Source organism: Chelativorans alearensis, assembly GCF_010993735.1.
GTDB lineage: Bacteria > Pseudomonadota > Alphaproteobacteria > Rhizobiales > Rhizobiaceae > Chelativorans > Chelativorans alearense.
The window spans coordinates 1-110,483 of sequence record NZ_WQNI01000015.1 but is presented as its reverse complement, the minus strand read 5'-3'; the positions used below and the strand labels follow the sequence as shown (position 1 = coordinate 110,483).

The following is a 110,483-nucleotide window of genomic DNA, read 5'->3' as shown; positions in this document are numbered from 1 at the left end:
TCGACGGCAGGATCGAGGTCGAACTCGTAGCGATAGAAGGCGTCGTAGTTATCGCCGGCGGTGGGGTTGATGGCAGTCGCGTTATGGGAGACCCAGTTTGCATTGCCAAAGGGCGAGGTCGTGTAGACGGCAGGCGGATTGTCCACGACAATGGCGTCGGCATACGTCAGACCTCCTGGCGGTGGGCCTGTCACGTCCGTGGTCGTCAGGGCGACGTCCCAGTTGGCGTCCGTGCCCGTTGTGAGCATCCCGCCGGTCGAGGCATCGTATGCCGTGTTGAAAATCGCCCCGTCCGTCGTGCAGGCGACAGTGGGAGTTGCCTGGGCACGAGCCTCTTGCGTGGTGCCGAGAGAAAGCCAAAACGCCAGAATGAAAAGACCGGCGAGGGTGTTCCGCATGAGATGGGGAGCATGCCGGAGCAAGGGTTCAGGCCACCGTGTTGCCACCCCATCGGAGCCTGCCAAGCGATTACAGCAGGCGGCACGACGTGCTGTGGCGAAGAACAAGACAAGCTTGTGCATGGACGACCCCTCGTATGCGAAGAGTCCAGGTGCAGGTCATTTCTCCTTTGCGCAATTAAACCCTGCGCTGCCCAAGCATCGCGTTGGATTCCCCTCAGAATCCAACGCACAGCATCAATGCTTTGGCAGAAGCTGCCCGACCCGGACAATTCCGATACTGTCAGGAGGGCATAGTTTTTGGAGGCGGTATTTCAGGGAATTCGGGTTTTTTCAGAAAACGCCGAAAATAGTTATACATACATATGCAATGTTGCAAATTGGACACAAAGCTCTCATGGAGCTCGCCGTTCTCTCGGAGAAATAGTAAACGAGTGTGGTGTTTTGCTGCGGAAGATTCTTATAAAGCTTGAAAAGACTATCGCTGCTTTCGCATCCTTGCTGGCGTGATTCGCTTGTGGCTCCGCATAGCGGAGGTCAGGTGGCTCTGGCTGGAAAAGCCGCTCAAATAGGCCACCTCGGCGATGGTCATGTTCGTTTCGAGGAGCAGCTTTTCGGCGAAGGCCAGGCGCCTGTTGACCAGGTACTGGTGCGGCGGCTGGCCGAAGGTTTTGGAGAAGGCGTGGATGAAATGGCCGGGCGACAATTCGCACACGGCGGCAAGCTCGATCACCGACAGCTTACGGGTGAAGTGCTCGTCCAGATATTCCTGCACGCGTTTGGCGGCGTAGTCTGACAACCCGCCCTTCGGCGGTGCCGGACGCATGCTGACGCTGGAATAGCTGCGAAGAACGTGAATGCCGAGGAGGATGATGAGGGACTCGACGTAGGCCTCGTTCGGCGGCTCGCCCCGCGCCAGCTCCGCTTTCAGCAGCTCCGCCATATGCAGGGCCTGTGGATCGACCTTTCCCTTGGACGGCCGGAGCTCGGCGCTTCCCGTATCCAGCGCCTTTATCGCGAGTTCGTGCAGGCTTTCCGGCTTCCAGGCGACGAGCAGTTCCTCCCTGGCCGCCGACCAGCCCAATTCGACCTCCACGTCGGCGGGGATGACTGTCAATGCACCGGTGTACGCGTCGTATCTGTGCTGTTCGCCGCCACCGAACCTCGTCGTTGTCCCGGGCGAGCACGCCAGCACCACCGTGGCCACGTGATTCCTGGTGAGGAACGTTTGCGAGCCCGGCGGACGGATGGCGTGGGCGACCGCGCCCTTGGTGGTAACCAGCCGCGGACCGGCGTTTTCTGGAATGATGTCCAGTATCCGGCGGCCGCCCATGGGTTGATCCGTTCCCGGGCGGCGAGGAGGTGGACCGTTAAGCTCGTCAAGCATCGGCGGCCGGCGGAAGAGTTGCGCCGAGGATAACTGCTGCATGGGCCGTTCGTCCGGTATCGAAAATGCCTGCATTCATGCTTTGGAGCCCCCTTGTTTCAGAAGAGCGTGCAAACACTCAAAACTGGCCCGCATTCCAGATATCGACGCTGCAGGCAACGCGCTTGACGCGGAGAGATTAGGCAGATTTCCAAGGGAAGTGCTGCGGGTTCGGACTCTTGGCCGGCCGGCTTTTCCCTGCCACTCGCCGCCCCGATATAATCGCGCAGCCAATTGCAAGCCTCGCAGCGCCGGCAGAACAGCCCATGGTGCGTGGCGCTGCGCTGGAGGATGAAGTCGGTTCAAGCATGGATGGCCCCCTCGAATGTGCAGTCACCGGTGGCGGGGTGCCCCTCGATTTGCGCCGCTCAAGCATTTTACCGGTCCTCCGCACGGAGCCGGCACACACGCATCAATGCTTCAGCGTAAACCCCTCAAGCACCGGATAACCCAGTGCGTATAGGGAGACATAGTTCACATAGACAGTATTTCAGGAAATTCTGATTTTTTCAAAAACCAATGAAAACCATCCATAGTGCAAAGTTCCGCAGCATATCTCCCAACATTCCCTCCGCACCGGCCACTGGTGGTAGAACTATGCGCAAACGAGGATGAAGCCCTCTCTGAGAATTCTCCTAAAAACCGATAAATGTTAGCCATCATCCGCATCCTTACCGAGGTGATTCACGAGCGCGGATGTCCGCTGCCCCCCAAATTGTCAGCCTTTGTGTAGGTTGGGCTATTTCTGTCGCCATCGCAATAATGGTATTCTGATATAGTTTACCGTGGCTTATGGTGGGCAATCCCTGCAACCTTGCGCTGTAGCCGGGGGTGGTGCTTGCGAGCCGATGTTGCTCGATCATGCCGATTTTTGGTCATGTGATCCCGGCCGGTGCACTTGAAATGAAGCTCTGCCTGTGACAGAACCGTACCGTACGGTACTGATAAGGGCGCACCCCATTGACCGAAGCCGAGCAAGACCGCCTGACGCCGCGCCAGCGCGCCGTGCTGGAGCGTGCGCTGGAATTACTCGTTGCGGGCGGCGAGCGGGCACTGACGACCGCTGGCGTGGCACGGGCGGCGAGCTGCTCAAAGGAAAGCCTCTATAAATGGTTCGGTGACCGCGACGGGCTCATGGCCGCCATGATCGCCTATCAGGCGAGCAAGGTGCGCGGCTTTGCCGACGATGGCGGGCCGATGGACCGGGAGCGTTTTCGTGCGCATCTCGTCGGCTTTGCGCAGGACCTGCTCGAGGTGCTGGGCGGCGATGTATCGCTGGCGCTCAACCGGCTGGCCATCGGCCAGGCGAGTCGCGAGAAAAGCCGGCTCGGCCAGCTTCTCGTCGCCCAGGGGCGGCGGCGCGTCGACCAGAGCGCGCGTGCGTTGCTTGAGGCCGGCAGGAAGCGCGGCTTCATCCATTATACCGATGCCGACGAAGCGTATCGCACGCTCTACGGGCTCATCGTGCGCGACCTCCATGTGCGCATGCTGCTCGGCGAGGAGGGTGCACGCCGGCCGGAGAAAATCGCCGCGCTTGCCGAGCGGGCGGTGAAGCAGTTCTTCGCGCTCTACGGGGCGCGGCAGAAGGAGAGGGCGGAAACGGCATGAAGCCGGCACCGCCTGAGCAGACACAAGGAAGGAAACGACAAATGCGGGTCTATTACGATCGCGATGCCGATCTCAATCTCATCAAATCGAAGAAGGTCGCCATCATCGGCTATGGTAGCCAGGGCAGGGCGCATGCGCTGAACCTCAAGGATTCGGGCGCCAAGGACGTGGCGGTGGCACTGCGCGCCGGTTCGGCGACCGCCAAGAAGGCGGAGGCCGATGGCTTCAAGGTGATGACGGTGGCGGAGGCCGCCGGCTGGGCCGACCTGATGATGATGGCCACTCCCGACGAGTTGCAGGCCGGCATCTACAACGCCGAGATCGCCCCCAACATTCGCGACGGGGCGGCCATCGCCTTCGCCCATGGCCTCAACGTGCATTTCGGCCTCATCGAGCCGAAGAAGACTGTCGACGTCTTGATGGTCGCACCCAAGGGGCCGGGCCACACGGTGCGCGGCGAGTATCAGAAGGGCGGCGGCGTGCCGTGCCTGGTGGCCGTTCATCAGGATGCCTCCGGCAACGCGCTCGATCTCGGTCTCTCCTATGCCTGCGGCGTCGGCGGTGGGCGCTCCGGCATCATCGAGACCACCTTCCGCGAGGAATGCGAGACCGATCTTTTCGGCGAGCAGGTGGTGCTGTGCGGCGGTCTGGTGGAACTCATCCGCGCTGGCTTCGAGACGCTGGTGGAGGCGGGCTATGCGCCCGAGATGGCCTATTTCGAGTGCCTGCACGAGGTGAAGCTGATCGTCGACCTCATCTACGAGGGCGGCATCGCCAATATGAACTACTCGATCTCCAACACCGCCGAATGGGGTGAATACGTCTCCGGCCCGCGCATCATCACCGCCGAGACCAAAGCGGAGATGAAGCGCATCCTCGCCGACATCCAGTCCGGCAGGTTCACCTCCGAGTGGATGCAGGAGTGGCACTCGGGCGCGGCCCGCTTCAAGGCGACGCGGCGTTTGAACGATTCGCACCAGATCGAGGAGGTGGGCGAGAAGTTGCGCGGCATGATGCCGTGGATCGCCAAGAACAAGCTGGTGGACAAGCAGAAGAACTGAGCGAGCCGGTTCCTGCAATCAAAAGCGGCGGCACTGGGTCAGCGCCGCCGCTTTTTCGTGCTTATATCGCCAATCAATACATATAGGGCGAGACGCATGTCCTGCGCGGGCCGTTATACGGCTGGAAGGAATTGTCCCACTCCCGGTATGAGCGGTAGCGGCTATAGCACCACTGCACATGGGCCGAGGTGGTTCTGTAGGCCGTACGCGGCTGCACGTAGCGCGGCCGCACGTAGCGCGGGGCATAGACCGGCGGACGCGTATAGTAGGGCGGCGGCCCGTAGCGGAAACCGCCGGTGCCGAACTCGAAGTAGATGCCGCTGCGCGGCCTGCGGTGGCGCCAATGGCGGCTGCTGCGGTAGCTGCGGCGCCAATCGCGATGGTACCGGCGGTCGTGGACCTTGAACAATCCGCCGCTGTCCGTTGCCTCGACGGCCTTCACCGTATTCGCGGTCGCCCCACCTAGCGAAAAGGCCGAGGCCCCTGCCGACGGCATCGCAACGGCAAGGCCGAGCGCGACCAGGCCGGAAAAAACAAGGCTGGGGAGAATGTGTCTCATTTGGTACTCCGATCTTCCTGATACTGCCACGCCCCCCGGTCATTTTCTGATGAACGCATTATCCCATCATCACCATGAACGCTGGATGAACGCAAAAGTTGCGTTTTTTGACCCTTGTTTTTCCATGTCCAGCGGGCAAAAGTGCTGCTCATGTCGGTCCGGATCGCCACGTTCAACGTCGAGAACCTTATGAACCGGTTCGACTTTTCCGGTTTCCGAAATGAATTGAATCAGGACCGGGCGCTGGCGCTCTTCAAGATTAAGGACGAGGCAGAATATCAGGCGCTGGAGCGGGCGCGTGCCATCGCCCATACGGACGATACGCGACAGCTTACCGCGCTCGCCATCGCCGCCGCCCACGCCGACATATTGTGCCTGCAGGAAGTCGATAACCTGGATGCCCTGAAGGCCTTCGAATACGGCTATCTGTTCAAGATGATCGGCAGGGGATACCAGGAGAAGTACTCCTCCGCCGGTAACGACATGCGCGGCATCGACATCGCGGTGATGATGCGCCGCGAGACCGCGCATGGCGAACCCATCGAATTCGTCCGCACGACCACCCACGCCCATCTCACTTACGAGGATTTCGGCCTTTTCACGCCTGATCTGGAAGCGATCGGCATCGCTCCGCACGAGCGCATTTTCCGCCGCGACTGCCTGGAGGTGGATGTGCGCGTCGGCGGGAAACCCCTGACGCTCTACATCGTCCATTTCAAGGCCATGGCCCCGCCGCGCAATGGCAAGGACGGCCGCCAAGCCTCAATGCCCGTCCGCATCGCCGAGGCGGCCGCCGTGCGCCGTATCATCGAGGAGCGTTTCGGTGCCGGAAAGACGGGCGAAAAGCGCTGGGTGATCTGCGGCGATCTTAACGACTACCGCGAGCGCGTCATTGTCGGCGGCGACGTCCTCAATGGCTATACTTTCGAGCCGGCGCGGGAAGCGCAGTCCAGCATCAATGTGCTGACGGAGGGCGGCTTCTGTGAAAACGCCGTAGAGCGGCGGCCGGAGATGGACCGTTGGACCCTTTACCACACGCGCGGACCGGAGGAGCGGCATCTGTGCCAGCTCGATTATCTAATGCTTTCGCCGGCATTGGCGCGGGCGAATGCGCGCGCCGTGCCCGACATCGTGCGCGCCGGCCAGCCCTGGCGTACCATCTTTCCCCCGGGCCAGGAGGTGGAGCGTTTTCCGCGTACGGGTTGGGACCGGCCGAAGGCCTCCGATCATTGTCCGGTGGCGATGACGCTCGATCTTGTCTGAGGCCGGCCGAAAAAGCTTATAGTGGCGCTTCGTCCTTGCAGGTTCGGTTTGCCCAATGGGAAGGAAAGTGCGTGGACAAAAGGTGGCTTCGATGAGTGCCCGGCGATACCAGATCTATGACGTGTTCACGCAGCAGAGGCTTGCGGGGAACCCGCTCGCCATCGTGCTCGACGCGGAAGGGCTCGACGACCCTACGATGCAGAAGATCGCAGGCGAGTTCAACCTGTCGGAGACGGTCTTCGTCGGCCCGCCGGAAAACCCGGTACACACGGCGCGCATACGCATCTTCACGCCCCGGCAGGAGCTTCCCTTCGCCGGCCATCCCACCGTCGGCGCGGCCATCGCGCTGTCGCAGCAGGGCGATATCGGGCGTGGCGAGCGCACCTTGATCGTCGTTCTCGAGGAGAATGTCGGGCCGGTGCGCTGCGCGGTTTCCACCGGCAATGGGGCGGCCTTCGCCGAGTTCGACCTGCCGCGGCTTCCAGAGCCTGTCGCCTTCGACGTGCCGTCCGAGGTGGTGGCGGCCGCATTGGGTCTCTCGCATCACGAGATCGGCTTCGAGAACCATGTCATCAGTGCCTGGTCGGCCGGGGTGCCGTACGTCTGCGTGCCGGTCGCCAACCTCAAGGCGGCGGGCAGGGCACGGCTTGACGCCGGCCTGTGGGAGGAGCTTGCGCCTGGCGGGGGCGCCGTCTTGGGTGACCCTTACGTCTATTGCCGCGAGACGGTGAACCACGATTGCGCCTTCCACGCCCGCATGTTCGCACCTGGCGCCGGCATTCCGGAGGACCCCGCGACCGGCTCGGCCGCCGCCGCCTTTGCCGGCGCGGTGGTTATTTATGACGAGCCGGTGGACGGCACCCACCGCCACTGGATCGAGCAGGGTATCGAGATGGGCCGCCCCTCGCGCATCCGGCTGGAGATCGAAGTGGCCGGCCGGGCGATCGAGGCGGCGCGTATCGGCGGGGCGGCGGTGAAAGTGGCGGAAGGCAGCCTTTCCCTTTGAAACTGCCATCCCGGCGCCCCATATCGAGGCCGGCGCGCCGGGCAGACGGCCTTTCCGCGTACCGGCATTCAACGGGCTTGCAAGCCCACGCCAAACACGCTAATGAGCCCGGCATTCGCAAGGCGGCTGCCGATGACTCTCCTCGGTCTGGACGGTTCGAGGAAGAGTGGGGCTGCCGGCGCGGTTGGGTGATTAGCTCAGTTGGTAGAGCAGCTGACTCTTAATCAGCGGGTCACAGGTTCGAGCCCTGTATCACCCACCAAACTCCCTTCGGGGCCAATCTTTCCCTTTCTTTTGGCATAGTCTCGGCCCCTCGGGAACCGCTGACGCTGCGCGCCGTTTCCCCCGCAAGGTTCATGAGAAGGAGGTTGCCATGGCGCGCTGCGAAGTTTGCGGAAACGAGTACGACAAGGCCTTCAAGGTCGAGATGGCTGGCGAGACCCATATCTTCGACAGTTTCGAGTGCGCCATCCACGCCTTGGCCCCGCTGTGTTCCCATTGCGGCTGCCGTGTCGTCGGCCATGGCGTGGAGAAGGGTGGTGTGATCTTCTGCTGCGCCCACTGCGCCGCTCAGGAGGGTGTGGAGGAACTGAAGGACAGGGCTTCCTAACGTCCCTCTTCGTCGGGCGTATGGGTGAGCGGGTCGTGGCGGGTAGGACCCTTCAAGATGCCGCGCGGGCCCGCGCGGGGGAAGGTGCCGCTGTCGTCCTCGACCACACGGTACAGCCTATCGTCGCGGAACGCGCTGGCGAAGCTGGTCGATACGCCGTCGCCGGGTTTGGCCGGGATGTCGAGGAAATCGACTTCCGCCTCCGCCGCGATAATGCGCGCGTCGGCGGCCGAGCGCGCGCGCACGATCACTTCCCCCGCCGGTTCCGCCAGATCCCAGTTGGGGTCTGTCTCGGCCGCATCCGGTATCAGCCGGTAAATCCTCAGTGCCTCGTCGGCCATCTGTGTGCCTCCGGTGCCGCCCGTTGCTTGAACACGTAAGGGGGCAGGGCGGTTCCCACGCTTCGGCTTACCGCCGTTCCCGCCCTGTCGACGGTGCCACGATTTTTTTTGATCTTTTTTTTTCTCCAGGGGGAACCTTTGCATGCTTTGCGCGTTTGGGGGTCGACGGCACGCACTCCCCCCGCCCCCCCAACCCCACAATTGCGTGCCGGGTGCCGGCGTCTGCGCCGGCATTTTTTTGTCCAGCGTTTGCAGTCAGGTGGAACCACCTGACGTACGCATAATGCGGAAAAGCAGGAAGATGGAGCACCGCGCGTTAAGCGGCGGGGATCTCAGTAATCTTTCTCGTAGAAGATGCCGATGCTCTCGCCATCGGTGCCGACCGCGCCGCGTGCCTTCAGGTCTTCGGTGATGTCGAGATTGATGGTGCCGCGCGTGGTGCCGCCGGAGCCGGTCTCCACACCGAGATAGACGTTTTCCTGGATGTAGCGGCCGGCGCGCACGCCCACATTGCCATCCCCGTCGGTGATCACGTCGAGTTCGTCGAGGCCGGTCGCGCCTCTGAGCGAGCCTAGAAGGGAGGTCTCGGCGCCACCGGCAAGCTCGGCCGCCGCCGCGGCAAGCTGGGCAAGCTGCAGGGGCGACAGCTCGTTCACGCTGCGGTTGAAGATGAGGCGCGCCAGCACCTCGTCCTCCGGCAGCTCCGGCTGTGAGGAAAAGCGGATCGCAAGGTCGGAGACCCGGCCCCTGACGGTGATGAAGACCGTGATGTCACGACGCTCCGAGCGGGCGACGAAGTCGAGCTGCGGGTCGAGGTCGCCTATCAGGCTCACCGTACCTTCGTCGAAGGTGATGCGCTGGGCGAGGATGGACAACCGCCCGCGGATGAGCTGGAAGCCGCCGATGGGCTGCACGGAAGTAATCGGCCCCGTCAGCCGCACCGAGCCTCCGAGCTCCGCGTCGAGCCCGCGTCCGCGCACGAAAATGCGCGTCGGCGCGTCAACGGTTACGTCCAGGCGCAGCACGCTCGGCCGGCCGCTGGGCACGGGCGTGCCGTCGTCGGCGCGCGCCCGGTGCAGGGTCTGACGTACCGCCGGCGGTGGATCGGCATGTTGAACGTCGATCTCGGCAACGCTGCCGCCGAAATGCTCCGGAACGGCGATCTCGACGCGGCTCAAGGTGACGTTGCCGGAAAGCAGGGGATCGCGGGTGAGCGGCCCACTGAGCGTCAGCGCCGCGCTCGCGGTGGCCGTCACCAATTCGCCATCCGTATAGCGTGCCTCGTCGAGGCGGATGGCGAGATCGGCGGGAAAGCCGGCCGCGGCGCTGGTCGAGACCGTGCCCGAGAGGGAGACCGTGCCGCCGCCGGCAAACGCCGCCGAAGCGGAGCGGATGGCAACGGTGTCGCCGCTGATGCCGGCCTCAACGCGGATGGAGTTCAGCCGCAGATTGGTCATCGGGTCGATGGCGGCGGCATCCGCGATCGACACCGTTCCCCGGATCGCCGGATTGGCGAGGCTGCCGCCGACATGCGCTTCGACGATAGCGGTCCCCCTCAACTGCGCGCCACGGTCGGCAAGGAGGCGGTTTGCAAGCGTCAGAGGGATGTTTCCGCGAGCGTCCACGGCCAACCCGCTTCCTGAGAGCGGGACGCGGCCGTTGGCGGAGACGGAAAGGCCGGCCGGGCCGGTGGCCGTCACCTCGCCGAGCGTCACCACGCCTTGGGCGAAGCGGCCGGAGGCGGCGACATTGAGGGGGACTGCGCCGAAGGCGGCGAGAGCCCGGGCGGTGAAGGCGCCGGTGCGCAAGTCGAAATTGGCCCGTGGGTCGGCGAGGCTCCCCGTCACGCGGGCCGAGCCGGTGAGCGTGCCACCAAGATCCTGGTTGGGCATCCGCGCGTTGAGAAGCGAGAGAGGAAAGGCCTGAAGCTCGGCATCGAGCGCCAGCGCGCCCTCGCCAAGCGGCACATCGCCGGCAAGCGTGGCCCTCAAGCCTCCGGGGCTCATCACCTGGGCGTCGACTGTCAGGATTTCGTTGCGGGTCGTGCCGGTGGCATCGACGCTGAGCGAGGCGACGCCGGCCTGGCGAAGGGCTGCGGCGACGATGTTGCGCCCGGTGAGCGTGAAGGAGGCCTGGGGCGCTTCGCGCGTGCCGGAGATGGTGGCTTGCCCGTTCAGCGTTCCGCCGAGCGCCAGGTCGGGGCGGACGGTGTTGGCGATGGAAAGCGGCACGGCGTCGAGCGACAGCGCCACGTCGAGCGCCCGGCCGATCTCGCCCTCGGCCGTGACCCGACCGCCGGCGACGTCGATCTCCACGGGCTCGAAGGCGACAGTGTCGCCGCGGACGCTGAGCGATGCCGGCCGCAGAAGGCGTGCCGATATATCGCCTTGGATGAGAGAGGCTTCTTCGAGCGAGACCGTATAGCCGCCATCCTGCGGCTCAAGTCCGCCGCGGGCGGCGATATCCGTGCCGTTGGCGAGTGCTGCCTCAGCTGAAAAGGCGGTAGCCCCGCCGCTGGTTTCTGCGGTGGCGTTGAGCCTGGCCACGTCGATGCCGGCGACGGCAAGGTCCGCGGCCGCGACCGTTCCTTCGACTGCCGGCACGCCGAAAAGGTCGGCGACAGTTGCCTTAATGTCGGCGCTTTGCAGCGACAGCTGTTCGGCCACGATGTTGCGCAGCGTGGCGTTGAGCGCGAGATACTGCTCGCCCTCCCGCGGTTCCAGCGAGAGCGCGGCCTCGGCGGCACCGCTCGCCTCAGTCAGGAATAAGGCGGCAGCGGTTGAGATGTTGGCGGCATCAAGGTCAAGTTCACCGGTAAGGAGCCCGTCGCTCCCCTGGGCGACGTCGCCCGTCAGCCGCGCGCCGCCGGCGGTGAAGTCGATGCCGCTCAGTCGGCGCTCTCCCTCCGCAAGCGCCACCTCCGTTTGCAGGTTCGCGCGCATGCCGTCGAGGAAGGCCTCGCCCGTGATGCGCCCGGAGAGCGCTTGATCCTCAAGCGTTCCTTCAAAACCGATCACCGCTTCCGTGAGCTGCTTGTCGAGGAGCCGGCCGTTCGGGACCTGGGCGCGAAGGGAGAGGGCGAGTTCGCCGGCGCTGCCCGTGGCACGGCCGTTGGCCGTCAAGCGGCCCGCGGCACGGTCGTTGATAAGCGCGAGATCGGCGACGGCGCCGTTGAAGCGGAAATCGGCCTCTTCGGTGGCGAAGGTGCCGTCCGCCGTCAGCTCGATCTGCTCGTTTGCGACGCGGAAGTTGTCCGCCGTGAAGCCCTCCGTGCTGCGCCCCAGCCGGCCGGTCATGCGGGTCAAGCCGCCAAGCAATGCGTCGGCGGCGGGGATGCCGATGCGAAGCTCGTTCGCCCGGCTGTCGAGCGTGAGGTCGAAGGCGCCGCTGATAGGCCGTACCTCGCCGCTCGCCGAAAGATCGAGGCTGCCGCCGAGCTCCCGTCCGGCAAGGCCGGAGAAGGGGGCGATGTTTGCCGCCTCCAGGCCGATGTCGCCGCGGAAAGCGAGGTCGGAGACTTCACCGGACAGCGTGGCCGCGAAGCTGTGCCCGGCAAGCCGGGCGGCGGCAAGCGAAAGCGGCTGGCCAGCGCGCCAGGCGCCGTTGGCGCTGAGCCGGATGGTTTGGCCGAGGGCTTCGGCGATGTCGGCGCGGTCTGCGACGATGCCCTCCAGCGCGCCCTGCAGGTCGAAGGTGATCCGGCGCTCGGCGGGTTCGGAAAGGTTGGCGGCCTCGCCGCCAATGGTGAGGTTGGTGTTCCCGGCAGCGAAGCCGCCACTCTGCAGGTCGTCGATGTCGAGCACTGCCTGCCAGTCCTCGCCCGTCTCGCCGTAGCTGGCGGTCAGCCTTACCGAGCGGACGAATGACTGGCCGCCGCTTACCGGCAGCAAAACCCGCTCGCCCTGCGGGTCGGCGATGCCGGCATCGAGCGAAAGCCTGGTCAGGAAGCCATCGCTCGCCGTCTCGGCGGAGGCTTCGACTTCCAGGGCGGCGCTGGAGAGGCTGAAGGTTTCGAGCGACAGGCCGCCGCCGCTTCTGGCGACGCCCGAGGCCTGCAGTGTGGTCTCGTCGCCGAAGAAGGCGCGGAAGCGGGCAGGGACCAGCCTGACGATGGGGCCGCCGACATCGACCGTGAAGCCGATACCTTCCTGCTGTTCGCGGAATTGGGCCACGCCGGAAAGGGCGGGTTGCCCGGCGGCAGCGAGCGAAAGCGACAGGTCGAGATTCTCCACCGGGCCGGCGCCGGCCAGCGTAAGGGAGAGCGGCGGGCGGCCCTCGATGTTGAGCACGTTGGCCACGACGCCGTTCTGCGGTTCCACCAACGCCAGGTCGAGATTGAGCTCGCCCGTGTCGTTGGCATAAGCCGCCGTCAGCGAAAGGTGTCCGCCGGGGCCGTCCAGGCGCTCGATCTCGAGCGCCGTGTCGAGCGAGCCTCCTTCCAACCGCAGCCGGCCTTCGGTGGATATGACGGATTCGAGGCCAAAGACATCCCTGCCGAAGGAGATATTGGGAACTTCGAGCTGCGCGAGATTGATGGCAATCGGCAGCTCCGGAACGGCAAAGGAGCGTGCCTCGGGCGACGGCAGGCCTTCGGCGGGCAGCGGGCGGCGGGTGACCTCTATGGAGTCGGCGGCAAGCCGCCCGATCTCCAGCCGCTGACGCAGGATGAGGGCGGTGCGGCTCCATTCTATGGAGGCGTTTTCTATGCGCAGCCACACGCCCTCGCGGTCGGCGATGGTAATTTCGGCAATGGAAGCTTGGGAGGAAAGGGCGCCCTGGATACCGCGGATGCGGATGCGGCGATTGGACGTGGAAATCCGGTTCTCGATGAAGGAGAGGAAGAGCGAGCGCTCCTCGTCCGGGCTTTGCGCAGCATCCTGCGCGGCTGCCGGAAGGGCCGCGAGAAAAAGGAGAAGGGCGAGCAGAAGCCGGGTCAAAACGCCTGTCCTATTCCAACGTAAAGAGCTGCGCTTGGGTCGTCCGGTCCCCGATCCAACGGTACGGCGACGTCGAGCCGGATGGGGCCGAAACCGGTCTGATAGCGCAAGCCCGCGCCGACGCCGATGCGCAGGTCTTCGGAGAAATCGGGGAAGGCCTCGGCGCCAACATAACCCGCGTCGACGAAGCCGACGACCCCGATATTTTGCGTCACGCGCACGCGCAGTTCGGCCGAGCCTTCGATGAGCGAGCGGCCGCCGGCAACGCCGTCCGGCACTGCAACGCCGATGCTGCGGTAGGCATAGCCGCGCACGGAACCGCCGCCGCCGGCGAAGAACAGCTTGTCCGGCGGCGTTTCGATGACCGGCGGGTCGAGCAGCGCCCCCACCTTGGCGCGGCCGGCCACGACGAAGCGGCTCTCCGAATCGATGCTGTAATAGGCGCGCGCTTCGGCAATGATGCGGGCGGCGGCGTTGCCGTAGTTGAACTCGTAATAGGGCTCCAGCGTGAGCTCGGTGAAGAAGCCGCTCGTGGCGTCGGTCGGGTTGTCGCGCGTGTCGTAGGTGATACCGCCCAGAAAGCCGGCGGTAACAAAGTCGCGGGTTCCGAAATCGTCCTCGAATTGGGCATAACCACCTGTGGCGAAAAGACGGGCCGACAATTCGTCCGAGAAACGGTGCGCAAAACCGATCTCGCCAGAAACGCCGGTGCGCGTATAGGTGTCGAGCACCTCGCGGTCGCCGAAGACGGAGGCGATGAAATCCGTATCAGGCGTGTAGATGCCGGGCTTGGTGAAGGTGGCGCCGACGCGATAGGTGAGCTCCGCCGGATCGATGGTCTCGCCGATGCCGGCGACCTTGCCCTCTATGCGCAGGCGCTCGGCGCGGCCAAACAGGTTGCGGTGCAGCCAGAAGGCTTCCAGCCCGAAGCCGTCGACGGTGGAGTAGGAGCCGCCGACGCCGAAGCGGCGCGGCAGGCGTTCCTGCACGGTCACCTGGATGGGCAGGCTTCCGCCGGGCCCGATCTCCTCGGCCTCCTCGATGCGCGCGGCGCGGAAGACCTCGAGCCGGGTGAGGCGCTCGCTCGCCTTCTTCAGGTCGTCCGGGTCGTACTCGGTGCCGGGCGTGATTCCCGTCTGACGGGCGACGAAGGCGGCGTCTATGCGCTCCGTGCCGCTGACGGAGACCGGGCCGAAGACGGCGTGCGCGCCTGGGTCGACGACGAGCGTGGCGTTGATGGTCTGCGTGTTATGGGCGGCGACGATGCGGCGTTCGACAATGTCCGACTTGGCGTAGCCCTGCTGCCGCCATGCCTCCACGGCCAGGTGTCCGGCACGGATGATGGTGGTGCTTGGGGCGGGCTCGCCGGCGCGGAAGCCTTCATGCGCGGGGTCGGCTACCACGTCTTTTCTGTTGCTTGCCGGCGGCGCCTGGTTGACGATCCTGGCGTCCGCGAAATGGAAGAGGGGACCGGGAGTGACGGCGATGCGCACTCTAGCGGGGCTTGCAAATTCGGCGTCGGGCTGAAGATCGTCGACCTCGCGGCCGTCGATGGTGATGGAGATGGTGCCGCCATAACGCGCCTGGGCATAGAGTGCATCCAAGAGCCTGCGGTAGTCGCCACGCGCCCTGACGAGGAGGCCGGCCGCACCCGACGCCGGCTTCTCCCGCTCGGCCCACAGCTTCGAGGTGCCCTTCAGCGCCTTTTCGATGTCGTCCCTGTCGCCGGCGACGATGAACTCCACCTCGTAGGGCTGCGGCGTGCCGATGACGTCTTCTTCTTCGCCGGCATCCTGGCGCTCGAAAAGCCGCAGGCCGAAAATCTCCAGCGCTGCCGCCGGAAAGGGTACAGCAACGAGCACGGCGCAAAGCGCGGCCGTGCACGGGCGCAGAATGCGTCGAGCCTCGGCGGTGCGGTTCCCCAAATTCCCTCCCGGCGGCCTAACACGGAACGAGCCGCCTTCTCGAATATCCGTCCGCCGCGCCGGTGCGACCTGTGATCGCGCGCAGGGTTGGCCTCAAAAGCCCCGCCCCGGCAATGACCTAGCCTAGTATGCAGGGCTTGTCCAACCGGTCCAATAAGACATTTTTACGGTTCCTGGGAGAGCTGTGATAGCTAACGGACAATTCGCGACAGGAACGATGCTCGGTCGCCCGGCGTTGCGCCAGCGGCGTTGCACGGTGGGCAAACCCCGCAAACGCCCTTATCCTTCCGGCGTGGCTGACGGGCGAACAGGGACAAGCGATGGCTGAGGTACCCAAGGAAAAAACAACCCAACGGCGCGGAAGCCCGCGCCGCGCATCCACCGCGAAACCTACAACGCGCGGCCGCTCCGGCGCACTGCAAGACCGGGGCCGGCCGGTCTACCTGATCGACGGCGCGCGCACGCCCTTTCTGCGGGCGCGCGGCAAGCCCGGCCCATTCACGCCGGTCGACCTTGCCGTGCAATGCGGCCGGCCGCTGCTTGCGCGCCAGCCTTTCGCGGCCGAGGAGTTCGATTTCGTCATCCTCGGCTGCGTGAATGTCATCGCCGACGAGATGAACCCGGCGCGGGTGGCCGCCCTCCGGCTCGGAATGGGCGAGGCCACGCGGGCGTTCAGCGTGCAGATCAACTGCGGCTCGGGCATGCTGTCCATCGACAACGGTTTCCGGCTTATCGAGGCCGGCAAGGCCGACCTCATCCTTGCCGGTGGTGCGGAGGCACTGTCGTATGCGCCGCTGGTGCTGTCGAGTAAGGCCACGGCCTGGTTCGGCCGCTTCGCGATGGCCAAGACGCCGTGGGAGCGGGCGGCGGCCATCGGCGCCTTCCGGCCGGATATGGCAAAGCCCGTCATCGGCCTCGAACGGGGGCTGACGGACCCCGTCACCGACCTTGGCATGGGCCAGACGGCGGAGGTCATCGGCCATACCTTCGGCATTGCGCGCGAGGCGGCGGATGCCTACGCGCTGGAGAGCCATCAGAGGCTGGCACGGGCGCAGGCGGAGGGTCATCTCAAAGGTGAGGTCATCGCCTCGGTCGCCCGCGACGGCACGCTTTACGACCATGACGACGGCGTGCGTCCCGACACGTCACTGGAAAAGCTGGCCAAGCTCAAGCCGGCGTTCGAGAAGCCCTACGGCGAGGTCACACCCGGTAATTCCTCGCAGATCACCGATGGCGCCAGCTGGGTGGTGCTGGCGTCGGAAGAGGCGGTGAAGAAGCATAAGCTTGAGCCGCTGGCGCGCATCGTCGACAGCGAGTGGGCGGCCCTCGATCCCTCGATCATGGGGCTCGGGCCGACATTGTGCTGCACCGCCCTGACCGAGCGACGGGGACTTGCGCGCGAGGATATCGACCTTTGGGAACTCAACGAGGCCTTCGCCGCGCAGGTGCTTGCCTGCCTCGCAGCCTGGGAAGACGAGGAATACTGCCGCAAGGTACTGGGCCTTGATGCGCCCTACGGCGCTATCCCCCGCGACCGGCTCAACGTCGACGGCGGCGCGATCAGCCTCGGCCATCCCGTTGGCACGAGTGGAAACCGCATCGTGCTGCACCTCGTCAACGCCATGCGGCGCCTCGGTCTCAAGCGCGGCATGGCCACCGAGTGTATCGGCGGCGGGCAGGGCGGTGCCATGCTTGTGGAGGTGGTGTGATGGCTGTCTCGAAGAGCGTCTGGAAGGTACTGGAGCCGCGCAACATGGAGCTTGGGCCGCGCGAGGGGAACAAGGCACTCACCCATTGGCGCTATGCCAAGGACGGGGACGGCATCGTCTGGCTCCTGCTCGACCGGGCCGGGGAGAGCGCCAACACGTTGTCGGAAGCCGTGATGAGCGAACTCGACACGGTGCTCGCCGAGGTGCAGAGCTCGGGCGCTAAGGGTCTCGTCATCCGCTCGGCCAAGGAGGGCGGTTTCATCGCCGGCGCCGACATCCGCGACTTTCGAGATGTGAGGGATGCGGGCGAGGTGGAGGCGCGCATGCGCCGGGCGCACGAGATCATCGACCGGCTGGCGGGCTTGCCGATGCCGACCGTCGTCGTCGTCCACGGCCATTGCCTGGGCGGCGGGCTGGAGCTGGCGCTCGCCTGCAAGCACCGCATCGCCGTCTCCGGTGCCAGTTTTGGCTTCCCCGAAATCCTGCTCGGCCTGCATCCGGGCCTTGGCGGCACCTTCCGCCTGCCGGCGCTGATCGACCCCATTGAGGCGATGACCATGATGCTGACGGGCCGCACCGTGCACACCAAGAAGGCGAAAGCCCTCGGGCTGGTCGACGCGGTGGTGGAAGAGCGGCATGTGAAGAACGCCGTCCGTGCCGCGGTGGCGGGCGAAATGAAGCCTTCGCGTCCCGGCCTGAAGGGCGGCGTGTTCGGCTTCGGCGCGGCACGCCGCATGGCGGCAAAGCGCATGCGCGCGGAGGCTGAGAAGAAGGCGCCGAAGAAGCACTATCCGGCACCATACCGCCTTATCGGCCTGTGGGAAGAGCACGGCGGCGACAGCCGCGCCATGCAGAAGGCGGAGATACGCTCCTTCTCCGAGCTTCTCGCCAGTGAGACCGCACAGAACCTGATGCGCGTCTTTTTCCTGCGCGAGGGGCTGAAGCGGCACGGCAGGGGGGAAAGCGGTATTCGACGGGTACATGTCATCGGTGCCGGCACGATGGGTGGCGACATCGCCGCCTGGTGCGCGGCGCGCGGGTTCACCGTCAGCCTGACGGACCTCGATCCCAAGGCCATCGCCGGCGCTGTCGGGCGTGCCGCGGCCTTCTACGACAAAGGGCTTCATTCCACCCTCGACCGGCGCGATGCGCTCGACCGTTTGATGCCGGATTTCGAGGGCGACGGCATCGCCAAGGCGGATCTGGTGATCGAGGCGGTGGCGGAGAAAGCGGAGGTGAAGCGCAAAGTCTTCGAGGCCATTGCGCCGCGCATGAAGAAAGATGCCATTCTCGCTACCAACACCTCCAGCATCCCGCTTGAGACGCTGCGTGAAGGCTTGCCGTTCCCCGACTGGTTCCTCGGTCTGCATTTCTTCAATCCGGTCACGCGCATGGAGCTTGTCGAGGTCGTCGCCCATGATCAGGCAAACGAAAAGGCCTTGGCGCGGGCGCGCGCCTTCTGCGGCGCCATTTCCCGCCTGCCGGCGCCGGTCAAAAGCGCGCCGGGTTTCCTCGTCAACCGTGTGCTGACGCCGTATCTCGTGGAAGCCCTCACGATGTTCGACGAGGGCGTGCCCAAGGAGACGATCGACAAGGCGGCGAAGGATTTCGGCATGCCGATGGGACCGATCGAGCTTGCCGACCGGGTGGGTCTCGACATCTGTCTGGAGGTGGCGCGCATGCTGAAGGAACGCCTGAACGACCCGATGCCGGAGGTGCCGGACTGGCTGGTAAAGAAGGTGGAAGCGGGCGAGACGGGACGCAAAGCGGGCAAGGGGCTTTATGCCTATGACGAGAAGGGCAGGCCGAAGGGCGAGGAGGTGAAGGTGGCAGACGGCGGGGAGGCGCCGCGGGCCGATGCCGAGATGGCAGACCGGCTGGTGTTGCCCATGCTCAACACGCTGGTGCGCTGCCTGCGCGAAGGTGTCGTGGCGGACGAGGAGACGGTCGACGAGGCGATGATCTTCGCCACCGGTTTCGCGCCGTTCCGCGGCGGCCCACTCCATTATGCGCGCAAGCGCGGGGTGGAGGAGGTTGTGGCGGCGCTGCGGCAACTGGAGGAGAAGCACGGGGTACGGTTTGCGCCCGACGCGGGATGGGACATGCTGAAGGCGTAACGTTCAGGCGCAACCTGGAACCTTTGTGCGCGTCGTCCGCTTTATGCAGGAACAGCAAAGGAGGCGACGATGCCTGCAAAGTCCAAGGCGCAGCAGAAGGCGGCCGGCGCCGCCTTGGCGGCCAAGCGCGGCGAAATGCCCAAATCCAAGCTCAAGGGCGCATCGCGCGATATGGAAAAATCCATGAGCGAGAAACAGTTGGAAGAGCTTGCTGAGACGAAGCGGAAGAAGCTGGCCGACAAGAAGAGCTGACGCCGTTACGCCGCGCGCTTCGTCTCGCCCTTTTCCAGCGCTGCCATGAAAGCGTTCAGCCAGTCTTTGGCGTCGTGTTTGCAGATCCGCTTCATGAGGGCCTTCTGCCGTTCCTGGCGTTCCTCCAGTGGCATGGTGAGCGCGCGGCACAGGTTTCGCGCCATATCGTCGACGTCGTAGGGATTGACGATCAGCGCCTCGTGCAATTCCTCCGCGGCGCCCGCGAATTTGGAAAGCACCAGAACGCCGGGATTCTCCGCTGCCTGGGCGGCGACGTATTCCTTGGCGACGAGGTTCATGCCGTCGCGCAGAGGCGTGACGAAACCCACTTGGCTGGCGCGGAAGAGGGCGGCAAGCGCGTCGCGCGGCACGATGCCGTGGATATAGCGCACCGGCGTCCAGTTGAAGTCGGCGAAGCGGCCGTTGATCGCTCCCGAAAGCGCTTCCAGCTCGGTGCGGATATCCATATAGGCCTCCACCTCCTCCCGGGTGGGCGTGGCGATCTGCATGAGGGCGACCGTCTTGCGCATCTCGGGATAGAGCTCCAAGAGGCGTGCGAAGGCGCGCAGGCGGTCCGGCAGACCCTTGGTGTAGTCCAGGCGGTCGACGCAGATGATCTGCTTGCGCCCCAGGATCTCGCGCCGCTGGGTCTCGATATTGACCTCGTCATTCGGCCTCTCGGCCATCTCGACGAAGGAATCGACATCGATGCCGATGGGGTAGCAGCCGGCAATCACCTCGCGCTCGCCGATCTTGATGCGGCCGTCGGCCTCCACGCGGCAGCCGAGATGATCCTCGACATAATGCTGCAGGTTGCCGCGATCTGTGTTGGTCTGGAAGCCGATCACGTCGAATTCGAGCAGGCATTCCACCAACCAGCGATGGCGCGGCACGGCGGCGACGATCTCCGGCGGCGGGAAGGGGATGTGCAGGAAGAAGCCGATGCGCTGGGTGCAGCCGCGCTGGCGCAGCTCGGCGGCCAGCGGAATGAGGTGATAGTCGTGGATCCAGATGAGGTCGTCCGGTTGAAGGATGGACATCAGCGCGTCAGCGAACTTCGCATTGACCCGCCGGTACCCGTCGAGGAAAACCGTCTTGTATTCAACAAGATCGAGCCGGTAGTGAAACAGTGGCCACAAGACGCTGTTGGCAAAGCCCAGATAATACTCCGAATAGTCCTGCTCGGTGAGCGGGATGGTCGCCTGGGTGACGGTGCCGATCTTGCGGATGCGCGGCTCGGGCTGGTCCTCGTATTTCAGCGTCTGGCCGTCCCAACCCATCCACACGCCGCCGCGCTGGCGCAGAGAATCTGCCAGGCCGACGGCCAAGCCGCCCGACTGGGCGGTGCGCGTGAGGTCGGCGACGCGGTTGGAGACGACGACGAGCCTGTTCACACGACGGTCTCCCACGGTTTGGACAGGCGCCGCGCGCCGTTGATGATGCCGACCATCGAGTAGGTCTGAGGGTAGTTGCCCCACATCTCTCCCGTCACCGGATGTGTATCTTCGGACAGCATGCCAAGGGGGTTGCGCGTCTTCAAGAGCGCTTCGAAGATTTCGCGCGCCTGCTCGCGGCGGCCGATGCGCGCCAGCGCGTCGAGGCGCCAGAAGGCGCAGATGTTGAAGGAGACCTCAGGCTTCCCGAAGTCGTCGGCGGCTTCGTAGCGCATCATGTAAGGACCCGTCGCCAAGGTTTTCTCAAGCTGATCCACGGTGCTGACGAAGCGCGGATCCTGCGGATCGATGAAGCCTACCTCGGCCATCAGGAGCACGCTCGCGTCGAGCGTCTGGCCGCCGAAGCTCTCCATGAAAGCCTTGCGCTTTTCCGACCAGGCTTCGGCCAGGATGCGCTCCTTGATCTCGTCCGCCCTCTCTCTCCAGTACGTGACACGCGCCTTCTCACCCAATCGCGCGGCGATATGCGCGAGCCTGTCGCAGGCCGCCCAGCACATCAGGCTCGACGAGGTGTGAACGCGTGAGCGGGAGCGAAGTTCCCACATGCCGGCGTCGGGCGTGTTGTAGACCTTGTAGGCCTGCTCGCCGGCGGTTTCCAGGAGGCGGAAGTCGGTGATGGTCGGCTTCATCTGGATGCGGCGGTCGAAGAATATCTGCGTGGCGCCCAGGATGACATTGCCGTAGGCGTCGTGCTGGTAGTGCTCGTAGGCCTGGTTGCCGCGGCGCACCGGGCCCATGCCGCGGTAGCCGGCGAGATGGTCGATGATGCTTTCCGTCAGATGCCGTTCCCGCCCGAGGCCGAAGACCGGCTGCAGATGCTCGCCGTCGGCATCGGCCACCAGGTCCATGAGATAGCGGAAATAGTTTTCCATCGTCTGTACGGTGCCGAGGCTGTTGAGCGCGCGCACCACGAAGAAGGCGTCGCGCACCCAGCAGAAGCGGTAGTCCCAGGTGCGGCCGCTGTCGGGGGCTTCGGGGATGCTGGTGGTCATGGCGGCGACGATGGCGCCCGTGGGCTCGTAAGTGCACAATTTCAGCGTGATGGCGGCGCGGATCACCGCATCCTGCCACTCGTAGGGCAGCGCCAGGTTGCTCACCCAGTTGCGCCAATAGTTGGCCGTGCGCTCCTCGAAATCGCGTGCGACATGGGTAACCCCACCTTCCATCGTCTCGTCGGGACCGACGATGAGGTCGATGGGCGCGGACAGGTTGAAGAAGGTCTCGTCGAGCACATAGTCGATGGGCGCGTCAGTCGAAAGCCGCAGCGTCATCTCCGGACCGACGTAGCGCACGTGGTTTGAGCCGCGTGTCCTTTGCGGGCGCACGGTGCCGTAGGCGAAGGAGGGGCGCATGCGGATGGAGATGCGCGGCGTGCCGGAGATTGGGCGCACGCGCCGAACCAGCGTCTGTGGGCGGAAGATGCGGTCGCGCCAGAAGAAGCGCGGCGCACAGTCGACGATCTCAAGCGAGCCGGAGGCGCCGTGCAGCCGCGTCGTCAGCACCGCCGTGTTGGGCTCGTAGCTCTGCTCGGTTTCCACAAGGTCCTCGAGCTCGATCGAGAACAGGCCCTCGCTCGGGTCTTCCTCGCCCCGCAGGAGCGCGTTGAACACCGGGTCGCCGTCGAAACGGGGCAGGCAGCACCAGACGATGCGGCCCTTGGGATCGATGAGCGCGGAGAAGCTGCAATTGCCGATCGCGCCGAGGTTGAGTGTCGTCACGGGAAAAATCCTATGCTGTCAATTGGCGGGAATCGAAACTGTCGGCCAGAAGGCCGAGCCAGTCGCGAAAGGCGGCGACGCCGCCGGTTCGGAAGGCGGCGACGGTTGAGCCGCGGCCGATCTTGATGGAGATGCCGCCGGTGCGGGCGATCTCGCGGAAAGCATCCTCGTCGGTCACGTCGTCGCCGGCGAAAAGCGGCACGCGCCCGCAAAATGGCGTCTCGCCCATGAAGGCGGCCACCGCGTCGGCTTTGGTCGCCTTGCCGCTCTTGACCTCGATGACCATCTTGCCGTGCAGGATGTGCAGGCCCTTGAAACCGTCCACCGCCTCGTGCACCGCCGCCATGCACGCCTCGGAAAGCTCGGGACGCCGGCGGTAGTGCAGGGCGAGCGAGCCCGACTTGGTCTCCACCATCGTGCCGGGATGGGCGAGCGTGAAGGCACGCAGCTTCTCCTCCATGGCGGCAAATTTGGCTCTGTCGACCGTCGCCGTCGTGCGCTTGCCGCCGGCCGCCCGGCGCTCCAGCCCGTGGACGCCGGCGACCGGCAGGCGGAGCGGCGCGAGGAAGCGGTCGATGTCGGCGATAGGCCGGCCCGTCACGATGGCGAGCGCACCACGCGTGCTCTTTTCCAGGCGGCCCAGCACCTCACGCGTCGGCAAGGGAACCGAAACGGCGTCCGGATGCTCGGCGAACTCCGCCAGCGTGCCGTCGAAGTCCAGGAAAATCGCGGTGTTCTCCGGTTTCAGACCCGAATGATCGAACGATGTCAAAAGTGCTGGTTTTACGGCCATATTGTCGCGAGAAAGACGTGGAATCACTAAGCCTTGGGAGTGGCCACGGCCATGCTAGGCTAAGGTCGGGCGATTGTGAAGGAAGCCGCGTGCAGAGGCACAGGAAACTTGACGCCCCCATCTTGCGTTTCGACGCCAGATAGGCAGGTTTTGCCGCTTCGGCAAGGGCAGAAGGACATCGACATGAAATCGTTTGGCGCATGCGCGAATTGGGTGGCGGCCGGTCTCGGGCTGATCGCCATCTTCGGGCTGTCGGCTCCAGCCGAGGCGCAGGGGCGTCCAGACGCCCGCGCGCTTACCTGCGATCAGGCAAGAACACTGATAAGGCAGCACGGCGCGGCGGTGCTGACCACCGGTCGCTACACCTACGACCGGTATGTCGCCAGCGAGCGCTACTGTGCCATCGGCTTCATCGCCGAGCGCGCCTACGTCCAGACCCGCGATGCGCAGTCCTGTCCGATCGGCTACACCTGCGTGATCGATACGGACGACGATGACCGCTGGTGGCGGCTGCGACGGCGGTAGCGCCATTTGCCGCGAGGATGGGGAGAACCCTCACTCGGCGGCGTTTCGATCTCCAGGCGCTTCGGTCCGGCTGACAAATCTTCGCAGCCTTGCCGCCGCCTCCCGCAAGACAGGCTCCTCCTGGCACATGGAGACGCGGATATGGCCTTCGGCCGCCGCGCCGAAGCTGGTGCCCGGCATCACCGCGACCTTCTCCGCGTCCAGCAACTCCCAGGCGAAGGCCTCGCAGTCGGCGTTCACCCGCGAGATGTCGAGCATGACGTACATGCCGCCTTCCGAGCCGCGCACCGCGACGCCGTTGAGGCCGCGGATGGCTTCCAGAAAGGCCTCGCGACGGGCGGCGTAGCGGGCGGCGATCTCCTTGACGCCGTGGCCGTTCTCGACCGCCGCCGTCGCCGCGCGCGAGACGAAGTCGACCATGCCGTAGCTTGAGACGAGGTTGAGGCTGATGAGATGCCGGACCATATCGGCCGGCGCGGCGAGCCAGCCGACGCGCCAGCCGGTCATGCCGTGGCTCTTCGACAGCGAGTTGACCACCAGCGTGCGCTCCTTCATGCCCGCAAGGGCGCGCGGCGATACATGCTCGCGCCCAGCGCGGATGGTCCAGTAGACCTCGTCGGAGATGAGCCACAGGTCGTGCTTCCGGCAGAGTTCGGCGATGGCCTCCATCGTGGCGCGGGAGTAGACGGCGCCGGTGGGGTTGTTCGGCGAATTGACGAGGATTGCCCTGGTCTCCGGCCGGACGGCGGCGGCGATGGCCTCCGCGCGCGGCTCGAAACCGTCTTCGGAGCGCGTTTCAACCTCGGTGAACGCCGCGCCGGCCGCGCGCACGGTGCCGGGATAGGTGGCGTAGTAGGGTGAGACGATGATCGCGTGGCTGCCGGGGTCGAGCACGCCCTGGCAGGCGGCGAACAGCGCGCCCTGGCCGCCCTGGGTAACGATGATCTCCTCCGGCGCGGTCTCAACACCCGTGCATTCACTGGAAAGCCGTGCCAGGCCCTCGCGCAGGAGCGGCAGGCCGGGAAGCTGGATGTAGTGATGATGGCCCGCGCGCACCGCCTCCACGCAGGCGGCGACGGTTTCCTCCGGCGTGTCGAAATCGTGGTCGCCGACCGACAGCATCAGGATGTCCTCGCCCGCCTGCTTGCGTGTCATGGCGGCGAAATGGACTTCCCAGCCGTCCTTGCCTGAAGGAACGATGCCGGCGATGCGCTTGGAGGGTAGGGGCATGGTGTCGGAATCCTGTGAACGGTTCTCGCCTGCCTATAACCGATAAGGCTGCCGGTGGGGTATAGGAGAAAGCGTAGTGTTTTGCCGGGATTGCGCCGTCGCGGGTTGCCGCACCCCTATCGCGCCCGCTATAGCCCGCCATTCAGGAACGGGGAATGAAGAGCGGCGGCTGATGGATATGCTTGCACCGGACGAGAAGAAGAGAGTGGATCTGGGCGATACAGCCGCCGTCGACGGCGCCATCACCTCGCGCCGCTCCGTGCGCGCCTTTCTGCCCGATCCGGTGGACGAGGAGACGATCCGCGACATCCTCAGGGTCGCCTCGCGCGCCCCGTCAGGCACCAACATGCAGCCGTGGAAGGTCTATGTGACGACGGGCGAGGCCAAGGCGCGGCTTGCCGAGGCCATCCTTTCTTCCGGCATCCGTGCCGAAAAGGTCGAGTGGGACGAGTACAAGTACTATCCGGACAAGTTCTTCGAACCCTATCTGTCGCGCCGCCGCGCCGTCGGCTACGCCCTTTACAGCCTGCTCGGCATCGGCCGGCGCGAGGTCGAGAAGATGCGCGCCCAGCACGACCGCAATTTCGTCTTCTTCGACGCGCCCGTGGGCATGATCTTCACCATCGACCGGCGGCTCAACAAGGGCTCTTGGGTCGACCACGGCATGTTCCTGCAATCGATCATGATCGCCGCGAGGGCGAGGGGCCTGCACACCTGCCCGCAAGCCGCCTTTGCGCCCTACCACCGCTTCATACGGCCCATCCTCGACATCCCCGAGGAGGAGATCGTCGTGTGCGGCATGGCGCTCGGCCATGAGGATACCTCGAAGCCGGAGAACCGTTTGCGGAGCGAACGGGCGCCGCTGAAGGAGTTTGTTTCCTTCGTGCGATGAGGCGAGCAGGCGGCTTACCAAAATGTAATGCCCCGGCAAGCACGCCGTAATGTTGGGCATGGCAGAAAGTGTGCATTCCCAAGCCGCTGCAGCGGCAAACCAAGGAGTGGACGCATGCTTCGCAAGGTTCTTCTTCCCACACTCGCCTTCTCGCTGATGACGGGAACCGCCGCCCTGGCGCAAAGCGAGATAGAGGCCGACAAGCCCGCCGTCACCCTCAAGCGCGGTGAGAACATGCGCGGTGAGAACATGCGCGGTGCGATGTTCAGCCGCCTCGATCAGGACGACGACGGAAGGGTGAGCGCCGAGGAATTCGGCGGCGAGCGCCTGGAGACCCTGCAAGCAGCCGACGCGAATAGCGACGGCACCCTCTCCCAGGAAGAGCTGGTCGCCTATATCACGAAGCGCGAGTTCGAGCGCAGGGCCGAGCGCATGGCGCGCGTCCTCGACGTCGACGGCGATGGAACCGTCACGCTTGCCGAGATCGAAAACCATCAGGGCAAGCGCTTCGCTCTCCTGGACCGCGACGACAACGGTGAATTGAGTGAGGACGAGCTTCGCCGTTCCGCCGACGGCTTCGGCCGCATGCACATGCGGGGCATGGATGACGGCCCGCGCTTTGCCATGCGCCATCGCGGACCCGGCCCGCGCTTCAAGCATATGCGCATGCACATGATGGACCCCATGACGGACGACGAGCGCGCCGATGACGAGGCAACGCAGGAATAGAGCTTCCTCGATCTCATTCGCTTCTCCCGGCACTTGGAACCCGGCGCACAGGCGCCGGGTTCTTTCGTTTCCGGCGGGGCCGCGAGGCGCAGCCGGAAATGTGGGCGTGCAGGCGACGGCGGGATTTCTGGACAGCTTCAAGCGCGGGCGCTAAAAGGCAGCGATCCTCTTCCTGCGCGCGTCGCGGGCTTCTCGCAAAGGCAAATACATGAGTGGCGTCAACGACATCCGGTCGACTTTTCTCGACTATTTTGGAAAGAACGGGCACGAGATCGTGGCCTCGGGCCCGCTCGTGCCGCGTAACGACCCGACCCTCATGTTCACCAACGCCGGGATGGTGCAGTTCAAGAACGTCTTCACCGGGTTGGAGACGCGCCCCTACAGCCGCGCCGTCACCGCCCAGAAATGCGTGCGCGCCGGCGGCAAGCACAACGACCTCGACAATGTCGGCTACACCGCGCGTCACCACACCTTCTTCGAGATGCTGGGCAATTTCTCCTTCGGCGATTATTTCAAGGATGTCGCCATCGAACTTGCCTGGAACCTGATCACGAAGGAGTTCGGCCTCGATCCGAAGCGCCTTCTCGTCACCGTCTATCACACCGACGACGAGGCGGCCGGTCACTGGAAGAAGATCGCCGGTCTTGCAGACGATCGCATCATCCGCATCCCCACCTCGGACAATTTCTGGGCCATGGGCGATACCGGTCCCTGCGGCCCGTGTTCGGAGATCTTCTACGACCACGGCGAGGAAATCCCCGGCGGTCCGCCCGGAAGCCCCGATGAGGACGGCGACCGCTTCATCGAGATCTGGAATCTCGTCTTCATGCAGTTCGAGCAGGTCACGCCGGAAGAGCGCGTCGACCTGCCGCGCCCGTCCATCGACACGGGCATGGGGCTGGAGCGCGTCGCCGCCGTGTTGCAGGGCGTGCATGACAATTATGAGATCGACCTCTTCAAGGCGCTCATCCACGCCTCCGAGGAGGCGACCGGCGTTGCGGCGGAAGGCCGGCAGCACGCCAGCCACAAGGTCATCGCAGACCACCTGCGCGCCGTAAGCTTCCTCATCGCGGACGGCGTGCTGCCGTCGAACGAGGGGCGCGGCTACGTGCTGCGCCGCATCATGCGCCGCGCCATGCGCCACGCGCAGCTTCTGGGCGCCGAGGAGCCGCTGATGTGGCGCCTCGTGCCCGCACTTGTGCGCGAGATGGGCCAGGCTTATCCGGAGCTTTCCCGCGGCGAAGCGCTGATTGCCGAGACATTGAAGCTCGAGGAAACGCGCTTCCGCAAGACGCTGGCGCGCGGGCTCAATCTCTTGTCCGATGCCACCGAGGGCATGGGTGAGGGCGCGCGGCTCGACGGCGAGACCGCCTTCAAGCTCTACGACACCTACGGTTTCCCGCTCGACCTCACCCAGGATGCGCTGCGCCAGCGCGGCATCTCGGTCGATCTCGACGGCTTCGACGCCGCCATGGAGCGCCAGAAGGCGGAAGCGCGGGCCAACTGGGCCGGTTCCGGCGATATGGCGGCGGAGGCCGTCTGGTTCCTGGTCAAGGACAAGGCCGGCGCCACCGACTTCCTCGGTTACGAGACGGAGGAGGCCGAGGGCATCGTCGCCGCGCTCGTCAAGGACGGTGCGATTGTCGAAGAGGCGAGGCAAGGCGAGGATGTTGCCATCGTCACCAATCAGACGCCTTTTTACGGCGAGTCCGGCGGCCAGGTGGGTGACACCGGCGTGATCGAGGGCGAAGGCTTCACCGTCGCCGTGAACGACACGCAGAAGAAGGGCGAAGGCCTGCTGGTGCATTTCGGCAAGGTGACGAAAGGCGCGGTCAAGACCGGCGAGGAGGTGTCGCTGCGCGTCGACCACGAGCGCCGTACCCGCATCCGCGCCAACCATTCGGCAACCCATCTGGTGCACGAGGCGCTGCGCGAGGTGCTGGGCACCCATGTCGCGCAGAAGGGCTCGCTGGTCGCCCCGGACCGGCTGCGCTTCGACTTCTCGCATCCCAAGCCGATCGCCGGCGAGGAGCTTTCGCACATCGAGGACATCGCCAACGGGATCGTGCTGCAGAACGCGCCGGTCGTCACGCGTTTGATGGCGGTGGACGACGCCATCGCCGAGGGCGCCATGGCGCTGTTCGGCGAAAAATACGGCGACGAGGTGCGCGTCGTCTCCATGGGAACCGCCATGGATGGCGAGAAGGCCGGCAAGACCTATTCGCTGGAACTGTGCGGCGGCACCCATGTCGCCGCCACCGGCGACATCGGCCTCGTGCATATCGTCGATGAAGGCGCGGTCGCCGCCGGCGTGCGCCGCATCGAGGCGCTGACGGGGGCAGCCGCCCGCCGCCATCTGGACGAGCAGGAGCGTCGGCTGAAGGCGGCCGCCGCCGTGCTCAAGGTTTCACCGTCGGATGTCGTTCCGCGTCTGGAAACCCTCGTGGAAGAGCGCCGCAAGCTCGAGCGCGAGCTTTCGGAGGCACGCCGCAAGCTGGCGCTCGGCGGTGGCTCGGCCGGCGAGGGCGCCGGCGACCGGCAGGACGTCGGCGGCGTTGGCTTCATGGGCCGCGTGGTGGACGGCATCTCGCCGAAGGACCTGAAGCCGCTGGCCGACGAGGGCAAGCGCTCGCTCGGCTCCGGCGTCGTCGTCTTCGTCGGCACGTCGGAAGAGGGCAAGGCCAGCGTCGTCGTCGGCGTCACAGACGATCTCACCGACCGCTTCAGCGCCATCGACCTCGTGCGCGTCGCCTCCGCGGCAATAGGCGGCAAAGGCGGCGGCGGCCGGCCCGACATGGCCCAGGCCGGCGGACCGGACGGCGCAAACGCCGCTGCGGCTGTCGAGGCTGTAAAGGCGGCGATGGCGGGGTAGGGAACAAGGTGGCGCGCGGCCGCGAGCCGACCTTTTCTACGCCCGACCAACTCAACCCATGATCAGGGATACGAAAGCGCCGGGTATGTCCCGGCGCTTTTAGCAATGTCCAAGACCAATCAGGCTCAGGCCATCGCCTTCTGCAGGTTCTCGTCGATCTTGTCGAGGAAGCCGGTGGTCGACAGCCACGGCTGGTCCGGGCCGATCAGGAGCGCCAGATCCTTGGTCATGAATCCCGATTCCACCGTGTCGACACAAACCTGCTCCAGCGTCTCGGCGAATTTCTTCAGCGCGGCGTTGTCGTCCAGCTTGGCGCGGTGGGCAAGGCCCCGGGTCCAGGCGAAGATGGAGGCGATGGAGTTGGTGGAGGTCTCTTCGCCGCGTTGATGCTGGCGGTAGTGGCGCGTGACCGTTCCGTGCGCGGCCTCGGCCTCCACCGTCTTGCCGTCCGGCGTCATCAGCACCGATGTCATGAGGCCGAGGGAACCGAAGCCCTGCGCCACCGTGTCGGACTGCACGTCGCCGTCATAGTTCTTGCACGCCCACACATAGCCGCCCGACCATTTCAAGCTCGAGGCCACCATGTCGTCGATCAGGCGGTGCTCGTACCAGATCTTCTTTTCCTTGAAGGCAGCCTCGAATTCCGCCTCGTAGACCTCCTGGAACAGGTCCTTGAAGCGGCCGTCATAGGCCTTCAGGATCGTGTTCTTGGTGGAGAGGTACACCGGATAGCCGCGCATCAGGCCATAGTTCAGCGAGGCGCGGGCGAAGTCGCGGATCGAATCGTCGAGGTTGTACATGGCCATCGCCACACCGGAGGAGGGCGCGTCGAACACCTCGTGCTCGATCGTTTCGCCATCCTCGCCGACGAATTTGATCGTCAGCTTGCCCTTGCCGGGGAATTTGAAATCCGTCGCGCGGTACTGGTCGCCAAAGGCGTGACGGCCGACGATGATCGGCTGCGTCCAACCGGGCACCAGGCGCGGCACGTTCTTGGCGATGATCGGCTCGCGGAAGATCACGCCGCCCAGGATGTTGCGGATGGTGCCGTTGGGCGAGCGGTACATGCGCTTCAGCCCGAACTCCTCGACGCGCGCCTCGTCCGGCGTGATGGTGGCGCATTTCACGCCGACGCCATATTCCTTGATGGCGTTGGCCGCATCGACAGTGATCTGGTCGTCGGTGGCGTCGCGCGCTTCGATGCTGAGGTCGAAATATTTCAGGTCGATGTCGAGATAGGGGTGGATCAGCTTGTCCTTGATGAACTGCCAAATGATGCGCGTCATCTCGTCGCCGTCCAGTTCGACGACGGGATTGTCCACCTTGATTTTCGCCATTTTACAAACCTCTTTACGGAGAAAAGGCGGCCACGCCGCCGACAGACCTGATTGCAGGAAGTGGCGCCCCTATAGCATTGGCCGCGCGCTTGGCAAAGGCGGCAGTCTCGCCACTTTACCATCGCCGAGGAAGCCGCTAACAGCAACGTCATGGCAGGCACCGACAAACAGCGCGAGATGCTCGCGGACGGACCGGCGATCGTTCTGGTCGAGCCGCAGCTTGGCGAGAATATCGGCATGGTGGCGCGCGCAATGGCCAATTTCGGCTTGGGCGAGCTCCGCCTCGTCAACCCGCGCGACGGCTGGCCGAACGAGAAGGCGAGGGCGGCGGCCAGCCGCGCCGATCACGTCATCGACGCCGTCAAGGTCTATGACGACCCGGCGGAGGCGGTTGCCGATTTGAACTTCGTCTACGCGACCACCGCGCGCCCGCGCGACAGCTTCAAGCCGGTGCGCGGGCCGGTGGAGGCCGCGGCGGATTTGCGTGCGCGCCATAAAGAGGGCCAGAAGACCGGCATTCTGTTCGGCCGTGAGCGTTGGGGCCTCACCAACGAGGAAATTGCCATAGCCGACGAGATCGTCACCTTCCCGGTCAATCCCGCCTTCGCTTCGTTGAACATCGCGCAGGCCGTCCTCCTCATGTCCTATGAGTGGATGAAGACCATGCCGGAGGCGGCGGTCCTTCCTGAGCCGCCACAGCAGACGCCGGCAACCAAGGAGCACCTGAACAGCCTGATGGCCTATCTCGACCAGGTGCTTTCCGAGCGCGGCTATTTCCGCACTGAGGACAAGAAGCCGAAGATGATGGACAATCTGCGCGCCCTTTTCACGCGGCCCGGCTTCACCGTGGAAGAGCTGGCGGTCCTGCGCGGCGTTCTGACATCGCTGGAGAAGTTCACACCGAGAAGGCCGAAGGGGGGATGAGGGAATGATTGCCGTGCCGAGTTCTTTCGCGCGTACGTTTCGCTCGTCATGAAGCCGGAGCAGTCGAACAGCGGCCCCATCCTCTTCTTCGATTCGGGCATCGGCGGCCTGTCGGTCGTCAAGGAGGCGCGCGTGCTTCTGCCGGAGCACGCCTATGTCTACGTCGCCGACGACGCGGCCTTCCCCTATGGCGCCTGGGAGGAAGAGGCGCTCAAGGCGCGGCTGGTCGACCTCTTCGGCGGTCTCATCGCCCGCTTCTCGCCCTCCCTCATCGTGATTGCCTGCAACACGGCCTCCACCCTCGCCATCGCCCACCTGCGCGCCGCCTATCCCGGCCAGCTCTTCGTCGGCACGGTGCCGGCGATAAAGCCCGCCGCCGAGCGCACCCGCTCGGGCCTCGTCTCGGTTCTTGCGACACCCGGCACGGTGAAGCGGCAATACACGCGCGATCTCATCAGCCAATACGCCGCCAAGTGCCATGTGCGGCTCGTGGGCAGCGAAAGCCTCGCTTTGCTCGCCGAGAAATACATGCGCGAAGGCTTCGTGAATGAGGACGAGGTACGCGCCGAGATCGAGCCCTGTTTCGTGGAGCATGAGGACCGCCGTACCGACATCGTCGTGCTCGCCTGCACGCACTATCCGTTCCTCGTCAACCGCATGCGCAAGACCGCGCCCTGGCCGGTCGACTGGATCGACACCTCCGAAGCGATCGCCCGCCGGGCGCTGGCGTTGGCGCAGGAATTGCCGGCTTCGCGCTGGCGAGAGCAGCCGGATACAGCCTTCTTCACCTCAGGCACGCTGCCCGCCAGCCTCCGCCGCCTCGTCTCGGGTTTCGGGTTCGAGGTGCGGGATTGCCTGGCGGTGGAGAGATGATTCCCGCCGTAGAGCAGAGGCGGCGCTGACGCACCGCCTCTTCTTCAGTGGTGATGAGTGTCCAACATTTTATCCGACGAGAATGACCGGGGAGACAACGAAAGCGGAATCGCTGAGAAAGGCGAAACTGCTGCTGTCGAGCCTTCCATGAAATCCTTCCAGGAGGATACAGTTGTCCTGATAGTTGATATGCACTCCATCCATTCTTCCGTAGTCTATATCAACATCATCCATGCTGGACGGTCCTGCATTTCCGTAGAAGACAAGCTTGTCAAATCCTTGTTCAAAGTCGGTAATAGTGTCATTGCCTATTCCAATGTCCATCCCAGCATCACCGCCCAACGCAAGGACATTGTCATACATTTCGAAGAAGAAGATGTCCTTGCCTGCACCGCCTGTCAGGACATCGTCGCCGGTGTAGCCATATAGCGCGTCGGCGCCATTACCGGCGTTCAATTCGTCGTCCCCGGCCATCCCCAAGAGAAGATCGTCGCCATCCCCGCCCTCGAGGATGTCTTTGCCGCCGACCCAGGGTATGGAAGGGCCGTCTCCTAAAAGTGTATCGTTGCCGCCGAGGCCGTAGAGCTTGTCGGATCCATGGTTGCCATAGAGCCAATTGTCGGCTTCGTTTCCAATAAGGATGTCGTCGCCGCCGCCTGCTTTGGCGTGCTCGATGACGGTATCGGTGTAGATTCCGATGTTGTCTTTTCTGCCGCCGACACTCGAGAAAGCTCCGCTACGAAGGTCGATGGTCTGATCTTCGTAAAATCCGGAGACATCGAGCGTATCGGTACCGCCGGAATCGTATATAGTAAAGCTGATCAGATTGCCGAACCTGGTTAGGTCATATATCTCATTCGTATTGGGAAAATCGTCTTCGGAAATGTTGAATCCGTATGTTGTATTTCCGACTCGGGTTTCCGCAGCTCCGTAGAGATATTGAATGGCCTGAATATCCGCCATTTGCGGTGTAACCGGGACGAGTTGAGACAAATCCTCTTGTCTGTTGTGGTGGTACGACATTATCGACAGTTGCGAGGAATCGTTTTCAAATAACTTCCCGTCTTCTGCTTCCAGGATTCCGTTATAGTTTCCAGGGTGACCCAATCCCAACACATGGCCGATCTCGTGCATAATCGTTGTCAAGTCACTTGCCCTAGAGACTTTAAGAATCTTTTCTTCGGTCGTCGTCCGCACCTCCGGTATCGCTGCCTCGGGAAGGCCCGCTGCGATAAGCTCGTCGTCCGTCATCGTCAGAGTTCGCAGCGCAAGATCGCGGTCAGCGGAATTCTCGGGGGCGTCGATCTTGGCAGTTCCCCAGGCAAAGCCGTCAGCTGCCCCCGCATCATCCTCAGGAGGCTCTCCATCGCCCCTAAAGGTTATATTGGGAGGTCTATCGCTAACCACGTCATCAGGAATCCTTGTGAACCTGATGTCGGCTACATCCTCCCACGCTTGGAGGGCGGTCTCGACAAGCTTAGCTCTTTCCTCGGAGAAACCATACAGGCGATAGGTGAATTCTCTTTCCTCGCGAGGATGGCCGTCAATGTAATCGGTGGCTTTTCTTACCTCGGCGTCTCCGCGGGTCGTGGACAGATCTCCGCAGTCTCTCCAGTAGCCGCTGATGAGATAGTCCACCATTCCCTGCAGCCCTTGTTTCGTCTGCGGCAGCGGGCGATCCAGGATGCGTTCGTGCAATTGGATGTCAGGGTCAATGGTATTATAAGTATCACTCATCATAATATCTCATCTATATTCAATATAATTAGGTATTATTACCGATGATTTCGGCGAGAATACCGTATTTATTATGCATGAAATTAAAAATAAATTGTCACAACGACCCTACACGACGCGTTACCGCAACATGTGTTGGAAGGCGACCTGCGATCGGACGGTGCCGGATGGCACATCGTATCGTTCGTTACGGTGCGTGTGCAGTGCGCCGTCTGAATAAACATCACGCGCGCGGGTCGGGCATGCTCTTTCCCGTCCCGCACCTACCCGGTGGACTGGATCGAAACCTCCGAAGCGATCGCCGCCGCGCGCTGACACTCGCCGAGGAACTGCCGGCGCCGAGCCGGGTGGAGGGACCGGATATCGCCGTCTTTACCTCCGGCAATCCGCCAAGGCCTTACGCCGGCTGGTAACGGGCTTCGGCTTCGCCGTCACCTGAACGGCGGGATGAGGCTTCCGGCGCGCCCATCTCCTCGGCGACGGCCTTCAGGATCCATTCGCGGAAGGCGCGAACCTTCGGCGCATTGCGTCGCCCTTCCGGATAGACCAGCCAGTAGCCGAGCCCATCCGCGCAGATGCGCTCGAAGGGCTGGATCAGCAGCCCATGCGCAAGCTCGCTTCGATAGAGAGCGGGTGTCAGCATCGCGACGCCTCGTCTGGCCATCGCGGCACGCGCCACCAGCCCTTGTGCACCCAGCTTGGCGCTCGGCCCCTTCAAAGAGGCTTCGATGGAAAGGCCGAGCGGTTCGAACCAAAGCCGCCACCATGGATCTTGAGGGTCGAGCAGCGGCAGGCGCAGGAGGTCGGCCGGCGTTTTGATGCCGCCGACACTGGCTGCAAGCTCAGGACTGAGCATCGGCGTGAAATTGGCTTCCAGAAGCAGGTGGCGCTCGAGGCCCGGCCACGGACCATGGCCGCCGCGGATGGCGACGTCCACATCCTCGGATTGAAAATCGGCGACGCGCTGGGTCGCCTCGAGCCGCACCACGAGGGAGGGGTGGAGCGTCTGGAAGGTATCGAGATTGTCCACCAACCAATGCGAGGCGAAGGTCTGGGCCGTGCTGATGGTGAACCTGCCTTCCATGACGCCGCGCGCCTCAGCGTAGGCGGCAACAATCCTTTCGAAGGCATCCCGGACCGATGGCGCAAATCTCCGGCCTGTCTCGGTCAGGCTCACCTTCCGGGGGCGGCGCACGAACAGCGGTGCGCCAACACGATCCTCCAGCACGCGGATTTGATAGCTCACGGCGGCCTGCGTCATCCCAAGCTCTTCGCCGGCCTTCGTGAAGCTGCCGTGCCTGGCTGCCGCCTCGAAGACGCGAAGCGCGGCCAGAGGCGGTAGTAGGAGAGGTTCCATGGATCAAATCTCCTTATGCTACCCGTGAGCAATTCGATTGGATTAACTGGATAAATTGCAGCACGCTGCTTGCAGAAAATCAATTCAGCTTTTGCATGTGTTATGGAGAATGACTATGCTGGACCGGGTCATCATGGGCGAGTGCGACGCCGCGGCCCCGTGGCGGCTGCTTCCGCGGTGGCGGCTTTTATGGCGGCGGCGCAGACTCCGTATATTTTGGGACGAGGTTCCCGATGGCGTTGCCTACGATATTGGATTGAGCGATCTGCGGCCGCGCTACAGGGGCGAAGGGAGCCAAGGCGGCGGTTCCTGTTGACTTTCCGCGGCCCTTCGCTTAATCACCCCGCCCATGCGCGCTGGCTTGATGGCCCGCGCGCTTTTAACGTGTCCCGTGGAGATCGCCACAAGCGTGCGGCGGTTTCCTGTCAGGCCTCGAAAACGGAGGCCAGAGGAGGGCGCGTTTCCTTCGCTCGGTGCATGAGGTGCCGGGTGTGTTGTTTGAAAAGGGAATGCGATGAGCAAACGCCAATCCGCAAAGTACAAACTCGATCGCCGTCTTGGCGAGAACGTCTGGGGCAGGCCTAAGTCGCCGGTCAACCGCCGCGAATACGGCCCCGGCGAGCACGGCCAGCGCCGCAAGGGCAAGCTGTCCGACTTCGGTCAGCAGCTGCGCGCCAAGCAGAAGCTCAAGGGCCACTACGGCGACATCTCGGAAAAGCAGTTCCGTCGCATCTATGACGAGGCGAACCGCCGCAAGGGTGAGACGACGGAGAACCTGATCGGTCTTCTGGAATCGCGCCTCGACGCCGTCGTCTACCGCGCCAAGTTCGTGCCGACCATCTTCGCCGCGCGCCAGTTCGTCAACCACGGCCACGTCAATGTGAACGGTCGCCGCGTCAACATCCCGTCCTACCGCTGCAAGCCGGGCGACGTGATCGAGGTGCGCGAGAAGTCGAAGCAGCTCGCCCTCGTGCTGGAGTCGGTTCAGCTCGCCGAGCGCGACGTGCCGGATTATGTCGAGGCCGACCACAACAAGATGGTCGCCAAGTACATCCGCATCCCGGCGCTTGCCGACGTGCCCTACGCCGTCCACATGGAGCCGAACCTGGTCATCGAGTTCTACTCGCGCTGACCCGGCAACCATCGCTTCGGGAAAGGCCGCCATGTGCGGCCTTTTTCTTTTGCGGCTCTAAGGCTATGCAGGGGGCATGATGACCGTCCACCAACAGCCTGGCCTGGAAATACCCGCCGACACTGCAAGCCATCCGCTGTTTGCGGACGCGCCGTCCTCGGTGGAGTTCAACAAGTTGAGGAAGCGCCTCCTGCGCCAGACGCGCGAGGCGATCGAGGCGTTCTCGATGGCCGCCCCCGGCGCGCGCTGGCTGGTGGCGCTGTCCGGCGGCAAGGATTCCTACGGCCTGTTGACCGTTCTGCTCGACCTGAAGTGGCGCGGTCTCCTGCCGGTCGAGCTTCTCGCCTGCAACCTCGACCAGGGACAGCCGAATTTCCCGAAGCACGTCCTGCCGGACTACCTCGCCCGCCTCGGCGTTCCCCACCGCATCGAGTACCAGGACACCTATTCGGTGGTAACGGACAAGATCCCCGAAAGCCGCACCTACTGCTCCTTATGCTCGCGCCTGCGCCGCGGCCATCTCTACCGCATCGCACGCGAGGAGGGGTGCTCGGCCCTGGTCCTCGGCCATCACCGCGAGGACATCCTCGAGACATTCTTCATGAACCTGTTCCATGGCGGGCGGCTTGCCGCCATGCCGCCCAAGCTCCTCAACGACGAGGGCGACGTCATGGTGTTGCGTCCGTTGAGCTTCTGCGCCGAGGCCGACCTCGAAAAATTCGCGCAGGCCATGCGCTTCCCCATCATCCCGTGCGATCTGTGCGGCAGCCAGGACGGGCTGCAGCGCGACGCCATGAAGAGCATGCTTGCCGACATCGAGAAGCGCATGCCCGGCCGCAAGGACACCATGATCCGCGCACTCGCCAACGCGCGCCCTTCGCACCTCTTGGACCGAAAGCTGTTCGACTTCGCCTCTCTGAATGCCGCCGGCACGGCGGCTACACCGGCGGATTGACCGTACGGAACAGCCGGCCACGCTCGCCGATGAGCACCAGTATCAAGGCAACGACGGAGACGGTGAAATAGCCGCCGGCGAGCGGCGTCAGCGTGCCGTCGAAGGCCTGGCCGATCATCGCGCCCAGGAGCCCGCCGCCCAGCGTGGTGACGAAGCCGAGCACGGCGGCCGCCGTGCCCGCCACGTGCCCCAGCGGCTCCATGGCGATGGAGTTGAAGTTGGGCCCGATCCAGCCGAACATGAACATGGAGGCCGAGAAGAGGACGAAGAAGAGCGGGAATGATATCGGCCCCATCAGCGACAGCGTCAGCCACAGCGCGTTGACGGCGACGAAGGTCACGAGTGCGCCGTGTGACAACCGCCGCATGCCAAGACGGCCAACGAAGCGCGAATTGGTAAAGGACGACAGCGCCATTAAGCCCGCGCCGACGGCAAAGAGCAGTGGAAACCAGGTCCCGAGCCCGTAGATGTCGACATAGATCTGCTGCGCGGAGTTGATGAAGCCGAACAGCGCCCCGAAGATCGCCGTCGCGGCGAGCATGTAGCAGAAGGCAATGCGATCGGTGAGGACGTAGCCGAAGCCTTGCACCACCGAGCGCAGCGAAAGCGGGCGCCGCATTGTCTGAGGCAGGGTCTCCGGCAGGCGCAGCCAGGCCCACAGCGCCACGACGAGGGCAAGCCCCGCCATGAGCAGGAATATCTCCGGCCAATTGCCGAAGATCATGATGAGCTGGCCGAGGCTGGGCGCCACCACCGGGATGACCATGAAGACCATCATGACCATGGATAGAACTTCCGCCATCTGCCGGCCGCCGAAGATGTCGCGGATGGCCGAAACGGCGATGACGCGCGTGGCGGCGGCGCCGATGCCTTGGAGAACGCGCAGCGCCAGGAGTGCGGCGAAGCTCGGCGCAAAGGCGGCGGCAAGGGCGGCGCACATGTAGATGACGAGCCCCGTGAGCAGCGGCCCGCGCCGCCCGAAACGGTCGGAAATCGGCCCGTAGAAGAGCTGTGCGCCACCAAAGCCGACGATATAGGCAGTGATGACGAACTGCCGGCTGTTTTCGTCGGCAACCCCGAGAGCGCCGCCGATCTGCTGCAGTGCCGGCAGCATGATGTCGATCGCCATCGCGTTCATTGCCATGAGGGCGGCTGCGAGAGCGATGAACTCGGCCTTGCCGATCGTCGCGCGCGATCGGACCGGCTCTTCCCGGGTGGCGGATTCGTCCATGGTTCCTGCTCCGGCGGCGGCGCGCATGGAGGAGGCGCGCGCGTTTCGACAAGAATGCACGATGCCGGCGTCAAAGACGGCCGGGATCGGATGACGGCAAAAAGACGCGTCGGCCCTGCGGCCGACGCGCCGTAACGACGTTTAAATGCCGGCCCGGCCGCGGAAGGCGTTTCACGCCATGCGGGGGAGGCCGGTTTTACGGTTCCCTAAGCGGCGCCGCGCGCGCTCACGCCCTTTTCGGCGAAGAACGATTGCAATTCGCCAGCCTGGAACATCTCGCGGATGATATCGCACCCACCGACGAACTCGCCCTTCACATAGAGCTGTGGAATGGTCGGCCAGTTGGAGAAATCCTTGATCCCCTGGCGCAGATCATCCGAGGTGAGCACGTTGATGCCCTTATAGTCGACGCCGAGATAGTCGAGGATCTGCACGACCTGGCCCGAAAAACCGCACTGGGGAAAGCCGGGCGTGCCCTTCATGAAGAGAACGACGTCGTTCGTCTTCACCTCGTTGTCGATGAATTCGTTGATACCGCTCATCGCCTGTCCTTTCGTTGCCGGGCAAGGCCGGCATTCGTAAGCTGTGCTGACCATTATCTATTGCACGATCCGGCCAGGTGCAATGCGGAGGGGGCGGATTTGCCGACGGCGAGCCATGAAGTTCGCTGGCGGCTATTGGCGGCCAGTTGCCGATCCTTTCTCCCGAAGAGGATGAAGCCTTTCTATGCCGGTTCACGGGGATGGGTCGCCTGCAGGTCGTGAAGGAAACGTCCGCTTCTGCGAGGGCGACATCTGTAGCGGTCAGGCAAATTCCACCCACTGCTGATTCGGCACCGAAACTGACTTATGCATCGCTCGCCTATTCAGGCACGCTCGTCTGCAGCGCCAGCGCGTGCAGGGTGCCGCCCATATTGCCCTTGAGCGCGTCATAGACCATCTGGTGCTGCTGCACCCGGCTTTTGCCGCGGAAGCTCTCGGCCACCACCTCCGCGGCATAATGGTCGCCGTCGCCGGCAAGGTCGCGGATGGTGACTCTTGCGTCGGGAATGGCTTCCCTGATCAGGCGCTCGATGTCGCCAGCGTTCATTGCCATGGAGTTACTCCCAAATCTCACCATCCCAAAACGGTAAGCAATTCTGCCACATTTGGATCGGCCGCATAAAGCGGAAATCCGCTCCCGTCATGGTTGCCCGCAGCCTCTATAACCGCGTCGTCCCGAGGCCGGGCGAGGAGGCTGTGAATTCTTCGATGCAACAACATCGGGCTGGCGAACGCCTCGCTATAGCAAATTCTCTCCTTCCATGAAGCTGGGAAACCAGCCTTCATGGGCTTTCTTGATTGCCGCTACGGGCAGCGCGCGCGCTTGGCCGAGCTTCAGTTCGCCGCCGCCTGTCGTGCCGAGGCGGGTGAGCGGAACCCCGGCCTTTTGCGCCTCGGCCAGGAGCGTGTCGATTTCCTGCGGCGAAGCCGCAACGGTCAGCACATAACGCCCCTGATCCTCCCCGAAGAAGGAGGCGGCCGGATCGGCGCCTGGAGGTACCTCGATGCGCGCGCCGATGCCTGAAGCCATCGCCATCTCGGCCAACGCCACCGCCAGCCCACCGTCGGAGCAGTCGTGCACAGCGGTGGCGGTGCCCGCGCGGATCGCCGCGCGCACGAAATCACCCACGCGTTTCTCATGCGCCAGGTCCACGGGTGGCGGCGGGCCGTCGGCGCGGCCATGGATATCGCGCAGGTAGGCGGATTGGCCCAGATGCGTGCCCCAGCCTTCCGGCGCGCCGGCAAGAAGGATCGTCTCGCCCTCGCGCGCGAAGGCGATGCGCGCCATCTTCGACCAATCGGGGATGAGGCCGACCCCGGCGATGGTGGGCGTCGGCGGGATCGCTTCACCCAGCGTCTCGTTGTAGAGCGAGACATTGCCGGAGACGATCGGGAAGCCGAGCGCCCGGCAGGCTTCGCCCACGCCTTCGACGGCGCGCACGAAGGTGCCCATGGTCTCCGGCCGCTCCGGATTGCCGAAGTTGAGGTTGTCGGTGGCGGCCAGCGGCTCCGCGCCCGTCGCCGTCAGGTTGCGCCAGCATTCGGCCACCGCCTGCTTGCCGCCTTGATAGGGGTCGGCCTCGCAGTAGCGTGGCGTGACGTCGGACGAGAAGGCGAGCGCCTTCGTTGGATGGTCTTCGACGCGCACCACGCCGGCATCGCCGCCCGGAAGCTGCAGCGAGTTGCCCTGGATCAGCGTGTCGTACTGCTCCCACACCCAGCGGCGAGAGGAAAGATCGGGCGAGCCGACCAGCTTCAGGAGCGCCTCGGCGATGTCGGCCGGCGGCACGTCGGCGGGGTCGAGGGGAGAGGGCGCCTTGGGCGCTACCCAGGGCCGGTCGTATTCCGGCGCCTCGTCGCCCAGCTCCTTGATGGGCAGGTTGGCCACCTCCTCACCCTGGTGAAGGATGCGGAAGCGCTTGTCGTCGGTGGTATGCCCGACAATGGCGAAATCGAGCCCCCATTTGCGGAAGATCGCCTCGGCCTCCGGCTCCTTCTCCGGCCGCAGCACCATGAGCATGCGCTCCTGGCTTTCCGACAGCATCATCTCGTAGGCAGACATGCGCTCTTCGCGCACCGGCACCTTGTCGAGCTCGAGCACGATGCCGAGGTCGCCCTTGGCGCCCATCTCGACGGCAGAACAGGTGAGCCCCGCCGCTCCCATGTCCTGGATAGCGATGACCGCACCCGTCGCCATCAGCTCCAGGCAGGCCTCCAGCAGGCATTTCTCGGTGAACGGATCGCCCACCTGCACCGTCGGGCGCTTCTCGTCTATGTCGGCGTCGAACTCGGCCGAGGCCATCGTCGCCCCGCCGACGCCGTCGCGCCCCGTCTTGGCGCCGAGATAGACGACCGGCAGGCCGACACCCTCCGCCTTCGAATAGAAAATGGCATCACCGCGGGCGATGCCGGCGGCAAACGCGTTGACGAGGATGTTGCCGTTGTAGCGCGGGTCGAAATTCACTTCGCCCCCGACCGTCGGCACGCCGAAGGCGTTGCCGTAGCCGCCGATGCCGGCCACCACGCCCGCCACCAGATGCCGCGTCTTCGGATGGTCCGGTGCGCCGAAGCGCAGCGCGTTCATGGCGGCAATGGGCCTGGCGCCCATGGTGAAGACGTCGCGCAGGATGCCGCCGACGCCCGTCGCCGCGCCCTGGTAGGGCTCGATGTAGGAGGGGTGGTTGTGGCTCTCCATCTTGAAGACGACCACCTGCCCGTCGCCGATGTCCACCACGCCGGCATTCTCGCCAGGCCCCTGGATGACCCGGGGCCCCGAGGTCGGCAGCGTGCGCAGCCATTTCTTGGAGCTCTTGTAGGAGCAGTGCTCGTTCCACATGGCCGAGAAGATGCCGAGCTCGGTGAAGGTCGGCTCGCGGCCAATGAGCGCGACGATGCGCTGGTATTCCTCGGGCTTCAGGCCGTGCGCGGCCACGAGTTCGTCGGTGATGGGAATCGCGTTGGGAATGGTCATCTGCGGCTATCGATTGCGGGAGGCTACAGGCGGCTCATAGCGCACCTTGCGCCACGTTTCACCGCTCTTTGACGAAAAAACCGCGGGAGAGGCCGAAAAAGCCGTGGGCAGCCGGCCGCGCTTCAGTCGTAGCTGTCATATCCGGCGCTGCCATGCTCCAGAAGCCGGCGGACGATGGCGAGGCCGCGGGCCGTTTCCTCGCGCCCGCGCGGGGCCGATATGCCGAGGCGGACGTGGTGGAACACCTGGTCCGACCGCCCCGCCTTGAACTCGTCCGCATCGTCGATCAGCACGCCTTCTTCCGACGCCGCGTTCTTGAACGTGGCGGACAGCCACGGTTCCGGCAGTTCCAGCCAGACGAACGGAATGTTCGGGCAGGATCTGAGGTCGAAGCCGGCAAGCGCATCGTGCGTCAGCGCAAGCCGCGCATTGTTCTCCTTGACGCAGCGCGCCCGGATCGCGTCGGCCTCGCCCGAGAGAACGAGCTGGGCCGAGAGCTCGGCCAGCATGAAGGGCAGGCCGCCCGTCAGCATCCGGTGCGCCACCTGGATGCGGCGCTCGTAGTTCGGCGGGCAGGCGACCCAGCCGCCGCGCACGCCCGCGGCAACCGACTTCGAAAGGCCGCCCACATGGAAAGTGCGCTCCGGAGCCAGTTCGGCGAGCAGGGGGGCCGGATCGTCGGTAAGGGCGCCGTAGAGATTGTCCTCGATCAGCCACACATTGTATCTGCGGGCGATCTCGGCAACGGCGATGCGCCGCGCCTCCGGCATCGTCGCGACCGTCGGGTTCTGCACCGCAGACATCGAAAACACCATCTTTGGGTGCCGCTGCGCGCACACCCGCTCGAAATCCTCCGGAACGATGCCTTGTTCGTCGGACCGGATAAGCGCAATGCGCCGGCCAACGAGGCTGGCGCTGCGCGCCACCTGCGAATAGGTGAGGTGCTCGAAGGCGATGTGATCGCCCGGCGCGGTGACCGCCGAGATGATGGCGACGGCAGCGGCGTGCGCCCCGAGCGTCGGCACGATGCAATGCGGCGCCGGCCGGAACGAACCCCTGGCGAGCCAGCGGCTGCCTGCTTGCGCCCAGTGGTCGGGAAAGCGCCGCGTGTAGCTTGCGGCCTCGTGGGGGTGGTCGCGGTTGATCCTAGCCGACAATGCGGCAACGGTTTCGCCCTGTCCGACGTCCGGTGCGGCCGTGGCATCGAAATGCAGCTTTCCGGCCGGCGCCTCCATCTCGCGCGTCCCCTCCATCCCGCTCGACGCCGGCGCCGGCCCGGCCTGAGGCACGCCTCGCCCATGGTCCAGAACATAGGTGCCGCGCCCCACCTCGCCGCTGACCAGCCCGCGCTCGCGCGCGAGCGCGTAGGCGCGGCTCACCGTGCCGATCGTCACCCGCAAGTCGAAGGCGAGGTTGCGCTGAGGCGGCAGCTTTGCGCCTTTCGCCAGGACGCCGCGCTCGATGTCGCTTTCGATCTGGTCGGCGAGGCGCAGATAGAGCGGCCCGGTGCCGCTGGAGAGGTTGGGAAGCCAATTTGTCATCATGACAATTCTCTATATTGCCATCGAAAATGAGTCAATTAATACGAGGAAGGGCGGCGGAAGGGCCGTTTTCTCCCCAATTGTGGGGCTGCGGTGTCAAAAAGGCAGTAGAAGTGATGGATACAATTAGTGCAATACGCCATCGTTCGCGCTCCGGCTTGTCCTTCGGGCTCGCCGCCAGACACCTCGCCCGCCTCTTGGTGGCGGTAGCCGAACGGCTGGAGAGCATGATGGAAAAGCGCCGCAGCCGGCGCGCTTTGCTCGAACTGTCCGACGAACAACTCAAGGACATCGGCATCTCCCGCGCCGATGCAGTCCGTGAGGGGATCAGGCCTTTCTGGGACTGATCGGCTTTTAGGCGGGAGGCCGAAACGACATCTCTTCTCCGCCAAGCCCGCCTAACCGCGAAGGGGTCTACCCACGGCAGTCCGGCGTTCCGCTCGACCAGCGCATGATGTCCGCGTTCACCCGTCCGCCGGTGCGCGTGCTGGCGAGCGGCCCATAGGTCGTTACGGTGACGGGCGAGCCCGCGGCCTCGATCACCAGCACCGGCAGGCCTTCGGCCTTGCCCTTCCTGAGCAGAAGAAGGCGCGGACGTCCGGCGCTCGTGTCAAGCTCGGGCACGAGATGCAAGTCCCTGAAGGCAGCATCCGACGAGCGGACCCAGCATCTTGCGCCCGCCTCGTTGATCCGCTGGAGCGCCGCAACCGGCTCATGCGCCTCGATTTGCAGCGCCAGCGGCCCGCCCATCGGCTCGCTCTGGCAGCCGGCCAGAAGGGCGGCGAGCAGCAACGCGCCGGAAGCCAAGCCCCCTTGCGTCCGGCTCACGCGGCTTTTCCCAAAAGACCTTCGAAGAGCGCCCGCCCATCGGAGCCGCCATGGGCGGCCTCGATCAGGTTTTCAGGATGCGGCATCATGCCCAGCACATTGCCGCCTTCACCGATGATGCCGGCGATGTCGTTGACGGAGCCGTTGGGGTTGGTGCCCTCGGCGTAGCGGAAGACCACCTGTCCCTCGCCCTCGAGGCGGGCCAGCGTGTCGGGATCGGCGAAATAGTTGCCGTCGTGATGGGCGACGGGGCAGCGGATGATCTCACCCGGCGCATAGCCGCGCGTGAACGCGGTGTTGGCATTGGCCACCTCCAACTTCACCTCGCGGCAGACGAATTTCAGCGAAGCGTTGCGCATCAGGGCGCCGGGCAGCAACCCCGCTTCCAGAAGGATCTGAAAGCCGTTGCACACACCCATCACCATCACGCCTTTCGCCGCCTTCTCCGCCACCGCCTTCATCACCGGCATGCGCGCGCCGATCGCCCCACAACGCAGGTAATCGCCATAGGAGAAGCCGCCGGGAATGACGATGAGGTCGACATCGGGCAATTCCGTCTCGGTCTGCCAGACGGTGATCGGCGCCTTGCCGGAAACCTTGGTGAGCGCGGCAATCATATCGCGGTCGCGATTGAGGCCGGGAAGCTGGATGACGGCTGATTTCATGCGTTCGGATCGTAGGGTTTCTGTGGTGATTCGGCCATTTCGCGCAATTCAAGGCGCCGTTCTATGCGGTCGAGCCGGTCGTCGTGGCGGGAAAGGATGCCATAGATATTATGGATATCCGTCTGGATTCCGATCATATGACCGCGAATGACATTCAATTCGGTCTTGACCTCGGAAACGTCTGCCCTGAGTTCCGTCAAGTCATGCTGCATGCGCTTCAGCAGCTCATACATCAGCTCGTTGGTAGCTTCCGCCATCTGCAGTCCTTCGGCGCAACTTCAGGTAATGGCAATACTATAATCTTCAATCACCGTATTCGCCAGCAGCCGCTCGCACATTTCCTTCAGTGCGGCTTCCGCTTTCGCGCGGTCGCCGTCCTGCAATTCGACGTCGAACACTTTCCCCTGCCGCACCGAGCCGACGCCAGAGAAGCCGAGGCCTCCGAGTGCGCCTTCAATGGCCTTGCCCTGCGGGTCGAGCACGCCGTTCTTCAGGGTGACGATGATTCGTGCCTTGATCACTTCGCTTCTCTCCGTGCCGGACGCGCCCTCAGTGGCGCGTCTCGCCATCCTTGGAGGACACGAGCACCGGTCCGCTCGGCTTGGACGGCTCGTTCTCGTTCATGATGCCGAGCCGGCGCGCCACCTCCTGGTAGGCTTCCACCAGCCCGCCCATGTCGCGGCGGAAGCGGTCCTTGTCCATCTTGTCCTGCGTGGCCATGTCCCACAGGCGGCACGAATCGGGTGAAATCTCGTCGGCCACGACGATGCGCATCATGTCGCCCTCGAACAGCCGCCCGCATTCGATCTTGAAATCGACGAGCTGGATGCCGACGCCGAGGAAAAGACCGGACAGGAAGTCGTTGACGCGGATGGCCAGCGCCATGATGTCGTCGATCTCCTGGGGGCTCGCCCAGCCGAAGGCCGTGATGTGCTCTTCGGAGACCATCGGGTCGTCCAGCGCATCGGCCTTGTAATAGAACTCGATGATGGAGCGCGGCAGCACCGTGCCTTCCTCGATGCCGAGCCGCTTTGCAAGCGATCCTGCGGCAATATTGCGCACCACGACCTCGAGCGGAATGATCTCCACTTCCTTGATCAGCTGCTCGCGCATGTTGAGCCGGCGGATGAAGTGGGTGGGGATGCCGATCCGGTTCAGATGCTCGAAGATATACTCGGAGATGCGGTTGTTGAGCACACCCTTGCCGTCGACGATCTCGTGCTTTTTCTTGTTGAAGGCGGTGGCGTCGTCCTTGAAGAACTGGATCAGCGTACCGGGCTCCGGCCCTTCATAAAGAATCTTGGCCTTGCCTTCATAGATGCGGCGGCGACGGTTCATGGCTTTTCCTGGGCTATTTGCCGGTTTTTCAGGGTGTTGGTCACATGGCCGGCTCGAAAAGAGGTGCGCCTTAACGGCTTCATGCGGTCTAGCGCAAACGCGCCGCTATCTCAATCGCCATTTAGCGCCATCAACGGCTCTATTGACCCGCCACCAAGCTTCTGGTTTGTCCGTGCCGACCTGCTATTCTAGCAGCCGAAAGCCGCCATGGCGGCACGGGCGATGCCGGAGGATAAATAGAGCATGAGCAGCATGAAAGACCGCGAAGAGACGTTCGAGCGCAAATTCGTCCATGACGAAGAGATGAAGTTCAGGGCCATGTCGCGCCGCAACAAGCTGCTCGGCCTGTGGGCGGCGGAGAAGCTGGGCAAGACCGGCGCCGAGGCCGATGCCTACGCGATCGAGGTGATCAAGGCCGACGTCGAGGAAGCCGGCGAGGAAGACGTCTTCCGCAAGGTCCGGCGCGATTTCGACGCCGCCGGCGTGCAGCAGTCGGACCATCAGATCCGCCGCACCATGAGCGAGCTCCTCATCGAGGCGATCGATCAGGTCAAGAACGCATAGGCCGCTCCCATGCGCTCAGCAACGCTGGCAGACCGGCTTAAGGCCGGAGAGGGGATTCTCACGGCCTGGTCGTCGATCCCCGATGCGCTGACCGTCGAGGCTGTCGCCTGCCTCGGCTTCGACGCGGTCACGCTCGACATGCAGCACGGCGGCCATCACGAGGACAGCGTGCTGCGCGGCATCGTGCCTCTGGCCTTCCACGGCCGCCACGCCATCGTCCGCGTGCCGGTCGGCCGCTTCGATATGGCAAGTCGCGCGCTCGATTTCGGGGCCGAAGCCGTCATCGCGCCGATGGTGAACTCGCTTGAGGATGCGCACCGCTTCGCCGCGGCGATGAAATACCCGCCACGCGGCGAGCGCTCCTGGGGGCCGGCCATCGCCATGCAGCGGTGCGGCGAGCTTGATGCCGCCGGCTGGCTGGCCGGGGCCGACCGCCGCACGGTCGCCTTCGCCATGGTGGAAACGCGCGCCGCCCTTTCCCTTATCGACGATATGCTGGCCGTCGATGGCATCGACGGCATCTTCCTCGGCCCCTCGGATTTCTCCATCGCCTGGACCGAGGGTAAAACCGTCGATCCCGCCCACGAGGGCATGATGGAGGCGGTCGCAACGATCGCCGAAAAGACACGGGCGGCCGGCAAGCACGCGGCCATCTACGTGGTCGATCCGGCCCTCGTCGGGCGCTACCACGCCATGGGCTACCGCCTTTTCGCGATCGGCAACGAAGGGGTCTATCTGGCGAAGGGGGCGGACAACCTCATCGCGCGGGCGAAAGAAAGCATCGGATAGCTCTAGCCAGACGCAGCGCCCTAAAGCCGCGACAAGAACCGCGCGAAGGTGAGCGAGCCTTCGGGCCATGGGCCGAAACCCGCTTCAGCGTTGATATGCCCCGCATTGCCGGCATCCAGAAACTGTGCGCCCCAGGCCGCCGCGATATCCTCGGCCGCCTCGAAACTGCCGAAATGGTCGTTGCGGCTGGCCACCACGATTGCGGGAAAGGGCAGGGGATCGCGCGGGTAGGGCCCGAAGGTCATCAGGTGCCTCGGCCTGATATTCGGGTTCGTCACTTCCGGCGGCGCCACGAAGAAGGCGCCCGCCACCGCCTTGCGGAAGTGGGGAATGGCCTGCACCGCCGTCGCCACGCCCAGTGAATGGCCAACCAGCACCACCGGCCGCTCCGCCTCGTTCACCGCCTCGGCCAGCCTCGCCACCCAGTCCTCGCACACCGGCTTCCTCCACTCCGCCTGCTCGACGCGGCGGGCGGTCGACAGCCGCACCTGCCAGCGGCTCTGCCAGTGGTCGGGGCCGGAATTGGTGTATCCGGGGATGATGAGGATGTCGGCGTCCTTGGCTTTCATGGCGCCGCATGTAGCCACCCTCACGGACAGGCGCAACCGCCTGGGCCGAAATCGGTGAACACGGTGTTCGCTGTTCAGCGCTTGTGCATAAAGCGGGGCGGTATCAAATAGTCGAACGACACCGATTATCCTCAGGAACCGGCGGTGATGACGGCCGGCTCCCATCAGGCTTGCATGATGCGGTGTTTCAGCATGCAGCGCCAGGAGTTTGAAATGAAAGACCTTCCCTTCTCCGCCACCACGCCGGTCAGCGTCGCGGAAATCGGTCTCAAGGCACGCGACGCGGACAAGCTGGCCGCCTTCTATCGCGACACCGTAGGCCTCTTTGAACAATCGCGGCGCAATGGAACGATCGTGCTTAGCGCCGGCGAAAGGCCGCTCTTGACGATCGAGGAGGATGCCGCCGCCACACCGGACGACCCGCGCGAAGCGGGCCTCTTCCACACCGCCTTCCTCTTGCCCGCCCGCGCCGACCTTGCCCGCTGGGCGCGCCGCGCCATCGAACGGCAAACCCCGCTCGAGGGCGCCTCCGACCATCTGGTGAGCGAGGCGATCTATCTGAGCGACCCGGAAGGAAACGGTATCGAGATCTATGCCGACCGCCCACGCGAAAGCTGGCAGTGGGACGGCAGCCAGGTCGCCATGAAAACCCTGCCGCTCGATTTTAAAAGCCTTCTTGCGACGCCAGGCGCCGACGATGCCTGGCAAGGCGCCCCCGAGGGCGCCGTCATCGGCCATGTGCACCTGCGCGTCGGCGCGCCGGCGGAGGCCGAGCGATGGTGGCACGAAGCCTTGGGCCTAGACACCATGGCCCATTACGGATCACAGGCGGTCTTCCTCGCTTCGGGCGGCTACCACCACCACATCGGCGCCAACAGCTGGCACAGCCCCGGTGCGAAACGGCGCGATCCCGGGCGCGCCGGCCTTGCATGGGTGGCGATGCGGGTGGCCGATGCCGAGGAGGAACGTACGCTGGAAGACCCGTGGGGGACGGTGGTGCGGGTGGTGCCCTCGAGCTGACCTATAGCGGGCTGCATTTAGGTGGAAATGCCGAGCTATCCGGAAAGCTTGCGGAAGAATCAGCCCTCCCCAAACACCCTTTTGAAAATCGTATCCACGTGCTTCGTGTGATACCCGAGGTCGAATTTCTCTTGGATCTCGTCCTCCGAAAGCGCCGCCCGCACATCCGTGTCGCCAAGCAGCTCTTGCAGAAAATCCGCCCCTTCTTCCCACACCTTCATGGCGTTGCGCTGCACCAGCCGGTAGGCGTCCTCGCGGGAGACGCCGGCCTGGGTGAGCGCCAGAAGCACGCGCTGCGAGTGCACGAGGCCGCGGAAACGGTTGAGGTTCCGTTCCATCGCTTCCGGGTAGACGACCAGCTTCTCCATCATCCCCGTCAGCCGCGCCAGCGCGAAATCCAGCGTCACCGTCGCATCCGGCCCGATCATGCGCTCCACCGACGAATGCGAGATGTCGCGTTCGTGCCAGAGCGCCACATTCTCCATGGCGGGGGCCGCATAGGCGCGCACCATGCGGGCAAGCCCGGTAAGGTTTTCCGAGAGCACCGGGTTGCGCTTGTGCGGCATGGCCGAGGAGCCTTTCTGCCCCGGCGAGAAATACTCCTCCGCCTCCAGCACCTCGGTGCGCTGCAGGTGCCGCACCTCGGTCGCCAGCCGCTCGATGGAGGAGGCGATGACGGCGAGGGTGGCAAAGTACATCGCATGCCGGTCGCGCGGGATGACCTGGGTGGAGACCGGCTCCACCTTGAGGCCCATCCTTTCCGCCACATGCGCTTCCACGCGGGGATCGATATTGGCGAAGGTGCCGATGGCGCCGGAGATGGCGCAGGTGGCGATCTCCTCGCGCGCATTCACCAGCCGCGCGCGGCAGCGGGAGAACTCGGCATAGGCCTGCGCCAGCTTCACCCCGAAGGTGGTAGGCTCGGCATGGATGCCGTGGCTGCGGCCGATGGTGACGGTGTCCTTGTGCTCGTATGCGCGCTTCTTGAGCGCCGCGAGCAGGGCATCGAGATCGGCAAGGAGGATGTCGCTCGCCTTGGTGAGCTGCACGTTGAAGCAGGTGTCGAGCACGTCCGACGAGGTCATGCCCTGGTGCACGAAGCGCGCCTCCGGCCCGACGATCTCGGCCAGATGCGTCAGGAAGGCGATAACGTCGTGCTTCGTCTCACGCTCGATCTCGTCGATGCGCTCGATGTCGAAGGTGGCGTTGCCCGCCTTCTCCCAGATGGTCCTGGCCGCTTCCTTCGGCACGATGCCGAGTTCGGCCATGGCGTCGGCCGCGTGCGCCTCGATCTCGAACCAGATGCGGAACTTCGTCTCGGGCGACCAGATGGCGGCCATATCGGGCCGCGAATAGCGCGGGATCATGCGTCTGCCTGTTCTTCGAAGGGAAGTCATCCGGGGTGTAGCAGACGAGCGGAGGGTGTCAACGCAACCGGGCGGCAAACCACAGGCCGAAGGCAAAAAGGGCAAACAGCCCGTAAGGAAAATAGAGCCTCAGGCCGAGCACGGCAAACTCGTAGAGTGCGGTCGCCGTGGTAAAAAGGAGCCAGTCGGCAAGGTCGTGGAGACCTACCCCCTCATGCCAGGCGGCAACGGAAGCCACGTATTGGAATGCGAAGACCAGCGCGGTGAGGCCGACGGTCATAACGCCCAGCGCCAGGAAGAAACAGGCGAAGCGGCGGCTGGTCTCGAAGCGCCGCGCCACCTGACAGGCCGCGTAGAGGGCGGCCGGGAAGGCGAGCGCGGCACCAAGGGTGAAGGTGAGGGTGATCATGGCGACCCGCGAATGATCGGCCCAGTGCGCGATCCCGGCGAGAGCGCTTGCGCCCATTATCAGGCTCCAAAGCACCGTGCCGAGCACTGTTGCGCCTATGGGCGGCAGCGCGGCTTCTGCACGGCTCGTGGAATATGCCGCCGAAACGGGCGTGAAAGGGCCGTGCTGCACGCCTAAAGCTGTCCCGCGACCGCGATGAAGCGGTGGTCCGGCCCCTCGAAGCCGAAACTGCGGACGGCGATCAGAACGGCGAAGACGGCCGCCCCGCCCTGTGGATGATAGGTCTGGACGCCCGTCAGCCGGTAGCCGAGCGGGCAGCGGCGGCTCGACGGGACGGTTTCGTCCTCGTGCACGGTCGTGGTCTCATCGCCCGGCGCGGTGCCGATCCGCAGGAGGCGGAAGCCCATGATCGTGCCCAGGTCCTCACAGCTTTCGGGCTGTTGAAGGTGCAGTTCCTCCAGGCGGAACTCCAGCGCCCCATCGATCGGCGGCACCACGGGGCGCGGGTTTACCATCATGCGGTGCGGATCGGCCGAAAGCTCCGTCACCGCGTTCCAGCCGGCGGTAAAGCCGGGGGTGAGCTCGGCGTCGGAAATCACCGCCTGGCCTTGATCTTTGGCCTCTTGCCTCACCGTTTCCAGCGTCGCTTCCTCGTCATCGATGCGCACGCGGACCGGCGTGCCGGGCAGGAAGCTGTCGCTTGCCGTGTCGATGTAGAAGCGGTTGGCATAGGGAAATCCAGAACCGTCCTGGATGCCGTACTCCTCGAAGGCGAAAATGCCGCCGTCGGTACTGAAACCGAGGATCTCCACCGTCGCCGTATCGCCGGCACGCGCGGCGGGCAACGCCAGCAGGAGCACGGCAAGGGCCGCGAACAGGCGCAAGGTCGGCATGGAAGAAGCCCCTCTCTTTCTCGCAATGCGACTATATCCTGTTCCGCCACCATGGGCGAGGGGCGCTGCCCCCACTCCGTCTCGGCCTGCGGCCGATCCACCTCTCCCCCATTCGATGGGGGAGAGGAAGGGAGCCCTGCGTCGCGGCCGGCGCTTCCTCTCCCCCGTTTCGGGGGAGAGGTGGATCGGCCGCAGGCCGAGACGGAGTGGGGGGTAGCGCAGTCGCTCGCAATTATCCCCAAGGGAAGGCAGCCTCACCGCTCCGACCACACCGGCAACACATCCCCTTCCGCCTTCTCCGCCGCGAAAACCCCGCGGGCGATGGCGCGCGCCATCGTCGCGGCGGCCGCTGCGTAGAGCTCGATGCTTTCCCTCATATCCGGTTCCACACCCCCGCGCCCCGTCGCCAGCGCGAAGACGAGGTCGCCGTCGAGCGGCGTGTGCGCCGGCCAGATGGCGCGGGCGAAGCCGTCGTGGGCGGCGATCGCCAGCCGGTGCGCGGCGGCCTTTGTGAGTTTCGCGTCGGTGGCGATCACGCCGATGGTGGTGTTGCCGCCGGGCCTTGTTCCGCCGAGCTTGGTGGCGACATCGTGCGCGTTGCCGGGAAGCGGCGAGGGGAGGCCGAGGCCGCCGAACTCGGCATCGATCTCGAAGGGCGCCGCCCAGAAATGCGCCGTATCGCCGATCGTCGTGGAGCCGACGGCGTTGACGGCCACCAGCGCGCCGACGGTGACGCCGTTCGCCAGCATGCACGAGGCCGATCCGAGCCCGCCTTTCAGCCCCGCCGTCGTGGCCCCGGTGCCGGCGCCGTGCGAGCCGAGCGCGAAGTCGGCCGCAGCCGCCTGCGTCGCCTCGTAGCCAAGTTCGCGATAGGGCGGGAAGCGGCCCCAGTCCTTGTCGCCGCCGCCCGCAAGGTCGAACAGGATCGCCGCCGGCACGATGGGCACGCGGAAGCCGCCCACCTCGAAGCCCCTGCCCATTTCGCGCAGCGCGCCCTGCGTGCCGGAGGCGGCATCGAGCCCGAAGGCCGAACCGCCGGAAAGCACCACCGCATCCACGCTTTCGATGAGGTTGTGCGGCGCCAGAAGGTCCGTCTCGCGCGTGCCCGGCGCCCCGCCCAGCACCTTGACGCCCGCCGTCGCCGGCTCCTCGCACAAAACCACGGTCACGCCGGATTTCAGCCGCGCATCCTGGCTGTTGCCGACGTTCAGGCCCGCGACATCGGTGATGAGGTTCCTGGCCCCGGTCCGGAACATCTATTCGACCTCCACGAATTCCTCGCCGTCATAGCGGAAAAGCCGGTAGATGTTGCGCGCCAGATCGCCCTTTTCATCGAAGCGGACAATCCCGATCGCCGTATCGAAGGCGAAATCGTTCAAAATCTCCCCGACCGGCCTGTCGTCCTCGGCCGCGACGCGTACGGCACCCGTCGCAAGCTGGACGGCCGCATAGCCAGGCAGCACATAGCCCTCCGGCTCGACGCCCGCCTCCCGCAGCGCCTGAAGTATCTGCGGGGAGGCGAGGTCATGCCACTCAGGCAGCCCGACCATCAGCACGCCGGCGGCAAGCGGCACCAAGCCGTCCTCGGCCTTGAGCGCCTCGCCGCCCGCCAGGGTCACCTGATAGCCGAGTTCCCCGGCATCGCGCGCCATTATGGCGATATCGCTGCGGTCGCCGCCGACGAAGACATGGGTCGCGCCCGCCCGCCGCAGCCGGCCCACAAGGCCGATCTGGTTGTCGAGCTGAGGTCTGAACGTGTCCGTGAAGACCGGCTCCAACTCCGCCAGTCCGGCGGCCGCCCTCAGGTTCTCCGCAAGCTCCCGCCCGTAGATCGTGCCGTCGTCCACGATGGCGAAGAATTCGTTGCGCCAGCGCCGGGTCAGGATGTCGGCCACCGCCTCGCGCTCGTCGTCGGAGCGGGGGCCGAGCCGGTAGACCGGCCAGCCCGTGCGCGCCTTCTGGTCGGTCAGGCCGCCCGTGCGCACCGGGGTGACGACCGGAACGCCAGCTTCCTTCAGGATCGGCATGGCCGCCTCGACGGCCGGCGTGCACAGAAAGCCGATGACGATCGCCGCGCCCGCCTCCACCAGCGCGCGGGCCGCCGCGGCCCCGCCTTCCTTGGTGCAGGCATCGTCCGCCTCGACCAGCCGCGCCCCCGCGTCGCGCCCTGCCGCCGTCCGCGCGCCTTCCGCCCATTGCGTGCCCAGTGTGGCGAAATTGCCGCTCAGCGGCGCCGCAAGGCCGACGATCACCTCCTGCGCATGCGCCGGGCCCACCGCCGCCAGGGCGGAAAGTTGAAGGGCAAGCACGGTTGAACGCAAGGAGTACAGGCCGAAAATCCTCAATTGACACGCATGGTTCCGAAGTTCCGCCACTGGTAAATGGTGGCGGGGCCGGGCGCAACACGCTATTGAGGCGGCCCGCCGGCCGCTTGTATGCGCCTGGCCGCAACCTATCTGTAAACCGAGGCGACGGGGAATTTTCGTGCTGAAGACCAACGACATAGGACCGCAGCATTATCGTGACGCGATGGCCCGCTTTGCCGGCGCCGTGCACGTCGTCACCACCGACGGGGCCGCCGGGCGCCGCGGCGTCACCGTCATCGCCGCCTGTTCCGTTTCCGACAGCCCGCCCATCGTTCTCGTCTGCCTGAACCGCGAGAACCCCAACAACGATCTCTTCCTGAAGAACGGTGTCTTCGCGCTCAACACGCTGGCCGCCGAGCACCGGGAGCTGGCCGACGCCTTCTCCGGCCTTACCGGCTTGCCGCAAGACGAGCGCTTCGCGCTCGCCGAGTGGGAGAACCTGTCGACGGGTGCGCCTGCGCTTGCCGATGCCATGGCGGTGTTCGACTGCCAGGTGGTCGACACCAAGGATTTCGCCACCCACCGCGTCTACTTCGGCAAGGTGACAGGCTTGCGCGTCGGCGCTAACCTTGAGCCGCTGCTTTACCACGACCGCGGCTACCGCGTTCTCTAAGCTTCCGGAGAAACAATGTCCGCACTCACCCCGCGCCCCATCCCGCAGTCGATCGACGAGACGCTCGACCTTCTGGCCAATGGCGACTACGTGGCCGACCGGGCGCTCGCCACCGTGCTCTTCCTGGCCCTGAAGATGAAGCGGCCCCTGTTCCTGGAGGGCGAGGCGGGCGTCGGCAAGACGGAGATCGCCAAGGTGCTGGCCGCCTCCCTCGGCCGCCGCCTCATCCGGCTCCAGTGCTACGAGGGGCTCGACGTGTCCTCGGCCGTCTACGAGTGGAACTATGCCGCCCAGATGATCGAGATCCGCATGGAGGAGGCGACGGGCACGGCCGACCGCGACATCATGGAGCACAACGTCTTCTCCGAGAAATACCTGATCCGCCGCCCCGTCCTGGAGGCGCTCTCCGGCGGCATTGACGCTGCCCCCGTCTTCCTCATCGACGAGCTCGACCGCACGGACGAGGCCTTCGAGGCCTTCCTTCTGGAAATCCTCTCCGACTACCAGGTGAGCGTGCCCGAGCTCGGCACCATCCGCGCCGACGAGCCGCCCATCGTTATCATCACCACAAACCGCACGCGCGAGATCCACGACGCGCTGAAGCGCCGCTGCCTCTATCACTGGGTGGATTATCCCGATGCCGAGCGCGAGCTCGAAATCGTCCACCGCAAGGTGCCCGAGGCCAACCGCCGCCTTTCCGAGGAGGTGGTCCACTACGTGCAGAAACTGCGCGAGATCGACCTTTTCAAGGTGCCGGGCGTGGCCGAGTCCATCGACTGGGCGAGCGCGCTCACCGAACTCGACAAGGTCGCGCTCGACCCCGAGACCGTCTCCGACACGCTGGGCGTTCTGCTCAAATACCAGGACGACATCGCCCGGCTGCAGGAGGGCGAGGGCGCAAAGATCCTGAGCGAGGTCAAGGCCGAGCTGGAAGCCGCGGGCTGAGGTCATGGCCGCCGGCAGCAAGCAACGCCGAAAAAGCGCCGACCCGGAAGGGCGGCTCGCCGACAACATCGTCTTTTTCGCCCGCGCCCTGCGCAAGGCGGGCCTGCGCGTCGGACCGGGCGCCGTCACCGACGCCATCGAGGCCGTGCTGACGGCCGGCATCGGCACGCGCGAGGATTTCTATTGGACTTTGCACGCCGTTCTCGTGAAGCGGCACGAGGACCACGCCGTCTTCGACGAGGCCTTTCGCCTGTTCTGGCGCTCGCGCGAATTGATCGAGAAGATGCTGGCCATGCTCTCACCGGTCGCCCCGGACCGGGCCGAGAAGGAGAAGCCGCGCGCCGGCGAGACCCGGGCCAGCGAAGCCTTCCGCAACGACCGCCGCGACCCGCTCGCGCGCAACGAGGAGATCGAACTTGACGCGCGCCTCTCGCTGTCTGCCAGCGAGGTGCTGCGCAACAAGGACTTCGCGCAGATGACGACGGAGGAGCTTGTCGCAGCGCGGCAGGCGATGGCCGCACTCGTCATGCCGCACGACCTCGTCGCCACCCGCCGCTTCCGTCCCGATCCGCGCGGCGGGCGGATCGACCCGCGCGCCATGATGCGCTTCGGCTTGCGCACTGGCGGCGACCTCATCCTGCCGCGCTTCCGCAGCCCGCGCCGCGTGCACCCGCCGCTCGTCGTCCTTGCTGACATCTCCGGCTCCATGAGCCAGTACACGCGCGTCTTCCTGCATTTCCTGCACGCGCTGACGGAAAAGCGCCGCCGCGTGCACTCCTTCGTCTTCGGCACCAGGCTCACCAACCTGACGCGCCAGCTGCGCCACCGCGACCCCGACGAGGCGCTGGCCGAATGCGCGAATGCCGTGCAGGACTGGTCCGGCGGCACGCGCATCGGCGAGGCGCTTTTCACCTTCAACCGTCTGTGGTCGCGCCGCGTGCTCGGGCAGGGGGCAACGGTGCTCCTGATCACCGACGGGCTGGAGCGCGACGATATCGAGAGGCTCTCCCACGAGATGGAGCGGCTCAACAAATCCTGTCGCCGCTTGATCTGGCTCAACCCGCTCCTGCGGTTCGAGGGTTTCGAGGCCAGGGCGCGCGGCGTAAGGGCCATGCTGCCGCACGTCGACGAGTTCCGCCCCGTCCACACGCTGGAAGCGCTGGAGGACCTGTGCCGGGCGCTCTCCACCCCGCCGCCGCGCGGACGCATGAGAGCGATGACCGTCGAGGGTCTTGGCAACCGCCTGTCCGCGTGACCATATTGGAGTGGGTCTGGCACATGCCGGGATTTCGTGTGGAGATGTCGGCGAGCGGTCCTTCCCACTGCTTCCAGCCCGGTCTCTCAACCGCACTCACAGGAGGCGAAAGATGCTCGATCAGACGCAAAGCGGCGAGCCGCTCGACCCGCTGATGGCCGCCGAGGACTGGATGAAGGAGGGCCGCGACGTGGCCATCGCCACCGTGGTGGAAACCTGGGGCTCGGCCCCGCGGCCCGTGGGCAGCCATCTGATCATCGACGGGGAGGGGCATTTCGAGGGCTCCGTCTCCGGCGGCTGCGTCGAGGGTGCCGTGGTGGCGGAAGCCGCCGACGTTCTCTCCGACGGCAAGCCGCGCATGCTGGAGTTCGGCGTCGCCGATGAGACGGCCTGGCAGGTCGGCCTCTCCTGCGGCGGCCGCATCAAGGTCTATGTCGAGCGGCTGGGCTGAGCCATGGACCCCTATGCCTTGAAAAAACTCAATCAATGCCGGCGCGAACGCCGCGCGGCTCTCCTCGTCACCAACCTCGACGACGGGCGCGACCGGGTGGTGGTCGAGGGCGATCCCGTTGCCGGGCCGCTGGGCGAGGCGGTGGAGAAGGCGTTCCGCTCCGGCAAGTCCGCCACGATGGAAGTCGACGGCCGCACGTTCTTCCTCAACGTGCACCTGCCGCCGCCGCGGCTCGTCATGGTCGGCGCCGTCCACATCAGCCAGGCGCTGGCGCCGATGGCGCGCATGGCCGGCTTCGACGTCCACATCATCGACCCGCGCACGGCCTTCGCCTCGCCGGAGCGCTTTTCCGGCGTGCGGCTCGACGCCGAATGGCCGGAGGAGGCGCTGGCAAGGAGCCCGCTCGACGCCTATTGCGCGCTCGCCGCGCTCACCCACGATCCGAAGATCGACGATCCGGCGCTGAAGGCCGCGCTCGATGCCGGCTGCTTCTATGTCGGCGCGCTCGGCAGCCGCAAGACCCACGCAAGGCGCGTGGAGCGGCTGACGGCGGCGGGTGTCCCGTCCTCCGCGATCGAGCGCATCCACGCGCCCATCGGCCTTGCCATCGGTGCGGCAAGCCCGCCGGAGATCGCCGTCGCGGTGCTGGCGGAGATCATCGAAGCCCTGCGCTCGCGCGGGCTCGAAGCACGGAAAGGCGAGGCGGCGTGAGGTTCGGTCCCGTAGCAATCGAAAAGGCGGAGGGCGCCATTCTCGCCCACGCCACCGCTGCTGGCGACAAGCGCCTGCGCAAGGCGCATCGGCTGACGGCCGACGATATCCGCATGCTGCGGGAGGCGGGCGTGCGCGAGGTGATCGCCGCCGTCCTCGATGCGGGCGACCTTGACGAGGATGCCGCCGCCCACCGCATCGCCGCCGCCCTTCATGCCGCCCACGTGGAAGCCCGCCCGCCCGCCACCGGGCGGGTGAACCTGCATGCGTCCGAGGCGGGTGTCTTCCTCGTCGAAAGGGCGGTCATCGACGCCATCAACGGCATAGACCCGGCCATCACCATCGCCACGCTGGAGCCCTTCGCCACGGTCGAGGCGGGGCAGATGGTGGCGACGGTGAAGATCATCCCCTTCGCCGTGCCGGAAAACCTGGTGGCGCAGGCCGAGACGGCTTGCGCGGCGCGCGAGGCCTTTTCCGTAAAACCCTTCGCGCCGCACCGCGTCGGTCTCGTGCAGAGCGTCCTGCCGGGCGTCAAGCCGAGCGTGCTCGACAAGACCGCCCGCATCACCGAGGCCCGCCTTGCCCGCTCGGCAAGCCGGCTGACCGGCGAGGACCGGCCGCCGCACGAGGAGGAGCGCGTCGCCGCCGCCATCCGCGCGCAGATTGCCGATAACGACATGATCCTCGTCTTCGGCGCCTCCGCCGTCTGCGACGAGGATGACGTCATTCCAGCCGCCATCCGCCGCGTCGGCGGCACGGTCTCGCGCGTCGGCATGCCGGTCGATCCCGGCAACCTGCTCGTCGTCGGCACGCTCGACGGTAAACCGGTTCTCGGCGCGCCGGGCTGCGCCCGCAGTCCCAAGCTCAACGGCTTCGACTGGGTGCTCGACCGCCTCGTGGCGGGACTTCAGGTAAGCCCGGAGGAGATCGCCAGCATGGGCGTTGGCGGCCTTCTCATGGAAATCCCCACCCGCCCGCAACCGCGCGAGGTGGCCGCGAAGCCGGCGCCGGCCAAGGTTTGGGCGGTGCTCCTGGCCGCCGGCCAGTCGCGCCGGATGGGCGCGGAGAACAAGCTACTTGCCGATTTCGCGGGAGAGACGCTGGTGCGCCGCACGGCGAAACGCGTGGCGGAGAGCAGGGCGGCCGGCGCGGTCGCCGTCTTGGGCCACGAGGCCGAAGCGGTCTCGCAGGCGCTTTCCGGCCTCGACCTCAGGCAGGTGAAGAACGAGGATTTCGCCACCGGGCTCGCCAGCTCGCTGAAGGCCGGCATCCGCGCGCTTCCCCCATCCGCCGCCGGCGCACTGGTGGCGCTGGCCGACATGCCGGAGGTGACCACCGCCGATTTCGACCGCCTGATCGAAGCCTTCGTGAAAGCCGGCGGCCAGGCGATCGTGCGCGCCACCCACGGCGGAAAGCGCGGCAATCCCGTGATCCTGCCGCGCGTCCTGTTTGCCGAGGTCGAGCGCCTGGAAGGCGACACCGGCGCACGCCACATCATCGAAAGCGCCCCGCTGGAGGTGATCGACGTGGAGCTCGGCGCGGCGGCGAGCCTCGACGTGGATACGCCGGAGGCGCTGCAGGCCGCCGGCGGCGTGCTCGAGGGGCGGTAGTGGCGCTATCGTCTTTGTTCAGCTTCGCCGGACCCCCACCCTCAATCCCTCCCCTCAAGGGGGAGGGAGGCAGGCCGAGCACGGCATCGTCCCCCTCCCCCTTGAGGGGAGGGGTGAGGGGTGGGGGTATCGTCAAGGACTCAGGACCCATATGCGATAGCCCTGGGGCTGAGGGGGGCGAAGGCCGTTTGCGCCGCCGTCTCCTCCCAACTCTCCTCTGCCTCGTTTCCATCCTCCTCGCCACCCCCGTCGCAGCCCTCCAACTCGCCCCCTTCAAGGACCGGCTCTTCACCTACCCCCAAACCCTCGAGACCCGCGACAACGGCGCCTACCGCGTAATCGACTACCGCGAGCTCCGCGACATCAACCAGCGCGATGCCGTGCCGGAGCGGCAGGTCAGGGGCCGCTATGTCAGCACTGACATCCGCCGCCTGCAGCAAGACCTCGCCGCCGATACGAAGGCCGGCCCCCTGCGCCATTTCGCCGTTGGCCGTCCGGCCCACCCGCGCATTATCACCATCTATCTGCATGGTCAGGGCGGAAACCGGCACCAGGGGGTGAACGACTTCACCTTCGGCGGCAATTTCAACCGCATAAAGAACCTGATGGGCCGCAACGGCGGGCTCTATCTGTCGCCGGACGTGTCCGATTTCGGCGACAAGGGCGCGGCGAAGGTGGCCGCGCTCATCTCTCACTACGCCGCGCGCTCCCCGGAAGCGCCGGTCTTCCTTGCCTGCGGCTCCATGGGCGGGGCGCTGTGCTGGCGGCTTGCCCGCGACCCGGCGCTGGCGCCGCGGCTCGGCGGCCTTCTCTTGTTGGGCTCCATGTGGGACGATGATTTCATCGAATCGGAAGCCTTCCGCCGCCGCGTGCCTCTCCTCATCGCCCACGGCAGCCGCGACACGGTTTTCCCCATCGAAAGGCAGGAGGCCTTCTATCGCGCGATCGGTGCCGCGGCACCCGGCTATCCCGTTCGCTTCGTGCGCTTCGAGACCGGCACCCACGGCACGCCCATCCGCATGACCGACTGGCGCGAGACGCTCAACTGGATGCTATCGGTCAGGCGCTAGAGAGGTATCGGCGCCCCTTCGTGCCCCTCACGGTGTGCTGTAGTAGTCGACCAGCAGTTCCGGATTGACCTCGCCGTCGTAGGAAGCGTCGGCCTCGTATTTCACCAGCGTGAAGACGCCGGAGCGGAAGAGCCAGATGCCGGAGGCGGAGGCGTCGCCCAGACCGCGCCACTTGGCGCTGGAGGTGATCTCAAGCGTGTCCGGGTCGAATTCCGAGTTCACCAGCAGGTCGTCGGACGTATAGCCGATGATCCGCATCTCCTCCACGGCCCCCTCCATGTCGTCGTTCTCATATCGTATGTCGAGCTCCGGCGTGGCAAAGCGCAGCGGCAGGAGCTGTCCGCGCCCGTCGGTCATCAGATAGGCGTGGGTCTCGTTGTAGGCGCCGACGTTGCAAAAGAAGCGGAACATATGGGCCTCGTGCGGCGGCGTGTCCTCTTCTTCGTAGGCGTAGTTGTAAGGGATGACGTGGTGCTGCGGTTCTTCCGGCGCGTCGGCGCCCGTCCGGCACTCATCGCCATAGAGCGTGGCGAAGATCTTCTTGGCCTCTTCGAACAGGATATTGCCTTCCTCCTGCGGCGGTGCGTCGCCACAGGCGGGCGGCAAGGCATCGCGCGGCGGGCCGTCGGCCGGCGAAAGATGCGCCTCCTCGATGTGAAGCGGCGTGAAGGGCGTCGTCTGCACCAGCGGGTCGGCGAGCCTCAGCGTGTAGCAGCCGGCGAACACCTGGTCCTCACCGCTCGCGTCCTGCGCCAGGATGGCGACGGGCAGGGCGTAGTAGACGCTGCCGGCGGCGCCCTCCCGGCTCGCAAGGCCGGCCACCACCTCCACGCTCTCGGTATCCGCGTAGCCGGCGGCGTAGTCCTCCAGCGTCTCGGCCGGCGGCGTCGAGAAATAGGCGTAGGCGCGCGCATATTCCTTGCGGTTGATTGCGTTGTAGAGCGAGCGGACCAGCGCTTCCGGGCTCGACCGGTCGTCCAGATAGGCGGGCTCGGCGGCAGTCGGGGGAGGGCCCGGCACCAGCCAGAAAGAGGCCATGGCCGCGACAAGGAGAAGTGGCTTCATGGATGCTGCTCCGGGTCATGTTTCATCCGTCCGCTCCTGTCGACCATAGCACGGGCGGCCGAGGTTTGAACCGGGAGCAGGCGGTCTTCCAAAGGCTAAAATAAATGTGCGGCTGGAAGACCTTTTTTAACGCCAGAAGCTTAGCCTCAACTCCTCGATCGGTACCTCAACGGGCGGGGATGGAGGTCTCATGGCACCGCGCGCGCCGCGCGACTTCGCGAATATGCTGGACGAGCTTCTGGCCGAGCACGGCCGCGAGCCGGACCGGGCCCATCTCGTTTCGGTAGACTATCTCTCGGTCGCCGAGGAACTTTACTCCGGCCGGATCAGGTTTTCGGAAGACATGATCGAGGCGGCCTACCGGACGTTTGCGGATCAGGGTCCGGCAAAGCCGGCGGCCAAAGCCGTGGAGCCGGAGCCCTCCGTCGATCCCGACGACATCGCCCGCGAGCTCGGCCTCGGCAAACGGGCCAAGCCGAAGGAGCTCGACCGGCTGCGCCGCGACTTCGCCTTCCGCAACCATCCCGACCGCGTGCCCGAGCACTTGCGCGCCCGCGCCATCATCCGCATGCAGGTGGCCAACATGCTGATCGACGACGCCAAGCGCGGCCGCTTCAGGCGTAAAAAGGCATGAGCTTGGCGCGGCCCAGCCAGCGCGAAAGAAGCAGCACCGAGACCACCGCAAGCCCGGTGAACAACCCGAGCCAGATGCCGACGCCCTGATAGCCGAAGGGGAAGGCGAGGACGACGCCGAACGGCAGCCCGATGCCCCAATAGCCGACGGCGGCATAGACCATCGGCACCGTGGTATCGTGCAGCCCGCGCAGCATGCCGCTCGCCACCGCCTGCGCCCCGTCGGCGATCTGGAACAGCGCGGCAAGCGCCAGGAAGGTGACCGCCATGGCGATGACCGGCTGGTTCTCCGGTGCCTGAAGGTCGAGGAACCCGGCGATCAGCAGCCGCGGCGCGGAAAGCATGAGAAGCGCCATCGCCGCCATGAAGCTCACCCCCATGACGAAGGCCGTCCAGCCGGCGCGGGTGACGGCGTGCGCGTTCTGCGCCCCGAAGGCGCGGCCGACGCGCACCGTCACCGCCTGGTTGAGCCCCAGCGGCACCATGAAGCTGACCGAGGCGATCTGGATGGCGATGGCATGGGCGGCCAGCGCCACGGCGTCGATGAGGCCCATCAGGAAGGCCGCGGCGTTGAAGATCGACACCTCGAAGGTAAGGATGGCGGCGATCGGCAGGCCGAGCTTCAAAAGCCCCATGAAGCGCGGCCAGTCCGGCCGCCAGAAGCGGCCGAAAAGCCGGTAGCGCCGGAAATTGCGGTCGAGCGAGACAACCGCGACGAGGCCGCAAAACAACAGGAGGCTCGAAAGCGTCGTGGCGATGCCGGCGCCGACGATGCCGAGGGCGGGAAAGCCCAGATTGCCGAACATCAGGCACCAGTTGGCGAGGACATTGAAGCCGACGGCGAAGAAAGCCACCACGAGCGCCCAGCCCGGCCGCTCGAGCGCCGAGATGAAGGAGCGCAGCACGATGTAGCCGAAGAAGGGAAGCACCGCCCATTGCAGCGCCCGCATGTAGCTTGCGGCCAGCGCGGCAAGGTCCGGATCCTGGCCCATGGCAAGCAGGATCGCCTCGCACTGCCAGAGGAAGAGCCAGACCGGCAGCGACACGGCGATCGCCATCCACAGGCCCTGGCGCGCCGTGCGCCGCACCTCGCGCAGCGAATGCTGCTTGCGCCCGAGCGCGCTCGCCATCATCGGCGAGGTGGCCGCCAGAAGGCCGATGCCGAAGATCACCGGCAGGAAATAAAGATTATGGCCGAGCGTGCCGGCGGCGAGCGCGGCCGGCGACAGGCGCCCCATCATCATGACGTCGGTGACGTTCATGGCGGTCTGGGCAAGGTTGGTCATGACCATCGGCCAGGCGAGCGCCAGCGTGGCGCGCGCCTCGGCAAGCCAGGAATTGACCGTCGGCGCTCCCGCGCCGGAAGCCAGCACAGACATGACCCGGACTTTCCCGTGGATGGTTGCCGCCGTTCGTGCCGCGGCAAAATGGGGCGCAATTCGCCCCCTAATGGTCTGACCCAAACAGATGGTATCCATCTGTTTGGAAAAGTCAGCCCACAAGCTATTAAGCTGGTGGGGCGATTTGTCCTGACAGATGGGTACCATCTGTCAGGATCGCACCACTAGCCGCTTTTATCGGTTTCCGGCAAGCAAACAAGTCAATTTCTGTTGTGCCAGTATGCAGTTCGATTGATGGGTCGGGCGGCCGCAGGGCGTTGGCGCGGCACGTTTGCTCGCTTATAATGGCGCTCTCCCTCGGGCGTCCGCCCGCTTTCAACCACCGGAGAAGCCCCATGGAAAAGCGCCGCCTTGGCCGCACCGATCTCCTCGTCTCGAAAATCTGTCTCGGCACCATGACCTGGGGCGAGCAGAACACGGAGGCCGAGGGCCACGCCCAGATGGACTACGCCTTCGAGAAGGGTGTGAACTTCCTCGACACGGCCGAGCTCTACCCCATTCCGCCCAAGGCGGAGACGCAAGGGGCGACGGAGCGCATCATCGGCACCTGGATGAAGGCGCGCGGCAACCGCGACAGGATCGTGCTGGCCTCCAAGGTGGTGGGCCGTACGGCGAACCCGTGGTTCCGCGGCGGACGGTCCTCGAAGCTGGTGCGCGCCGACATCATGGACGCCATCGATAAATCGCTGGAGAGGCTGCAGACGGAGTACATCGACCTCTACCAGATCCACTGGCCGGACCGGTCGATCCCCTGGGGCTCCAACCCCACGCGGGTGACGGGGAAGGCGGAGCGCCACCCCGGCGAGACGCCGATCGAAGAGACGCTGGCCGTCTTCGACGACCTCGTAAAGGCCGGCAAGATCCGTCATCTCGGCCTGTCGAACGAGAGCACGTGGGGCCTCATGCGCTTCATCGCCGAGGCGGAGAAGGGCACCGGCCCGCGCATCGCCTCGCTGCAGAACGCCTATAACCTCGTCAACCGCACCTTCGAGGTGAACCTCGCCGAGGCCTGCGCGCGCGAGGATGTGAGCCTCCTTGCCTATTCACCGCTGGCACAGGGATACCTGACCGGCAAATACGACCACGGCGCGCTGCCCAAGGGCTCGCGCAAGGAGCTTTTCGACCGGCTGCAGCGCTACGAGAAGCCGGGGGCGGCGGAAGCCTTCCTCGCCTATAACGAGCTCGCCCGCTCCTTCGGCCTCACGCCCGCCACCTTCGCCAACGCCTTCGTCGTTTCCCGGCCCTTCCTGACCGCCAACATCATCGGCGCCACCACCATGGCCCAGCTCAAGGAAGCGGTAGCCTCGGCCGACGTCGCCTGGACGGAGGAGATGCAGGCGGCGGTCGACGCCCTGCACCAGAAGGTGGGCAATCCCTGTCCGTAGGGCGGCAGCATCCGGTCAGGGACCGGTCGGCGCCCCTATAGCCTTTTCCCCCACCCATGTCGGAAACCCTCCCCCTCCTTCGTCCTCGGTGCATTGAAGCCGGCGGACGCCGGAGGAAGAGGGAGACCGAAATGATCAAGAACACGCTTATCGCCATCACGATCGCCACCACGGCCTTCGCCGCCGTGCCCGCCATTGCAACTGCCGAGGAGGGAAAGACGACCATGCAAGCACAGGCCACCAAGCCAGAGCCCGCCAGAAGCGGCCATGTCGAGGCCAATGGCGTCAATTACTACTTCGAAATCCACGGGAAGGGCGAGCCGCTCCTGCTGCTCCACGGCGGGCTCGGAACGCTCGACATGTTCGGCCCCGTTCTGCCGGCGCTCGCCGCCGGCCGCGAGGTCATCGCCGTCGACCTGCACGGCCACGGCCGCACCCAGCTCGGCGACCGCGAGATCGACCTGATCGACATTGGCGACGACCTGGCCGTGGTGATCGAGGAACTCGGCTACGAAAAGGTCGACGTGCTCGGCTATTCCTTTGGCGGCGGCGCCGGCTTCCGCTTCGCCGTCCAGCACCCTGAGATGGTGCGCCGGCTGGCGCTGGTCTCGGCCGGCTTTGCCCAGGAAGGCTTCTATCCCGAGATGCTGCCGCAGCAGGCTCAGGTGGGCGCCGGGATGGCCGAGATGATGAAGGATACGCCCATGTACCAGTCCTACGCGGCGGTGGCGCCCGACGTCTCGGAGTTTCCGAAGCTGCTCGACAATATGGGCGCGCTCATGCGCAAACCTTACAATTGGGCCGAGGACGTGAAGACGCTGAATATGCCGGTGATGCTCGTCTTCGGCGACAGCGACATGTACCGCCCCGAGCACATCGTCGAGTTCTATCAGCTTCTGGGCGGCGGGCTCCGCGATGCCGGCTGGATGCGCGAGAACATGTCGCAGAACCGGCTGGCCATCATCCCCAACCGCACGCATTACGACATCTTCTTCGGCCCCGAAATCGTCCCCACGGTCCTGCCCTTCCTCAACGGCGAGACGGACGTGAAGAGCTGGGCCGATCACGTGGAGGAGGGGCAGTAGGCCCCTCCCTCTCTCCCCGCCCCATCCGGTTTCCGGCAATGCGGCCGTTGCAGGCACAAGGCCCTGAACTCAGGTTAACGCGGCGCCAATCACCCCACCGCTTTCCTTGTCGCGGACGTTTGCCGGGTGTATCCTTCCCCCTCGACTGACCAGCAGGCGGACTGACGTGGCGCTGGTCTCGCAAAGGACGGCACATGCCGCCTTTGCCTGCGATTCCCGTCGGCCGCTTCCGCCGTGCTTGCGCGGCGATGTGACCGGGAAAGGATGAGGTCATGGGTATCGCGATGACAATGCAGGAATATCTGAAGGACAACCACGTCCCGTACGATATCGCCAAGCACAACAAGACCAGCAATTCCGAGATGACGGCGCGGGTGAGCCATGTGCCCAACACCGCGCTCGCCAAGGGCGTGGTGCTGAAATGGGACAGCAGCTACATTCTCGCCGTCCTTCCCGCCTCGCGCCGGGTGGACCTCAAGAAGGTACGCGACATCGTCGGCGAGAAAGTGGAGCTGGCGAGCGAGGAGGAAGCGGCCGCGCTGTTCCCCGACTGCGATGAGGGCGCGGTGCCGATCTTCGGCGCGCCCTACCATCTGCCCTGCGTCATCGACGAGGGGCTGGAGGTGAGCGGCGACGTGTACTTCGAGGGCGGCGACCACCGCACACTGGTGCATGTCAGCCACGACGGCTTCGAACGGCTGATGTACGGCATGCCGCGCGGGCACATCAGCGGCTGAGGGCTGCGGCACGCCCGCACCCTGGCACTGCCCGGATACGGAAAACCTGGCGCTGCGGGCGCGAAGGCGCCCTCAGCCACCCTCAAGCCGCGCCGCGCTGGTGGCGGCCTTCGGCGATCTCTTCGGTAAGCTTGCGGCAGAAGGCGTCGAGATCGCCCGGGTGGCGACTGGTGACGAGGCCCTCATCGGTGACGACGTCCGCATCCTCCCACCTGCCGCCGGCGTTGATCACGTCGGTCTTGACGGAGTGATAGGAGGTCAGGCGGCGGCCCTTGGCGATGCCGGTCTCGACCAAAAGCCAGGGAGCGTGGCAGATCGCGCCGACGATCTTGTTGTCGGTCCAGAAGCTCCTTATGAAATCGAGCGCCTTCGGTTCCACGCGGAGGAGATCGGGGTTGATCTGGCCGCCGGGCAGCACGATAGCGTCGTAGTCGGCGGGGCGTGCCTCCTCGAGCGTCTTGTCGACCGTCACCGTGTCTCCCCAGTCCTTCTTGTCCCAGCCCCTGATCTCGCCCGCCTCCGGCGATACCACGTGAACCCCCGCGCCCGCCTCGCGCAGCTTTTTCAGCGGCACCTCCAGTTCGGACTGCTCGAAGCCGTGGGTGGCGAGGACGGCGATGCGCTTGCCGGAAAGATGGTGCATGGCGTTCTCCCTTGTTTCGAGGTCTGGCTGCCCAACGGAGAGGGGGAGGGGTCTGTTCCTGGAGCATGATCCCGAAAAGTGGATATCGGTCTTCGCAAAAGATCATGCTCAAACAAGGAAAGAGATCATGATGCCATTTCAGCGAAAAGGCATCGTGGTCTCGACAGGCAGAGAACGCCGCGCGCCGCACGCCGCCCGGCGAATATTTTTCAAGAGCCGCCTTGCTTTAAAACCGAAAGCGCTTATCTAAGCCCTATCGATCTTGCTTGCTAAGCTCTGCTGTCGCCTCCGGGCGTCTCGACGAACTTCCTTCAAAATCGATCTGAACCGTTCGCCGTGCTTAAGGCGCGGTGAGCAAATGCCGTGACCGATTGAAAGGAAATCGTCATGAACACCGGAACCGTAAAGTTCTTCAATTCCACCAAAGGCTTTGGCTTCATCCAGCCGGATGATGGCGGAACGGACGTTTTCGTCCACATCTCCGCCGTCGAGCGTGCCGGCCTCGGCACCATCGTGGAAGGCCAGAAGCTGAGCTTCGACGTCGTCAGGGACAGCCGCTCGGGCAAGAATGCCGCGGACAACCTGCGCGCCGCGTAAAGCGTACCCATCTCGATCCGTGACCACGGATGTACTGGCACGGGTCTTTGAGATGAGAGGAAAGGTCGGGCAACGCCCGGCCTTTTTGCTTTTCAGGCATCGAAAAGGACGAACCACATGACTCAAGCCATCACCAAGGACACCCTCTTCCGGCCCACCCGGCCGAACGCCGCCACCAAGGCGGACATCACCGACCGCACCGCCCGCGCGATCATCGACGCGGAAGCCGCACGCCGCGAGGCCAAGACCGAGCGCCTGAGGCAGGCCCGCCTTGAAATGGAAGCACAGCAGCCGAAGCCGGCGCCGGCGAAGGCGAAGGCGCGCAAGACGGCTGTGAAGGCGGGTGGAGCACGCCGCGCGGGGTGACTGCCCATCCGTGGGCAGTCGTCGCAAACGGTCACGCCACCTTTTGCTCCGCCAGTGCTCTGGCCGCCGCCTCCGGCTCCATCGCAATGACGCGCAGAAACGCGCGGCTCGTCTGGTCAGGCTCGGAGCGCCCCTGTTCCCAGTCGCGCAGTGTGCCGAGCGGGATGTGATAGCGGGCGGAAAATTCCTGCTGCGTCAGCCGCAGCGCCCGGCGGATGACCGCAACGCGCGGCATGCGCTTCATTGCCGATAGGGCGGTGGCGTCGAGCGGCGGATTGTCGGGATCGGACCGGGCGCTGGCCTTGGCCTCATGGTCCGTCATTTCGGCAAGGCGCTTCCAGTCTGTTCTGTCAGCCATCTTTTCCGCGCGTGATTTACGCCTCCACATACTCCGCCAGACTCACGGGATCCGGCACCGGAAGCCCATCCTCTCGCAAGCCTTCTATGTGAAAGCGGATGGCCTCGCGGATTTCGTTTTCCACTTCCGCGACGGTCGCGCCGGTGGCAATGCAGCCCGGCAAGTCGGGCACATAGGCGGAATAGTTCTTCCCGGCCTTCTCGATAACCACGGCATAGCGCATCTCATCGCTCCTTGAGCCCGGCCTGTTTCAAGATGCTATTTAAGGTGCCGGGCGCGACATCGTCAGATGGTTTGCCGGCCACGGTGACGCGGCCGGCCTTGTTGTGATGCCTATATTGGCGATGGCTGCCCTTGGTTGCAACCTGATACCAGCCATCTTGCTCGATCAGGCGAATGATATCGCGGACCTTCATGTAGAAAAAGCCTCCCTGCAATGTCCGAGAACATCATAGGGAGGCCCATGGTCTGGTCTGTCACGTTTCCGGCTCAACTACACCCTGACGTAGCCCCACACGTATCGCACTTCTCACAAGTCCCGTTCCGCACCATCGTGAAGTTCTGGCACTCCGAGCACATGTTCCCCGTATACCCCTGCGCGATGGCTTGTTGCCGCCTGTGCGTCTCCACCTTTTTCGCCTCGGCCGCCTCTTCCGCCGCCTCGTCGGTGAAGAGCGCGTTCGTGTCCCCGGCCGCTTCCTCGGCGAGCTCCTTCGCCCGCTCCTCGTAGTCGCGGCGGAAGGCGGTGGCTTCTTCGCGGAGTTCGGCGACGACCGGCTTCAGCGCCGTCACCGTGCCGCCCGGGGAGATGGCGCGGACGTTGGAGGCCGCGCGCGCCGTGGGGGCGCCGCCGGAGGCTTCACCCTTGGGCTCCGTCTTGCCCACCACTTTGAAGGGGGCGGCGCCCCGGGTGAGCCCCTTGGAGAAGGGGGTCGCCTTGCCCTCGCTGATGCCGCGGCCGAGCGTCGTGTTGGTGAAGTCCGACGTGTCCACATGGGCAAGGTCGGTGCGGCCGAGATAGGAGACCGCAAGCTCGCGGAAGACATAGTCGAGGATCGAGGTGGCGTTCTTGATGGCGTCGTTGCCCTGGACGATGCCGGCCGGCTCGAACTTGGTGAAGGTGAAGGCGTCGACATATTCCTCGAGCGGCACGCCGTATTGCAGGCCGATCGAGATGGCGATGGCGAAGTTGTTCATCATGGCGCGGAAGGCGGCGCCTTCCTTGTGCATGTCGATGAAGATCTCGCCGATGCGCCCGTCGTCGAACTCGCCGGTGCGCAAATAGACCTTGTGCCCGCCGACCACGGCCTTCTGGGTGTAGCCCTTGCGGCGGTTCGGCAGCTTCTCGCGCTCGCGCACCACGCGCTCGATGACGCGCTCGACGATCTTCTCCGTCACCTGCGCGGCCTGGGCGGCGGTGGGGGCGGAGACCAGCTCCTCCACCAGGTCGTCGGCGTCCTCCTCGTCGTCGGCAAGCAGCGAGGCGTTGAGCGGCTGCGAGAGCTTGGAGCCGTCGCGGTAGAGCGCGTTGGCCTTCAGCGCCAGCTTCCAGGAAAGCATGTAGGCTTCCTTGCAGTCGTCGACGGTCGCCTCGGTGGGCATGTTGATGGTCTTGGAGATGGCGCCGGAGATGAAGGGCTGCGCGGCCGCCATCATGCGGATGTGGCTTTCGACCGAGAGGAAGCGCTTGCCGATCTTGCCGCACGGGTTGGCGCAGTCGAAGACCGCCAGGTGCTCGTCCTTCAGGTGCGGCGCGCCTTCCAGCGTCATGGCGCCGCAGATGTGGATGTTGGCGGCCTCGATCTCCTGCCTGGAGAAGCCGACAGCCGGCAGCACCTCGAAGGAGAAGTCGTCGAGCTGCTCCTGGGTGAAGCCGAAGGTCTCCTTCAGCCAGTCCGCGCCCAGCGTCCACTGGTTGAAGACGAACTTGATGTCGAAGGCCGACTTCAGCGCCTCGTTCAGCGTCTTGATCTTGTCGTCCGGAAAACCCTTGGCCTTGAGCGTCGTCGGGTTGATGCCGGGCGCCTGGTTCAGGTCGCCGTGGCCGACGGCATAGGCCTCGATCTCGGCGATCTGGGCCTCCGAGTAGCCGAGCGTCCTCAGCGCCTCGGGCACGGCGCGGTTGATGATCTTGAAATAGCCGCCGCCGGCGAGCTTCTTGAACTTGACCAGCGCGAAGTCGGGCTCGATGCCGGTGGTGTCGCAATCCATGACGAGGCCGATCGTGCCGGTCGGCGCGATGACGGTCGCCTGCGCGTTGCGGTAGCCGTGCTTTTGCCCAAGCTCCAGCGCCCGGTCCCAGGCGGCCCTGGCATGCTCCACGAGGTCGGCCTGCGGGCAGTCTTCCGCCTTGATCGGCACCGGGTTGACGGCGAGATCCTCGTAGCCGCCCGTCTCCCCATGGGCGGCGCGGCGATGGTTGCGCATGACGCGCAGCATCGCTTTCGCGTTGCGCTCATAGTCGGGGAAGGGGCCGAGCTCGCCGGCCATCTCGGCGCTGGTCGCATAGGCAACGCCCGTCATGATGGCAGTCAGGCTGGCGCAGATGGCGCGGCCCTCGGGCGAATCGTAGGGGATGCCGGAGGTCATCAAGAGACCGCCGATATTGGCATAGCCCAGCCCCAGCGTACGGTACTCGTAGGAGAGCTTGGCGATCTCCTTCGACGGGAACTGCGCCATCATGACGGAGATTTCCAGCACCATCGTCCACAGCCGCACCGTGTGCTCGTAGGCGGCGATGTCGATGGTCCCGTCCTTTTGCCGGTACTGAAGCAAGTTCATGGACGCAAGGTTACAGGCCGTGTCGTCCAGGAACATGTATTCCGAGCACGGGTTCGACGCGCGGATGGGCCCGGCCGCCGGCGAAGTGTGCCAGTCGTTCATCGTCGTGTTGAAGTGCAGGCCCGGATCGGCCGAGGCCCAGGCGGCGTAGCCGATCTTCTCCCAGAGATCGCGCGCCTTCAGCGTCTTGGCCACCTTGCCGTCGATGCGGTTGATCAGCGTCCACTCGCCGTCGTTCTCGACGGCGCGCAGGAAGTCGTCCTTCAGCGATACGGAGTTGTTGGAGTTCTGGCCCGAGACGGTGAGATAGGCTTCCGAATCCCAATCCGTGTCGTAGGTCTTGAACTCCATCTTCGTGTAGCCCTGGCGCGCGAACTGGATGACGCGCTTGATGTAGTTCTCGGGCACCGCGTTCTTCTTGGCCGCCTTCACCTCGCGCTTGAGCGCCGGGTTCTTGGCCGGCTCGAAGCAGTCGTCATTGTCGCCCTGGCAGTTGACGCAGGCCTTCATGATGGCTTCGAGGTGCTTCTTGACGATCTTGGAGCCGGTGACGAGGCTTGCGACCTTCTGCTCCTCCTTCACCTTCCAGTCGATGTAGTCCTCGATATCCGGGTGGTCGACGTCGACGACCACCATCTTGGCGGCGCGCCGCGTCGTGCCGCCGGACTTGATGGCCCCCGCCGCGCGGTCGCCGATCTTCAGGAACGACATCAAGCCCGACGACTTGCCGCCGCCCGAAAGCCGCTCGCCCTCGCCGCGCAGGTGCGAGAAGTTGGAGCCGGTGCCCGAGCCATACTTGAAAAGCCGTGCCTCGCGCACCCAAAGGTCCATGATGCCGCCGTCGTTGACGAGGTCGTCGCCGACGGACTGGATGAAGCAGGCATGCGGCTGCGGGTGCTCGTAGGCCGACTTCGACTTCGTCAATTTGCCCGTAAAGGGGTCGACGTAATAATGGCCCTGGCCGGGGCCGTCGATGCCGTAGGCCCAGTGGAGCCCGGTGTTGAACCATTGCGGCGAGTTGGGCGCCACGCGCTGGGTGGCGAGCATGTAGCAAAGCTCGTCCATGAAGGCCTGGGCGTCGGCCTCCGTATCGAAATAGCCGCCCTTCCAGCCCCAGTAGGTCCAGGTGCCGGCCAGCCGGTTGAAGACCTGGCGGGCATCGATCTCGGAGCCGTAGCGCTCCTCCTCGGGCAGTTCGGCCAGGGCCTCCTCGTCGGCCACCGAGCGCCACAGGAAGGAGGGGACGTCGTTCTCCTCGACCTTCTTCAGCCGCGCCGGCACGCCGGCCTTGCGGAAATACTTCTGCGCCAGGATGTCGCTGGCGACCTGGGAGAACCGCGCCGGCACGTCGATGTTCTCCAGCCGGAAGACGGTGGAGCCGTCCGGGTTCCTGATCTCGCTCAAGGCCTTGCGGAAGGCGATCTCCGCGTAGGGGGACTGGCCTTCCTTGGTGAACCGACGTTCGATGCGCATCTTAGCCCTCTTCAATTCCTATATATAGCGTCCTTCACGGGGCGATGCTCATCACATCTGCCCCGGCGGACGCCGTGTCCGCCGCATGCCGCCGTGCCTCGTGTCACGGCGGTTCTCCAACACCCGATCCCCATCCCGCCCGCTCGGCATTGCCGCCCGGGCAAGGGTCCCGCCGGGGAATCCGGCTGGTCCATTCTGACGCTTCCTGTGGTTGTTCTCCGAATGGAGAATTCTCACATTATTTAGTGCCAAGCATCGCTGCAATCACTAAATATAGTATTAACAGCTTGCTTACGCCACCCTCGGCACCAGCGCCCCCGTCGCCTTTCTCGAAAAAAAACGCCCTCCTTCCGCCCGTGGCGACAACGGGCGGATGCGCAAACGCGACAACAGATTGGAAAACTGACCGACTAGTGGACTTTCCGGCCGCGCCTCGCAAAAAGAGGCACGGCGCCATTAAAAGGCGACTCGTTTTCCCCCGTCAAGGATTCGTTTCTTATAAGTTTTGTGACCGCTATATGTTGTGTGTCACGCATGTGGATATCGGGGAGATCGCCGGCTTTTTCGTGAAGGCGAGGGCCTTCCCGCCGATATCCGCTCCGTGGCGGGGCCCCCGCACCTCGCCCCACACCATGCCACGCCAGCCCATCCCGCCACGCAACCGCGCCTTCGCCCCGGCGCGTGGCGCGCCCCTGTCAGCATCTGTCAGGAATATTTTCCTACACCCCTTTCACGCCTCGCCCGACCCGTGCGATAATCCCGCGCTTGAAGAAAGGAGGCGGCGATGGACGGGAGTGCGGCAATCGAGCAAGATCGCGTGGCTCTGAAGCGCATCGTGGCTTCGCTCGTGGCCATGGCCGGGCTGGCCGTGGGGCCTGATGGCGAGGCGCCAGCCGAAGGCGAGCTGCAAAGCACACTGCCTCGCCATCTCTGGCGCGCCATCCTCAGCCTGCTGCGCCCGGCCGAGGCCGCCGCGCGGCGGCTGGTCATCGCGGCCGCGCGGGGCCTGGTCGTCTCTCTGCCGCCGCCGCGCGAACAGGGGCAGAGGCCCGCGACCTCGGCGCCGTTCCTGCGCAGCCTCGGCATCGCCGTGATGGCCTCGCCCGCCGACCTGTCCGCCGCAGCGCGCAGAGCGAAGGCGGAAGCCAGGCGCGCCGCAGCAAGCGCCCGTCCGCGAACCTTGAGCCTGCCGCTCTTCGACCCGCTGCGGCTTTCCCTGAGCCCCGGGCTTGCCGAAGGGGGCCGCCATGGGCCTGTGCGCGCTGTCCCGCGCATCCTGTTTCCCGGCCTCATCGAGCCGTCGCCCCTGCCGCGGCCGCCCTCGCGCGAGGATCCCGTCAGCGCGGCGTGCCTTGGCCGGCGGCTGGCGGCGCTCACAGCCGCCCTCGACGATCTGCCGGGGCAGGCCATGCGCTTTGCCCGCTGGAAGGCGCGCCGCGATCTGGGGCTTACGCGCCGCGTCGCACCGCTGCGCGGCGGCCGGCCGCCCGGCGGCCGGCTCGCCCGCTTCGAGCCGACAGGCTACCGCCTCCGCAACGTGCGCGAGGTCGACGAGATCCTCGTGCACGCCCATTCGCTGGCCGTGGAGGCGCTGGAGAGCCCCGATACGTCGTGAGGCGGGCGGCGCGTTCGGAGAGTCGGGCATTTTGGCCGCCCGTCTTCTCGGTTCTTTGACATAGCCCGGCTTCGTATGAAGCGCGGCAACGGATAAGCGTGCCTTCGCTTCGGCGCCACCTTTCGGAAGTGCGTGCCAGCGCGCTCGATGCGCCCCGTCCCTAGCTACCCGAACGCGTCGAGGAACAGGAAAATGCCGCCGGCGAGCGCCGCCGCGGCCGGTACTGTGGTTATCCAGGCGGCGACGATGGTGCGCACGTGCGCCCGGCGCACCAGCTTGCGGCGGACGATTTCCTCGCCCGAAATGCCGGCGGCCCCGTTCTCCTCGTTTTCGAACAGGACATGGAACGGTCCGATTTTGCTGCCCGCCGGGCTGCCCGCCGCCCGGACGTTCTTCACCTTCAGCCCCTTGCGCTCCAGATAGGCGCGGCGGCGTTTGGAGCGGGCGGTATACCATTCGCGGAAGAAACCGACACCGAAGACCGCGCCCACGGCCGTATGGGTGGAGCTTATGGGCAGGCCGAGGCCGGAGGCGATGATCACGGTGATCGCCGCCGACAGCGCCACGCAGAAGGCACGCATGGGGTTGAGCTTGGTGATCTGCTCGCCCACCATGCGGATGAGCTTCGGCCCGAACAGCACAAGGCCAAGCGAAATGCCGAAGGCGCCGATCACCATAACCCACAGCGGAATGGTCACCGTGGTGGTCACCGCGCCCGCCTCCGCGGTGAAGACGATGGCGGCCAGCGGCCCCACCGCGTTGGCCACGTCGTTGGCGCCGTGGGCGAAGGACAGAAGGGCCGCCGAGATGACCAGCGGCAGTTTGAACAGGCGGCGGAGCGACTGGTTGCGGTTCTCCATGCCTTCCGATTCGCGGCGCACATGGATGCGGGCCAGCACCCAGACGAGCGCAAAGGCGCCGATGCCGAGGGCTGCGATCGCGCCATTGTCGATGCTCACCACCTTCTTCAGCCCCTTGGTGGCCAGATAGGCGGTAAAGGCGCCCGCCATGATGGCGATCAGCAGCGGCACCCAGCGGCGCGCGGCGGTGATCTTGTCGTCCTGATAGATGATCGCTGTCTTGACGAAGGCGAGGAAGAGGGCGGCGATAAGGCCACCCATGACGGGCGAGACGACCCAGCTTGCGGCGATCTGCGCCATGGTGGGCCAATGGACGGTGGAAAAGCCGGCCGCGGCGATGCCCGCACCCATGACGCCGCCGACCACCGAGTGGGTGGTGGAGACGGGTGCGCCGATCCAGGTCGCAAGGTTCACCCAAAGGGCGGACGAGATGAGGGCGGCCATCATCGCACGGATGAAGATGTCCGGGCTTGCCACGGAGTCCGGCGCGATGATGCCCTTGGAGATGGTGCTCACCACGTCGCCGCCGGCGATCAGCGCGCCGGCGGTCTCGAAGATGGCGGCGATGACAAGCGCGCCGGTAAGCGTCAGCGCCTTGGCGCCGACGGCGGGACCGACGTTGTTGGCAACGTCGTTGGCGCCGATGTTGAGCGCCATATAGGCGCCGATGGCGGAAGCGGCGATGATGATGATGGCGCGCGGCTCGCCGATCACGTAGACGGAGGCGAAGACGGCGGCCAGCGCCAGGAAGAGAAGGCCGAGCCCCGGCGCCACGAGGCCGCGCGCGACAAGGCTCGTCGCCTCCTCGACGTGGACCAGCTTGTCCAGGTCCTTGTCGAGGGTGCGTTTTCTCACTCTGGCGGTGCTGTCGGTCGTCGAGGCCATCTCAGGTTCCAGCGGCCGTTGGCGTCTTGCTACCGCAAAGCGCTCCAGGCATCGAATGGTTCCCCCGAACAGCCTTTACGCTGCACGGATACAGACCGCGTAGGCAAAGCGGGAGGCCGGCACAAGTATCGGGACGACATTAACCGTGAAAATGGCGATTCAGGCGGCGATTTCCCGTGGATGACCGTCGAAAGCGGCGATGAGCCCGGCCAGATCCGGCTCCTTAACCATGGCCGCGGCCTCTTCCGGTGTCGCCCAGCGGCGGGTGCGCTCCTTCTTTTCCGGCCAGCGCGCGGCCTCCCGCTTCACCTGGAGCGGGAAGACGGCAACCTCGCAGCGCCAGGTGAGGCCGCTCTCCATTTCCTTGCCGTAGAAGTAGCGGCCGATCTCCGTCTTCGCCATCGACCCCTCGACGCCGGCTTCCTCGCGCGCCTCTCGCGCCGCCGTGCCGGCCAGGCTTTCGCCCGCTTCCGGCCAGCCCTTGGGCAGGACCCAGCGGCCGGTGCCCCGGCTCGTCACCAGCAGCACTTCGATCCGGTCGCCCTCCCGTCGCCAGGGCAAAGCCGCCGCCTGCACGCGCGGCGGATTGCCGCCGAAGAGGCGGCGCAGGCGCTCGGTAAGGCCGATCCGTGCGGCGTGGGTAAAGATCATCCGTTCACCATCCGGCGCGCTTCCCGCAACGAGAATCGCTCAAGAGTCTACCATCTTTCCCTGAAGATATGTCGCAATGACAGGCAGACAAGGAAAAGCGGGGCCGGAAGGCCCCTTCGACCGGAGGTCCCGATGGCTGCGGCGGCGTCAGCCGATATGCTCGTCCGCAATGGGCTTCTGGTAGGAAAAACCCAGATCCCAGGGAAAATAGATCCAGGTATCCTGGCTGACCTCGGTGATGAAGGTGTCGACCAGCGGGCGGCCCTTGGGCTTTGCGTAGACGGTGGCGAAGTGCGCCTTCGGGATCATCGCGCGCACGATGGCCGCCGTCTTGCCGGTGTCCGTCAGGTCGTCGACGATGAGGATATCCTCGCCCTCGTTTTCCAGGAGCGCCGGCGTGATCTCCTTGAGGATGTTGAGTTCGCCCTGCTCGGTATAGTCGTGGTAGGAGGCCACGCACACGGTCTCGATCAGGCGGATGCCGAGTTCGCGCGAGATCACCGCCGCCGGCACCAGCCCGCCGCGGGTGATGCACACGATCGCCTTCCAGCGGCCGTTGACGCTGGAAAGCCGCCATGCAAGCGCCCGCGCGTCGCGGTGAAACTGGTCCCACGAGACGGGGAAGGCTTTTTCGGGAAGGGACATCTCGCGCACTCCGCTGCGGCGCATGCCGCGCCGGGAATGCAGGGGGAATTAGCCGGAAATGGGGGTGAAGCGCAAGGGCGCGCTGGAAGACGGTTCATCGTCGTGCAGCCGGGAAAGCGTCTAGTCGTTGCGGACGAACCGGAGGACGCCGGCGAGGCCGCTGTCCTTCCCTCCGTCGGAGGGGTGGTTGACGCCGTCGTTTACCGGCACCTCGTCGAAGTCGAAAGGGCTGATCCCGTCGAGGCAGGCGACGTTGACGCCGCACTCGTTGGGGTTCGAGCGCCGCTGGTGGTGGGTATAGATGCCGCACTTCGAGCAGAAGTAGTGTTTCGCCGTCCCGGTGTTGAACTGATAGAGGTTGAGCGCGTCTTCGCCCTCAAGGATGTCGATGCCGTCGAGACCGGCTGTCACGGCGACGGCGCCGCGCATGCGGCAATAGGAGCATGTGCAGCGGCGAGCGCTGTGGAGACCGTCCGTCAGCCGGACACGGAAGCGCACGGCACGGCAGTGGCACGCGCCGTCGATTTCGGTGATGTCGCGGTCCATCGGCAGCCTCCATCGTTACCGGCATTGCCGGTAGCAGATAAGCGGGCGGCCATCAAACGGTTGGGCTTCTACCGCGCCATCAGAATCGGCGCCGTCATCGACTGCAGCATGGTGCGGGTGACGCCGCCGAAGACGAATTCGGTAAGCCGGGAGCGGCCGAATGCACCCATGACCAGGAGATCGGCATCCGTTTCGGCGAGCCGGTTGGCGATGACGTCGCCATGCGACAGACCGGCCGAGTGCTCGGCCCGCGTCGTCACATCGAGGCCGTATCGGGCGAGCGAGGCGGCGATGGCCGCGCCCGCAAGGCCTGCGTCCTGCTGCAGCGTGTCGCGGGCATCGACGGTCAGCACCTCGACCTTGCCCGCCTCCTTCATGAGCGGCAGGGCATCGAAGGCGGCGCGGGAGGCCTCTTTGCTGCCGTTCCAGGCCAAGACCACCTCTCTGAAAGGAACGCTACGGCCCTTGAAGGTGTACGGGACGAGCAGGACGGGGCGGCCGCTTTCGAAGATCAGCGCCTCGACATCGGCTGCCATGCGGCTGTCGGCGTCGGGATCGTTCTGCTGGACGATCACCAGATCGGCGGTACGCGCGCTCTCGATGCCGGAGACGGCCGAATCGCCTGAAACGCTTTCATAACCGCGCCATTCCGCCGCCAGGCCTTCGGCCCGTGTGCGTTCCTCGAAGATGGCACGCAGCTTGGCATGCCGGTCGGCGGCCTCCGCTTCCATATCGAGGGTAAAGTCCGCGATCGGCCCGCCCATGGGGCTGGCCATGGCAATGGGCAGCGCCTCGGCGTGGAGGCCGATGACGTGGCTGTTGTAGCGCGCGGCGAAGGGGAGGGCGAAATCCAGCACCCGCGGCGTATCGGCCTCGCTTTGCAGGATGACGAGCAGTGTCTTGTAGACCATATGGGCCTCCATGGATGGCGATGTGGAACGCCATTATGGCCGGCGCGCCCGCATCCGCCTTTGCCCTAGTGGTGCGATCCTGACAGATGGTCCCCATCTGTCAGGACAAATCGCCCCACCAGATTAATAGCTTGTGGGCTGACTTTTCCAAACAGATGGTACCATCTGTTTGGGTCAGTCCACTATGTCAACGGCGCCGGCTCAATTTCGTTTCAGCAGGGTATCCAACATCTCCTCGACCGCGTTCTTGGCCGCCTTCAGCGCCTCGTCCGAGCGGGAGCGGATGACGATCTCGGTCCAGAACCGGCCGTCCTCGTATTTCGGATAGGAGCCGATGATGGTCTCGCCGTGCGCCTTCTGGATGTCGCCCAGCGGACCGCCGATCGTGCCCTCGGGCAGCGGCGAGGGGACGGCGACGGAGATGAGCTTGGCGCCTGTCTTCAGGCCCGGGATCACGCTGTCGAGCATGGCCTGGAAGATGGCCGGCACACCCGCCATCACGTAGACGTTGCCAATGGAAAAGCCCGGCGCCACCGAGATCGGATTGGCGATATGCGCGGCACCCTCGGGCATGCGCGCCATGCGCTTGCGCGCTTCGGAGAACTCGATGCCGCGCCTGGCGAAATGCTCTTCCAGAAGACGGTAGGCCTCAGGATCGTAGCCGCAGGGCACGCCGAAGGCGGCGGCGATGGCGTCGGCCGTGATGTCGTCGTGGGTGGGGCCGATGCCGCCCGTGGTGAAGACATAGGTGTTGCGGGCGCGCAGCGTATTGACCGCCTCGACGATGGCTTCCTGTTCGTCGGGGACGACGCGCACTTCCTTAAGATCGATGCCGACGGCCGTCAGCATGTCGGCCAGATGCCCGATGTTCCTGTCCTTGGTGCGGCCGGACAGGATCTCGTCGCCGATCACCACCATTGCCGCCGTAACGATTTCGCTCATCGCGCGCTTCTCCGTGAACCTTCGTCAGATAGCCGCATCGCGCTTCCGCGGCAATGGACGGCAAACGGTGAACACTGTGTCGACCAACGATGGCGTTCCATTGCCCGCCGCTGCACTTAAATCGGCATGGGCGCCGCATCCGGCGCCGCCCATGAGATTTCCAAGGAGCAGAATGACGATGGCGAAGATTTTGGTTCTTTACTATTCGAGCTGGGGCCACATGGAGCAGATGGCGCGGGCGGCGGCGGCGGGTGCGCGCGAGGCAGGCGCCGATGTGACGGTCAAGCGCGTGCCCGAGCTGGTGCCCGAGGAGGTGGCCAAGGCCGCCGGCTACAAGCTCGACCAGGAAGCGCCGGTGGCCGAGCCGCTGGAGGTGGCCGACTATGACGGCATCATCTTCGGCATACCGACGCGCTTCGGCCTCATGTCCTCGCAGATGAAGAATTTCATCGATCAGATGGGCCCGCTGTGGATGGAGGGCAAGCTGATCAACAAGACGGCGACCATCATGAGCTCCACCGCCACCCAGCACGGCGGCGCGGAGATGACGGTGGTGACCTCGCAGATCCCCCTGCAGCACCTCGGCATGATCATCGTCCCCCTGTCCTACGCTTATCAGGGCCAGTCGGGCAACGACACGGTGCGTGGCGGCTCACCATACGGTATGACGACGAGCACCAACAGCGACGGCTCGCGCATGCCTTCCGAGCAGGAACTGGAGGGCGCGAAGTTCCAGGGCAAGCGGATGGCCGAGATTACCGCGAAGCTGGCGGGCTGATTTCCGGGCTTTTGGGCGGGGCGAGCGGGCGGCCGTCGGGCCGCCCGTTTTCGTGTGGCCTGCCACCCGAAGCTCGAAGAGCGAAGGGTGGTGCGGACGGCGGGGATCGAACCCGCATGGCCGAAGCCGAGGGATTTTAAGTCCCTTGCGTCTACCAATTCCGCCACGTCCGCACGCGAAAACGTCTGGTGGTGCGATCCTGACAGATGGTCCCCATCTGTCAGGACAAATCGCCCCACCAGACCAATAGCTTGTGGGCTGACCTTTCCAAACGGATGGGCACCATCCGTTTGGGTCAGACCACTAGCCGCAGAACGCGGCGCGATCAAGCGATCGTGTGAGGAAGGCGGGGTCCACCGCCATCCGGTGGAAGATGCGGCATCCGGCAGCGAGGGCGGCGCGCCGTGATTAACTCCGCGTTAGATGGGCTGCGCTAATTTGAACCAATTGTCATTCGGGGGTGGCGCCGCGCGGGGCTGCGCCGCCGCCGCAATTTCAGCTTCGTGCCTCGGGCGGGGGCCACGACTTCGTGGAAGGTGAAGCAAGGGCATGTCACAAACGGCAATCGTTTCGGAGGGCAGGGCCGACATTGCCACGACCATCGCGGCCTCCATGCGCCGCATGGGCGTCGTTGGCCTGCCGCGCAATTATGAGATCTTCTACGAGGCGATGACCGGCTCCAACCGGGAAATGTGCGACGCCTTCGCCGCGCTCGGCGACCGGCCCACGCAGGCCGCCCTCGACGAATTGTCGCGCAGGTACTTCGCCCAGAGCAGCCGCCAGGCGATCGTCGAGAACGCCCAGGAGCAGATCGCCGTGCGGGCCGAGGAAATCCTCGGTCTCCTCGGCCGCGAGCGGACGTCGCTGGAGAAATTCGGCCTCATCCTGGACCAGACCTCCGGCGGCCTTGGCCGCCGGCAGGAGATTTCGAGCGATCTGTTGCAGAAGATCGTCGGCATCATGGCGACCGCCACCCAGACCACGCTCGATCAGGGGCGCCAGATCAGCCGGGCGATGGCCGAGAAGAGCGTCGAACTGGAGAAGGTGAAATCCAAGCTGGAGCAGTACAAGCGCCTGGCCGATACCGATCCGCTCACCAAGATATGGAACCGCCGCGCCTTCGACCGCAAGCTGGCCGGCATCTATTCGGACCGGCGGGCTGTCATGTTCCACGCCCTGATCCTGGCGGACATCGATGGTTTCAAGGCTTTCAACGACCGCTACGGCCATCCCGTCGGCGACCGCATCCTGCAGATGGTGGCGCAGCTCATCGATACCAAGAGCGGGGCGGGAAGCTTTGTGGCGCGCACCGGCGGAGAGGAATTCGCCGTCGTCGTCGACGGGCTTTCGGAAGCGGCGGCGGAGGAGGCGGCCGAACGCGTGCGCGCGGCGATCAGCGAGGCCGATTTCGTCATCGGCCCGTCCTCGCGCGGCTTCGGCCCCATCACCATCTCGCTCGGCCTGTGCATGGCCACTGACGCCGGCGATGCCGAGGACCTCTACGCCAAGGCGGACCGCGCGCTCTATGCCTCCAAGGTGGGCGGGCGCGACCGTGTTACCCGTTTCTCCACACTTTCTTCCGGCAAGCTGACGAAAAATTGGCTCCTGTACCGGGCCGAATAGGGGCCTTGCCGCATTTCGCCGCATTTGTGTTAAAAGGGCTCCCCCGGGGGACGTTCATTGGGATTCGCCGCGCTTTCGGGGTTGCGGGTCGATATTTGTCAGGAGAGGACGAGCTTATGTTCAGGAAAGTGATTTTGGTCGCCGCCGTGGCGGGCTTCGCGGCGGCGTGCACCACCGACCCCTATACGGGGCAGCAGAAGATTTCCAACACCGCAGGGGGCGCGGCGCTCGGGGCGCTGGCGGGTGCCGGCGCGGGCCTGCTTGCCGGCGGCGACGACCGGCGCAATGCGCTGATCGGCGCCGGTATCGGCGCGCTGGCCGGCGGCGGGATCGGCGCCTATATGGACCAGCAGGAGGCGCAGCTTCGCGGCCAGCTTCAGGGCACCGGCGTCAGCGTGACGCGGCAGGGCGACTACATCATCCTGAACATGCCCTCCAACATCACCTTCGCCACCGATTCGTCCTCCATCCAGCCGGCCTTCTACCCGACGTTGAACTCGGTGGCGCTGGTCCTGAAGCGCTACAACCAGACGCTGGTCGACGTTTACGGCCACACCGATTCGACCGGCAGCTACGAGCACAACATGCAGCTTTCGCGCCAGCGCGCCCAGTCGGTGTCCGACTATCTCGTCGCCCAGGGCACGAACCCGCAGCGTTTCGCCGTCATCGGCCAGGGGCCGAGCCAGCCCGTCGCCTCCAACGACACGCCGGACGGCAGGCAGCAGAACCGGCGCGTGGAAATCCGCCTGGCGCCGCTCACGGCTGGCTAGCGGCAGCCTCACTCATCCTGCGCTGCAAGCGCACGGGCAATGCGCGCCGCAAGGCGCGCATTGTTTTTGACGAGCGCGATGTTGGTCTTGAGGCTGCGTCCGCCGGTGATCTCAAGGATGCGGGAGAGCAGAAAAGGCGTGACGGCCTTGCCCGTCACGCCTTCGGCCACGGCGTCTTCCTGAGCGCGGGCGATGAAGCCCTCCATCTCCGCCGCCGCTATCTCGTCTTCCTGCGGGACCGGATTGGCCACAAGCATGCCGCCGCCGATCCGCAGCGCCTCGCGCGTCTTCTGAAAACGGGCGATCGCCGCCGCTGTGTCGAGCCGCAGCGGCGCGGGCAGGGACGAGCCGCGCGACCAGAAGGCGGGCATCACGTCCGTCCCGAAGCCCACCACCGGCACGCCGCGTGTCTCCAGCACCTCCAGCGTCTTGGGGACGTCGAGGATGGCCTTGGCGCCGGCCGAGACCACGATGACCGGCGTGCGCGCCAGTTCGTCGAGGTCCGCCGACATGTCGAAGCTCGTCTCCGCCCCCTTGTGCACGCCGCCGATGCCGCCGGTCGCGAAGACGGCGATGCCGGCCAGATGCGCGGCCATCATGGTGGCCGCCACCGTCGTGCCGCCGCTCCGCCCCTCGGCAAGCGCGAAGGCGAGGTCGGCGCGCGACAGTTTCATGGCGTCCTTGCGCTGCGCCAGCGCCTGCCGCTCCCTTTCCGAAAGGCCGATCTTCAGCCGCCCGTCGACGACGGCGATGGTGGCCGGCACGGCGCCTCCTTCGGCGATGATCGCCTCCACCTCGGCCGCCATTTCGTCGTTCTGCGGCCAGGGCATGCCGTGGGTGATGATGGTGCTTTCGAGCGCCACCACGGCCTGGCCCCCGGCAAGCGCCTCGGCGACCGGCGGATGGATGTCGATATGCGCGGTGAGCGGCATGGGTTCTCCTGCTTCGATGCCCTGTCAGGCGGGCTTTGGCGGCGGCACGCGGGCGAGCGCGGCGCGGAAGGCCGCCTCGTCCATCCGTGGCGCTGCGTCCTCGCTCTCCACGGCGAGCTTTGCCGCCGCCATCCCTTCGCGCACCGCCTCCGCGAATGCAAGCCCGCGCATCAGGGCGGCTACCGTGGCGCCGGCAAGCGCGTCTCCCGCGCCCGTCACGTCGGCAACGTGATCGACGGGTGGCGGCGCGATCTCGATGAACTCGCCATGCCGGAAGCAAAGGGCAGGCCCCCCGCCGGCCGTGATCACGCCGGCCTGAAGCCCCATTCCCGCAAGCGCCTTCGCAGCAATGAGCGGCGGCGCCTCCGATGCCATGTCCGCCAGGCGGCAGGCTTCCCGCCTGTTCATGAAGAGACAGGAAAGGGAGGAAATGACCGGCGCCAGCCGAACCACCTTGGCCGGCGAGACGGCGATCGCATGGACCGGCTTTCCCGCCGCAAGCGCGAGGAGGCGCTCGATCGCCTCCGCCGGCATGTTGGCATCGCAGAGGAGCGCATCCGCTCCGGCTGCCGCATCGCGCACCTTGGATCGGCGAACCTGCTTTATAAAGCCATGCTCGTAGAGCACCATGTCGGCAAGCCCGGTAACGAGGTCGCCTGCCTCCGTGAGGATGGCCGTATAGCTCGGCGTCGTCCGGTCGAGGAAGGTTGCCGAAAGGTCCTCGATGCCCGCCGCCTCGATCGCCTCGGCCACCGTCTCGCCCGCCGCATCGCCGCCCCTGAGCGACAGAAGCGAAGCCGCTACCCCGCGCTGCACGGCCGCGCGCGCCGCGTTGAAGGCACCGCCGCCGATCTCCTCGCGCATGGTGCCGGGGTTTGAGGCCTCCGGCACATGGACACCGGCAACGCGGCCCCTGCGGTCGATATGCGCGCCGCCGACGGCGAGAAGGCGCGGCCGCGTCATGGCGTTCCCCCGCTTGCATTCGACCCGTTCGCATTAGGAACGCGTTCATTTGCCTCAAAAACGCTGCGCATTTTCGCTCCGGGGTAGGGACAAAAATAGAACAAGGTGGAATTATCGTTTAAAAACAGAAACATGATCCCTATTGCCAAGTCGGAACAAAAGAGGTACACAAAAATATAGGGAAATTGGCCCGCGCGGCTTCCATTGACGTTAGAGGGGTGTTGTATCATGGCTCAGAATTCGTTGCGGCTTGTAGAGGAAAAGTCGGTGGATAAATCCAAGGCATTGGACGCGGCGCTTTCGCAGATCGAGCGGGCCTTCGGCAAGGGCTCGATCATGCGGCTGGGAGCCAACGACCGCGTGGTCGAAATCGAAACCATCCCCACCGGCTCGCTTGGCCTCGATATCGCGCTCGGCGTCGGTGGCTTGCCGCGCGGGCGAATCATCGAGATCTACGGACCGGAAAGCTCGGGCAAGACGACGCTGGCGCTCCACACGGTGTCCGAGGCACAGAAGAAGGGCGGCATCTGCGGCTTCATCGACGCCGAGCATGCGCTCGACCCCGTCTACGCGCGCAAGCTGGGCGTGGACCTGGAAAACCTGCTCATCTCGCAGCCCGATACGGGCGAGCAGGCGCTGGAGATATGCGACACGCTGGTGCGCTCGGGCGCGCTCGACGTTATCGTCGTCGATTCCGTCGCCGCTCTCACCCCGCGCGCCGAGATCGAGGGCGAGATGGGCGATTCGCTGCCCGGCATGCAGGCCCGCCTGATGAGCCAGGCGCTCAGAAAGCTGACGGCCTCCATCTCGCGCTCCAACACCATGGTGATCTTCATCAACCAGATCCGCATGAAGATCGGCGTCATGTTCGGCTCGCCGGAGACGACGACGGGCGGCAACGCCCTGAAGTTCTATGCGTCCGTGCGCCTCGACATCCGCCGTATCGGCGCGGTCAAGGACCGTGACGAGACCGTCGGCAACCAGACCCGCGTCAAGGTCGTCAAGAACAAGCTGGCCCCGCCCTTCAAGCAGGTCGAGTTCGACATCATGTATGGCGAAGGCGTGTCGAAGACCGGCGAGCTGATCGATCTCGGCATCAAGGCCGGCACGGTTGAAAAATCGGGCGCCTGGTTCTCCTACAACTCCCAGCGCCTCGGCCAGGGGCGCGAGAATGCCAAGCAGTTCCTGCGCGACAATCCCGAGGTTGCGCGCGAGATCGAGCTGACCCTGCGGCAGAACGCCGGGCTGATCGCCGAGCAGTTCCTCGACGAGGCCCGTGGCGACGACGACGACCTGGACGACGCCGCCGAAGGCTGAGCTTCTCTCTCCCGAGAAGATTGCGGCGTGAGGACGCGCGAGGGGAGATGAAGGGCGCCACTCCTCGCCCCCACGAATGTGGGGGAGAGGTGGCCCCGCATGGCGGGGTCGGTGAGGGGGCAACGGCGCCGCCTCTTCCATTCACTCCTGCTTCGATCCGACAAGATGCCCGTCGTGGGTAACACCCGCGCAAGTGGCGCCGCCGAGCCGGCCTCCTCATCGCCTCGCGTTCCGCGCGATCCACCTCTCCCACTTCGTGGGGGCGAGGAGTGGGCGCCCTATCCTACCTCGTAGCCCGTTTCCTCCGCCGCCGCGCATAGCTCCTGCCAGAAGGCGCGGGCGAAGGAGCGGAAGACGTAGATGTCGAACTGGTCGCCGCCTGTACGCTGGATGTGGGCAAAGACGTCGTGATGAGCGGTGGCACGGCCTTCCCCGACTGGAAAGGCGGCGGGCGAGAAATCGAGCGCGAAGAGTTTGGCAAGCACCCATTCGGCGCGCGGGCCGGCGATGCGCAGGGCGGCGCGGCCGTGGGAAAGGTCGGTGACGGTGCCGATATCGAGCGCTACGGCAGCCTGCAGGCTCGCACTCAGCCCTTCGGCCCCGGAAACCAGATAGCGCCCCGGTCCGATTGCGAAGACGGCAGCGCCGTCGCCCACGGCGCCGGCGCCCGGCGTCGCGGGGAGGGAGAGCCCGGTGACCGTCTCGATGGCGGCGAGGAGCGGCTCAGTGCTGCCCGGAAAGGCGGAGGCTTCGGCGATCGCGGCGGGCGTCGCCTCGGTCAGCGTCACGCCGGGGCCTTCGGCCAGATTGCCGTAGGTGCCGGGCCGGAAGGCCTCGCCCAGGGGAGAGACGCGCTCAACCATGCATGCGGCTCCCTTCCGGATCGAAGAAGTGGTGGCTGACGATCTCCACCGGCCCAAAACGCTTCCGCAGCGCATCGGAGACGAAGGCGCGCGTGCCATGCCGTGCCTTGCCGCCCTTGACCAGCGCCAGGCCGATATATTTCGAAAGCGCCGGCGAATAGCAGAAGGCGGTGATGTGGCCGATGCTCTCGCCCAGTTCTTCGAGGCTGCCCTTTTCCACGATATGCGCGCCGCCGCCGAGCGGCCGGCCGTCCAGCGAGACGACGCCGACAAGGCGGATGCGGTTCGTATCGATGAGACCTTCGCGGTCCATCAGGGCGGAGCCGATGAAGGGCTTTTTCTTCGACAGCATCCAGTCGAGGTAAAGGTCGCGCGCCGTCGTGCGGCCGTCGATCTCCGCGCCCGTCACGTGGCCCTTCTCGATGCGCAGCGTTCCCAGCGCCTCCATGCCGTAGGGCGTGATGCCGAAAGCCTCGCCAGCCTCCATCAGAGCTTCCCACACATGCGTGCCGTGGCCAGCGCCGCAATAGACCTCGTAGGCGAGCTCCCCGGAGAAGGAGAGGCGGCAGATCATCACCGGCGCGCCGGCGATCCCGCCATGCACGATCCCCATGAAGGGCAGGGCCTCGTTGTCCACTGCCGTTTCCGTCACGCACGCTTCCAGAACCTTGCGCGCATTCGGCCCCGCCACGGCGGCACCCGCCCATTGGTCGGTGACGGAGGCCAGGTGCACCTTCAGGTCCGGCCACACCACGTCGAGATAATATTCCAGATGCTGCATCACCTTGCCGGCGTTCGCCGTGGTGGTCGTCATCAGGAAGTCGTGCTCGCCGAGCCGCCAGGTGGTGCCGTCGTCGAGCGCGATGCCGTCCTCACGCAGCATCAGGCCGTAGCGCGCCTTGCCGACGGCCAGCGTCGAGAACATGTTGGTGTAGACGCGGTCGAGGAATTCCGCCGCGTCCGGCCCCTTCACGGCGATCTTGCCGAGCGTGGAAACGTCGACGATGCCGACCGAGGCGCGGACAGTGGCGGCCTCGCGGATATAGGTCTGCTCGACCGTCTCGCCCGCCTCGCCATAGACCATCGGCCGGTGCCACAGGCCAACCTCCATCATGCGCGCGCCGCGCTCCACATGCCAGTCGTGCATGGGGGTGAGCCGGTCGGGCTTGAAATGCCCATGCTTCTCCGCCGCCAGCGAACCGATGGAGACAGGCGAGAAGGGCGGGCGGAAGCGGGTGGTGCCGACCTCGGGGATAGCCAGGCCGCGCGCGCCGGCCATGATGGCCAATCCGGGCACGTTGGAGGTCTTGCCCTGGTCGGTCGCCATGCCGAGCGTGGTGTAGCGCTTCAGGTGCTCGACGGAGACGAAGCCCTCGCGGTGGGCCAGCCGCACGTCATCGGCCGTCACGTCGTTCTGCAGGTCGACGAAGGCCTTGCCCTCCGCCTTGATCTCGAAGACGGGGGCGGGGCCCGCCTCGAGCGGCGGGGCGGCGACTTCGGGCAGCTTGGCGCGCGAAGCCTTCTTGCCGGCGGCGATCAGGCCCGCGTCGCGGCCGCTCGACAGCGCTTCCGCCGTGCTCATCGCCCCGGTGAAGGCGCCGGCGCCCGTCCATTCCTGTGTCGGCTGCGGCGGCAGGAAGGCGTTGAGCCGGTCGTCCCAGGCGGGGTTGCGGCCGGCCTGGCTTGCCAGATGGATCGCCGGCGACCAGCCGCCGGAGACGGCGAGGCAGTCGGCTTCGACGGGCCGCACGTCGCCGGACAGGCGGCCGGTGGCGGCGTCGAAGCGTTGTATCAGCACTTTCGCAAGCCGTTTGCCGGCGGTGCCCGCCACCGCGTGGCCAAGAAGCGGCACAACGCCCGCTTCCTCGGCAAGCGCCCGCGCCGCGGCTGAAATCTCCGGCCGCACGTCGAGGATGGCGACCACGGCGCCGCCCGCTTTCTTCAGCGCCGCGGCGGCGCGGTAGGCGCCGTCGTTGTTGGTGAAGATGGCGATCTTCTCACCCGGCAGCACGCCGAACTGATTGGCATAACGCTCGGCCGCGCCAGCAAGCATGACGCCCGGCCGGTCGTTGCCCGGAAAGACAATCGGTCGCTCGAAGCTGCCTGTTGCGAGCACCACCTTCTCCGCGCGTATGGACCAGTGCCGGTGGCGCGGCGCGCCCTTGGGGGCCGCGGCCAGGTGGTCACCAACGCGCTCGAGCGCGGCCAGATTGTTGCCGTCGTAATAGCCCCAGACCGCCGTGCGCGTCAGGAGCCGGACGTTGTCCATGGCGGCGAGCCGCTCCGCCGCCGCCTCGGCCCACAGGGCCGCCGGCTTGCCGCCGATCGTCTCGCCAGACCAGTTGGCGGCGCCGCCGGCGCGCGGCTCCTGCTCGGCCAGGATGACGCGCTTTCCCGCCTTGGCGGCAGCCTCGGCCGCCATCAGCCCCGCGGGCCCGGCACCCACCACGAGCACGTCGCAAAAGGCATTCATGCGCTCGTAGCGGGCGGGATCCTTGTCGTAGCCGGCACGGCCGAGCCCCGCCGCGCGGCGGATGAAATGCTCGCAGAACATCCAGAAGCGGGTGCCCTTGAGCGGGCCGACAACCGGCCCCATGAAGGTCTTGTAATAGAAGCCGGCGCCGAAGAGCGGCCCGGCGAGCTGGTTCAGGGCGCTGATATCGTAATCGAGCGAGGGGAAGCGGTTCTGGCTCTCCGCCACGAGGCCCTCGTAAAGCTCGATCTGCGTGGCCGGGATGTTCGGCTCGCGCACGCCGTCCTTGAAGACTGTCACCAGCGCGTTCGGCTCGTCCACGCCGGCGGTGAAGACGCCGCGCGGGCGGTGGTATTTGAACGAGCGGCCAATGAGCGTGATGCCGTTCGCCAGAAGCGCGGCGGCCAGCGTGTCGCCGGCGAAGCCCGTATAGGCCTTGCCGTCGAAGGTGAAGGGAACCGTGCGGCTGCGGTCGATCAGCCCGCCGGTCGGGATACGGCGCGCGCTCATGGCTTACCGGCACCCTCGTTGAGGCCCGCGCGGGCGAAGGCGACGGCCTGGACCTCGTGGGTCAGCGTGTCGCGTGTGAGGAGGAGATGCACCCGGCAGCCGCCCGCATGCTGCCAGTATTCGCGGTGCGGGCCGGCCGGGTTCGGGCGGTTATAGACGTAGTCGTGCCAGGCCTTCATGTCGGTGGAAGCGGGGTCGGGGCGGGTGCGCGTGGCATCGCCCTGGTAGGAGAATTCCGAGACATCGCGCGGGCCGCAGTGAGGGCAGGGGATCAGCATTCTTCTTTTTTCCTCAATGCAGCTTCGGCGTGGGCCCCTGGCCCTTTTCGTCGATGACGGCGCCGCGCTCGAAGCGCGACAGCGTGAAGGGCGCGTTGACGGCGTGCGGCTCGTCCTTGGCGATGGTCCAGGCGAAGGAGAAGCCCGAAGCTGGCGTCGCCTTGAAGCCGCCGTAGCACCAGCCGCAATTCAGATACATGCCGGGCAGCGGCCCTCCAGTGATGATGGGCGAACCGTCCATGGACATGTCCATGATGCCGCCCCAGGAGCGCAGGAGGCGCAGGCGCGCGACGGCGGGGAACATGGCCACCATCTCGCCCATCACTTCTTCCACCAGCGGCAGGTTGCCGCGCTGGGCGTAGGAGTTGTAGCCGTCGAGGTCGCCGCCGAAGACGAGGCCGCCCTTGTCCGACTGGGACATATAGAGATGGCCGCCGCCGAAGGTGACCACGCAGTCGACGAAGGGCTTTATGGCTTCCGAGACGAAGGCTTGCAGCACGTGGCTCTCGATGGGGAACCGGTCGATGCCCGCCATCCCCATCAGCCGGCTGGTGCTGCCGGCCACGGCGACCGCCACTTTCTTCGCGCGGATTTCGCCGCGCGTGGTGACGACGCCGGCGATCTTCTCGCCGTCGCGCAGGAAGCCCGTCACCTCGCAGTTCTCGAGGATATCGACACCGCGCCGGTCCGCGGCCCGCGCATACCCCCAGGCCACCGCGTCGTGCCGGGCCGTTCCCGCGCGCGGCTGCAGGAGACCGCCGATAACGGGGAAGCGGGCGGAGCGTGAAAGGTCGACGCCCGGCACCTTGCGGGCGATCTCTGCCGGCGTCAGCCACACCCCGTCGCCGCCGCCATGGCACATGGCGTTGCCGCGGCGGATATAGTCGTCGGCCTGGGACGGCGAGTGGGCGAGGTTCAGGATGCCGCGCTGGGAGAACATCACGTTGTAGTTCAGTTCGTGCGACAGGTTTTCCCACAGCTTCACCGAGAAATCGTAGAAGCGGACGGATTCGGGCAGCAGATAGTTTGAACGCACGATGGTGGTGTTGCGGCCGATATTGCCGGAGCCGAGCCAACCCTTCTCCAGCACCGCGACGTTGGTGATACCGTGCTCCTTGGCAAGGTAATAGGCCGTCGCCAGGCCATGCCCGCCGCCGCCGATGATGATCACGTCATAGGACGGCTTCGGCTCCGGCTTGCGCCAGGCCGGCTTCCAGTCCCGATTGCCGGTCAATGCATTTTTTAGAAGCGAAAGCGCAGAATATTCCGCCATCGAGGCCGCCGTTCGTTCCCCACGGGTGAGGAAGCTATAGGGCAGCAAGGGCCATCAAGGCAAATAATGCGCCATGGGTTTTCACAGGGGCGACCTGCCGCCACCCTATGGCCACCACGCGGCCTGGCGCCCAAGTCGTAGGGCGGTTGCGGCGTGTCGCAAACAAGCGATTGCCGCACGGACCCGCATCGACATACTGGCTGTTCTGAAGATCGGGTTGCGGTTTCAACTCACCAGGACAAGTCACCAGGACAAGGGCACCATGAAATCCCAGGCACGCGCAGTCGTCATCGGTGGAGGCGTGGTCGGCGTCTCCACGCTCTACCACCTGGCCAGGAAGGGCTGGTCGGACGTCGTCCTCGTCGAGCGCAAGGAGCTGACCTCCGGCTCCACCTGGCATGCCGCGGGCCTCCTGCCGCTCTTCAACATGAGCTACTCGGTCGGCCAGATCCACAAATACTCGGTGAAGTTCTACCAGGAGCTTCAGCGCGAGACCGGCATGAATGTCGGCTTCACCCAGTGCTCGAACATCCGCCTCGCCCGCACCAAGGACCGTTGGGACGAATTCATGTATTACGCCGGCATCGCCGAGACGATCGGCGTGCCCGTCAATATCCTCACGCCGGAGCAGGTGAAGGAAATCTGGCCGCTGTGCGAGACCGAGGGGCTCCTGGGCGCCATCCAGCATCCGGGCGACGGCTACATCCAGCCCGCCGACCTCACGCAGGCGCTGGCCAAGGGCGCGCGCGATCTCGGTGCCACCATCTACCGCAACACCGCCGTCACCGCCATCGAGCGCCAGGCGGACGACAAATGGCTGGTGAAGACCGACAAGGGTGACATCCTGGCCGAGCACGTGGTCTCGGCGACCGGCAATTTTGCCCGCAAAACAGGCCAGATGGTGGGGCTCGACGTGCCGGTGATCCCGGTCGAGCACCAGTACATCGTCACCGAGCCGCACCCGGCCATCGTCGAGCGCAAGAGAAAGGGCCTGCCGGAGATGGGCGTGCTCAGGGAAAGCGACTCCTCCTGGTACATGCGCGAGGAGAACGGCGGGCTCTTGCTCGGCCCCTACGAGGCGGGCGCGCCCTGCTGCTATGTCGACGGCCCGTCGCAGGACAGCGAGTACGAACTGTTCCAGGAAGACCTCGACCGCCTCATGCCGCATGTGGAGACGGCGATCGAGCGCGTGCCGGCCTTCGGCGAGGTGGGCATCAAGAAGATCTACAACGGCGCCATCGCCTATACGCCCGACGGCTCGCCCATCGTCGGGCCGGCACCGGGGCTCAAGAACTTCTGGCTCAACGAGGGGCACTCCTTCGGCGTGACGGCGGCCGGCGGCGCCGGTTGGCAGCTCGCCGAGTGGATTGTCGAGGGCGAACCGTCCATCGACATGATGGGCGTCGACCCGCGCCGCTTCGGCCCCTATGCGACCGAAGGCTATCTCAGGGAGAAGAACGAGGAGGCCTATGCCAACGTCTTCACCGTGCACTATCCGGACGAGGAGCGGGCGGCGGCGCGGCCCTTGAAGACCACGCCCAGCTATGCACGCATGAAGGAACTTGGCGCTGTCTTCGGCTCCGTCTACGGCTGGGAGCGGCCCAACTGGTTTGCCCCTGAGGGCTATCGCGTGCCGGAGGAGGAACTGGGCGTCGGTGCCGACGTGCTCATGAAGCACAATCATGCGCCGGCGCTCGAAGACGGGCGCATCGTCGAGAAATGGTCGTTCCGGCGCTCCAACTATTTCGAGCATGTCGGCAACGAGGTGAGGCAAGTCCACGAGAGCGTCGGCCTGCTCGACATGTCGGCCTTCGCCAAGTGCTGGGTCGGCGGACCCGGCGCGGAGGCATGGCTGAACGGCATCTTCGCCAACCGCATTCCGAAGAAGAACGGGCGCGTCGCGCTTTGCCATCTCTTGACCAAGCACGGCGGCGTGCGCTCCGAGTTCACCGTCTACCGGCAGCCGCAGGGCTTCTACCTCGTCTCGGCGGGCGCTTACGAGGCGCACGATCACGACACGCTGATGAAGCTTCTGCCCGAGGACGGCAGCGTGCGCATGTTCCCCATCACTACCCAGTGGGGCGTGCTGGTGCTGGCGGGACCGAAAAGCCGCGACGTGCTCGGGAAGCTCACCCGCGCCGATCTCTCCAACGCCGCCTTCCCGTGGCTCACCGGCAAGAAGGTTTCCATCGGCCGCGCCACGGCGCATGCGCTGCGCGTCAATTTCGTCGGCGAGCTTGGCTGGGAACTGCACCATCCGATGGAGATGCAGAACGCCATCTTCGACATGGTGATGGAGGCCGGCGAAGAATTCGGTATCAAGCCGTTCGGCATCCGCGCCATGACGGCGATGGCGGTCGAGAAGAGCTACCGGCTCATCCCGCGCGAGCTTTCCATCGAGTACACGGCCTGGGAAAGCGGGCTCGACCGTTTCGTGCATCCCGACAAGGGCGATTTCATCGGCCGCGAGGCGCTTGTCGCCCAACGCGAGAAGGGGCTCAACTGGAAATACGTCACGCTCGAGGTGCACGACGTCACGGATGCGGACGCGCGCGGAAACGAGGCGATCTACCGCGACGGCGAGCTCATCGGCCGTGCCACCCACGGCGCCTATGGCTGGCGGGTGGGAAAATCCCTGGCGCTTGCCATGGTGCGGCCGGAACACGCGGGCGAGGGGACACGGCTCGATATCAAGATCCTGGGCAAACTCCACCCGGCGACCGTGATCGCGGAAAGCCCGTTCGATCCGGAAAACTCGGCGCTGAGGGCCGACGGCTGAGGCGCGGGCTTTCATTCGTCTCGTAAAAGTGAACGAGATTTTGCTCTAGCGGATTGCCGCGCCCCGCGCTTCACGTAAACTTGGGCCATGTCGATCACCGGACGGCATTGGCGTAGGCTGCTCTTTGGCGCGCTCGCCGCGCTGGCCCCCGTTTGCGCCCATGCACAGGAAGCGGTGGATGTCGAACTTGCGCTGGGCGTCGACGTGTCGCTGTCCATGTCGCCGGCCGAGATGAGCATCCAGCGCGAGGGTTATGCGGCCGCGCTTACCAACGAAACGGTGCTTCAGGCCATCGAGGCAGGCAGGCACGGCCGCATCGCAATCGCGTATTTCGAGTGGGCGGGGGATTTTTCCCACCGTGTCGTCGTGCCATGGACGGTCATCGCTTCGGCTGAGGACGCGGCGCGCGTGGCCGAGCGCCTCAACGTCAATCCGCCCACCAGCGCCCGGCGCACCTCGATCTCCGGCGCCATGAACTTCGCCGCCGACCTTTTCGCCGAAAGCGGCTTCCGGGCCCCGCGCCGCGTGCTCGACATATCCGGCGACGGGCCCAACAACCAGGGCCCGCCGGTGGCAGGGGCGCGTGACAACCTCGTTGCGGCCGGCATCACCATCAACGGCCTGCCGTTGATGACCAATGACGGGCTCACCACCGCCTACGACGTGGAGAATCTCGACGTCTATTACAGCGAGTGCGTGATCGGCGGGCCAGGGGCTTTCATGATCCCGGTCAACGACTGGTCGCACTTCCCCGAGGCCGTGCGCCGCAAGCTGGTGATCGAGCTTGCCGGCACAACGCCGCGCTCCCTGCGCCCACCGGTGGTCCCGGCGCAAGCGGCCCCGTCCTATGACTGCATGATCGGGGAGAAGATGTGGCAGAACCGCACCTGGATCTGGCGGGAGCCGTGAGGCGCTTTCGCTTTCCGGGAAAAGCGGAAACCGGTTTTCCGTCCGGAATTGAGCAAGAAACGGCGCTACCCCTCCAGTGCCCCAATCATCTCCACCCGCGCCGCATGCCGGCCGCCCTCGAACTGGGCGGTCAGGAACGCATCTACGATATCGAGCGCCAGCCCTTCGCCCACCACGCGCACGCCAATCGAAAGCATGTTGGCGTCGTTGTGCTGGCGGATCATGCGGGCTGAAAATGTGTCGACGCAGACGCCGCAACGGATGCCCTTTACCTTGTTCGCCGCCATCATGATGCCCTGGCCGGTGCCGCATAGGATGATGCCAAACCGGCAATCGCCGGAGGCGACGAGCCGCGCCGCCGCTTCGCCGTGCTTAGGATAGTGTGTGCTCTCCGGCGTCGTCGGTCCGATGTCGACCACCACCCAGCCATGCGCCGCGATATGAACAGCAATGGCCTGTCGGAGCTGAATGGCGGCGTGGTCGCTGGAGAGGACGATGCGGTTGCTGGCCGTCATGGAGAAGTCGTCCCGTTTCCCAAGGCAATTTGGCGGCTTGGCCGAGTTGGCTCAGCTGCTCTTTGTTTCTTCAATTTTCTGGTTTTCGAATGATAGCATAGGGTTACGCCGCGATAAGCTGCTTGCGGTCGGCGCGCTCCTGTTGCGGCGAGCGGGCGTAGAGTTCGCGGTAGCACTTGGAGAAATGCGAGGCGGAGACGAAGCCGCAGGCCACCGCCACTTCCACCACGGGCATCGTCGACTGGATGAGCAGATGCCGGGCCCGGTCGAGCCGGATCTCCAGATAATAGCGTGCCGGCGAGCGGCCCATCTCCTGGCGGAACAGGCGCTCGATCTGGCGCCGTGACAGGCCGACCGCCTCGGCGACCTCCACAAGCGACAGCGGCTCGGAAAGATTGGCCTCCATCAATTCGATGATGGTCAGCACCTTTGAGTTCTGCACGCCGAGGCGGGCCCTCAGCGGCAGGCGCTGGCGGTCGGAGGGGCTGCGTACGCGGTCCGTCAGCAACTGCTCGCACACGCGGTTGACGATGTTGTCGTCGAAGTCCTCGCCGATGAGGTGGAACATCATGTCCATGGCCGCCGTGCCGCCGGCGCAGGTGTAGATGTTGGCGTCGATCTCGAAGAGATCGGCGAAGACATTGGCCTTGGGGAACTTTTCGGCAAAGCCAGGCAGGTTCTCCCAGTGGATGGCGCAGCGCTTGTTGGCCAGCAGCCCGGCGGCCGCCAGGACGTGGGCGCCGGTGCACAGGCCGCCGAGCGCGACGCCGCGGTTATACTCCTCGCGCAGCCAGGCGAAGACCGACTTGTTGACGTAGGTCTCGATGCCGAGGCCGCCGCACACCACCACCATGGTGGGCCTGTCGCGGCCCGTCATCTTCTGCCGCTCGTCGGCAAGGGAGGAATCGACGGCTATCTCCACCCCGTTGGACGCCCGCACGGGCCCCCCGTCGACGCTGGCAAGGCGCCAGCCATAGGCCTCGTAGCCGGCCATGCGGTTCGCGGCCCTCAGCGGCTCCAGCGCGGTCGCGAAGGCGACCATCGTGAAGTCGGGCACAAGGAAGAACACCAGCGATCTCTTGAACGGCTTTTCGTCCTGCATGCCGGCCTCCTGCGCATCATCACCCGCCGAACGCGATGTCGTTAACAGGAAAGCCTGCGCTGGAAAAGCCTTGTCTGTCAATTGAGTGCGGGGGCGCTTAGAGAGGATTTTTTGCAGGCAGACAAAGCGCCGCAGCGGGTGGCCGATGCGGCGCTTTTTCCGGTGCCGTGTGCCGGCATGGATGGCTGTCAGTTGATCAGGAACCCCAGGCGCAGGGCCGCCAGGGCTCCCGTCTCGCCCGGCATGGTGTTTTTCAGGCGCTCGCGGGGTGTGCGGCTTTGTCCGCGCCTTTCCCCGCGAAGGAAATGAATGAGTTTCATGCTCGTCTCCATCAGATCGTATCGGCTCTAGACCGAGCGCCTTCACATGCGGGCGATGGAGTGGGGCGGCTCGTCTTGCCGGCCTTCTACGCTCGATCGAGGGCAACGACCGCGCGAAATGCGAAGCGGCCGTTAGGAAATGCGACACGGACCGGCCGCATCATCGCCTTTCGGTACCGGGCTTGCGCCGCGCCGGCTTGCGGCCGGTGCGCGCATGCTCGGTGATATCGTGGAACTCGCGGGCGAAATCGACCAGTGCCTTCAGATACCTCATGACGAGGCCTCCTTTTCCTCGTGGCGTCTCGGGAACGTGCTCTCGGTGCGCTTTTCCGGCGGCGAGGCAATCTCTTTCCGGGCGTGTGCGGGCCGGATGTATGCGGGAAGGCCGCGGACGACGCGTTCGGTGCGCCGCTGCTGCATCACTTCCACGTATCCGGTGACGTAATGGCTGAACATGTTGAACATGGTTCCTTCCTTCCGCCGCGGTGCCTTGAAAAGGGGGCTACCAGCGCCGCTCCCAAAGCGAGTCCTTTGAATGCAACCGGGCGCGGCGGGTTCCGCCGTCGGGCCAGCCGATATCCTTCTGGATTTCGAACGGCAGGTTGCGGATGAAACGGTCGGTGCGCCGGCGCTCCCAGAGCGCGATCCGACGGCGCAGATAGTTGCTCACTGCGGTTTGAACAGACATGGGATGCTCCTCTCGTCATTGCCGCTCTGCGGCTTCGGTGTTGACTATCCCGCTTTTCTTGTGTTCAATCAAACGCAATGAAATGATGCTTTGGTTCAGAGAAATTGAAGGAAGAGAGATGAACGCCCCGCTCAACCATCCCCTGCCGCTGCTCGAGCTCGATGTTCTGCGCACCTTTGTGGCGATCGCCGAGACCGGCAGCTTTACCGCCGCGGCCAACGCCGTCTTCCGCACGCCGTCGGCCGTCTCCATGCAGATCAAGAAGCTGGAGGACATCCTCGGGCGCGCGGTCTTTACGCGCGACGCGCGCTCGGTGACGCTAACGGCGGATGGAGACCTGCTTCTCAGCTATGCGCGGCGCCTCCTGGCGCTCAACCGCGAGGCGGTCTCAAAGTTCGTCATGCCGGACATCAGCGGCATCGTGCGGCTGGGATCGCCGGACGATTTCGGCGAGCGGGTGCTGCCGAGCGTCCTGAAGCGCTTCGCGCAAACCCACCCGGCCATCGCCGTCGACGTGACGATCGATCAGAGCGGGAACCTCAGGAAGCGCATGGCCGCCCGCCAGCTCGACATCATCCTGATGACCTGCCCGGACAAGATGATGGACTCGAGCGTCGAGGTTCTTCTCACGGAGCCGATCGTCTGGGCGGGTGCGAAAGGCGGCTGTGCGCATATGCGCGAACCGCTGCCGGTCTCGATCTGGGAAGAGGGCTGTGCCTGGCGCTCCGCGGCGCTGGAGGTGCTGGGCGAGCAGGGGCGCAGCTATCGCGTGGCCTATATGAGCGCGCATACTGCCGGGCAGAGGGCGGCGATCCTGTCCGATCTCGCGGTGGCGCCGCTGCCCAAATCCTTCATCGGCGGCGATCTGGTGGAACTCGGGTCGAAGGACGGCCTGCCGGAGATGGGCAACTATCAGATCGGCATGGCGGTGGCGCCCGATGCCTCCGCCCCGGTCCGCGCCGCCGCCGACCACATCCGCGCCGCCTTCGAGCTTTTCCACGAGACGGGGCGCTTCTGATCCGGGATGAGTTGAGGTCGGGTCAATCCGCGTCATCCCGGAAGTCGCCTTAAGCGTAGCGAAAGGCGGCTATCCGGGACCCACTCCGTGACCTGGCCACATTCCGGCCCGCTTCGCCGGAGCTTCAGCGAGGCGAGAATGGGTCCCAGACAGCCTCCGCTGTCGCTCCGGCTTCCGGGATGACGGCGGCGTTTTCTTCTTACCGCCGCCGCCGCGCCTCGCGCTCCTCGCGTGGGCGCCGGCGGGGCCCTTCCGTCCCACCTTCGCTAAGCACCTTACGCGGCGGCAGGGTCACCTGGCGGCCGAGCTTCGGGTAGGGGTCCACCTTGTTGGGCAGCGCCATCGCATAGACGAAGTGCTCCTGGAATTTCGGCTCGAGCGCGGTTTCGATCTTCTCGATCCTGCGCACCGTCTCCTCGATCTCGCGGCGGTGGTTGCGGTTCAAGAGCGCCATGCGCGCGCCGGTGCCGGCGGCGTTGCCGACGGCGGAGACCTTGTCCAGCTCGCAATCCGGGATCAGGCCCAGCGTCATGGCGTAGGTGGGGTCGATAAAGGAGCCGAAGGCGCCGGCAAAGCGGATCGTGTCGACCGTCGCAACACCCTGCTTTTCCATCAAAAGCTTGGTGCCGGCATAAAGCGCCGCTTTGGCGAGCTGGATCGCGCGCACGTCGTTCTGCGTCACGGTGATGCGCGGCTCGCCCTCGTGGAGCAGGTAGGAGAAGGTGCGGCCCTCAGAGAAGATGCGCGGGCTCCTTTCGGCCAGCGCGCCGTCGATCACGCCATCCTCGGAGACGATGCCGGAAAGGTACATCTCGGCGATCACCTCGATGATGCCGGAGCCGCAGATGCCGCTGACGCCGGTCGCCTGAACGGCTTCAGTGAACCCCGGCTCGTCCGACCATAGTTCGGAGCCGATGACACGGAAGCGCGGCTCAAGCGTCTCGCGGTCGATGCGCACGCGCTCGATGGCGCCCGGGGCGGCGCGCTGGCCGGAGGAGATCTCCGCGCCCTCGAAGGCGGGGCCGGTGGGGGAGGAGGCGGCGACCACGCGCTGCCGGTTGCCGAGCACGATCTCGGCATTGGTGCCGACATCGACGATCAGCATCATCTCGTCCTGGCGGTGCGGGCCTTCCGACAAGGTGACGGCGGCCGCGTCCGCGCCCACATGGCCGGCGATGCAGGGCAGCATGTAGAGGCGCGCGCCGGGGTTGAGGTTCAGGCGCAAGTCGCTCGCCCGCGCCTTCACCGCGCCCGAAACGGCGAGCGCGAAGGGCGCACCGCCAAGCTCCGTCGGGTCGATGCCGAGGAACAGGTGATGCATGATCGGGTTGCCGACGAAGACGGCGTCCAGGATGTCGATGCGCTCCACGCCGCCTTCGGTCGCCACCTTGTCGACGAGCTTGGAGACCTCCTGGCGCACGGCCTTGGTCATGGCCTGCCTGCCGTCCGGGTTCATCATGACGTAGGAAACGCGGCTCATCAGATCTTCGCCGAAGCGGATCTGCGGGTTCGATGCGCCGGCCGACGCCACCACGCGGCCCGACAGAAGCGACACCATGTGCATGGCGATCGTGGTCGAGCCGATGTCGCAGGCGATCCCGTAGGCCTCGTTCTTCAGCCCCGGCCACAGTGCAATGATGCGCGCCGCGTCCCCCTCGTCGTCGTGATGGACGGCGGCGGTGACGGCCCATTTGCCCTGGCGCAGGATGCCTTGAACCTGGCTCAGAAGATGCGCGTCCGCCTCCAGGCGGTTGAAGCCCCAGTCCTTTCCGAGCGCCGCCTTCAGGCGGTCGAGATCGCCCAGCGGCTTGTGCATGTCGGGCTCGTCCACCTCGACATAGCAAAGCTGCACCGCCGGATAGCGCTCGATCACCCGCTGGTCGGCGTCCTTGCGCACCACTTGCGCATTGACGATGGCATCCTGCGGGACGTCAACGACGAGATCGCCTTCGATGGTCGCCGAGCAGGAGAGGCGCCGGCCTACGGGCAGCGCGCGCTTTTCGGCATAGCGCGCCTCCTTCGGCCCGACCGGGGAGATGCTGTCCCTGGAGGAGGAGATCTTGTGCTTGGCGAAGTGGCCTTCCTGCACCTCGATCTGGCAGCGCCCGCAGGTCGCCCGCCCGCCGCACACGCTCTCCACATAGACGCCGAGCTGGCGCGCGGCATCGAGGATGGTCGTGCCCTTGGCAAAACGCCCGCGCTTGCCCGAGGGCATGAAGAGGACCAGGTGGTCGGTTATGTTGGGCGGAGCGTTCATGGGGCGAGCGACCTTGAATGGTCGCAAAGCATTGCGTCTCCGAGCATCTCCCCCGCGCCTTGCGCGTCATCCCGGCCAAGGGAGCGTAGCTCCCGCGAGCCGGGATCCATTCCGTGACTTGCCCGCGCGCCGGAATGGGCCCCGGACAGCCTCCGCTCCGCTCCGGCTTCCGGGATGACGACGGAAGCGTGGGGCGAATGCCCGGCAGGCCAGAGGGGGGCGCGAAAGAGCACTATCACCTCCTGATCGGCTTCTACCCCCGCCCGGTCCGCGCCATGCGCGCCTCGCGGCCGCCGCGGCGGCGGCCGGCGGAGGCCGCGTGGTTGCCGTTTCCGCTAGAAGACTCCGTGGAAGCGCCGGAGTTCCCCGAGGCCGCCGGCTGGTGATCGCGATAGGTCATGATCCAGGTGTGGCAATTGGGGTCGGTGCCGTTCAAAACGTTGGCCGCGCGCACCATCTCCATCTCCTGCGGGCGGCAGGGGTTCATGATAGCGCTGGTCATGCCGGCGCCGATGACCATGGGGATGAAGCCGGCATTGATGCCGTGGCGGTGCGGCAGGCCAAAGGAGATGTTGGAAAGGCCACACGTGGTGTTGACCTTCAGTTCCTCCCGCAAGCGGCGCAGAAGGGCGAAAACCTGCTTGCCGGCCGTACCCATGGCGCCGATGGGCATCACCAGCGGGTCGACGACGATGTCGTGCGCCGGGATGCCGTAGTCGGCGGCGCGCTGAACGATCTTCCTGGCCACCTCGAAGCGTACGTCGGGGTCTTCCGAAATGCCGGTCTCGTCGTTGGAGATCGCCACCACCGGCACGTCGTATTTCTTGACGAGCGGCAGGATGGCCTCCAGCTTCTCGTCCTCGCCGGTGACGGAATTGATCAGCGGCCTGCCCTTGGCCACCTTCAGCGCCGCCTCGATGGCCGCCGAGACGGAGGAATCGATGGAGAGCGGCACGTCCACCAGGCCCTGGACGATTTCGAGCGTCTTGACGAGAAGATCGGGCTCGGTCGCGTTCGGGTCCACCGCCGTCACGCCGGCGTTCACGTCGAGCATGGTGGCGCCGGCGGCGACCTGGTCGAGCGCGTCCTTCTTCACCGTCTCGAAATTGCCGGCCACCATCTCGGCGGCGAGTTTCTTGCGGCCGGTCGGGTTGATGCGCTCGCCGATAACGCAAAAGGGCTGATCGAAGCCGATGACGACTTCCTTGGTCGCAGAGGCGACGATGGTGCGGGTCATTCACAGTCCTCCAAAGGATATAAAGACTTCTTTATATCGTTATCTCGTTGGTTTCAAGCGGGGGGAGTGAGTAGTGAATAGAGAGTAGTGAGTAGGGAACATGGCAGCGAGGTGGTGGGTAGGCGGCGCTGAAACGTGCATCCTATTCGCTACTCGCTACTCGCTACTCACCACTCACTCCCTCGTTCACCCCGCCGCGTCCTTCACCATGTCGGTCGGCTTCTCGCTCGGCGTCTCCAGAATGTGGTCCAGCCGCTCGGCCACCAGGGCGTCGTCCGGTCCGGGCTCGCGCGTCCATGGGCGGCGGCCTTTCAGGACGCCCGATTCGTGGACGATCTCCGCCACGTATTCCTCCTGCCGGTAGGCCATGACGTGGATGCCGGAAACGCCCTCGATCTCCTTCACCTCGTTGATGATGTCGATGCACATGCGCTTTCCCTCTTCCTTCTGATTCTCCGCCCCTTCGAGGCGGGCGACGACGGAATCTGGAATATGCACGCCGGGCACGTTGGAGCGGATCCAGCGCGCCGTCTTGGCCGAAGCCAGCGGCCCGACACCGACGAGGATGAAGCATTCCTCGGTAAGGCCCATGTCGCGCACGCGCTTCATGTATTCCCTCAGCATCGGCACGTCGAAGCAGTACTGGCTCTGCACGAACTGCGCCCCGGCGGCGATCTTCTTGGCGAGCCGCAAGGGGCGGAAATCGTAGGGCGGTGCGAAGGGATTGATGGCCGCGCCCAGGAAGACGGCGGGCGGTGTCGAGAGCTTGCGGCCGGAGAGGAACTTTTCATCGTCGCGCATGGTGCGCACGGTTTCCAGAAGCGACATGCAATCGAGGTCGAAGACCGGCTTGGCGCCCGGCTGGTCCCCCGCCTGCACGCCGTCGCCGGTCAGGCACAGGATGTTGCCGACGCCCATCGCCGCCGCGCCCAGGACATCGCCCTGGATGGCGATGCGGTTGCGGTCGCGGCAGGCGATCTGCATGATCGGCGCGTAGCCCATGCGGGTGAGAAGCGCGCAGATGCCCATCGAGGACATGTGGCAGTTGGCGCCGGAGGCATCGACGGCGTTGATGCCGTCCACCCAGCCGTCGAAGACCGCCGCCCGCTCGTAGACGTCCTGCGCGTTGGCGCTGTCGGGCGGGTTGAGCTCGGCGGTGACGGCGAACTCGCCGCGTCTGAGGATCCGCTCCAGCCGCCCGCGGGAGGAATGGCCGGGCAGCGGGTCGAGCGGCAGGTCGACGCCGTGCGGGTTCTCGTCGGGCTGGCGAGGGCGGCTCATGCGGTCTCCCGTGCCTTTTCGCGCTCGGCGGCGGCGGTTGCGGTGACGCGCAGCCACGCCGACGTCTCGCGTAGCGACTGGTCGACGGGCTTCTGCACGGCGAGGATGGCCTCATCGTTGCGCATCTTCTGCGCGCCTTCCCATGCCTTGACCCAGACGCAGGGCATGTCCGGCTCCACCTCGCAATTGCCGTTGGCGCGCACGCCGCCGCAGGGGCCGTTCCTGAGCTGCTTGGGGCAGTTCATGGGGCACGACATGCCGGTGGAGGAAAGGATGCACTGGCCGCACATGCGGCAGTCGAACATGAAGCCCTTCACGTGCCTTTCGACGAACTTCACCGGCTTTTCGGCGCGGCGGTAGCCTATCGCGTTCCAAACCGGATGCAGCGTCAGGAAGACGTTGGCAAAGCGGGCATAGAACCATTCGAGGAAACGTGCGTGGCGCACCGACCACAGCCGCATCGTGTAGCGCCGCTGCACGCGGCGCTGGGGCGAGACGTCGGCCGGCTTGTAGGCCAGAAGGGCGCGCGCCTTCCTGACCAGCGACGCCTGCGTGACGCCGGATTTCCGCGTTAAAGGCTTGTCATTCTTCGACATGTCCGCCTGCCTTGACGAGCGCCTTCAGCTGTTCGTCGGGAAATTCCCGTTCGATGGCGGCAAGCGCCTTGTCGGCCTCCGCCTCGAGGTCGTCGCTCACGGGCTCTGGCGCGCCGCGCCGCCATTCCGCCAGATAGGCGTCGGTGTCGCGCGCGCCGACGCGCATGGCGCACATGTCGATCGCCTCGGTGAAGCGCAGGGGTAATTCGCGCTTGGCCGTTTTGCGTCCCTTCCTGACGATGACCTGTGCAGGAATGTCGCGCCAGTAAACCACGATCAGATCGGCCATTTGCCTTCGTTCCCTTGCTTGAGTTGGAGCATTGCCGCAAGCGCCGTGAGCCCGCTTGCTGCGAGACGACGCGCGTGCCTTCAAAAACGACGCCCATCGCCGGGCGTCAAGGCGGCTATCCCATCAGGGCGCTGGCGAGCACGCTGGCCGCGCCGATGACGACGGCAATGACGATGAGGGAAAGCGTCCCGCTGGCCACGGCAACCGCCAGAAGAACGCCGTCGCGTTCCGAAAGCGCCAGCCCGACGAGGGCACAGGAAAAGGCCGGAAACCAGTTGCCGAGCGGGATCGGCAGGGTCACGGCGATGGCCAGGATAAGGGCGATGACGCCGATGAAGCGGTCTGCGTGGTCGCGTGCGAAGGGCCAGTAGCGCGGGCGGATGAGCCGCTCGACCCATTTGATCCTGGGGATGAGCCGCTCGCTCATACCGCGGAATTGCGACGCGCTCAGCGATTTTTGAAGAATGAAGCGCGGCAGCCAGACCGTGCGTCGGCCAAACACCATCTGGATAGCCAGAAGCATAAGCGGAATGCCCAGCACCAGCGTGCTGCCCGGCGGCAGCGGCAGCAAATTGATGGAGGAGAAGAACACGAGAAGCGTGGCGAAGCTGCGGTCGCCCAGCGCCTGGCGAAGCTGCTCCACCGTCACCGTGCCCTCGGCCTCGCGTGCCATCTCCTCGAAGATCGTCGACAGGCGGCGCGGCGGCAGGCCTCCGGCAACCCGTCCCGACACAACGCCCAGACCCGTTCCCTCCGCCTTCACATCCGTTTTCCTGCCGTGTTGTCTGGAAGCATCTTCTTCTGCCGCAGTTAAGCCTTCATGACAGGCGGGGCAAGCTATTGCGACCGGCCGAACTCGAGAATGTCGAGCTTGAATTCGCCCGCCGGCGCGCAAGCGCTGCGAGCGGGAGGAGGGTGGCCGCGAGGGAAGCGAGGAGGGCACCGGCGGGCCCGGCGGGCATTGTCTTCATCATGCCAGACAAGCCGCCGATTGGAGCCTTTTTGTGGTGGCGGGATTCACCCCACCGGCATCTTGCCTGCCGCACTGGTGAGAGCGGTGGTCAGGTCGCCGTAGCCGGTGAAGCGGCGCTCGTAGGAAAGGCCGAGCAGCTTGGCCGCATCGCGGGCGACCGTCTCCAGCGCCGGATCGTCGGTCTGCGCCAGATAGACGAGCTTCTCATAGTTGCCGAAATAATCCTCGATCAGCTCCGGATGCTCGTCGATGCGCAGCGGCTTCAGGAAAAACGCCTCGAACTGCCGGCACAGGAAATCGGTCATGTAGAAGGACAGCATGTCACCCTCGCCGATCTCCGCGAAGGCCTCCACTCCCTGATAGAAGGCGAAGCAGTGCGGCCCGGCAATGCGCTCGACGCCGTGCTTCTCGCACACGCGGTCGAGCCGGCCGCTCGTGCCGCAATCGGCATAGCCGACGAAGATGTGGCGGTAGCCTTCTTCCTTGGCTTCCTCGATGGCCTTGTCCATGGCGGGCGCAATGCGGTTGGGGCGGTAGTGGAACTCCGCCGGCAGGCAGGTCAGCTCCAGATGGTCGAGCCCCAGCCGCTCGCGCACGGCGATGACCTCGCGGGCGATCATCCCGCAGGCGATCACGAGAACTTTGTCAGTGGTTACACGTTGTGTATTGCCGTGGGTTGGCATTGGCTTTTTCCGCTGGAAATACCAGTCACAAACATCGCATGCGAACAGGATATCCGATCATGAAGCTCCTTCGCCTCGTCCTTGCCGCGCTTTTGGCAATTTCGGTCTCCGCCTGCGCCAATACAATACGCGGGGTCGGAAAGGACATCAAAGAAACCGGCCACGCGATCAAGGATGCAACGGACTGAGACGGGCTCATACCAACGGCCCTTAGCTTTGACCGCTTTGTCTATTGGACCGTTCCGGCATGTGTCCTCGGGCTTGACCCGAGGATCCATGCCTGAACATCGATGCACCACCAGCGATCAAATATAAAGGCCGCTGGTATCAGTCCCTTTCCCGTCTCGATCCGGAAGCCGTGCGGACGCTACACCGCCGCCTGCACGTTGTGCTTGCGCTTCATCAGCTCCTTGGCCGTCTCGACCGCCACCGCCGCATCGCGGCAATAGGCGTCGGCCCCCACGGCCTTGCCGAACTCCTCGTTGAGCGGCGCACCGCCGACGAGCACGATCAAGTCGTCGCGGATGCCTTTTTCCTTCAGCGTGTCGATGACCACCTTCATATACGGCATGGTGGTGGTCAAAAGCGCCGACATGCCGATGATGTCCGGCTGGTGCTTCTCGATGGCGTCGAGATAGTTCTCCACGGGATTGTTGATACCAAGGTCGATGACCTCGAAGCCGGCGCCCTCCATCATCATGCCGACGAGGTTCTTGCCGATGTCGTGGATGTCGCCCTTCACGGTGCCGATGACCATCTTGCCCTGCTTGGGCGCGCCGGTCTCCACGAGGAGCGGGCGCAGGATGTTCATGCCGGCCTTCATCGCGTTGGCCGATAGCAGCACCTCCGGCACGAAGAGGATGCCGTCGCGGAAATCCTCGCCGACGATGCGCATGCCTTCGACAAGCGCCTGCGTCAGCACCTCGTAGGGCGCCCATCCGCGGTCGAGGAGAATGCGCGTGCCTTCCTCGATCTCTTCCTTCAGCCCGTCATAAAGGTCGTCGTGCATCTGCTGCGCGAGCTCGTCGTCTGGCAGCTCGGAAAGGATGATTTCGTCATCGGACATTCGCTGGCTCCTGCCGTGCGCAATTCGACCAAATGCATGTTCGGACGTACATAATCCGCTTTTCGCAAGCTTCCATAGCCGAATTGCGACGCGATGCAAAAGGAAAGCGACTGGAAATCCTGCTCCCGCCGATCCTGGATGTGGCGCCGCATTTGCAATCTAAGGTAGATATTTTTCGTGCAGCCTCCATAGAGACTATCCATGCAATTAGCTGATTTATGGTGCGTGAGAGTGAAAGAGATTACAATTTAAGGTTTAATTAAGGAGACCGGCTACAAGGTGACGGCTATATTTTCCGGGGGGCAAGCATCGTCTTTGAATGGAGAAGACAATGATGAGACCTCTGGTAAATCCGCTTGCCGGCGCCGCATTCCTCACCGCGATCGCAGTCCAGCCGGCCGGTGCCGTCGATGGGACGGTCATCTTCAACGGCCTGATCCTTTCGACCTGCCTCATCACCATCGGAACACCGGGTACGCTGGCGGCAAGCGCCGACTACACGATGTTGAGCTCAACCGAAGCTGGCGGGTCTTCCGGCACCGCCACGATCCTGACCACGGGAGCGGGCTTCGAAGTCTCCACCAGCGCGCCCGTCACGTTCGTCGCGGCGCCCGCCGGCGGCAATGATTCGGTCACGTTCGCTTCGAGCTACGGCGCCAACGGCGTGACCTCGCTCCTCGACGTCGTCGGCTCGGTCACCTCGCCGCTCGGCCTCGGGCTGACCAACCTTGACGTCGACCTGACGGCAACGAAATCGGCCGGGACCTTCTCCGCGGGCAATTATACGGCCGAAGTCACGGTTACCTGCGAATAGGACCGAACCATGGATGCATGCGGTGGGAGAGGGGGCATCGCAGCGGTGCTGGCGGTGCTTATGGCCGCCAGCCAGGCGCAGGCGCAGTCGATGACACCGATGCGCGGCGAGATCACCAGCTTCACGGATGACTTCGCCGTGCGTGTCAGCCCCTACAATCCCTACCCGCATCGCATCCAGGTGGAAGTGCGCGTCTACGACGAGCACTTCCGCCCGGTCGCGGCGAAGGTTTCGCCCGGCAGGATCATGCTGGGAAGCCGCGCCTCGCGTCCGGTGGTCGTCGTGGTGAAGTTCGACGGTGCGGGCCAAAGGCGCGTCAGGGTGTGTGCCGAGAGTGTTCCCTTTCCACACGAGAAAACCAGGATAAAGGCCCAGATATGCGGACGTTTCATCGCTCGTCGCTTGCGCTGAGCGCGGTGCTCTTCGCGGGCTTGCCGGTGCCGGGCGCCGCATTGGCCGATAGCGGCCAGTATATCATCAACCAGAACCAGACGGGGCTGAACCTGCCGGGCGTCGCCATGCCCAACGGCTTCGACGAAATCAGGGCGGCCGACGGCACCACATGCCGGTCTTCCATGGGAGGGCGTGGGGCCTATCTCGATTCGGGCGTCGTGGGCGGCGGCCTCAACAACAACTCCAGCACGCTCTCGGCCTATGGCCGGGTCGTCGTGCCGATGGGCAGGAAGCCTCCGCGGCTGGACTGCGACCGCCTCTACCAGCTCGAACTGCAGCGGCTCGAGCTCGAGGTCAAGCTTCTTAAGCGCGGGCTCGACCCGCGCATGAACGAGGCAGCGCCCAGCGACGCCGACTGGGCAAGCGACGACGGCTGGACGACCGGCGACCGCAAATAGCCTCGCCGACCGCGATCCATACCTGCCAACGCTCTCAATGCGACACGGTCTGGCGCTTGCGGAACGTTTGCCGCCGCTTGGCTGGATACGATGTGCTGGAAAGCGTTTTGCCCTGGACGAGGGCGAAGCGGGCGTCGCATCGAGGATGAGAACGATGAACCAGAACGTGCCGATGGACCAGGATATGCCGGAGGCGGGCGAGGGCAGGCGCGGTCGCGGCGGCCGCGGGGAGCGCGGCGGCGCGGCGGCCAGGCGCGCG

The 110,483-nt window shown here is 65.4% G+C and carries 106 protein-coding genes and 2 tRNA genes (1 of these 108 running past the window's edge); 46 read left to right on the top strand and 62 right to left on the bottom strand.

Annotation, left to right across the window (positions count from 1 at the left end):
- Window positions 1-398, bottom strand: part of the annotated coding region (locus tag GPJ75_RS22125; RefSeq protein WP_163271411.1) for a DUF6923 family protein (this coding region is incomplete at its 3' end). Its footprint begins 2,972 nt before the window's first position; 398 of its 3,370 annotated nt are in view.
- A gap of 478 nt (window positions 399-876) precedes the next feature.
- Window positions 877-1,827 (bottom strand): helix-turn-helix domain-containing protein, encoded by a 951-nt coding sequence (locus GPJ75_RS22120; protein ID WP_205602611.1) that lies wholly within the window; start codon window positions 1,825-1,827, stop codon window positions 877-879.
- A 957-nt stretch (window positions 1,828-2,784) separates the two neighbouring features.
- Here GPJ75_RS22120 and GPJ75_RS22115 point away from each other — a divergent pair.
- Together GPJ75_RS22115 and ilvC are read left to right on the top strand one after the other, a co-directional pair.
- A complete protein-coding gene (locus GPJ75_RS22115; protein ID WP_163271407.1) occupies window positions 2,785-3,432 on the top strand; it encodes a TetR/AcrR family transcriptional regulator in 648 nt (215 codons plus the stop codon).
- Between the two features lie 41 nt (window positions 3,433-3,473).
- The gene (gene ilvC, locus GPJ75_RS22110) at window positions 3,474-4,493 is read left to right on the top strand and encodes a ketol-acid reductoisomerase (protein WP_163271405.1); all 1,020 of its coding nucleotides are present in this window, start codon (window positions 3,474-3,476) and stop codon (window positions 4,491-4,493) included.
- Between the two features lie 73 nt (window positions 4,494-4,566).
- Here the strand turns inward: ilvC and GPJ75_RS22105 are convergent, their stop codons facing one another.
- On the bottom strand, window positions 4,567-5,052 hold the full coding sequence (locus GPJ75_RS22105; protein ID WP_163271403.1) for a BA14K family protein: 486 nt from the start codon (window positions 5,050-5,052) through the stop codon (window positions 4,567-4,569).
- 150 nt (window positions 5,053-5,202) lie between these two features.
- Between GPJ75_RS22105 and GPJ75_RS22100 the strand changes: the two genes are divergently transcribed.
- The 4 genes from GPJ75_RS22100 (at window position 5,203) to GPJ75_RS22085 (ending at window position 7,931) form a co-directional block, all read left to right on the top strand.
- Window positions 5,203-6,315 carry an endonuclease/exonuclease/phosphatase family protein gene (locus tag GPJ75_RS22100; RefSeq protein WP_163271401.1) on the top strand — a complete coding sequence of 371 codons (1,113 nt, stop codon included), beginning with the start codon at window positions 5,203-5,205 and terminating at the stop codon, window positions 6,313-6,315.
- A gap of 91 nt (window positions 6,316-6,406) precedes the next feature.
- Complete coding sequence (locus GPJ75_RS22095) at window positions 6,407-7,321, top strand: PhzF family phenazine biosynthesis protein (RefSeq protein WP_163271399.1); 915 nt, start codon at window positions 6,407-6,409, stop codon at window positions 7,319-7,321.
- Window positions 7,322-7,507: 186 nt separating this feature from the next.
- Window positions 7,508-7,583, top strand: a tRNA-Lys gene (locus GPJ75_RS22090).
- Window positions 7,584-7,694: 111 nt separating this feature from the next.
- Complete coding sequence (locus tag GPJ75_RS22085) at window positions 7,695-7,931, top strand: hypothetical protein (RefSeq protein ID WP_163271397.1); 237 nt, start codon at window positions 7,695-7,697, stop codon at window positions 7,929-7,931.
- Here GPJ75_RS22085 and GPJ75_RS22080 read toward each other — a convergent pair.
- From GPJ75_RS22080 to GPJ75_RS22070, 3 genes are all read right to left on the bottom strand, one after another.
- Window positions 7,928-8,272 (bottom strand): hypothetical protein, encoded by a 345-nt coding sequence (locus GPJ75_RS22080; protein WP_163271395.1) that lies wholly within the window; start codon window positions 8,270-8,272, stop codon window positions 7,928-7,930. The genes GPJ75_RS22085 and GPJ75_RS22080 overlap by 4 nt on opposite strands.
- A gap of 332 nt (window positions 8,273-8,604) precedes the next feature.
- Complete coding sequence (locus tag GPJ75_RS22075; RefSeq protein WP_163271393.1) at window positions 8,605-13,209, bottom strand: translocation/assembly module TamB domain-containing protein; 4,605 nt, start codon at window positions 13,207-13,209, stop codon at window positions 8,605-8,607.
- Window positions 13,206-15,134 carry an autotransporter assembly complex protein TamA gene (locus GPJ75_RS22070; protein ID WP_246249204.1) on the bottom strand — a complete coding sequence of 643 codons (1,929 nt, stop codon included), beginning with the start codon at window positions 15,132-15,134 and terminating at the stop codon, window positions 13,206-13,208. The genes GPJ75_RS22075 and GPJ75_RS22070 overlap by 4 nt, the downstream gene beginning before the upstream one ends.
- Before the next feature lie 320 nt (window positions 15,135-15,454).
- On the opposite strand from GPJ75_RS22070, the gene GPJ75_RS22065 reads away from it, so the two are divergent.
- The 3 genes from GPJ75_RS22065 (at window position 15,455) to GPJ75_RS22055 (ending at window position 19,212) form a co-directional block, all read left to right on the top strand.
- The gene (locus tag GPJ75_RS22065) at window positions 15,455-16,843 is read left to right on the top strand and encodes an acetyl-CoA C-acetyltransferase (protein ID WP_163271391.1); all 1,389 of its coding nucleotides are present in this window, start codon (window positions 15,455-15,457) and stop codon (window positions 16,841-16,843) included.
- A complete protein-coding gene (locus tag GPJ75_RS22060; protein WP_163271389.1) occupies window positions 16,843-18,960 on the top strand; it encodes a 3-hydroxyacyl-CoA dehydrogenase NAD-binding domain-containing protein in 2,118 nt (705 codons plus the stop codon). Before GPJ75_RS22065 ends, GPJ75_RS22060 begins: the two co-directional genes overlap by 1 nt.
- Before the next feature lie 69 nt (window positions 18,961-19,029).
- Window positions 19,030-19,212, top strand: a complete 183-nt coding sequence (locus GPJ75_RS22055; protein WP_163271387.1) for a DUF3008 family protein — start codon at window positions 19,030-19,032, stop codon at window positions 19,210-19,212.
- 5 nt (window positions 19,213-19,217) lie between these two features.
- Here the strand turns inward: GPJ75_RS22055 and otsA are convergent, their stop codons facing one another.
- Genes otsA through otsB form a run of 3 tightly spaced genes read right to left on the bottom strand, consistent with a single transcriptional unit; the run spans window position 19,218 to window position 23,177 of the window.
- The gene (gene otsA, locus GPJ75_RS22050) at window positions 19,218-20,606 is read right to left on the bottom strand and encodes an alpha,alpha-trehalose-phosphate synthase (UDP-forming) (protein ID WP_163271385.1); all 1,389 of its coding nucleotides are present in this window, start codon (window positions 20,604-20,606) and stop codon (window positions 19,218-19,220) included.
- The gene (locus GPJ75_RS22045; RefSeq protein ID WP_163271383.1) at window positions 20,603-22,384 is read right to left on the bottom strand and encodes a glycoside hydrolase family 15 protein; all 1,782 of its coding nucleotides are present in this window, start codon (window positions 22,382-22,384) and stop codon (window positions 20,603-20,605) included. Before GPJ75_RS22045 ends, otsA begins: the two co-directional genes overlap by 4 nt.
- Window positions 22,385-22,394: 10 nt before the next feature.
- Window positions 22,395-23,177, bottom strand: coding sequence for a trehalose-phosphatase (gene otsB, locus GPJ75_RS22040; RefSeq protein ID WP_163271381.1), 783 nt, complete (start codon window positions 23,175-23,177; stop codon window positions 22,395-22,397).
- Between the two features lie 183 nt (window positions 23,178-23,360).
- Here otsB and GPJ75_RS22035 point away from each other — a divergent pair, with 183 nt between their 5' ends.
- Complete coding sequence (locus tag GPJ75_RS22035; protein ID WP_246249202.1) at window positions 23,361-23,702, top strand: hypothetical protein; 342 nt, start codon at window positions 23,361-23,363, stop codon at window positions 23,700-23,702.
- A 30-nt stretch (window positions 23,703-23,732) separates the two neighbouring features.
- On the opposite strand, the gene GPJ75_RS22030 is transcribed toward GPJ75_RS22035, so the two are convergent.
- Window positions 23,733-24,932 (bottom strand): pyridoxal phosphate-dependent aminotransferase, encoded by a 1,200-nt coding sequence (locus GPJ75_RS22030; RefSeq protein ID WP_163271379.1) that lies wholly within the window; start codon window positions 24,930-24,932, stop codon window positions 23,733-23,735.
- Window positions 24,933-25,110: 178 nt separating this feature from the next.
- On the opposite strand from GPJ75_RS22030, the gene GPJ75_RS22025 reads away from it, so the two are divergent.
- The 3 genes from GPJ75_RS22025 to alaS all read left to right on the top strand — a co-directional run bounded on the left by GPJ75_RS22025 (window position 25,111) and on the right by alaS (window position 29,425).
- Window positions 25,111-25,824, top strand: coding sequence for a nitroreductase (locus tag GPJ75_RS22025; RefSeq protein ID WP_163271425.1), 714 nt, complete (start codon window positions 25,111-25,113; stop codon window positions 25,822-25,824).
- A gap of 114 nt (window positions 25,825-25,938) precedes the next feature.
- Window positions 25,939-26,553 carry an EF-hand domain-containing protein gene (locus GPJ75_RS22020; protein WP_163271377.1) on the top strand — a complete coding sequence of 205 codons (615 nt, stop codon included), beginning with the start codon at window positions 25,939-25,941 and terminating at the stop codon, window positions 26,551-26,553.
- A gap of 208 nt (window positions 26,554-26,761) precedes the next feature.
- Window positions 26,762-29,425, top strand: coding sequence for an alanine--tRNA ligase (gene alaS, locus GPJ75_RS22015; protein WP_163271375.1), 2,664 nt, complete (start codon window positions 26,762-26,764; stop codon window positions 29,423-29,425).
- A gap of 125 nt (window positions 29,426-29,550) precedes the next feature.
- Here the strand turns inward: alaS and GPJ75_RS22010 are convergent, their stop codons facing one another.
- Window positions 29,551-30,762 (bottom strand): NADP-dependent isocitrate dehydrogenase, encoded by a 1,212-nt coding sequence (locus tag GPJ75_RS22010; protein ID WP_163271373.1) that lies wholly within the window; start codon window positions 30,760-30,762, stop codon window positions 29,551-29,553.
- A gap of 150 nt (window positions 30,763-30,912) precedes the next feature.
- Between GPJ75_RS22010 and GPJ75_RS22005 the strand changes: the two genes are divergently transcribed.
- Both GPJ75_RS22005 and murI read left to right on the top strand, forming a co-directional pair.
- Window positions 30,913-31,686: an RNA methyltransferase gene (locus GPJ75_RS22005; protein WP_163271371.1), complete on the top strand. Its 774-nt coding sequence runs from the start codon at window positions 30,913-30,915 to the stop codon at window positions 31,684-31,686.
- A 48-nt stretch (window positions 31,687-31,734) separates the two neighbouring features.
- Entirely contained in the window at window positions 31,735-32,559 is an 825-nt protein-coding gene (murI, locus tag GPJ75_RS22000) for a glutamate racemase (protein WP_163271369.1), read from the top strand.
- A 69-nt stretch (window positions 32,560-32,628) separates the two neighbouring features.
- Here murI and GPJ75_RS21995 read toward each other — a convergent pair whose 3' ends face one another.
- Both GPJ75_RS21995 and GPJ75_RS21990 read right to left on the bottom strand, forming a co-directional pair.
- Window positions 32,629-34,296 (bottom strand): M10 family metallopeptidase C-terminal domain-containing protein, encoded by a 1,668-nt coding sequence (locus GPJ75_RS21995; protein ID WP_163271367.1) that lies wholly within the window; start codon window positions 34,294-34,296, stop codon window positions 32,629-32,631.
- A 397-nt stretch (window positions 34,297-34,693) separates the two neighbouring features.
- Entirely contained in the window at window positions 34,694-35,653 is a 960-nt protein-coding gene (locus GPJ75_RS21990) for a LysR substrate-binding domain-containing protein (protein WP_163271365.1), read from the bottom strand.
- A gap of 514 nt (window positions 35,654-36,167) precedes the next feature.
- On the opposite strand from GPJ75_RS21990, the gene rpsD reads away from it, so the two are divergent.
- Both rpsD and ttcA read left to right on the top strand, forming a co-directional pair.
- The gene (rpsD, locus tag GPJ75_RS21985) at window positions 36,168-36,785 is read left to right on the top strand and encodes a 30S ribosomal protein S4 (protein WP_163271363.1); all 618 of its coding nucleotides are present in this window, start codon (window positions 36,168-36,170) and stop codon (window positions 36,783-36,785) included.
- 79 nt (window positions 36,786-36,864) lie between these two features.
- Window positions 36,865-37,740, top strand: a complete 876-nt coding sequence (ttcA, locus tag GPJ75_RS21980) for a tRNA 2-thiocytidine(32) synthetase TtcA (RefSeq protein WP_163271361.1) — start codon at window positions 36,865-36,867, stop codon at window positions 37,738-37,740.
- Here the strand turns inward: ttcA and GPJ75_RS21975 are convergent.
- From GPJ75_RS21975 to GPJ75_RS21955, 5 genes are all read right to left on the bottom strand, one after another.
- Entirely contained in the window at window positions 37,724-38,971 is a 1,248-nt protein-coding gene (locus tag GPJ75_RS21975; RefSeq protein WP_246249201.1) for a multidrug effflux MFS transporter, read from the bottom strand. The genes ttcA and GPJ75_RS21975 overlap by 17 nt on opposite strands.
- A gap of 206 nt (window positions 38,972-39,177) precedes the next feature.
- Complete coding sequence (gene grxD, locus GPJ75_RS21970) at window positions 39,178-39,513, bottom strand: Grx4 family monothiol glutaredoxin (protein ID WP_163271356.1); 336 nt, start codon at window positions 39,511-39,513, stop codon at window positions 39,178-39,180.
- 319 nt (window positions 39,514-39,832) lie between these two features.
- The gene (locus GPJ75_RS21965) at window positions 39,833-40,066 is read right to left on the bottom strand and encodes a BolA family protein (RefSeq protein WP_163271354.1); all 234 of its coding nucleotides are present in this window, start codon (window positions 40,064-40,066) and stop codon (window positions 39,833-39,835) included.
- A 186-nt stretch (window positions 40,067-40,252) separates the two neighbouring features.
- On the bottom strand, window positions 40,253-42,484 hold the full coding sequence (purL, locus tag GPJ75_RS21960; protein WP_163271352.1) for a phosphoribosylformylglycinamidine synthase subunit PurL: 2,232 nt from the start codon (window positions 42,482-42,484) through the stop codon (window positions 40,253-40,255).
- Window positions 42,485-42,606: 122 nt separating this feature from the next.
- A complete protein-coding gene (locus GPJ75_RS21955; protein WP_163271423.1) occupies window positions 42,607-44,025 on the bottom strand; it encodes an aminotransferase-like domain-containing protein in 1,419 nt (472 codons plus the stop codon).
- A 116-nt stretch (window positions 44,026-44,141) separates the two neighbouring features.
- On the opposite strand from GPJ75_RS21955, the gene GPJ75_RS21950 reads away from it, so the two are divergent.
- Window positions 44,142-44,372 (top strand): DUF1127 domain-containing protein, encoded by a 231-nt coding sequence (locus tag GPJ75_RS21950; RefSeq protein WP_163271350.1) that lies wholly within the window; start codon window positions 44,142-44,144, stop codon window positions 44,370-44,372.
- Between the two features lie 67 nt (window positions 44,373-44,439).
- Here the strand turns inward: GPJ75_RS21950 and GPJ75_RS21945 are convergent, their stop codons facing one another.
- The 5 genes from GPJ75_RS21945 to purC are packed head-to-tail and all read right to left on the bottom strand — an operon-like array spanning window position 44,440 to window position 46,856.
- Window positions 44,440-44,853: a hypothetical protein gene (locus GPJ75_RS21945; protein ID WP_163271348.1), complete on the bottom strand. Its 414-nt coding sequence runs from the start codon at window positions 44,851-44,853 to the stop codon at window positions 44,440-44,442.
- On the bottom strand, window positions 44,850-45,518 hold the full coding sequence (gene purQ, locus GPJ75_RS21940; RefSeq protein WP_163271346.1) for a phosphoribosylformylglycinamidine synthase subunit PurQ: 669 nt from the start codon (window positions 45,516-45,518) through the stop codon (window positions 44,850-44,852). Before purQ ends, GPJ75_RS21945 begins: the two co-directional genes overlap by 4 nt.
- Window positions 45,515-45,775, bottom strand: coding sequence for a hypothetical protein (locus GPJ75_RS21935; RefSeq protein WP_163271344.1), 261 nt, complete (start codon window positions 45,773-45,775; stop codon window positions 45,515-45,517). The genes purQ and GPJ75_RS21935 overlap by 4 nt, the downstream gene beginning before the upstream one ends.
- Window positions 45,776-45,796: 21 nt before the next feature.
- Entirely contained in the window at window positions 45,797-46,039 is a 243-nt protein-coding gene (purS, locus tag GPJ75_RS21930; RefSeq protein ID WP_163271342.1) for a phosphoribosylformylglycinamidine synthase subunit PurS, read from the bottom strand.
- A 28-nt stretch (window positions 46,040-46,067) separates the two neighbouring features.
- Window positions 46,068-46,856 (bottom strand): phosphoribosylaminoimidazolesuccinocarboxamide synthase, encoded by a 789-nt coding sequence (gene purC, locus GPJ75_RS21925; protein ID WP_163271340.1) that lies wholly within the window; start codon window positions 46,854-46,856, stop codon window positions 46,068-46,070.
- A 243-nt stretch (window positions 46,857-47,099) separates the two neighbouring features.
- Here purC and GPJ75_RS21920 point away from each other — a divergent pair, with 243 nt between their 5' ends.
- Window positions 47,100-47,420, top strand: coding sequence for a DUF1476 domain-containing protein (locus GPJ75_RS21920; RefSeq protein ID WP_163271338.1), 321 nt, complete (start codon window positions 47,100-47,102; stop codon window positions 47,418-47,420).
- Between the two features lie 9 nt (window positions 47,421-47,429).
- On the top strand, window positions 47,430-48,209 hold the full coding sequence (locus GPJ75_RS21915; protein ID WP_163271336.1) for an HpcH/HpaI aldolase family protein: 780 nt from the start codon (window positions 47,430-47,432) through the stop codon (window positions 48,207-48,209).
- A 20-nt stretch (window positions 48,210-48,229) separates the two neighbouring features.
- Here the strand turns inward: GPJ75_RS21915 and GPJ75_RS21910 are convergent, their stop codons facing one another.
- On the bottom strand, window positions 48,230-48,778 hold the full coding sequence (locus tag GPJ75_RS21910; RefSeq protein WP_163271330.1) for an RBBP9/YdeN family alpha/beta hydrolase: 549 nt from the start codon (window positions 48,776-48,778) through the stop codon (window positions 48,230-48,232).
- 213 nt (window positions 48,779-48,991) lie between these two features.
- Here GPJ75_RS21910 and GPJ75_RS21905 point away from each other — a divergent pair, with 213 nt between their 5' ends.
- Window positions 48,992-49,798 carry a VOC family protein gene (locus GPJ75_RS21905; RefSeq protein WP_163271328.1) on the top strand — a complete coding sequence of 269 codons (807 nt, stop codon included), beginning with the start codon at window positions 48,992-48,994 and terminating at the stop codon, window positions 49,796-49,798.
- A 59-nt stretch (window positions 49,799-49,857) separates the two neighbouring features.
- Here GPJ75_RS21905 and purB read toward each other — a convergent pair whose 3' ends face one another.
- From purB to GPJ75_RS21880, 5 genes are all read right to left on the bottom strand, one after another.
- Window positions 49,858-51,165, bottom strand: a complete 1,308-nt coding sequence (gene purB, locus GPJ75_RS21900; protein ID WP_163271325.1) for an adenylosuccinate lyase — start codon at window positions 51,163-51,165, stop codon at window positions 49,858-49,860.
- A 58-nt stretch (window positions 51,166-51,223) separates the two neighbouring features.
- Window positions 51,224-51,631: a hypothetical protein gene (locus GPJ75_RS21895; protein ID WP_163271323.1), complete on the bottom strand. Its 408-nt coding sequence runs from the start codon at window positions 51,629-51,631 to the stop codon at window positions 51,224-51,226.
- Window positions 51,632-51,747: 116 nt separating this feature from the next.
- Window positions 51,748-52,467, bottom strand: a complete 720-nt coding sequence (locus GPJ75_RS21890; protein WP_163271322.1) for a DUF2259 domain-containing protein — start codon at window positions 52,465-52,467, stop codon at window positions 51,748-51,750.
- A gap of 254 nt (window positions 52,468-52,721) precedes the next feature.
- Window positions 52,722-53,723 carry a P1 family peptidase gene (locus GPJ75_RS21885; RefSeq protein WP_163271320.1) on the bottom strand — a complete coding sequence of 334 codons (1,002 nt, stop codon included), beginning with the start codon at window positions 53,721-53,723 and terminating at the stop codon, window positions 52,722-52,724.
- Window positions 53,724-54,776: a branched-chain amino acid ABC transporter substrate-binding protein gene (locus GPJ75_RS21880; RefSeq protein WP_246249200.1), complete on the bottom strand. Its 1,053-nt coding sequence runs from the start codon at window positions 54,774-54,776 to the stop codon at window positions 53,724-53,726.
- Between the two features lie 175 nt (window positions 54,777-54,951).
- On the opposite strand from GPJ75_RS21880, the gene GPJ75_RS21875 reads away from it, so the two are divergent.
- The 7 genes from GPJ75_RS21875 (at window position 54,952) to GPJ75_RS21845 (ending at window position 61,488) form a co-directional block, all read left to right on the top strand.
- A complete protein-coding gene (locus GPJ75_RS21875) occupies window positions 54,952-55,446 on the top strand; it encodes a flavin reductase (RefSeq protein ID WP_163271315.1) in 495 nt (164 codons plus the stop codon).
- Window positions 55,447-55,461: 15 nt separating this feature from the next.
- A complete protein-coding gene (locus GPJ75_RS21870; RefSeq protein WP_163271313.1) occupies window positions 55,462-56,391 on the top strand; it encodes an AAA family ATPase in 930 nt (309 codons plus the stop codon).
- Between the two features lie 4 nt (window positions 56,392-56,395).
- Window positions 56,396-57,646: a vWA domain-containing protein gene (locus GPJ75_RS21865; protein ID WP_163271311.1), complete on the top strand. Its 1,251-nt coding sequence runs from the start codon at window positions 56,396-56,398 to the stop codon at window positions 57,644-57,646.
- 112 nt (window positions 57,647-57,758) lie between these two features.
- The gene (locus GPJ75_RS21860; RefSeq protein ID WP_163271309.1) at window positions 57,759-58,097 is read left to right on the top strand and encodes an XdhC family protein; all 339 of its coding nucleotides are present in this window, start codon (window positions 57,759-57,761) and stop codon (window positions 58,095-58,097) included.
- Window positions 58,098-58,100: 3 nt separating this feature from the next.
- Entirely contained in the window at window positions 58,101-58,808 is a 708-nt protein-coding gene (locus GPJ75_RS21855; RefSeq protein WP_163271307.1) for an XdhC family protein, read from the top strand.
- Complete coding sequence (locus GPJ75_RS21850) at window positions 58,805-60,418, top strand: NTP transferase domain-containing protein (protein ID WP_163271305.1); 1,614 nt, start codon at window positions 58,805-58,807, stop codon at window positions 60,416-60,418. Before GPJ75_RS21855 ends, GPJ75_RS21850 begins: the two co-directional genes overlap by 4 nt.
- Before the next feature lie 188 nt (window positions 60,419-60,606).
- Entirely contained in the window at window positions 60,607-61,488 is an 882-nt protein-coding gene (locus GPJ75_RS21845) for an alpha/beta hydrolase (RefSeq protein WP_163271303.1), read from the top strand.
- 27 nt (window positions 61,489-61,515) lie between these two features.
- On the opposite strand, the gene GPJ75_RS21840 is transcribed toward GPJ75_RS21845, so the two are convergent.
- Window positions 61,516-62,553 carry a DUF1176 domain-containing protein gene (locus GPJ75_RS21840; RefSeq protein ID WP_246249199.1) on the bottom strand — a complete coding sequence of 346 codons (1,038 nt, stop codon included), beginning with the start codon at window positions 62,551-62,553 and terminating at the stop codon, window positions 61,516-61,518.
- 190 nt (window positions 62,554-62,743) lie between these two features.
- On the opposite strand from GPJ75_RS21840, the gene GPJ75_RS21835 reads away from it, so the two are divergent.
- Window positions 62,744-63,187 (top strand): hypothetical protein, encoded by a 444-nt coding sequence (locus GPJ75_RS21835; RefSeq protein WP_163271301.1) that lies wholly within the window; start codon window positions 62,744-62,746, stop codon window positions 63,185-63,187.
- Here GPJ75_RS21835 and GPJ75_RS21830 read toward each other — a convergent pair.
- The gene (locus tag GPJ75_RS21830; RefSeq protein ID WP_163271299.1) at window positions 63,168-64,565 is read right to left on the bottom strand and encodes an MATE family efflux transporter; all 1,398 of its coding nucleotides are present in this window, start codon (window positions 64,563-64,565) and stop codon (window positions 63,168-63,170) included. The genes GPJ75_RS21835 and GPJ75_RS21830 overlap by 20 nt on opposite strands.
- A gap of 356 nt (window positions 64,566-64,921) precedes the next feature.
- Here GPJ75_RS21830 and GPJ75_RS21825 point away from each other — a divergent pair, with 356 nt between their 5' ends.
- The 3 genes from GPJ75_RS21825 (at window position 64,922) to GPJ75_RS21815 (ending at window position 67,793) form a co-directional block, all read left to right on the top strand.
- On the top strand, window positions 64,922-65,971 hold the full coding sequence (locus tag GPJ75_RS21825; protein ID WP_163271297.1) for an aldo/keto reductase: 1,050 nt from the start codon (window positions 64,922-64,924) through the stop codon (window positions 65,969-65,971).
- 131 nt (window positions 65,972-66,102) lie between these two features.
- Complete coding sequence (locus tag GPJ75_RS21820) at window positions 66,103-67,056, top strand: alpha/beta fold hydrolase (RefSeq protein ID WP_163271295.1); 954 nt, start codon at window positions 66,103-66,105, stop codon at window positions 67,054-67,056.
- 272 nt (window positions 67,057-67,328) lie between these two features.
- On the top strand, window positions 67,329-67,793 hold the full coding sequence (locus GPJ75_RS21815; RefSeq protein WP_163271293.1) for an aminoacyl-tRNA deacylase: 465 nt from the start codon (window positions 67,329-67,331) through the stop codon (window positions 67,791-67,793).
- A gap of 82 nt (window positions 67,794-67,875) precedes the next feature.
- Here the strand turns inward: GPJ75_RS21815 and GPJ75_RS21810 are convergent, their stop codons facing one another.
- Window positions 67,876-68,436 (bottom strand): type 1 glutamine amidotransferase domain-containing protein, encoded by a 561-nt coding sequence (locus GPJ75_RS21810; RefSeq protein ID WP_163271291.1) that lies wholly within the window; start codon window positions 68,434-68,436, stop codon window positions 67,876-67,878.
- A 387-nt stretch (window positions 68,437-68,823) separates the two neighbouring features.
- Between GPJ75_RS21810 and GPJ75_RS21805 the strand changes: the two genes are divergently transcribed.
- Complete coding sequence (locus GPJ75_RS21805; protein ID WP_163271289.1) at window positions 68,824-69,033, top strand: cold-shock protein; 210 nt, start codon at window positions 68,824-68,826, stop codon at window positions 69,031-69,033.
- Between the two features lie 117 nt (window positions 69,034-69,150).
- Window positions 69,151-69,399, top strand: coding sequence for a hypothetical protein (locus GPJ75_RS21800; RefSeq protein WP_163271287.1), 249 nt, complete (start codon window positions 69,151-69,153; stop codon window positions 69,397-69,399).
- 31 nt (window positions 69,400-69,430) lie between these two features.
- Here GPJ75_RS21800 and GPJ75_RS21795 read toward each other — a convergent pair whose 3' ends face one another.
- The 4 genes from GPJ75_RS21795 to GPJ75_RS21780 all read right to left on the bottom strand — a co-directional run bounded on the left by GPJ75_RS21795 (window position 69,431) and on the right by GPJ75_RS21780 (window position 74,011).
- On the bottom strand, window positions 69,431-69,757 hold the full coding sequence (locus GPJ75_RS21795; RefSeq protein ID WP_163271285.1) for a helix-turn-helix domain-containing protein: 327 nt from the start codon (window positions 69,755-69,757) through the stop codon (window positions 69,431-69,433).
- A 16-nt stretch (window positions 69,758-69,773) separates the two neighbouring features.
- The gene (locus GPJ75_RS21790; RefSeq protein WP_163271284.1) at window positions 69,774-69,980 is read right to left on the bottom strand and encodes a type II toxin-antitoxin system HicB family antitoxin; all 207 of its coding nucleotides are present in this window, start codon (window positions 69,978-69,980) and stop codon (window positions 69,774-69,776) included.
- 1 nt (window position 69,981) lies between these two features.
- Complete coding sequence (locus tag GPJ75_RS21785; protein WP_163271283.1) at window positions 69,982-70,173, bottom strand: type II toxin-antitoxin system HicA family toxin; 192 nt, start codon at window positions 70,171-70,173, stop codon at window positions 69,982-69,984.
- 73 nt (window positions 70,174-70,246) lie between these two features.
- Window positions 70,247-74,011 (bottom strand): vitamin B12-dependent ribonucleotide reductase, encoded by a 3,765-nt coding sequence (locus tag GPJ75_RS21780; RefSeq protein WP_163271282.1) that lies wholly within the window; start codon window positions 74,009-74,011, stop codon window positions 70,247-70,249.
- Between the two features lie 784 nt (window positions 74,012-74,795).
- Between GPJ75_RS21780 and GPJ75_RS21775 the strand changes: the two genes are divergently transcribed.
- Window positions 74,796-75,626, top strand: coding sequence for a hypothetical protein (locus GPJ75_RS21775; RefSeq protein ID WP_163271281.1), 831 nt, complete (start codon window positions 74,796-74,798; stop codon window positions 75,624-75,626).
- Window positions 75,627-75,790: 164 nt separating this feature from the next.
- On the opposite strand, the gene GPJ75_RS21770 is transcribed toward GPJ75_RS21775, so the two are convergent.
- The 6 genes from GPJ75_RS21770 to GPJ75_RS21745 all read right to left on the bottom strand — a co-directional run bounded on the left by GPJ75_RS21770 (window position 75,791) and on the right by GPJ75_RS21745 (window position 81,066).
- Window positions 75,791-77,371, bottom strand: a complete 1,581-nt coding sequence (locus GPJ75_RS21770; protein ID WP_163271280.1) for an inorganic phosphate transporter — start codon at window positions 77,369-77,371, stop codon at window positions 75,791-75,793.
- 159 nt (window positions 77,372-77,530) lie between these two features.
- Window positions 77,531-78,022, bottom strand: a complete 492-nt coding sequence (locus GPJ75_RS21765) for an NUDIX hydrolase (protein ID WP_163271279.1) — start codon at window positions 78,020-78,022, stop codon at window positions 77,531-77,533.
- A gap of 147 nt (window positions 78,023-78,169) precedes the next feature.
- On the bottom strand, window positions 78,170-78,667 hold the full coding sequence (gene gpt, locus GPJ75_RS21760; protein ID WP_163271278.1) for a xanthine phosphoribosyltransferase: 498 nt from the start codon (window positions 78,665-78,667) through the stop codon (window positions 78,170-78,172).
- 120 nt (window positions 78,668-78,787) lie between these two features.
- Complete coding sequence (locus GPJ75_RS21755) at window positions 78,788-79,213, bottom strand: GFA family protein (protein ID WP_163271277.1); 426 nt, start codon at window positions 79,211-79,213, stop codon at window positions 78,788-78,790.
- Window positions 79,214-79,281: 68 nt separating this feature from the next.
- Window positions 79,282-80,124, bottom strand: a complete 843-nt coding sequence (locus tag GPJ75_RS21750) for a universal stress protein (protein ID WP_163271275.1) — start codon at window positions 80,122-80,124, stop codon at window positions 79,282-79,284.
- Between the two features lie 201 nt (window positions 80,125-80,325).
- Complete coding sequence (locus GPJ75_RS21745; protein WP_163271273.1) at window positions 80,326-81,066, bottom strand: competence/damage-inducible protein A; 741 nt, start codon at window positions 81,064-81,066, stop codon at window positions 80,326-80,328.
- Between the two features lie 178 nt (window positions 81,067-81,244).
- Between GPJ75_RS21745 and wrbA the strand changes: the two genes are divergently transcribed.
- Entirely contained in the window at window positions 81,245-81,844 is a 600-nt protein-coding gene (wrbA, locus tag GPJ75_RS21740) for an NAD(P)H:quinone oxidoreductase (protein ID WP_163271272.1), read from the top strand.
- Window positions 81,845-81,932: 88 nt separating this feature from the next.
- Here wrbA and GPJ75_RS21735 read toward each other — a convergent pair.
- Window positions 81,933-82,017 (bottom strand) — tRNA-Leu (locus GPJ75_RS21735).
- Between the two features lie 376 nt (window positions 82,018-82,393).
- Here GPJ75_RS21735 and GPJ75_RS21730 point away from each other — a divergent pair.
- Window positions 82,394-83,467 carry a GGDEF domain-containing protein gene (locus GPJ75_RS21730; RefSeq protein ID WP_163271270.1) on the top strand — a complete coding sequence of 358 codons (1,074 nt, stop codon included), beginning with the start codon at window positions 82,394-82,396 and terminating at the stop codon, window positions 83,465-83,467.
- 116 nt (window positions 83,468-83,583) lie between these two features.
- Window positions 83,584-84,237 (top strand): YiaD family glycine zipper/OmpA-like lipoprotein, encoded by a 654-nt coding sequence (locus GPJ75_RS21725; RefSeq protein WP_159586608.1) that lies wholly within the window; start codon window positions 83,584-83,586, stop codon window positions 84,235-84,237.
- A gap of 8 nt (window positions 84,238-84,245) precedes the next feature.
- On the opposite strand, the gene GPJ75_RS21720 is transcribed toward GPJ75_RS21725, so the two are convergent.
- Window positions 84,246-85,169, bottom strand: coding sequence for a pseudouridine-5'-phosphate glycosidase (locus GPJ75_RS21720; protein WP_163271268.1), 924 nt, complete (start codon window positions 85,167-85,169; stop codon window positions 84,246-84,248).
- A gap of 24 nt (window positions 85,170-85,193) precedes the next feature.
- Window positions 85,194-86,132 carry a carbohydrate kinase family protein gene (locus GPJ75_RS21715; RefSeq protein ID WP_163271265.1) on the bottom strand — a complete coding sequence of 313 codons (939 nt, stop codon included), beginning with the start codon at window positions 86,130-86,132 and terminating at the stop codon, window positions 85,194-85,196.
- 228 nt (window positions 86,133-86,360) lie between these two features.
- On the opposite strand from GPJ75_RS21715, the gene recA reads away from it, so the two are divergent.
- Window positions 86,361-87,449, top strand: coding sequence for a recombinase RecA (gene recA / locus GPJ75_RS21710; RefSeq protein WP_163271263.1), 1,089 nt, complete (start codon window positions 86,361-86,363; stop codon window positions 87,447-87,449).
- Between the two features lie 278 nt (window positions 87,450-87,727).
- Here the strand turns inward: recA and GPJ75_RS21705 are convergent, their stop codons facing one another.
- Genes GPJ75_RS21705 through GPJ75_RS21690 form a run of 4 tightly spaced genes read right to left on the bottom strand, consistent with a single transcriptional unit; the run spans window position 87,728 to window position 92,846 of the window.
- Window positions 87,728-88,312: a sarcosine oxidase subunit gamma gene (locus GPJ75_RS21705; RefSeq protein ID WP_163271261.1), complete on the bottom strand. Its 585-nt coding sequence runs from the start codon at window positions 88,310-88,312 to the stop codon at window positions 87,728-87,730.
- A complete protein-coding gene (locus GPJ75_RS21700) occupies window positions 88,305-91,295 on the bottom strand; it encodes a sarcosine oxidase subunit alpha family protein (RefSeq protein WP_163271259.1) in 2,991 nt (996 codons plus the stop codon). The genes GPJ75_RS21705 and GPJ75_RS21700 overlap by 8 nt, the downstream gene beginning before the upstream one ends.
- Window positions 91,292-91,573 carry a sarcosine oxidase subunit delta gene (locus GPJ75_RS21695; protein WP_163271257.1) on the bottom strand — a complete coding sequence of 94 codons (282 nt, stop codon included), beginning with the start codon at window positions 91,571-91,573 and terminating at the stop codon, window positions 91,292-91,294. The genes GPJ75_RS21700 and GPJ75_RS21695 overlap by 4 nt, the downstream gene beginning before the upstream one ends.
- Before the next feature lie 13 nt (window positions 91,574-91,586).
- Window positions 91,587-92,846, bottom strand: coding sequence for a sarcosine oxidase subunit beta family protein (locus GPJ75_RS21690; RefSeq protein ID WP_163271255.1), 1,260 nt, complete (start codon window positions 92,844-92,846; stop codon window positions 91,587-91,589).
- A gap of 262 nt (window positions 92,847-93,108) precedes the next feature.
- Between GPJ75_RS21690 and GPJ75_RS21685 the strand changes: the two genes are divergently transcribed.
- Window positions 93,109-95,625, top strand: a complete 2,517-nt coding sequence (locus GPJ75_RS21685; RefSeq protein ID WP_163271253.1) for a GcvT family protein — start codon at window positions 93,109-93,111, stop codon at window positions 95,623-95,625.
- Between the two features lie 87 nt (window positions 95,626-95,712).
- Window positions 95,713-96,534 carry a DUF1194 domain-containing protein gene (locus GPJ75_RS21680; RefSeq protein WP_163271251.1) on the top strand — a complete coding sequence of 274 codons (822 nt, stop codon included), beginning with the start codon at window positions 95,713-95,715 and terminating at the stop codon, window positions 96,532-96,534.
- Window positions 96,535-96,599: 65 nt separating this feature from the next.
- Here GPJ75_RS21680 and rpiB read toward each other — a convergent pair whose 3' ends face one another.
- The 5 genes from rpiB to GPJ75_RS21660 form a co-directional block, all read right to left on the bottom strand.
- Complete coding sequence (gene rpiB, locus GPJ75_RS21675) at window positions 96,600-97,049, bottom strand: ribose 5-phosphate isomerase B (RefSeq protein WP_163271249.1); 450 nt, start codon at window positions 97,047-97,049, stop codon at window positions 96,600-96,602.
- Between the two features lie 103 nt (window positions 97,050-97,152).
- Entirely contained in the window at window positions 97,153-98,151 is a 999-nt protein-coding gene (locus GPJ75_RS21670) for a GlxA family transcriptional regulator (RefSeq protein WP_163271247.1), read from the bottom strand.
- 188 nt (window positions 98,152-98,339) lie between these two features.
- On the bottom strand, window positions 98,340-98,471 hold the full coding sequence (locus GPJ75_RS27625) for a hypothetical protein (RefSeq protein ID WP_281354830.1): 132 nt from the start codon (window positions 98,469-98,471) through the stop codon (window positions 98,340-98,342).
- Window positions 98,472-98,741: 270 nt separating this feature from the next.
- The gene (locus GPJ75_RS21665; protein ID WP_163271245.1) at window positions 98,742-98,936 is read right to left on the bottom strand and encodes a hypothetical protein; all 195 of its coding nucleotides are present in this window, start codon (window positions 98,934-98,936) and stop codon (window positions 98,742-98,744) included.
- Window positions 98,937-98,973: 37 nt separating this feature from the next.
- A complete protein-coding gene (locus tag GPJ75_RS21660; protein ID WP_163271243.1) occupies window positions 98,974-99,159 on the bottom strand; it encodes a hypothetical protein in 186 nt (61 codons plus the stop codon).
- Window positions 99,160-99,277: 118 nt separating this feature from the next.
- Here GPJ75_RS21660 and GPJ75_RS21655 point away from each other — a divergent pair, with 118 nt between their 5' ends.
- Entirely contained in the window at window positions 99,278-100,177 is a 900-nt protein-coding gene (locus GPJ75_RS21655; RefSeq protein ID WP_163271240.1) for a LysR substrate-binding domain-containing protein, read from the top strand.
- A 199-nt stretch (window positions 100,178-100,376) separates the two neighbouring features.
- On the opposite strand, the gene GPJ75_RS21650 is transcribed toward GPJ75_RS21655, so the two are convergent.
- The 7 genes from GPJ75_RS21650 to GPJ75_RS21620 form a co-directional block, all read right to left on the bottom strand.
- Window positions 100,377-102,434, bottom strand: a complete 2,058-nt coding sequence (locus GPJ75_RS21650) for an ASKHA domain-containing protein (protein WP_163271238.1) — start codon at window positions 102,432-102,434, stop codon at window positions 100,377-100,379.
- Window positions 102,435-102,687: 253 nt separating this feature from the next.
- Window positions 102,688-103,671 carry a methyltetrahydrofolate cobalamin methyltransferase gene (locus GPJ75_RS21645; RefSeq protein WP_163271236.1) on the bottom strand — a complete coding sequence of 328 codons (984 nt, stop codon included), beginning with the start codon at window positions 103,669-103,671 and terminating at the stop codon, window positions 102,688-102,690.
- Window positions 103,672-103,857: 186 nt separating this feature from the next.
- Window positions 103,858-104,952 carry a methylenetetrahydrofolate reductase gene (locus GPJ75_RS21640; RefSeq protein ID WP_163271234.1) on the bottom strand — a complete coding sequence of 365 codons (1,095 nt, stop codon included), beginning with the start codon at window positions 104,950-104,952 and terminating at the stop codon, window positions 103,858-103,860.
- Window positions 104,949-105,548, bottom strand: coding sequence for a methylenetetrahydrofolate reductase C-terminal domain-containing protein (locus tag GPJ75_RS21635; RefSeq protein ID WP_163271232.1), 600 nt, complete (start codon window positions 105,546-105,548; stop codon window positions 104,949-104,951). Before GPJ75_RS21635 ends, GPJ75_RS21640 begins: the two co-directional genes overlap by 4 nt.
- The gene (locus GPJ75_RS21630; RefSeq protein WP_159586625.1) at window positions 105,535-105,837 is read right to left on the bottom strand and encodes a virulence factor; all 303 of its coding nucleotides are present in this window, start codon (window positions 105,835-105,837) and stop codon (window positions 105,535-105,537) included. Before GPJ75_RS21630 ends, GPJ75_RS21635 begins: the two co-directional genes overlap by 14 nt.
- A gap of 115 nt (window positions 105,838-105,952) precedes the next feature.
- Complete coding sequence (locus tag GPJ75_RS21625; protein WP_246249197.1) at window positions 105,953-106,600, bottom strand: exopolysaccharide biosynthesis protein; 648 nt, start codon at window positions 106,598-106,600, stop codon at window positions 105,953-105,955.
- Between the two features lie 254 nt (window positions 106,601-106,854).
- A complete protein-coding gene (locus GPJ75_RS21620) occupies window positions 106,855-107,493 on the bottom strand; it encodes a DUF1638 domain-containing protein (protein ID WP_163271230.1) in 639 nt (212 codons plus the stop codon).
- Between the two features lie 59 nt (window positions 107,494-107,552).
- Between GPJ75_RS21620 and GPJ75_RS21615 the strand changes: the two genes are divergently transcribed.
- Window positions 107,553-107,681, top strand: a complete 129-nt coding sequence (locus tag GPJ75_RS21615) for an entericidin A/B family lipoprotein (protein WP_163271228.1) — start codon at window positions 107,553-107,555, stop codon at window positions 107,679-107,681.
- 179 nt (window positions 107,682-107,860) lie between these two features.
- Here GPJ75_RS21615 and GPJ75_RS21610 read toward each other — a convergent pair whose 3' ends face one another.
- On the bottom strand, window positions 107,861-108,559 hold the full coding sequence (locus tag GPJ75_RS21610; RefSeq protein WP_163271226.1) for a corrinoid protein: 699 nt from the start codon (window positions 108,557-108,559) through the stop codon (window positions 107,861-107,863).
- A 331-nt stretch (window positions 108,560-108,890) separates the two neighbouring features.
- Between GPJ75_RS21610 and GPJ75_RS21605 the strand changes: the two genes are divergently transcribed.
- From GPJ75_RS21605 to GPJ75_RS21595, 3 genes are read left to right on the top strand one after another with little or no spacing between them, the layout of a single operon-like run.
- Window positions 108,891-109,373 (top strand): hypothetical protein, encoded by a 483-nt coding sequence (locus GPJ75_RS21605; protein ID WP_246249195.1) that lies wholly within the window; start codon window positions 108,891-108,893, stop codon window positions 109,371-109,373.
- Between the two features lie 9 nt (window positions 109,374-109,382).
- Complete coding sequence (locus GPJ75_RS21600) at window positions 109,383-109,784, top strand: hypothetical protein (RefSeq protein ID WP_246249194.1); 402 nt, start codon at window positions 109,383-109,385, stop codon at window positions 109,782-109,784.
- On the top strand, window positions 109,751-110,224 hold the full coding sequence (locus GPJ75_RS21595; RefSeq protein ID WP_246249192.1) for a hypothetical protein: 474 nt from the start codon (window positions 109,751-109,753) through the stop codon (window positions 110,222-110,224). The genes GPJ75_RS21600 and GPJ75_RS21595 overlap by 34 nt, the downstream gene beginning before the upstream one ends.
- Window positions 110,225-110,483 lie beyond the last annotated feature (259 nt).

Excerpts from the sequence above, each read along its gene's own strand:
- GPJ75_RS22100 (WP_163271401.1), top strand. The coding sequence starts at position 5,203 with ATGTCGGTCCGGATCGCCACGTTCAACGTCGAGAACCTTATGAACCGG.
- GPJ75_RS21660 (WP_163271243.1), bottom strand. The coding sequence starts at position 99,159 with ATGTCTGTTCAAACCGCAGTGAGCAACTATCTGCGCCGTCGGATCGCG.
- GPJ75_RS21785 (WP_163271283.1), bottom strand. The coding sequence starts at position 70,173 with ATGAAGGTCCGCGATATCATTCGCCTGATCGAGCAAGATGGCTGGTAT.
- GPJ75_RS21685 (WP_163271253.1), top strand. The coding sequence starts at position 93,109 with ATGAAATCCCAGGCACGCGCAGTCGTCATCGGTGGAGGCGTGGTCGGC.
- GPJ75_RS21835 (WP_163271301.1), top strand. The coding sequence starts at position 62,744 with ATGGCACCGCGCGCGCCGCGCGACTTCGCGAATATGCTGGACGAGCTT.
- GPJ75_RS21800 (WP_163271287.1), top strand. The coding sequence starts at position 69,151 with ATGACTCAAGCCATCACCAAGGACACCCTCTTCCGGCCCACCCGGCCG.
- GPJ75_RS21965 (WP_163271354.1), bottom strand. The coding sequence starts at position 40,066 with ATGGCAATGAACGCTGGCGACATCGAGCGCCTGATCAGGGAAGCCATT.
- GPJ75_RS21680 (WP_163271251.1), top strand. The coding sequence starts at position 95,713 with ATGTCGATCACCGGACGGCATTGGCGTAGGCTGCTCTTTGGCGCGCTC.
- GPJ75_RS22120 (WP_205602611.1), bottom strand. The coding sequence starts at position 1,827 with ATGCAGCAGTTATCCTCGGCGCAACTCTTCCGCCGGCCGCCGATGCTT.
- GPJ75_RS22010 (WP_163271373.1), bottom strand. The coding sequence starts at position 30,762 with ATGGCGAAAATCAAGGTGGACAATCCCGTCGTCGAACTGGACGGCGAC.
- GPJ75_RS21615 (WP_163271228.1), top strand. The coding sequence starts at position 107,553 with ATGAAGCTCCTTCGCCTCGTCCTTGCCGCGCTTTTGGCAATTTCGGTC.
- GPJ75_RS21975 (WP_246249201.1), bottom strand. The coding sequence starts at position 38,971 with ATGGACGAATCCGCCACCCGGGAAGAGCCGGTCCGATCGCGCGCGACG.
- GPJ75_RS21895 (WP_163271323.1), bottom strand. The coding sequence starts at position 51,631 with ATGGGCGCAAGCGCTCTCGCCGGGATCGCGCACTGGGCCGATCATTCG.
- GPJ75_RS21750 (WP_163271275.1), bottom strand. The coding sequence starts at position 80,124 with ATGGTCTACAAGACACTGCTCGTCATCCTGCAAAGCGAGGCCGATACG.
- GPJ75_RS21640 (WP_163271234.1), bottom strand. The coding sequence starts at position 104,952 with ATGAGCCGCCCTCGCCAGCCCGACGAGAACCCGCACGGCGTCGACCTG.
- purQ (WP_163271346.1), bottom strand. The coding sequence starts at position 45,518 with ATGAAATCAGCCGTCATCCAGCTTCCCGGCCTCAATCGCGACCGCGAT.
- GPJ75_RS21805 (WP_163271289.1), top strand. The coding sequence starts at position 68,824 with ATGAACACCGGAACCGTAAAGTTCTTCAATTCCACCAAAGGCTTTGGC.
- GPJ75_RS21780 (WP_163271282.1), bottom strand. The coding sequence starts at position 74,011 with ATGCGCATCGAACGTCGGTTCACCAAGGAAGGCCAGTCCCCCTACGCG.
- GPJ75_RS21690 (WP_163271255.1), bottom strand. The coding sequence starts at position 92,846 with ATGGCGGAATATTCTGCGCTTTCGCTTCTAAAAAATGCATTGACCGGC.
- GPJ75_RS21715 (WP_163271265.1), bottom strand. The coding sequence starts at position 86,132 with ATGACGCGGCCGCGCCTTCTCGCCGTCGGCGGCGCGCATATCGACCGC.
- GPJ75_RS21990 (WP_163271365.1), bottom strand. The coding sequence starts at position 35,653 with ATGGAACCTCTCCTACTACCGCCTCTGGCCGCGCTTCGCGTCTTCGAG.
- alaS (WP_163271375.1), top strand. The coding sequence starts at position 26,762 with ATGAGTGGCGTCAACGACATCCGGTCGACTTTTCTCGACTATTTTGGA.
- GPJ75_RS21790 (WP_163271284.1), bottom strand. The coding sequence starts at position 69,980 with ATGCGCTATGCCGTGGTTATCGAGAAGGCCGGGAAGAACTATTCCGCC.
- GPJ75_RS21730 (WP_163271270.1), top strand. The coding sequence starts at position 82,394 with ATGTCACAAACGGCAATCGTTTCGGAGGGCAGGGCCGACATTGCCACG.
- GPJ75_RS21600 (WP_246249194.1), top strand. The coding sequence starts at position 109,383 with ATGGATGCATGCGGTGGGAGAGGGGGCATCGCAGCGGTGCTGGCGGTG.
- GPJ75_RS21915 (WP_163271336.1), top strand. The coding sequence starts at position 47,430 with ATGCGCTCAGCAACGCTGGCAGACCGGCTTAAGGCCGGAGAGGGGATT.
- GPJ75_RS21860 (WP_163271309.1), top strand. The coding sequence starts at position 57,759 with ATGCTCGATCAGACGCAAAGCGGCGAGCCGCTCGACCCGCTGATGGCC.
- GPJ75_RS21770 (WP_163271280.1), bottom strand. The coding sequence starts at position 77,371 with ATGGCCTCGACGACCGACAGCACCGCCAGAGTGAGAAAACGCACCCTC.
- GPJ75_RS22080 (WP_163271395.1), bottom strand. The coding sequence starts at position 8,272 with ATGGCCGACGAGGCACTGAGGATTTACCGGCTGATACCGGATGCGGCC.
- GPJ75_RS21645 (WP_163271236.1), bottom strand. The coding sequence starts at position 103,671 with ATGACCCGCACCATCGTCGCCTCTGCGACCAAGGAAGTCGTCATCGGC.
- GPJ75_RS21885 (WP_163271320.1), bottom strand. The coding sequence starts at position 53,723 with ATGTTCCGGACCGGGGCCAGGAACCTCATCACCGATGTCGCGGGCCTG.
- GPJ75_RS21765 (WP_163271279.1), bottom strand. The coding sequence starts at position 78,022 with ATGATCTTTACCCACGCCGCACGGATCGGCCTTACCGAGCGCCTGCGC.
- otsB (WP_163271381.1), bottom strand. The coding sequence starts at position 23,177 with ATGGCCGTAAAACCAGCACTTTTGACATCGTTCGATCATTCGGGTCTG.
- gpt (WP_163271278.1), bottom strand. The coding sequence starts at position 78,667 with ATGTCCCTTCCCGAAAAAGCCTTCCCCGTCTCGTGGGACCAGTTTCAC.
- GPJ75_RS21695 (WP_163271257.1), bottom strand. The coding sequence starts at position 91,573 with ATGCTGATCCCCTGCCCTCACTGCGGCCCGCGCGATGTCTCGGAATTC.
- GPJ75_RS21605 (WP_246249195.1), top strand. The coding sequence starts at position 108,891 with ATGATGAGACCTCTGGTAAATCCGCTTGCCGGCGCCGCATTCCTCACC.
- recA (WP_163271263.1), top strand. The coding sequence starts at position 86,361 with ATGGCTCAGAATTCGTTGCGGCTTGTAGAGGAAAAGTCGGTGGATAAA.
- GPJ75_RS21620 (WP_163271230.1), bottom strand. The coding sequence starts at position 107,493 with ATGCCAACCCACGGCAATACACAACGTGTAACCACTGACAAAGTTCTC.
- GPJ75_RS21700 (WP_163271259.1), bottom strand. The coding sequence starts at position 91,295 with ATGAGCGCGCGCCGTATCCCGACCGGCGGGCTGATCGACCGCAGCCGC.
- GPJ75_RS21870 (WP_163271313.1), top strand. The coding sequence starts at position 55,462 with ATGTCCGCACTCACCCCGCGCCCCATCCCGCAGTCGATCGACGAGACG.
- purC (WP_163271340.1), bottom strand. The coding sequence starts at position 46,856 with ATGAACCGTCGCCGCCGCATCTATGAAGGCAAGGCCAAGATTCTTTAT.
- ilvC (WP_163271405.1), top strand. The coding sequence starts at position 3,474 with ATGCGGGTCTATTACGATCGCGATGCCGATCTCAATCTCATCAAATCG.
- GPJ75_RS21920 (WP_163271338.1), top strand. The coding sequence starts at position 47,100 with ATGAGCAGCATGAAAGACCGCGAAGAGACGTTCGAGCGCAAATTCGTC.
- GPJ75_RS21795 (WP_163271285.1), bottom strand. The coding sequence starts at position 69,757 with ATGGCTGACAGAACAGACTGGAAGCGCCTTGCCGAAATGACGGACCAT.
- GPJ75_RS22020 (WP_163271377.1), top strand. The coding sequence starts at position 25,939 with ATGCTTCGCAAGGTTCTTCTTCCCACACTCGCCTTCTCGCTGATGACG.
- rpsD (WP_163271363.1), top strand. The coding sequence starts at position 36,168 with ATGAGCAAACGCCAATCCGCAAAGTACAAACTCGATCGCCGTCTTGGC.
- purL (WP_163271352.1), bottom strand. The coding sequence starts at position 42,484 with ATGACCATTCCCAACGCGATTCCCATCACCGACGAACTCGTGGCCGCG.
- GPJ75_RS21745 (WP_163271273.1), bottom strand. The coding sequence starts at position 81,066 with ATGAGCGAAATCGTTACGGCGGCAATGGTGGTGATCGGCGACGAGATC.
- GPJ75_RS27625 (WP_281354830.1), bottom strand. The coding sequence starts at position 98,471 with ATGAAACTCATTCATTTCCTTCGCGGGGAAAGGCGCGGACAAAGCCGC.
- GPJ75_RS21610 (WP_163271226.1), bottom strand. The coding sequence starts at position 108,559 with ATGTCCGATGACGAAATCATCCTTTCCGAGCTGCCAGACGACGAGCTC.
- GPJ75_RS21950 (WP_163271350.1), top strand. The coding sequence starts at position 44,142 with ATGGATACAATTAGTGCAATACGCCATCGTTCGCGCTCCGGCTTGTCC.
- GPJ75_RS21810 (WP_163271291.1), bottom strand. The coding sequence starts at position 68,436 with ATGCACCATCTTTCCGGCAAGCGCATCGCCGTCCTCGCCACCCACGGC.
- GPJ75_RS22030 (WP_163271379.1), bottom strand. The coding sequence starts at position 24,932 with ATGCCCCTACCCTCCAAGCGCATCGCCGGCATCGTTCCTTCAGGCAAG.
- murI (WP_163271369.1), top strand. The coding sequence starts at position 31,735 with ATGAAGCCGGAGCAGTCGAACAGCGGCCCCATCCTCTTCTTCGATTCG.
- GPJ75_RS21630 (WP_159586625.1), bottom strand. The coding sequence starts at position 105,837 with ATGGCCGATCTGATCGTGGTTTACTGGCGCGACATTCCTGCACAGGTC.
- wrbA (WP_163271272.1), top strand. The coding sequence starts at position 81,245 with ATGGCGAAGATTTTGGTTCTTTACTATTCGAGCTGGGGCCACATGGAG.
- GPJ75_RS21830 (WP_163271299.1), bottom strand. The coding sequence starts at position 64,565 with ATGTCTGTGCTGGCTTCCGGCGCGGGAGCGCCGACGGTCAATTCCTGG.
- GPJ75_RS22005 (WP_163271371.1), top strand. The coding sequence starts at position 30,913 with ATGGCAGGCACCGACAAACAGCGCGAGATGCTCGCGGACGGACCGGCG.
- GPJ75_RS22025 (WP_163271425.1), top strand. The coding sequence starts at position 25,111 with ATGCTTGCACCGGACGAGAAGAAGAGAGTGGATCTGGGCGATACAGCC.
- GPJ75_RS22095 (WP_163271399.1), top strand. The coding sequence starts at position 6,407 with ATGAGTGCCCGGCGATACCAGATCTATGACGTGTTCACGCAGCAGAGG.
- GPJ75_RS22085 (WP_163271397.1), top strand. The coding sequence starts at position 7,695 with ATGGCGCGCTGCGAAGTTTGCGGAAACGAGTACGACAAGGCCTTCAAG.
- GPJ75_RS21905 (WP_163271328.1), top strand. The coding sequence starts at position 48,992 with ATGAAAGACCTTCCCTTCTCCGCCACCACGCCGGTCAGCGTCGCGGAA.
- GPJ75_RS21865 (WP_163271311.1), top strand. The coding sequence starts at position 56,396 with ATGGCCGCCGGCAGCAAGCAACGCCGAAAAAGCGCCGACCCGGAAGGG.
- grxD (WP_163271356.1), bottom strand. The coding sequence starts at position 39,513 with ATGAGCGGTATCAACGAATTCATCGACAACGAGGTGAAGACGAACGAC.
- rpiB (WP_163271249.1), bottom strand. The coding sequence starts at position 97,049 with ATGACGGCCAGCAACCGCATCGTCCTCTCCAGCGACCACGCCGCCATT.
- GPJ75_RS21955 (WP_163271423.1), bottom strand. The coding sequence starts at position 44,025 with ATGACAAATTGGCTTCCCAACCTCTCCAGCGGCACCGGGCCGCTCTAT.
- GPJ75_RS21720 (WP_163271268.1), bottom strand. The coding sequence starts at position 85,169 with ATGCCGCTCACCGCGCATATCGACATCCATCCGCCGGTCGCCGAGGCG.
- GPJ75_RS21995 (WP_163271367.1), bottom strand. The coding sequence starts at position 34,296 with ATGAGTGATACTTATAATACCATTGACCCTGACATCCAATTGCACGAA.
- GPJ75_RS21775 (WP_163271281.1), top strand. The coding sequence starts at position 74,796 with ATGGACGGGAGTGCGGCAATCGAGCAAGATCGCGTGGCTCTGAAGCGC.
- purB (WP_163271325.1), bottom strand. The coding sequence starts at position 51,165 with ATGATCCCGCGCTATTCGCGGCCCGATATGGCCGCCATCTGGTCGCCC.
- GPJ75_RS21635 (WP_163271232.1), bottom strand. The coding sequence starts at position 105,548 with ATGTCGAAGAATGACAAGCCTTTAACGCGGAAATCCGGCGTCACGCAG.
- GPJ75_RS21725 (WP_159586608.1), top strand. The coding sequence starts at position 83,584 with ATGTTCAGGAAAGTGATTTTGGTCGCCGCCGTGGCGGGCTTCGCGGCG.
- ttcA (WP_163271361.1), top strand. The coding sequence starts at position 36,865 with ATGACCGTCCACCAACAGCCTGGCCTGGAAATACCCGCCGACACTGCA.
- GPJ75_RS21815 (WP_163271293.1), top strand. The coding sequence starts at position 67,329 with ATGGGTATCGCGATGACAATGCAGGAATATCTGAAGGACAACCACGTC.
- GPJ75_RS21655 (WP_163271240.1), top strand. The coding sequence starts at position 99,278 with ATGAACGCCCCGCTCAACCATCCCCTGCCGCTGCTCGAGCTCGATGTT.
- GPJ75_RS21650 (WP_163271238.1), bottom strand. The coding sequence starts at position 102,434 with ATGAACGCTCCGCCCAACATAACCGACCACCTGGTCCTCTTCATGCCC.
- GPJ75_RS21755 (WP_163271277.1), bottom strand. The coding sequence starts at position 79,213 with ATGGACCGCGACATCACCGAAATCGACGGCGCGTGCCACTGCCGTGCC.
- GPJ75_RS22055 (WP_163271387.1), top strand. The coding sequence starts at position 19,030 with ATGCCTGCAAAGTCCAAGGCGCAGCAGAAGGCGGCCGGCGCCGCCTTG.
- GPJ75_RS21890 (WP_163271322.1), bottom strand. The coding sequence starts at position 52,467 with ATGCCGACCTTGCGCCTGTTCGCGGCCCTTGCCGTGCTCCTGCTGGCG.
- GPJ75_RS21665 (WP_163271245.1), bottom strand. The coding sequence starts at position 98,936 with ATGTTCAACATGTTCAGCCATTACGTCACCGGATACGTGGAAGTGATG.
- GPJ75_RS22060 (WP_163271389.1), top strand. The coding sequence starts at position 16,843 with ATGGCTGTCTCGAAGAGCGTCTGGAAGGTACTGGAGCCGCGCAACATG.
- GPJ75_RS21825 (WP_163271297.1), top strand. The coding sequence starts at position 64,922 with ATGGAAAAGCGCCGCCTTGGCCGCACCGATCTCCTCGTCTCGAAAATC.
- GPJ75_RS21935 (WP_163271344.1), bottom strand. The coding sequence starts at position 45,775 with ATGGCGGAAGCTACCAACGAGCTGATGTATGAGCTGCTGAAGCGCATG.
- GPJ75_RS22035 (WP_246249202.1), top strand. The coding sequence starts at position 23,361 with ATGAAATCGTTTGGCGCATGCGCGAATTGGGTGGCGGCCGGTCTCGGG.
- GPJ75_RS21595 (WP_246249192.1), top strand. The coding sequence starts at position 109,751 with ATGCGGACGTTTCATCGCTCGTCGCTTGCGCTGAGCGCGGTGCTCTTC.
- GPJ75_RS21840 (WP_246249199.1), bottom strand. The coding sequence starts at position 62,553 with ATGAAGCCACTTCTCCTTGTCGCGGCCATGGCCTCTTTCTGGCTGGTG.
- GPJ75_RS22065 (WP_163271391.1), top strand. The coding sequence starts at position 15,455 with ATGGCTGAGGTACCCAAGGAAAAAACAACCCAACGGCGCGGAAGCCCG.
- GPJ75_RS22105 (WP_163271403.1), bottom strand. The coding sequence starts at position 5,052 with ATGAGACACATTCTCCCCAGCCTTGTTTTTTCCGGCCTGGTCGCGCTC.
- GPJ75_RS21705 (WP_163271261.1), bottom strand. The coding sequence starts at position 88,312 with ATGGTTGAGCGCGTCTCTCCCCTGGGCGAGGCCTTCCGGCCCGGCACC.
- GPJ75_RS21910 (WP_163271330.1), bottom strand. The coding sequence starts at position 48,778 with ATGAAAGCCAAGGACGCCGACATCCTCATCATCCCCGGATACACCAAT.
- GPJ75_RS21820 (WP_163271295.1), top strand. The coding sequence starts at position 66,103 with ATGATCAAGAACACGCTTATCGCCATCACGATCGCCACCACGGCCTTC.
- GPJ75_RS21855 (WP_163271307.1), top strand. The coding sequence starts at position 58,101 with ATGGACCCCTATGCCTTGAAAAAACTCAATCAATGCCGGCGCGAACGC.
- GPJ75_RS21670 (WP_163271247.1), bottom strand. The coding sequence starts at position 98,151 with ATGCAGGACGAAAAGCCGTTCAAGAGATCGCTGGTGTTCTTCCTTGTG.